115 protein-coding genes and 1 tRNA gene (1 of these 116 only partly in view) are annotated in these 113,215 nt (G+C 59.3%); 52 read left to right on the forward strand and 64 right to left on the reverse strand.

The window, feature by feature from the left end; translation table 11 throughout:
• Positions 1–41: 41 nt before the first annotated feature.
• Together ACEN2T_RS14670 and ACEN2T_RS14675 are read left to right on the forward strand one after the other, a co-directional pair.
• On the forward strand, positions 42–1,685 hold the full coding sequence (locus ACEN2T_RS14670; RefSeq protein ID WP_122681248.1) for a sensor domain-containing diguanylate cyclase: 1,644 nt from the start codon (positions 42–44) through the stop codon (positions 1,683–1,685).
• 146 nt (positions 1,686–1,831) lie between these two features.
• Positions 1,832–2,305, forward strand: a complete 474-nt coding sequence (locus tag ACEN2T_RS14675; protein ID WP_442116908.1) for a GNAT family N-acetyltransferase — start codon at positions 1,832–1,834, stop codon at positions 2,303–2,305.
• A 14-nt stretch (positions 2,306–2,319) separates the two neighbouring features.
• Here ACEN2T_RS14675 and ACEN2T_RS14680 read toward each other — a convergent pair whose 3' ends face one another.
• The 7 genes from ACEN2T_RS14680 to ACEN2T_RS14710 form a co-directional block, all read right to left on the reverse strand.
• Positions 2,320–3,639, reverse strand: a complete 1,320-nt coding sequence (locus ACEN2T_RS14680) for an OprD family porin (RefSeq protein WP_442116909.1) — start codon at positions 3,637–3,639, stop codon at positions 2,320–2,322.
• A gap of 150 nt (positions 3,640–3,789) precedes the next feature.
• A complete protein-coding gene (locus tag ACEN2T_RS14685) occupies positions 3,790–4,623 on the reverse strand; it encodes a phosphodiesterase (RefSeq protein WP_442116910.1) in 834 nt (277 codons plus the stop codon).
• 10 nt (positions 4,624–4,633) lie between these two features.
• The gene (locus ACEN2T_RS14690) at positions 4,634–5,665 is read right to left on the reverse strand and encodes an ABC transporter ATP-binding protein (protein ID WP_442116911.1); all 1,032 of its coding nucleotides are present in this window, start codon (positions 5,663–5,665) and stop codon (positions 4,634–4,636) included.
• The gene (locus ACEN2T_RS14695) at positions 5,662–6,456 is read right to left on the reverse strand and encodes an ABC transporter permease (protein WP_099602706.1); all 795 of its coding nucleotides are present in this window, start codon (positions 6,454–6,456) and stop codon (positions 5,662–5,664) included. Before ACEN2T_RS14695 ends, ACEN2T_RS14690 begins: the two co-directional genes overlap by 4 nt.
• Positions 6,453–7,271 carry an ABC transporter permease gene (locus ACEN2T_RS14700; RefSeq protein WP_442116912.1) on the reverse strand — a complete coding sequence of 273 codons (819 nt, stop codon included), beginning with the start codon at positions 7,269–7,271 and terminating at the stop codon, positions 6,453–6,455. Before ACEN2T_RS14700 ends, ACEN2T_RS14695 begins: the two co-directional genes overlap by 4 nt.
• The gene (locus tag ACEN2T_RS14705; protein WP_131699895.1) at positions 7,272–8,276 is read right to left on the reverse strand and encodes an ABC transporter substrate-binding protein; all 1,005 of its coding nucleotides are present in this window, start codon (positions 8,274–8,276) and stop codon (positions 7,272–7,274) included.
• The gene (locus tag ACEN2T_RS14710) at positions 8,260–9,279 is read right to left on the reverse strand and encodes a LacI family DNA-binding transcriptional regulator (protein WP_032889511.1); all 1,020 of its coding nucleotides are present in this window, start codon (positions 9,277–9,279) and stop codon (positions 8,260–8,262) included. Before ACEN2T_RS14710 ends, ACEN2T_RS14705 begins: the two co-directional genes overlap by 17 nt.
• 355 nt (positions 9,280–9,634) lie before the next feature.
• On the opposite strand from ACEN2T_RS14710, the gene ACEN2T_RS14715 reads away from it, so the two are divergent.
• The 3 genes from ACEN2T_RS14715 (at position 9,635) to lspA (ending at position 12,865) form a co-directional block, all read left to right on the forward strand.
• On the forward strand, positions 9,635–10,732 hold the full coding sequence (locus tag ACEN2T_RS14715) for a carboxynorspermidine decarboxylase (protein WP_027607243.1): 1,098 nt from the start codon (positions 9,635–9,637) through the stop codon (positions 10,730–10,732).
• A 28-nt stretch (positions 10,733–10,760) separates the two neighbouring features.
• Positions 10,761–12,005, forward strand: a complete 1,245-nt coding sequence (locus ACEN2T_RS14720) for a saccharopine dehydrogenase family protein (protein WP_442116913.1) — start codon at positions 10,761–10,763, stop codon at positions 12,003–12,005.
• Positions 12,006–12,361: 356 nt separating this feature from the next.
• Positions 12,362–12,865, forward strand: coding sequence for a signal peptidase II (lspA, locus tag ACEN2T_RS14725; protein ID WP_032889521.1), 504 nt, complete (start codon positions 12,362–12,364; stop codon positions 12,863–12,865).
• Positions 12,866–12,870: 5 nt separating this feature from the next.
• On the opposite strand, the gene ACEN2T_RS14730 is transcribed toward lspA, so the two are convergent.
• The 3 genes from ACEN2T_RS14730 to ACEN2T_RS14740 form a co-directional block, all read right to left on the reverse strand.
• A complete protein-coding gene (locus ACEN2T_RS14730) occupies positions 12,871–13,191 on the reverse strand; it encodes a hypothetical protein (protein ID WP_233896829.1) in 321 nt (106 codons plus the stop codon).
• 119 nt (positions 13,192–13,310) lie between these two features.
• Positions 13,311–14,219, reverse strand: a complete 909-nt coding sequence (gene glsB / locus ACEN2T_RS14735) for a glutaminase B (protein ID WP_032889526.1) — start codon at positions 14,217–14,219, stop codon at positions 13,311–13,313.
• 55 nt (positions 14,220–14,274) lie between these two features.
• Positions 14,275–14,619: a hypothetical protein gene (locus ACEN2T_RS14740; RefSeq protein ID WP_032889529.1), complete on the reverse strand. Its 345-nt coding sequence runs from the start codon at positions 14,617–14,619 to the stop codon at positions 14,275–14,277.
• Positions 14,620–14,709: 90 nt separating this feature from the next.
• Between ACEN2T_RS14740 and ACEN2T_RS14745 the strand changes: the two genes are divergently transcribed.
• Positions 14,710–15,045, forward strand: coding sequence for a hypothetical protein (locus ACEN2T_RS14745; RefSeq protein WP_032889532.1), 336 nt, complete (start codon positions 14,710–14,712; stop codon positions 15,043–15,045).
• A 208-nt stretch (positions 15,046–15,253) separates the two neighbouring features.
• Positions 15,254–16,198 carry an aliphatic sulfonate ABC transporter substrate-binding protein gene (locus tag ACEN2T_RS14750; protein ID WP_095184478.1) on the forward strand — a complete coding sequence of 315 codons (945 nt, stop codon included), beginning with the start codon at positions 15,254–15,256 and terminating at the stop codon, positions 16,196–16,198.
• 352 nt (positions 16,199–16,550) lie between these two features.
• On the opposite strand, the gene ACEN2T_RS14755 is transcribed toward ACEN2T_RS14750, so the two are convergent.
• Genes ACEN2T_RS14755 through ACEN2T_RS14765 form a run of 3 tightly spaced genes read right to left on the reverse strand, consistent with a single transcriptional unit; the run spans position 16,551 to position 19,790 of the window.
• The gene (locus tag ACEN2T_RS14755) at positions 16,551–18,026 is read right to left on the reverse strand and encodes an FGGY family carbohydrate kinase (protein WP_442116914.1); all 1,476 of its coding nucleotides are present in this window, start codon (positions 18,024–18,026) and stop codon (positions 16,551–16,553) included.
• A gap of 5 nt (positions 18,027–18,031) precedes the next feature.
• A complete protein-coding gene (locus ACEN2T_RS14760; protein WP_179178814.1) occupies positions 18,032–18,964 on the reverse strand; it encodes a transketolase family protein in 933 nt (310 codons plus the stop codon).
• Positions 18,954–19,790: a transketolase gene (locus ACEN2T_RS14765; RefSeq protein WP_032889543.1), complete on the reverse strand. Its 837-nt coding sequence runs from the start codon at positions 19,788–19,790 to the stop codon at positions 18,954–18,956. The genes ACEN2T_RS14760 and ACEN2T_RS14765 overlap by 11 nt, the downstream gene beginning before the upstream one ends.
• 362 nt (positions 19,791–20,152) lie before the next feature.
• Between ACEN2T_RS14765 and ACEN2T_RS14770 the strand changes: the two genes are divergently transcribed.
• The 7 genes from ACEN2T_RS14770 to tal all read left to right on the forward strand — a co-directional run bounded on the left by ACEN2T_RS14770 (position 20,153) and on the right by tal (position 27,362).
• Positions 20,153–21,160 (forward strand): ABC transporter permease, encoded by a 1,008-nt coding sequence (locus tag ACEN2T_RS14770; RefSeq protein ID WP_050442857.1) that lies wholly within the window; start codon positions 20,153–20,155, stop codon positions 21,158–21,160.
• Between the two features lie 50 nt (positions 21,161–21,210).
• Positions 21,211–22,143 (forward strand): sugar ABC transporter substrate-binding protein, encoded by a 933-nt coding sequence (locus tag ACEN2T_RS14775; protein WP_032889545.1) that lies wholly within the window; start codon positions 21,211–21,213, stop codon positions 22,141–22,143.
• Positions 22,144–22,158: 15 nt separating this feature from the next.
• On the forward strand, positions 22,159–23,667 hold the full coding sequence (locus ACEN2T_RS14780; RefSeq protein WP_442116915.1) for a sugar ABC transporter ATP-binding protein: 1,509 nt from the start codon (positions 22,159–22,161) through the stop codon (positions 23,665–23,667).
• A 156-nt stretch (positions 23,668–23,823) separates the two neighbouring features.
• Positions 23,824–24,603, forward strand: coding sequence for an SDR family oxidoreductase (locus ACEN2T_RS14785; protein ID WP_442116948.1), 780 nt, complete (start codon positions 23,824–23,826; stop codon positions 24,601–24,603).
• A gap of 11 nt (positions 24,604–24,614) precedes the next feature.
• Positions 24,615–25,415, forward strand: a complete 801-nt coding sequence (locus ACEN2T_RS14790) for an SDR family oxidoreductase (protein ID WP_095184473.1) — start codon at positions 24,615–24,617, stop codon at positions 25,413–25,415.
• A 45-nt stretch (positions 25,416–25,460) separates the two neighbouring features.
• Positions 25,461–26,414 carry a sugar-binding transcriptional regulator gene (locus ACEN2T_RS14795; protein WP_032889554.1) on the forward strand — a complete coding sequence of 318 codons (954 nt, stop codon included), beginning with the start codon at positions 25,461–25,463 and terminating at the stop codon, positions 26,412–26,414.
• Between the two features lie 24 nt (positions 26,415–26,438).
• Positions 26,439–27,362 (forward strand): transaldolase, encoded by a 924-nt coding sequence (gene tal, locus ACEN2T_RS14800; protein ID WP_442116916.1) that lies wholly within the window; start codon positions 26,439–26,441, stop codon positions 27,360–27,362.
• 39 nt (positions 27,363–27,401) lie between these two features.
• Here tal and ACEN2T_RS14805 read toward each other — a convergent pair whose 3' ends face one another.
• From ACEN2T_RS14805 to ACEN2T_RS14815, 3 genes are all read right to left on the reverse strand, one after another.
• Positions 27,402–28,586: a sugar transporter gene (locus ACEN2T_RS14805; RefSeq protein WP_032889558.1), complete on the reverse strand. Its 1,185-nt coding sequence runs from the start codon at positions 28,584–28,586 to the stop codon at positions 27,402–27,404.
• 123 nt (positions 28,587–28,709) lie between these two features.
• Complete coding sequence (locus ACEN2T_RS14810; protein WP_095184471.1) at positions 28,710–29,072, reverse strand: type 1 fimbrial protein; 363 nt, start codon at positions 29,070–29,072, stop codon at positions 28,710–28,712.
• A gap of 77 nt (positions 29,073–29,149) precedes the next feature.
• Positions 29,150–30,148, reverse strand: a complete 999-nt coding sequence (locus tag ACEN2T_RS14815) for a bile acid:sodium symporter family protein (protein WP_099602696.1) — start codon at positions 30,146–30,148, stop codon at positions 29,150–29,152.
• A gap of 85 nt (positions 30,149–30,233) precedes the next feature.
• On the opposite strand from ACEN2T_RS14815, the gene ACEN2T_RS14820 reads away from it, so the two are divergent.
• Together ACEN2T_RS14820 and ACEN2T_RS14825 are read left to right on the forward strand one after the other, a co-directional pair.
• On the forward strand, positions 30,234–31,022 hold the full coding sequence (locus tag ACEN2T_RS14820) for an AraC family transcriptional regulator (protein ID WP_095184469.1): 789 nt from the start codon (positions 30,234–30,236) through the stop codon (positions 31,020–31,022).
• A gap of 985 nt (positions 31,023–32,007) precedes the next feature.
• Entirely contained in the window at positions 32,008–32,439 is a 432-nt protein-coding gene (locus tag ACEN2T_RS14825) for a hypothetical protein (protein ID WP_442116917.1), read from the forward strand.
• A gap of 113 nt (positions 32,440–32,552) precedes the next feature.
• Here the strand turns inward: ACEN2T_RS14825 and ACEN2T_RS14830 are convergent, their stop codons facing one another.
• The 8 genes from ACEN2T_RS14830 to ACEN2T_RS14865 form a co-directional block, all read right to left on the reverse strand.
• On the reverse strand, positions 32,553–33,497 hold the full coding sequence (locus ACEN2T_RS14830) for a N5-glutamine methyltransferase family protein (RefSeq protein ID WP_122765455.1): 945 nt from the start codon (positions 33,495–33,497) through the stop codon (positions 32,553–32,555).
• An 11-nt stretch (positions 33,498–33,508) separates the two neighbouring features.
• Positions 33,509–34,888, reverse strand: a complete 1,380-nt coding sequence (locus ACEN2T_RS14835) for an iron-containing redox enzyme family protein (protein ID WP_442116918.1) — start codon at positions 34,886–34,888, stop codon at positions 33,509–33,511.
• Between the two features lie 317 nt (positions 34,889–35,205).
• Positions 35,206–36,948, reverse strand: a complete 1,743-nt coding sequence (locus ACEN2T_RS14840) for an ABC transporter substrate-binding protein (RefSeq protein ID WP_032889572.1) — start codon at positions 36,946–36,948, stop codon at positions 35,206–35,208.
• Between the two features lie 32 nt (positions 36,949–36,980).
• The gene (locus tag ACEN2T_RS14845) at positions 36,981–37,253 is read right to left on the reverse strand and encodes a DUF2160 domain-containing protein (protein WP_014718862.1); all 273 of its coding nucleotides are present in this window, start codon (positions 37,251–37,253) and stop codon (positions 36,981–36,983) included.
• A 10-nt stretch (positions 37,254–37,263) separates the two neighbouring features.
• Entirely contained in the window at positions 37,264–38,064 is an 801-nt protein-coding gene (locus ACEN2T_RS14850) for a carbohydrate ABC transporter permease (RefSeq protein WP_003232361.1), read from the reverse strand.
• Positions 38,065–38,074: 10 nt separating this feature from the next.
• Entirely contained in the window at positions 38,075–38,941 is an 867-nt protein-coding gene (locus ACEN2T_RS14855; RefSeq protein WP_032889576.1) for a carbohydrate ABC transporter permease, read from the reverse strand.
• Positions 38,938–40,035: an ABC transporter ATP-binding protein gene (locus tag ACEN2T_RS14860; protein WP_442116919.1), complete on the reverse strand. Its 1,098-nt coding sequence runs from the start codon at positions 40,033–40,035 to the stop codon at positions 38,938–38,940. Before ACEN2T_RS14860 ends, ACEN2T_RS14855 begins: the two co-directional genes overlap by 4 nt.
• The gene (locus ACEN2T_RS14865) at positions 40,035–41,129 is read right to left on the reverse strand and encodes an ABC transporter ATP-binding protein (protein WP_442116920.1); all 1,095 of its coding nucleotides are present in this window, start codon (positions 41,127–41,129) and stop codon (positions 40,035–40,037) included. The genes ACEN2T_RS14860 and ACEN2T_RS14865 overlap by 1 nt, the downstream gene beginning before the upstream one ends.
• 236 nt (positions 41,130–41,365) lie before the next feature.
• Here ACEN2T_RS14865 and ACEN2T_RS14870 point away from each other — a divergent pair, with 236 nt between their 5' ends.
• Positions 41,366–43,177 (forward strand): sigma-54-dependent Fis family transcriptional regulator, encoded by a 1,812-nt coding sequence (locus ACEN2T_RS14870; RefSeq protein ID WP_442116921.1) that lies wholly within the window; start codon positions 41,366–41,368, stop codon positions 43,175–43,177.
• On the opposite strand, the gene ACEN2T_RS14875 is transcribed toward ACEN2T_RS14870, so the two are convergent.
• From ACEN2T_RS14875 to ACEN2T_RS14885, 3 genes are all read right to left on the reverse strand, one after another.
• Entirely contained in the window at positions 43,174–44,106 is a 933-nt protein-coding gene (locus ACEN2T_RS14875) for a FecR family protein (protein ID WP_442116922.1), read from the reverse strand. The two genes, ACEN2T_RS14870 and ACEN2T_RS14875, sit on opposite strands and share 4 nt — an antisense overlap.
• Positions 44,103–44,645 (reverse strand): sigma-70 family RNA polymerase sigma factor, encoded by a 543-nt coding sequence (locus ACEN2T_RS14880; protein WP_032889583.1) that lies wholly within the window; start codon positions 44,643–44,645, stop codon positions 44,103–44,105. Before ACEN2T_RS14880 ends, ACEN2T_RS14875 begins: the two co-directional genes overlap by 4 nt.
• 116 nt (positions 44,646–44,761) lie before the next feature.
• Positions 44,762–46,879, reverse strand: a complete 2,118-nt coding sequence (locus tag ACEN2T_RS14885) for a TonB-dependent receptor family protein (protein ID WP_099601319.1) — start codon at positions 46,877–46,879, stop codon at positions 44,762–44,764.
• 237 nt (positions 46,880–47,116) lie between these two features.
• Between ACEN2T_RS14885 and ACEN2T_RS14890 the strand changes: the two genes are divergently transcribed.
• Positions 47,117–47,275: a hypothetical protein gene (locus ACEN2T_RS14890; RefSeq protein ID WP_163033225.1), complete on the forward strand. Its 159-nt coding sequence runs from the start codon at positions 47,117–47,119 to the stop codon at positions 47,273–47,275.
• A 4-nt stretch (positions 47,276–47,279) separates the two neighbouring features.
• Positions 47,280–47,906, forward strand: a complete 627-nt coding sequence (locus tag ACEN2T_RS14895) for a helix-turn-helix domain-containing protein (RefSeq protein ID WP_032889585.1) — start codon at positions 47,280–47,282, stop codon at positions 47,904–47,906.
• A 49-nt stretch (positions 47,907–47,955) separates the two neighbouring features.
• On the opposite strand, the gene ACEN2T_RS14900 is transcribed toward ACEN2T_RS14895, so the two are convergent.
• The 7 genes from ACEN2T_RS14900 to ACEN2T_RS14930 form a co-directional block, all read right to left on the reverse strand.
• On the reverse strand, positions 47,956–48,459 hold the full coding sequence (locus ACEN2T_RS14900; protein WP_442116923.1) for a hypothetical protein: 504 nt from the start codon (positions 48,457–48,459) through the stop codon (positions 47,956–47,958).
• Between the two features lie 282 nt (positions 48,460–48,741).
• Positions 48,742–49,248: a GAF domain-containing protein gene (locus ACEN2T_RS14905; protein WP_233896832.1), complete on the reverse strand. Its 507-nt coding sequence runs from the start codon at positions 49,246–49,248 to the stop codon at positions 48,742–48,744.
• A 17-nt stretch (positions 49,249–49,265) separates the two neighbouring features.
• Positions 49,266–50,579 carry a methyl-accepting chemotaxis protein gene (locus ACEN2T_RS14910; protein WP_442116924.1) on the reverse strand — a complete coding sequence of 438 codons (1,314 nt, stop codon included), beginning with the start codon at positions 50,577–50,579 and terminating at the stop codon, positions 49,266–49,268.
• Between the two features lie 110 nt (positions 50,580–50,689).
• On the reverse strand, positions 50,690–50,959 hold the full coding sequence (locus ACEN2T_RS14915; protein WP_095184460.1) for a hypothetical protein: 270 nt from the start codon (positions 50,957–50,959) through the stop codon (positions 50,690–50,692).
• Positions 50,960–51,131: 172 nt separating this feature from the next.
• Positions 51,132–51,881, reverse strand: a complete 750-nt coding sequence (locus tag ACEN2T_RS14920; RefSeq protein WP_032889588.1) for a hypothetical protein — start codon at positions 51,879–51,881, stop codon at positions 51,132–51,134.
• Between the two features lie 707 nt (positions 51,882–52,588).
• Positions 52,589–53,155 (reverse strand): hypothetical protein, encoded by a 567-nt coding sequence (locus ACEN2T_RS14925; RefSeq protein ID WP_233896834.1) that lies wholly within the window; start codon positions 53,153–53,155, stop codon positions 52,589–52,591.
• A gap of 766 nt (positions 53,156–53,921) precedes the next feature.
• Positions 53,922–54,275, reverse strand: a complete 354-nt coding sequence (locus ACEN2T_RS14930; RefSeq protein ID WP_442116925.1) for a hypothetical protein — start codon at positions 54,273–54,275, stop codon at positions 53,922–53,924.
• A 504-nt stretch (positions 54,276–54,779) separates the two neighbouring features.
• On the opposite strand from ACEN2T_RS14930, the gene ACEN2T_RS14935 reads away from it, so the two are divergent.
• Positions 54,780–56,288 (forward strand): ABC transporter substrate-binding protein, encoded by a 1,509-nt coding sequence (locus ACEN2T_RS14935; protein WP_442116926.1) that lies wholly within the window; start codon positions 54,780–54,782, stop codon positions 56,286–56,288.
• A gap of 474 nt (positions 56,289–56,762) precedes the next feature.
• Here ACEN2T_RS14935 and choX read toward each other — a convergent pair whose 3' ends face one another.
• The 3 genes from choX to ACEN2T_RS14950 form a co-directional block, all read right to left on the reverse strand.
• Entirely contained in the window at positions 56,763–57,698 is a 936-nt protein-coding gene (gene choX, locus ACEN2T_RS14940; RefSeq protein ID WP_099603089.1) for a choline ABC transporter substrate-binding protein, read from the reverse strand.
• Between the two features lie 259 nt (positions 57,699–57,957).
• Positions 57,958–58,566 (reverse strand): HD domain-containing protein, encoded by a 609-nt coding sequence (locus ACEN2T_RS14945; protein WP_442116927.1) that lies wholly within the window; start codon positions 58,564–58,566, stop codon positions 57,958–57,960.
• 24 nt (positions 58,567–58,590) lie between these two features.
• Positions 58,591–59,706 (reverse strand): TauD/TfdA family dioxygenase, encoded by a 1,116-nt coding sequence (locus tag ACEN2T_RS14950; protein ID WP_043205756.1) that lies wholly within the window; start codon positions 59,704–59,706, stop codon positions 58,591–58,593.
• An 89-nt stretch (positions 59,707–59,795) separates the two neighbouring features.
• Here ACEN2T_RS14950 and ACEN2T_RS14955 point away from each other — a divergent pair, with 89 nt between their 5' ends.
• The gene (locus ACEN2T_RS14955) at positions 59,796–60,701 is read left to right on the forward strand and encodes a LysR substrate-binding domain-containing protein (RefSeq protein ID WP_099603087.1); all 906 of its coding nucleotides are present in this window, start codon (positions 59,796–59,798) and stop codon (positions 60,699–60,701) included.
• 692 nt (positions 60,702–61,393) lie between these two features.
• A complete protein-coding gene (locus ACEN2T_RS14960) occupies positions 61,394–61,753 on the forward strand; it encodes a hypothetical protein (RefSeq protein ID WP_442116928.1) in 360 nt (119 codons plus the stop codon).
• A gap of 51 nt (positions 61,754–61,804) precedes the next feature.
• Here the strand turns inward: ACEN2T_RS14960 and ACEN2T_RS14965 are convergent, their stop codons facing one another.
• From ACEN2T_RS14965 to ACEN2T_RS14975, 3 genes are all read right to left on the reverse strand, one after another.
• Positions 61,805–62,335: a hypothetical protein gene (locus ACEN2T_RS14965; RefSeq protein WP_442116929.1), complete on the reverse strand. Its 531-nt coding sequence runs from the start codon at positions 62,333–62,335 to the stop codon at positions 61,805–61,807.
• 77 nt (positions 62,336–62,412) lie between these two features.
• On the reverse strand, positions 62,413–62,982 hold the full coding sequence (locus ACEN2T_RS14970) for a hypothetical protein (RefSeq protein ID WP_442116930.1): 570 nt from the start codon (positions 62,980–62,982) through the stop codon (positions 62,413–62,415).
• A 1-nt stretch (position 62,983) separates the two neighbouring features.
• The gene (locus tag ACEN2T_RS14975) at positions 62,984–63,358 is read right to left on the reverse strand and encodes a hypothetical protein (protein ID WP_442116931.1); all 375 of its coding nucleotides are present in this window, start codon (positions 63,356–63,358) and stop codon (positions 62,984–62,986) included.
• A 221-nt stretch (positions 63,359–63,579) separates the two neighbouring features.
• Here ACEN2T_RS14975 and ACEN2T_RS14980 point away from each other — a divergent pair, with 221 nt between their 5' ends.
• Positions 63,580–63,816 carry a DUF4224 domain-containing protein gene (locus ACEN2T_RS14980; protein ID WP_442116949.1) on the forward strand — a complete coding sequence of 79 codons (237 nt, stop codon included), beginning with the start codon at positions 63,580–63,582 and terminating at the stop codon, positions 63,814–63,816.
• Between the two features lie 4 nt (positions 63,817–63,820).
• A complete protein-coding gene (locus tag ACEN2T_RS14985) occupies positions 63,821–64,885 on the forward strand; it encodes a tyrosine-type recombinase/integrase (protein ID WP_442116932.1) in 1,065 nt (354 codons plus the stop codon).
• Positions 64,886–65,011: 126 nt separating this feature from the next.
• On the opposite strand, the gene ACEN2T_RS14990 is transcribed toward ACEN2T_RS14985, so the two are convergent.
• Positions 65,012–65,102, reverse strand: a tRNA-Ser gene (locus ACEN2T_RS14990).
• A gap of 152 nt (positions 65,103–65,254) precedes the next feature.
• Between ACEN2T_RS14990 and ACEN2T_RS14995 the strand changes: the two genes are divergently transcribed.
• The gene (locus ACEN2T_RS14995) at positions 65,255–65,926 is read left to right on the forward strand and encodes a Bax inhibitor-1/YccA family protein (RefSeq protein WP_003174664.1); all 672 of its coding nucleotides are present in this window, start codon (positions 65,255–65,257) and stop codon (positions 65,924–65,926) included.
• A gap of 76 nt (positions 65,927–66,002) precedes the next feature.
• On the opposite strand, the gene murB is transcribed toward ACEN2T_RS14995, so the two are convergent.
• From murB to ACEN2T_RS15035, 8 genes are all read right to left on the reverse strand, one after another.
• Positions 66,003–67,022 carry a UDP-N-acetylmuramate dehydrogenase gene (murB, locus tag ACEN2T_RS15000; RefSeq protein WP_122680659.1) on the reverse strand — a complete coding sequence of 340 codons (1,020 nt, stop codon included), beginning with the start codon at positions 67,020–67,022 and terminating at the stop codon, positions 66,003–66,005.
• Entirely contained in the window at positions 67,019–67,483 is a 465-nt protein-coding gene (locus ACEN2T_RS15005) for a low molecular weight protein-tyrosine-phosphatase (protein ID WP_442116933.1), read from the reverse strand. Before ACEN2T_RS15005 ends, murB begins: the two co-directional genes overlap by 4 nt.
• Complete coding sequence (gene kdsB, locus ACEN2T_RS15010; protein WP_099601045.1) at positions 67,483–68,247, reverse strand: 3-deoxy-manno-octulosonate cytidylyltransferase; 765 nt, start codon at positions 68,245–68,247, stop codon at positions 67,483–67,485. Before kdsB ends, ACEN2T_RS15005 begins: the two co-directional genes overlap by 1 nt.
• Complete coding sequence (locus tag ACEN2T_RS15015; RefSeq protein WP_003174668.1) at positions 68,244–68,429, reverse strand: Trm112 family protein; 186 nt, start codon at positions 68,427–68,429, stop codon at positions 68,244–68,246. The genes kdsB and ACEN2T_RS15015 overlap by 4 nt, the downstream gene beginning before the upstream one ends.
• A 24-nt stretch (positions 68,430–68,453) precedes the next feature.
• Positions 68,454–69,464: a tetraacyldisaccharide 4'-kinase gene (gene lpxK, locus ACEN2T_RS15020; RefSeq protein ID WP_122680656.1), complete on the reverse strand. Its 1,011-nt coding sequence runs from the start codon at positions 69,462–69,464 to the stop codon at positions 68,454–68,456.
• Positions 69,464–69,892 carry an ExbD/TolR family protein gene (locus tag ACEN2T_RS15025; protein WP_095184456.1) on the reverse strand — a complete coding sequence of 143 codons (429 nt, stop codon included), beginning with the start codon at positions 69,890–69,892 and terminating at the stop codon, positions 69,464–69,466. Before ACEN2T_RS15025 ends, lpxK begins: the two co-directional genes overlap by 1 nt.
• Positions 69,889–70,524, reverse strand: a complete 636-nt coding sequence (locus ACEN2T_RS15030; RefSeq protein WP_032890033.1) for a MotA/TolQ/ExbB proton channel family protein — start codon at positions 70,522–70,524, stop codon at positions 69,889–69,891. The genes ACEN2T_RS15025 and ACEN2T_RS15030 overlap by 4 nt, the downstream gene beginning before the upstream one ends.
• Before the next feature lie 110 nt (positions 70,525–70,634).
• Positions 70,635–72,860: a DNA internalization-related competence protein ComEC/Rec2 gene (locus tag ACEN2T_RS15035; protein WP_241089458.1), complete on the reverse strand. Its 2,226-nt coding sequence runs from the start codon at positions 72,858–72,860 to the stop codon at positions 70,635–70,637.
• A 135-nt stretch (positions 72,861–72,995) separates the two neighbouring features.
• Between ACEN2T_RS15035 and ACEN2T_RS15040 the strand changes: the two genes are divergently transcribed.
• A complete protein-coding gene (locus ACEN2T_RS15040) occupies positions 72,996–73,511 on the forward strand; it encodes a DUF2062 domain-containing protein (RefSeq protein ID WP_032889645.1) in 516 nt (171 codons plus the stop codon).
• Between the two features lie 3 nt (positions 73,512–73,514).
• On the opposite strand, the gene ACEN2T_RS15045 is transcribed toward ACEN2T_RS15040, so the two are convergent.
• Entirely contained in the window at positions 73,515–74,882 is a 1,368-nt protein-coding gene (locus ACEN2T_RS15045) for a sensor histidine kinase (protein WP_032889646.1), read from the reverse strand.
• The gene (locus tag ACEN2T_RS15050) at positions 74,872–75,600 is read right to left on the reverse strand and encodes a response regulator transcription factor (protein ID WP_442116934.1); all 729 of its coding nucleotides are present in this window, start codon (positions 75,598–75,600) and stop codon (positions 74,872–74,874) included. Before ACEN2T_RS15050 ends, ACEN2T_RS15045 begins: the two co-directional genes overlap by 11 nt.
• Before the next feature lie 203 nt (positions 75,601–75,803).
• On the opposite strand from ACEN2T_RS15050, the gene ACEN2T_RS15055 reads away from it, so the two are divergent.
• The 4 genes from ACEN2T_RS15055 (at position 75,804) to ACEN2T_RS15070 (ending at position 80,508) form a co-directional block, all read left to right on the forward strand.
• Complete coding sequence (locus ACEN2T_RS15055) at positions 75,804–78,557, forward strand: response regulator (RefSeq protein ID WP_032889648.1); 2,754 nt, start codon at positions 75,804–75,806, stop codon at positions 78,555–78,557.
• A gap of 48 nt (positions 78,558–78,605) precedes the next feature.
• Positions 78,606–79,595 (forward strand): 2-hydroxyacid dehydrogenase, encoded by a 990-nt coding sequence (locus ACEN2T_RS15060; RefSeq protein WP_032889649.1) that lies wholly within the window; start codon positions 78,606–78,608, stop codon positions 79,593–79,595.
• A 71-nt stretch (positions 79,596–79,666) separates the two neighbouring features.
• Positions 79,667–80,107, forward strand: a complete 441-nt coding sequence (locus ACEN2T_RS15065) for a hypothetical protein (protein WP_032889650.1) — start codon at positions 79,667–79,669, stop codon at positions 80,105–80,107.
• A complete protein-coding gene (locus ACEN2T_RS15070; RefSeq protein WP_442116935.1) occupies positions 80,104–80,508 on the forward strand; it encodes an META domain-containing protein in 405 nt (134 codons plus the stop codon). The genes ACEN2T_RS15065 and ACEN2T_RS15070 overlap by 4 nt, the downstream gene beginning before the upstream one ends.
• Before the next feature lie 130 nt (positions 80,509–80,638).
• Here the strand turns inward: ACEN2T_RS15070 and ACEN2T_RS15075 are convergent, their stop codons facing one another.
• On the reverse strand, positions 80,639–81,100 hold the full coding sequence (locus tag ACEN2T_RS15075; protein WP_032889653.1) for a TlpA disulfide reductase family protein: 462 nt from the start codon (positions 81,098–81,100) through the stop codon (positions 80,639–80,641).
• Between the two features lie 115 nt (positions 81,101–81,215).
• Between ACEN2T_RS15075 and arsC the strand changes: the two genes are divergently transcribed.
• From arsC to ACEN2T_RS15090, 3 genes are read left to right on the forward strand one after another with little or no spacing between them, the layout of a single operon-like run.
• Complete coding sequence (gene arsC / locus ACEN2T_RS15080; protein WP_032889654.1) at positions 81,216–81,569, forward strand: arsenate reductase (glutaredoxin); 354 nt, start codon at positions 81,216–81,218, stop codon at positions 81,567–81,569.
• Entirely contained in the window at positions 81,566–82,180 is a 615-nt protein-coding gene (gene wrbA / locus ACEN2T_RS15085; protein WP_032889655.1) for an NAD(P)H:quinone oxidoreductase, read from the forward strand. The genes arsC and wrbA overlap by 4 nt, the downstream gene beginning before the upstream one ends.
• Entirely contained in the window at positions 82,164–82,571 is a 408-nt protein-coding gene (locus ACEN2T_RS15090; protein WP_032890035.1) for a DUF2069 domain-containing protein, read from the forward strand. Before wrbA ends, ACEN2T_RS15090 begins: the two co-directional genes overlap by 17 nt.
• A gap of 71 nt (positions 82,572–82,642) precedes the next feature.
• Here the strand turns inward: ACEN2T_RS15090 and ACEN2T_RS15095 are convergent, their stop codons facing one another.
• Positions 82,643–83,314: a DNA-3-methyladenine glycosylase I gene (locus tag ACEN2T_RS15095; RefSeq protein ID WP_442116936.1), complete on the reverse strand. Its 672-nt coding sequence runs from the start codon at positions 83,312–83,314 to the stop codon at positions 82,643–82,645.
• Between the two features lie 67 nt (positions 83,315–83,381).
• Positions 83,382–84,206: a tRNA 2-thiocytidine(32) synthetase TtcA gene (ttcA, locus tag ACEN2T_RS15100; RefSeq protein ID WP_122753670.1), complete on the reverse strand. Its 825-nt coding sequence runs from the start codon at positions 84,204–84,206 to the stop codon at positions 83,382–83,384.
• A 266-nt stretch (positions 84,207–84,472) separates the two neighbouring features.
• On the opposite strand from ttcA, the gene ACEN2T_RS15105 reads away from it, so the two are divergent.
• Both ACEN2T_RS15105 and ACEN2T_RS15110 read left to right on the forward strand, forming a co-directional pair.
• Positions 84,473–85,075 carry a Yip1 family protein gene (locus ACEN2T_RS15105; RefSeq protein WP_032889661.1) on the forward strand — a complete coding sequence of 201 codons (603 nt, stop codon included), beginning with the start codon at positions 84,473–84,475 and terminating at the stop codon, positions 85,073–85,075.
• A gap of 128 nt (positions 85,076–85,203) precedes the next feature.
• A complete protein-coding gene (locus ACEN2T_RS15110; protein WP_032890037.1) occupies positions 85,204–85,698 on the forward strand; it encodes a SprT family zinc-dependent metalloprotease in 495 nt (164 codons plus the stop codon).
• Positions 85,699–85,794: 96 nt separating this feature from the next.
• Here the strand turns inward: ACEN2T_RS15110 and ACEN2T_RS15115 are convergent, their stop codons facing one another.
• The gene (locus ACEN2T_RS15115; protein ID WP_442116937.1) at positions 85,795–86,970 is read right to left on the reverse strand and encodes a CaiB/BaiF CoA transferase family protein; all 1,176 of its coding nucleotides are present in this window, start codon (positions 86,968–86,970) and stop codon (positions 85,795–85,797) included.
• 157 nt (positions 86,971–87,127) lie between these two features.
• On the opposite strand from ACEN2T_RS15115, the gene tusD reads away from it, so the two are divergent.
• The 6 genes from tusD (at position 87,128) to ACEN2T_RS15145 (ending at position 90,564) form a co-directional block, all read left to right on the forward strand.
• Entirely contained in the window at positions 87,128–87,520 is a 393-nt protein-coding gene (gene tusD, locus ACEN2T_RS15120) for a sulfurtransferase complex subunit TusD (RefSeq protein WP_032890039.1), read from the forward strand.
• 1 nt (position 87,521) lies between these two features.
• On the forward strand, positions 87,522–87,872 hold the full coding sequence (gene tusC, locus ACEN2T_RS15125; protein ID WP_032889665.1) for a sulfurtransferase complex subunit TusC: 351 nt from the start codon (positions 87,522–87,524) through the stop codon (positions 87,870–87,872).
• Entirely contained in the window at positions 87,872–88,150 is a 279-nt protein-coding gene (gene tusB, locus ACEN2T_RS15130) for a sulfurtransferase complex subunit TusB (protein ID WP_032889666.1), read from the forward strand. The genes tusC and tusB overlap by 1 nt, the downstream gene beginning before the upstream one ends.
• Positions 88,147–88,482 (forward strand): TusE/DsrC/DsvC family sulfur relay protein, encoded by a 336-nt coding sequence (locus ACEN2T_RS15135; protein WP_032889667.1) that lies wholly within the window; start codon positions 88,147–88,149, stop codon positions 88,480–88,482. Before tusB ends, ACEN2T_RS15135 begins: the two co-directional genes overlap by 4 nt.
• Positions 88,479–89,480, forward strand: a complete 1,002-nt coding sequence (locus tag ACEN2T_RS15140) for a glycosyl transferase family protein (RefSeq protein ID WP_442116938.1) — start codon at positions 88,479–88,481, stop codon at positions 89,478–89,480. The genes ACEN2T_RS15135 and ACEN2T_RS15140 overlap by 4 nt, the downstream gene beginning before the upstream one ends.
• An 88-nt stretch (positions 89,481–89,568) precedes the next feature.
• A complete protein-coding gene (locus ACEN2T_RS15145; protein ID WP_099601030.1) occupies positions 89,569–90,564 on the forward strand; it encodes a glutathione S-transferase family protein in 996 nt (331 codons plus the stop codon).
• A gap of 116 nt (positions 90,565–90,680) precedes the next feature.
• On the opposite strand, the gene cysG is transcribed toward ACEN2T_RS15145, so the two are convergent.
• The 6 genes from cysG to ACEN2T_RS15175 are packed head-to-tail and all read right to left on the reverse strand — an operon-like array spanning position 90,681 to position 98,179.
• Positions 90,681–92,075 carry a siroheme synthase CysG gene (gene cysG, locus ACEN2T_RS15150; protein WP_032889670.1) on the reverse strand — a complete coding sequence of 465 codons (1,395 nt, stop codon included), beginning with the start codon at positions 92,073–92,075 and terminating at the stop codon, positions 90,681–90,683.
• Positions 92,076–93,356: a serine--tRNA ligase gene (gene serS / locus ACEN2T_RS15155; RefSeq protein WP_032889671.1), complete on the reverse strand. Its 1,281-nt coding sequence runs from the start codon at positions 93,354–93,356 to the stop codon at positions 92,076–92,078. It abuts the gene before it with no gap.
• A gap of 16 nt (positions 93,357–93,372) precedes the next feature.
• Entirely contained in the window at positions 93,373–93,747 is a 375-nt protein-coding gene (gene crcB / locus ACEN2T_RS15160) for a fluoride efflux transporter CrcB (protein WP_032889672.1), read from the reverse strand.
• Entirely contained in the window at positions 93,747–95,069 is a 1,323-nt protein-coding gene (locus tag ACEN2T_RS15165; RefSeq protein WP_442116939.1) for a replication-associated recombination protein A, read from the reverse strand. Before ACEN2T_RS15165 ends, crcB begins: the two co-directional genes overlap by 1 nt.
• Positions 95,070–95,092: 23 nt before the next feature.
• On the reverse strand, positions 95,093–95,716 hold the full coding sequence (lolA, locus tag ACEN2T_RS15170) for an outer membrane lipoprotein chaperone LolA (RefSeq protein WP_032889674.1): 624 nt from the start codon (positions 95,714–95,716) through the stop codon (positions 95,093–95,095).
• Between the two features lie 54 nt (positions 95,717–95,770).
• Positions 95,771–98,179: a DNA translocase FtsK gene (locus ACEN2T_RS15175; protein WP_032889675.1), complete on the reverse strand. Its 2,409-nt coding sequence runs from the start codon at positions 98,177–98,179 to the stop codon at positions 95,771–95,773.
• A 497-nt stretch (positions 98,180–98,676) separates the two neighbouring features.
• On the opposite strand from ACEN2T_RS15175, the gene aat reads away from it, so the two are divergent.
• The 3 genes from aat (at position 98,677) to infA (ending at position 100,440) form a co-directional block, all read left to right on the forward strand.
• A complete protein-coding gene (gene aat, locus ACEN2T_RS15180) occupies positions 98,677–99,357 on the forward strand; it encodes a leucyl/phenylalanyl-tRNA--protein transferase (protein WP_442116940.1) in 681 nt (226 codons plus the stop codon).
• 56 nt (positions 99,358–99,413) lie between these two features.
• Positions 99,414–100,121 (forward strand): arginyltransferase, encoded by a 708-nt coding sequence (locus tag ACEN2T_RS15185; RefSeq protein ID WP_032889677.1) that lies wholly within the window; start codon positions 99,414–99,416, stop codon positions 100,119–100,121.
• 100 nt (positions 100,122–100,221) lie between these two features.
• On the forward strand, positions 100,222–100,440 hold the full coding sequence (infA, locus tag ACEN2T_RS15190) for a translation initiation factor IF-1 (protein WP_002553999.1): 219 nt from the start codon (positions 100,222–100,224) through the stop codon (positions 100,438–100,440).
• A gap of 183 nt (positions 100,441–100,623) precedes the next feature.
• Here infA and clpA read toward each other — a convergent pair whose 3' ends face one another.
• Both clpA and clpS read right to left on the reverse strand, forming a co-directional pair.
• Entirely contained in the window at positions 100,624–102,894 is a 2,271-nt protein-coding gene (gene clpA / locus ACEN2T_RS15195; RefSeq protein ID WP_078743290.1) for an ATP-dependent Clp protease ATP-binding subunit ClpA, read from the reverse strand.
• A 29-nt stretch (positions 102,895–102,923) separates the two neighbouring features.
• On the reverse strand, positions 102,924–103,292 hold the full coding sequence (gene clpS / locus ACEN2T_RS15200; protein ID WP_010567912.1) for an ATP-dependent Clp protease adapter ClpS: 369 nt from the start codon (positions 103,290–103,292) through the stop codon (positions 102,924–102,926).
• A 226-nt stretch (positions 103,293–103,518) separates the two neighbouring features.
• On the opposite strand from clpS, the gene cspD reads away from it, so the two are divergent.
• Positions 103,519–103,797, forward strand: coding sequence for a cold shock domain-containing protein CspD (cspD, locus tag ACEN2T_RS15205; RefSeq protein WP_163033180.1), 279 nt, complete (start codon positions 103,519–103,521; stop codon positions 103,795–103,797).
• A gap of 84 nt (positions 103,798–103,881) precedes the next feature.
• Here cspD and icd read toward each other — a convergent pair whose 3' ends face one another.
• Positions 103,882–105,138, reverse strand: a complete 1,257-nt coding sequence (gene icd / locus ACEN2T_RS15210; protein ID WP_032890041.1) for an NADP-dependent isocitrate dehydrogenase — start codon at positions 105,136–105,138, stop codon at positions 103,882–103,884.
• A gap of 494 nt (positions 105,139–105,632) precedes the next feature.
• Here icd and ACEN2T_RS15215 point away from each other — a divergent pair, with 494 nt between their 5' ends.
• The 7 genes from ACEN2T_RS15215 to ACEN2T_RS15245 all read left to right on the forward strand — a co-directional run.
• The gene (locus tag ACEN2T_RS15215) at positions 105,633–107,858 is read left to right on the forward strand and encodes an NADP-dependent isocitrate dehydrogenase (protein ID WP_442116941.1); all 2,226 of its coding nucleotides are present in this window, start codon (positions 105,633–105,635) and stop codon (positions 107,856–107,858) included.
• A 179-nt stretch (positions 107,859–108,037) separates the two neighbouring features.
• Complete coding sequence (locus ACEN2T_RS15220) at positions 108,038–108,439, forward strand: carbohydrate-binding module family 20 domain-containing protein (protein ID WP_095184443.1); 402 nt, start codon at positions 108,038–108,040, stop codon at positions 108,437–108,439.
• Between the two features lie 60 nt (positions 108,440–108,499).
• A complete protein-coding gene (locus ACEN2T_RS15225) occupies positions 108,500–108,946 on the forward strand; it encodes an NUDIX hydrolase (protein ID WP_442116942.1) in 447 nt (148 codons plus the stop codon).
• 59 nt (positions 108,947–109,005) lie between these two features.
• Positions 109,006–110,130, forward strand: a complete 1,125-nt coding sequence (mnmA, locus tag ACEN2T_RS15230) for a tRNA 2-thiouridine(34) synthase MnmA (RefSeq protein ID WP_122753666.1) — start codon at positions 109,006–109,008, stop codon at positions 110,128–110,130.
• Positions 110,127–110,750 carry a high frequency lysogenization protein HflD gene (gene hflD, locus ACEN2T_RS15235; RefSeq protein WP_027606331.1) on the forward strand — a complete coding sequence of 208 codons (624 nt, stop codon included), beginning with the start codon at positions 110,127–110,129 and terminating at the stop codon, positions 110,748–110,750. Before mnmA ends, hflD begins: the two co-directional genes overlap by 4 nt.
• A gap of 125 nt (positions 110,751–110,875) precedes the next feature.
• Positions 110,876–112,246 (forward strand): adenylosuccinate lyase, encoded by a 1,371-nt coding sequence (gene purB, locus ACEN2T_RS15240; RefSeq protein WP_032889684.1) that lies wholly within the window; start codon positions 110,876–110,878, stop codon positions 112,244–112,246.
• A gap of 83 nt (positions 112,247–112,329) precedes the next feature.
• On the forward strand, positions 112,330–113,215 hold the 5' portion of the coding sequence (locus ACEN2T_RS15245; RefSeq protein ID WP_032889686.1) for a ribosomal protein uL16 3-hydroxylase. The gene runs 281 nt beyond the window's last position; only the first 886 of its 1,167 coding nucleotides appear in the window; the start codon lies at positions 112,330–112,332; its stop codon lies off the right edge, out of view.

Here is a 113,215-nt window from a genome sequence, read left to right on the forward strand (position 1 = left end):
CGGGTACTATGCTCGCAAACAATACATTCAAATGAGCACCCATGATCAAAGCCAGCCTGCGCAGTCACCTGACCTTATGGTTTGCTGGTTTATCCCTGCTCACCTTGCTGAGCGTGGGCTTTTATGTAGGGCACATCGCAACTGGGCAGATGAAGCAGGCCAGCGGCGTTGCTTTGTTGAGCACAGCGCGCTCCACGGCTGCGCTGTTGGCCGTGCAACTGCGCGAGCGTCAGCTGGAAGTGACCCTGCTCAGCAAAGCGCCGCTGTTTCGCAAGGGTGACTTGAACGAGCCGGACATCCTCACGCTGATGGAGCTGCGCACCCAGTCTCGCGCCGAGTACGCGTGGATGGGCGTCGCCGATGCCGACGGCCGTGTGCGCCAGGCGGTGAATGGGCTGCTGGTGAATCAATCTGTCAGCCAGCGCCCATGGTTCCAGGCCGGTCTGCTTGGCGAATACACCGGCGATCCCCATGAGGCGGTGCTGCTGGCCAAGTTGCTGCCAGGGGCGGCCAACGGCGAGCTGTTGCGTTTTATTGATTTCGCCGAGCCTATCCGTAACGCCAAGGGCGAGACCATCGGCGTGCTGGGGGCCCATGCGCACTGGCGCTGGGTGACGCAAATCGTCGATTCGGCAGTGATGCAGAAGGACGCCATCCCTGATATCGAGGCGCTGATTGTCGACTTCGACGGCAAGGTGCTTTATCCCGAACTGCTGGCCGGCGAGCAGATGCCTAAAGACAAGCTGGTCACGCCTTCCGGCTGGTCCACGGCGGACGGTTTTGTGACCGCTTCGGTCGCGGTGCCCAGCCCCTCCAACGCAAAAATGACTTGGTACATCATGGTGCGCCAGCCGTTGGATGTGGCCCTGCAACCGGCGCGCACGCTGCTCTACAAACTGCTGATACTCGGTGTACTCGCCGCCGTGGCGTTTATGGTCGCGGCGTATTACCTGGCCTCCTCCCTCAGTCGCCCTATCGAACAACTGGCCAAATCCGCCAAGCAAGTCCAGGAGCACCAGCCCGGCGCCGTGTTTCCACAGGAGCACTCAGTGCTGGAAATCGCCCAACTGGGCCGCTCGCTTACCGGCATGACCCAAGCGCTGCTGGCCAAGGAACGCCAGCTGCAGGAAGCCAACGCCTCCCTGGAAGCCACTGTCGCCCAACGCACCGCCGACCTCACCCAGGCCAACGCCGAGTTGCTCAAGCTGGCCACCCACGATGCCCTCACCGGCGTGTTCAACCGTCGCCGCTTCGATGAAAAACTCGCCGAGAACAGCCTGCTGTTCCAACGCACCGGCCGCACCTTCGCCCTGCTGCTGATCGATGCCGATTACTTCAAGCGCGTCAACGACACCTACGGCCACGCCATTGGCGATGATGTGCTGTGCCAACTCGCCGCGCTGATAGAAAGCACGACGCGCGCCACTGACTTTGTGGCGCGTTATGGCGGGGAAGAATTCGCCGTGCTGCTACCGGAAGTCGAAGCGCCGGACAGCCCCGACGTGGTCGCCGAAAAAATCCGCGCGGCCGTCGAGGCGGCAGTGTTTCCAACCGTGGGCCGTCTGACCGTGAGCATCGGCGTGGGCGTGGCCGAGCCTTCGGACCGTGACTCCCTGGCACTGCTCAAACGCGCGGACATGTGTTTGTATGAGGCCAAGGCCGCGGGCAGGAACCGGGTGGTTTGAGCACGCCTCCGTCGCCACAGGTACAGTGCCCGCCACGCTATTTCGGATAGGTCCCTACAGGGATGTCATTACCCAAGGCAGTTGTCTTTGGGGCGCAATCAGCTATGAGGTCGCAACAACGCTCAATGCCCACACAAAGAGTCCCTATGAAGCCCTCCAGCGAAGCCCCTTCGATACGTAGACTGGAAGAACTCCCAGACGAGATCCACACGCTGGAAGCGCAAGCCATTGCCGAAGGGTTCAGGTTCCTCACGCGCCTGACCACAGAGTGGGAAACAGGCGCCAATCGGTTCGAACAACCGGGCGAGTACCTTTTGGGCGTGTTTTACCAGGAGCAACTGATTGCAGTCGGCGGCGTTTCCCGTGATCCCTACGCCGGCTCAACCGTGGGCCGGCTGCGCCGGGTATACGTGACTCCCCAAATGCGAGGGCGAGACGTGGGTAAGGCCTTGGTTCAAGCACTGCTGGATTACGCTACGCTGAAATTCCACGATGTGCGCTTATCTACCGATACACCCGAAGCCGCAGCATTTTATCTGCGCTGCGGTTTTCATCAGATCAGCGATGACACCGCAACGCATGCACGATCACTGAGCGCCCACTCGCGCCTACAGAGGTGAGGCGCTCAGCTGTACTACATCAACGGAATCGAATAACTCACAAACACCCGATTCTGGTCCTGGTCCCGCGCCACTTCACTGCGTGACACGCCGTTACGCCAGCCGAACCCGACGTTCTTGAACGTGCCGCTCTGCACCACGTAATCCAACGAGATGTCCCGCTCCCACTCGCTGGCGTCGTTGCCGCTGGTGGTGAGGATGTGCTCGCCCTTGAGGTACATGACCGAGGCCTTCAGGCCGGGTACACCCAGCGACGCGAAGTCGTAGGCGTACTGGGCAAAGGCAGTGCGTTCGCCGGCCTGGATGAAGGTCTGCACGGTACGGTCGGTGTAGAGGTACAGGCTGGCACCGCCCTCCCCTTTGTTCACCAGGCCGCCCTGGTTGAGTTGGGCGAAGTTGCTGTCGTCCGAGACTTGCTGGTAGCCGGCGGTGATCGCGTGCGGGCCCAGGGAGTAGATGAACGCGGCGCTCCAGGTGTTGTTGTCGATTTCACCGTTGCCGTTCTTGGTATAGCCGCCCAGCTTGTAGCCCTCGGCACGGCCGGCAGCACTGCTGTTTTTGCCGTCGGAGCTGGTCTTGAAGTAGCGCAGGTCGGTTTTCAATGAGCCGTATTCGCCCAACGGCAATACGTGGATCAACCCGGCGAAGTGTTGCTGGTAATAGTCTTCGAGGTTGGCGTAGTAGTACTGGACCATCAGGTCCTTGGTCAGTTGGTAGTCCGCGCCGGCGTAGGTGAATTTATTGCTTTCCTGGGTACCGCCCGCCGCGGCCAGGCCACTGCGGTCGCTGGAACCGCGACCGGTGGTGTGCTCAAGCTGGCCGCCGACCAGGGTCAGGTTGTCGATGTCCTTGCTGGTGACTTGCCCGCCTTCGAACGACTGCGGCAACAGGCGGCCGTCGTTGCTCACCAGGATCGGCAGGTTCGGGCGCAGGTAGCCGTAGCGCGCTTCGGTCTTGGCAAAGCGTGCCTTGGCGGTCGCGCCGCCACGGGCCCAGTTATCCGTGGCCTTGCCGTCTTCGGTGGGGATCATCGAGCTGCCGACATGGCGCGCGGCGCTGCTGTCGAGGGTCACGCCGAGCATGCCGATGGCGTCCAGGCCAAAGCCGACGGTGCCGTCGGTGAAGCCCGACTGGTAGTTGAGGATAAAGGCCTGGCCCCACTCTTCAGTCTTCGACGGTGCCGCCGTGCCGTCGCGGTTGTCGTTATTGAAGTAGAAGTTACGCATGCTCAAGTTGGCTTTGCTGTCGCTCAAAAAGTCAGCAGACGCCAAGGGGCTCAGGGCAATGCCCAGGCCGCCGGTCAATACACTTAATACACTCAACGTGGCTTTCATCAGGACGAACTCCGGCGCGGAATCCAAGTTCCGGGCGCAAAAAATGGGCAGCAGGATGCCGTCGGCCAAACGTGATGTTGGCCGGGGCATTAACGGTTGTTCAGTTACTTAGTTGTTAGCTAGTTGAGTGAAGTGAAACCTCCGTAAACCTCAGTCAATCAATCCATGAGCGTCATAAAACGGATACGGCCCCGGGTAATCCCCGAACACGCCGTTGTGGCTGATCAAGCCGTGTTGCGCATCCCAGCGATGCAACAAATACCCCGCCGGTTCCAGGTTGAAATGCGCGGGCGCGGCGTCTTGCAGGTCCAGCACAATCTGATGGGAGGTGCCGGGGCACACACAACTCAAGCTGCCGCCAAAGCGTCGCTGCATCGGCCGGTGCAGGTGCCCGCACAGCAGGCGTTCCACTTGCGGGTGGCGCGCCACGACGCGCTCCAGTGCGGCGGCATTGATAAAGGGTTCGCGGTCCATATGGCCGATGCCGCTGATAAACGGCGGATGGTGCAGGATCAGCAACGTCGGCGCGTCCGGGCGGCGTGCCAGTTGCGCGTCCAACCAGTGCAATTGGCTGTCCAGTAGCTGGCCGCCATGCCCACCGGGGATAGTCGAGTCCAGGCCGATCAAGCGCAGCGGATGCTCGTCCACCACCCAGTCCAACGGCCCCTCTGCCGACGACGGCAAATAAGCGTGATCACGGAATGCCTCAAGCAACGGACCGCGTGTGTCGTGGTTGCCGGGCACCAGGTAGTACGGCATGTGCAGGCGCGCGAGTTCGGGGTGCAGCACGGCGTATTCATCAGCGCGGCCGAAGTCCACCAGGTCACCGCTGACCACCACGATATCGGGCCGGGGTTGGCTGGCGTTTAAATGGTCGACGGCACGGCGCAGCGCGCCCAAGGTATCGACCACCCCATACGTCAGGCGCTGGCCGGCTTTAAGGTGCAGGTCGCTGATTTGCGCAACAAGAAACGGACGATTCACAAGCAAACTCTCACGCATTCAGGGTGAACAACATGTGCGGCGCAATCGCCAGAGCGATCGGCGCGCCGACGGCGTACAAGTGGTTGTCGCTGCTGTCCACCAGCAGCGGTTGCGGGCCGCCCACGTCTACCAGCAAGCGGCTTTGGGCGCCCTGGAAAAACTGCGCCAATAGATGGCCGTGCAAATGCCCTTCGCTCTCCATCACCCGCAGGTGTTCGGGGCGGCAGTACACCGTGCTGGGCACGTCGGCGGCCTGCCACGGCAACTCGCCGCCGCAGACTTTCAGGCCATGGGCTGTTCGCGAGGTAACAGCAAATGCATTGAGGTTGCCGACAAAACCGGCGACGAAAGCATTGGCCGGTTTCTGGTAGATCTCCCGTGGGCTGGCCAGTTGCGCGACGCGGCCGTGCTCCATCACCAGGATACGATCGCCCAGGGCCATGGCTTCGCCCTGATCGTGGGTGACAAATACCGAGGTGATACCGAGACCGCGCAGCAGTTCATTCAGCTCGCTGCGCAAGCGCTCGCGCAATTGCGCATCCAGGGCGGCCAGCGGTTCGTCCAGCAACAGCACCTTAGGGCGCGGCGCCAAGGCACGGGCCAAGGCCACGCGTTGACGCTGGCCACCGGACAATTCGTGGATGCTGCGCTTGCCATGCTGTTGCAGGCCCACCAGCTCCAGCAGTTCCTCGCAGCGCTTGTTCCGCGCAAGCGGCGCCATGCCGCGAATCTTCAAGCCGTAGACGATATTGCCGGCCACATCGAGGTTGGGAAACAACGCGTAGTTCTGGAACACCATGCCCACGTCGCGGCGCTCGATGGGCAGGCGGGTGACGTCGTCGGTGCCGAAAAAAACCTGGCCCACATCCGGGCGTTCCAGGCCGGCAATCAGGCGCAAGGTGGTGGTCTTGCCGCAGCCGGACGGGCCGAGGATCGCCAGGGTTTCACCGCCTTCAACGGTCAGGTTCAGATCATGCACAGCCACGGTGCCGTCGGCGAACGCCTTGCGACAGCCTTGCAGGCGAATAGTGATAGCGGTCATCGACGCTCTCCACGGGACAAACGAGCGCTGATGGCCTGCAACGCAATCAGCAGCGGCACGATCATCAGCAAAAAGATAAGGGTGTAGGCGCTGGCGATTTCCAGGCGCGCCGAGGCGTAGCTGTCGGCCAGGCCAACGGGCAATGTCTTGGTCATCGGTGTGTGGAGCATCCAGGTCAGGTTGAATTCGCCCAACGACAAGGTCACCACCATCAGCACGCCAGCGAGAATCCCCGCCCGGCAGTTGGGCACCACCACGCTGAAAAAGCGCTTGATCGGCCCGGCGCCCAGACTGGCCGCCGCCTCCTCCAGCACCGGCAGTTGCTGGCGTTGCATCACCGCCATCACCGGACGTACCAGGAACGGCAAGGTGAACAGCACATGGCCCACCAGGATGAACAGCCAACTGCTGCGAAACGTGCCGAACTGGCCGTAGGTGAGCAGCAACGCCAGCGCACTGGCCAACCCCGGCATCGCCACCGGCAACACCATCAGTTCTTCGAAGGCACGGCTGAAGCGGTTGTTCATGCGCACCAGCGCATACGCCGCCGGCACGCCGATCACGCAGACACACACCGCGCACGCCAGCGCCAATTGCAACGACAGCCATACGGTGGGCGAATAGGCCTGCCAGACCTGGATCAGCCAGTCGAAGGTCAGGCCGCTGGACAGGCCGACGAAGAAATTGCGCGTCAACCCGGCCAGCAACGACATCAGCACCGGCACCAACATGAACGCGCACACCAGCAAGGTGAACAGCAGTTGAATCACAAACAGCGATGAGCGCTTCACAAGACAGTCCCCGCATTTTTCACCAGGCGCCGCGTGAGCAATAACACCGCCCAGGTCACCGCGCCGAGCACCACCGACAACGCGGCGGCGACGGCAAAGTTGGCGTAGTTGGTGAACACGTTGTAGATCGCCACCGGGGTCACATTCAGGCGCGTGCCCAAGGTGAACGCGGTGCCGAAGGCGCCCATGGACGTGGCGAAGCAGATCGCACCACAGGACGCCAACGCCGGCGCCAGGCCCGGCACGATCACGTCGCACACCACCCGCCAGTGCCCTGCTCCCAGCGAATGCGCGGCCTCTTCCAGGCTGCGGTCGAGGCTTTCGCACGCGGCCATCACCGTGAGGATCACCCGGGGAATCGAGAAGTACAGGTAGCCGACAAACAGCCCGGCCAGCGAGTAGGCAAAGATCCAGCGCTCACCGGCCACTTGCAGGCCCAAGGACGCCAGCAACCCCTGGCGCCCGGCCAACAGGATCACCAGAAAGCCCACCACCACCCCGGGAAACGCCAGAGGAAACGTGAGCAAGGCCACCAACGCCGAGCGCCCGAAAAACTGCTGGCGCGCAAGGAATGCGCCGCTGATGCCACCGATCAACAACGCGGTGAACGTCACCACGATCGCCAGCACGCAAGTCTGCGCCAGGCTGCTCAGGTACTGCGCGCTACTGAGCACCTGCCAATAGCCGCTGCCGTGACTGTCGCGGCTGTCGGCGCCGAGCACCATCAAGTGCGCCAGCGGCAACAGCCAGAATGCGAACAGCACCGCAAAGGCCGGGGCCAGCGCCCAGGCCGCCTGTTTTGCCGATGCAGCCACTTACTTGACCTCGTTCAGGTAACGGGCGGCGAAGGCTTCCTGCACAGCGGCCATTTTCTGATAGTCCACCACACCGGCGCGGGCGTAATCGCTGTCGGGCAGGAACTGCGCGGCGACGTCTGCTGGCATGGTCACCGGGCGTACGGGGCGCAAGTACGCCTTGGCCCAGAGTGCCTGGCCTTGGTCCGACAGTACGAAGTCCAGCACCTTCTCGCCATTGGCGCGGTGCGGCGCGTTGGCCACCAGACTCATCACATAGGGCACGCTGATGCTGCCTTCCTTGGGGATCACGAAGGCGACGTTGGCGTTGTCTTTGTAACGGGCGCGGTAGGCGTTGAAATCGTAGTCCACCAGGATCGGCAACTCGCCGGACAGCACCCGCGCATAGGCGGTCTGCTTGGGCACGATGGGGGCGTTTTTCGCCAGCTTCTGGAAGTAGTCGATGGCCGGGGCGAAGTTGTCCAGGTCGCCGCCCATTGCGCGGTTGATCGCCACGGCAGAGACGTAACCGACGAAGGCACTGGACGGGTCCAGGTAGCCGACCATGCCTTTGTATTCAGGCTTGAGCAGGTCGGCCCAGCTTTGCGGCACCGGCAGGCCACCCAATGCATCGACGTTGACCATGATGCCCAAGGTGCCGGAGTGGATCGCAAACCACTGGCCGGCGGGGTCTTTCAACCCGGCGGGGATCTGCTCCCAGCCCTTGGGTTTGTAGCCATCGACCACACCGGCCTTTTGCGCCTGCAAGCCGAAGGTCACGCCGTAATACACCACGTCCGCGACCGGCGCGGCCTTTTCGGCCACCAGTTGCGCCAGGGACTGGCCGGAGTTCTTGTTGTCCAACGGCACCTGCACACCGGTGTCGGCAGCGATGGCCTTGAGCTGGGTGCCCCAGTCGGCCCAGTCCGGCGGGCAGTTGTAGCAAATAGCCGTGTCGGCGGCCTGGGCCAGGCTGGCCACACCGCACAGCAGCACGGCTGCCAGGGTTTTACTGAATGCGCGCATCAAGGGACTCCTCAAAGGGTTGGGTACTTTCGCCCGGCCGGATATGGCAAGGCAGGCAATGGGAAACCGGGGCATTCCCGGCGATCTGCGCCAGCAGTTGGTCAATCACCGTGCTGGCCAGCAGCGCGATGGGCTGCACCACGCTGCACAGGGTCGGGTGCATCTGGGTGCCGAGGGCGATGCCGTCAAAGCCCATCACCGACAACTGCCCGGGTACATTCCAGGCATTGCGGCGCAGTTCGGCGATCAGGCTGATAGCCAGGAAATCGTTGGAACACACCAGCGCGCTGGGGGCGTCGGGGCCGTTGAGGTACGGCTGGATGGCAGCGAATTCGGCCTGGGTATGCGCGGGCATTTCGATCACCGCGCGGCTTTTGAGGCCGTATTCCTTCATCGCGTCGCAGTAACCGGCATAGCGCAGGCGTGCGCGGTCGGACTGCAAGGCGGGGCCGGCGACCATGCTGATGCGTCGATGACCGGCCTCCAGCAAGTAGCGCGTGGCCAAGGCCATGCCCGCGCGGTTGTCCACCGACACGGCGCTGTAGTTGGGGTTGCTCGGTTGGTGATAGGCCAGCACGAACGGGGTTTGTTCGGTATTCAGGCTGCTGAGCACGCTGTTGCTTTCGGCATCGGTGACCGTCAGCACCAGGCCATCGACGCGCTGGCGCAGCAGTTCTTCCACCACAATGCACTCGCGCTCGCTGCTGTAGTCGGTGGTCGCCAGCACCAGGCTGTAGCCACGCAACCGCGCGGCACGCTCCATGGCCTGGAACTGCTCGGCGAACACCGGGTTGAGCAGGTTGGGCACTACCACGCCAATCAATTGGGTGGTTTGCAGGCGCAGTTGGCGGCCGAGCAGGTTGGGCCGAAACCCCAACTCACGGGCGGCGGCGAACACCTGCTCACGGGTCGCCGGGCGCACCTGCTCGGGAGAGGCAAAGGTACGGGCGGCGGTGGCGCGGGATACGCCAGCCAGCCGCGCAACGTCTTTCAGGTCAGTCATGTTCACTCGCTTGAGATCGATCTCATTGGCGAGGACAGTAACGGCGGAATATGGCAGGAAGGTGGTGGGGAGATGACGGTTTGATGGCAGTGCAACAAAGTCACCTAGGCCAAAATGTGGGAGGGGGCTTGCTCCCGATAGCGGTGGATCAGCCCGCCAATAGTGTGCCTGACACACCGCTATCGGGAGCAAGCCCCCTCCCACACCGGGCCGGTGCATATCCTTAGATAGTCATACTCCGGGGCTATGCTTGAAAAACCGGCGTGCAAAATCCGCCGGCTAACCTTTCGATTCGATCCAAGTGCGGGCACAATGCGTGTCCTTTTTTGGCAGGCACCGCCGCAGGCTCTCAAAAATGATCAAAACGCCGTACTACCTCATCGATAAACAGAAGCTTCTGGTCAACATGCAGAAGATTGCTTACGTGCGCGAGCAGTCCGGCGCCAAGGCCCTGCTGGCGCTCAAGTGCTTTGCCACGTGGTCGGTGTTCGACCTGATGCAGGAATACATGGACGGCACCACCTCGTCGTCGCTGTATGAGTTGAAGCTCGGTCGCCAGAAGTTCGAAGGTGAGGCGCACGCCTACAGCGTGGCCTGGGCCGACGATGAAATCGAAGAGATGCTCGATAACTGCGACAAGATCATCTTCAACTCCATCAGCCAGCTGCAGCGTTTTGCCGAACGCAGTGAAGGCAAGACCCGCGGCCTGCGCGTCAACCCGCAAGTGAGCAGCTCCGACTACCTGCTGGCTGACCCGGCGCGTCCATTCAGCCGCCTGGGCGAATGGGACCCGGTGAAGATCGAAGGCGTGATCGAGCAGATCTCCGGTTTCATGTTCCACAACAACTGCGAGAACGGCGATTTCAACCTGTTCGACCAGATGCTGAACACCATCGAAGAACGCTTCGGCGCGCTGCTGCACAAGGTCAACTGGGTCAGCCTCGGCGGCGGCATCCACTTCACCGGTGAAGGCTATGCCATCGACGCCTTCTGCCAGCGCCTCAAGGCGTTCTCGCAAAAGTACGACGTGCAGGTCTACCTGGAACCCGGCGAAGCGGCGATCACCAACAGCGCCTCCCTGGAAGTCACCGTGCTCGACACCCTCTACAACGGCAAAAACCTCGCCGTCGTGGACAGCTCCATTGAAGCCCACCTGCTGGACCTGCTGATCTACCGCCTCAACGCCAAACTGGCGCCGAGCGAGGGCGAACACACCTACATGGTGTGCGGCAAATCCTGCCTGGCCGGGGACATCTTCGGCGAGTATCAATTTGATCGTCCGCTGGCCATCGGCGATCGGCTGTCGTTCATCGACACCGCGGGCTACACCATGGTCAAGAAAAATTGGTTCAACGGCCTGAAAATGCCGTCCATCGTAGTGAAACAACTCGACGGTACAGTCGAAGTGGTTCGTGAATTTGGTTACGACGACTACCTGTCCAGCCTTTCGTAAGCTGGCGGATATAGGAGAAATAAAGCAATTGAAAAAGAACGTTCTTATCATTGGTGCAGGAGGTGTCGCCAAGGTGGTGGCCCACAAGTGCGCGCAGCACAACGACGAACTCGGTCGTATTGCTATCGCGTCGCGCAACATCTCCAAATGCCAGGCCATCATCGACAGCGTCAAGGCCAAGGGTAGCCTCAAGGTTCCCGCCGACATCCAGGCCTTCGCGCTGAACGCCCTGGACGTGGAAGCGACCAAGGCCCTGATCCGCGAGACTGAATCGCAGATCGTCATCAACGTGGGTTCCGCGTTCCTCAACATGTCGGTACTGCGTGCCTGCATCGACACGGGCGTTGCGTACCTCGACACCGCCATCCACGAAGAGCCGGGCAAGGTCTGCGAGACCCCGCCGTGGTACGGCAACTACGAATGGAACCACCTGGAAGAGTGCAAACAGAAGAACATCACCGCCATCCTTGGCGTGGGCTTCGACCCGGGTGTCGTCAACGCGTATGCCGCGCTGGCGCAGCAACAGCATTTCGACCGCATTGATTCGATCGACATCCTCGACGTCAATGCCGGCTCCCATGGCAAATACTTCGCCACCAATTTCGATCCGGAAATCAACTTCCGCGAATTCACCGGGCAGGTGTGGAGCTGGCAGAACAGCCAGTGGACCAGCAACACCATGTTCGAAGTCAAACGTACCGACGACCTCCCGGTCGTGAGTTCGCAGAACCTCTACCTCACCGGCCACGATGAAGTGCACTCGCTGTCAAAAAACCTCGACGTGCCCAACGTGCGTTTCTGGATGAGTTTCGGCGAACACTACATCAACGTGTTCACCGTGCTGAAAAACCTCGGCCTGCTCTCCGAGAAGCCGGTCACCACCGCCGAAGGCCTGGAAGTGGTGCCGTTGAAAGTGGTCAAGGCCGTGCTGCCCGACCCGTCTTCGCTGGCTCCGGGCTACACCGGCAAGACCTGCATCGGCGACCTGGTCAAAGGCACCAAGGACGGCCAGCCGCGCGAGATGTTCATCTACAACGTAGCGGATCATGAAGAAGCCTACGTTGAAACCGACAGCCAGGGCATCTCCTACACCGCAGGCGTTCCACCAGTAGCCGCAGCGCTGCTGGTAGCCCGTGGCGAGTGGGATGTGAAACACATGGCCAACGTCGAGGAACTGCCGGCTGAGCCGTTCCTCAAGGCGCTGGACGTGATGGGCTTGCCGACTCGGATCAAGGACGAGCACGGTGATCGAGCCTGGGATGCGATTGCCTGATAGGCGATAGCTGACCGAACAAAAAAATGCGCCCTCAGGGGCGCATTTTTTGTTTGGGCGGATACCGAGTTCCAAGACACTGAACATCCAATGTGGGAGGGGGCTTGCCCCCGATTGCAGTACATCAGTCACAGCAGCAGTGACTGACACACCGTAATCGGGGGCAAGCCCCCTCCCACATTGGAATTCACAGATGACCGTGTGCACTGCAATTATCGGCAATTTGCACAAAGGTACTGAGTCCTGAACTTAAGGCGTTGAACACAGCCTGCCCGGCGGCGTGAAGATGGACGGGATAGAGCGCCTGAGCTATCTTCAGCCGCCTTATCGACCGCCCCGAAACAGGAAGTTACCGTTTGAGCACGTCGCCCCTATTGCGAGGCCGCAGCTTCGCCCTCCTCGCCGGCATCACCTTCATTGCTATGGACCAGCTTGTGAAACTCTGGGCCCTGGTTTCACTGCAGGCCAACAGCTTCAAAATCGGCTCAAACCCGATCAACTTTGCGTTGGAGCTAAGCCTCAACCCTGGCGCATTCCTGAGCCTGGGCGCCGCTTTGCCACCACAGGTCAAACAACTGATCTTTATCGTCGGCGTGGCCGTTGTGGTGGCCTGGGCGATGGGGTGGTCCCTCTCCAACTGGAACCAGCCGCTGCGTAAAGTCTTGCCGCTGTACGCCATCGCCTTGGGTGGCATCGCCAACCTGATCGACCGGGTGTTTCGCGACGGCCATGTGGTTGATTACATGGTCCTGAACGTCGGGCCAGCGCATACCGGGGTGTTCAATATTGCGGATATCGCAATTACTGTCGGCGCGCTGTACCTGCTGATCGACCTGTTCGTGAAGCCGCGTAAAGCCTAGGCGTATCAGTATTTCTCCCCCTCATCGCCTCGAATTTCAGCGGCGAGGGCCAGGGCGATCGCCTTGGCTTTCACGATGCTCTCATCGCTGTATACAAACGAAATTTGGCCACGGCGATAATCGAAATAGTAATCCTGCTGCGTGGTGGGAGAGGTCCAGTACGCCGTTTGGTTACCGCTGATGGAGATCGTCGCTCCTGTCGTGGGATTAACGGCAGTCACTTCGTCCTGCAACAGGAGGGACGGGTCACCGGCACACACGTCACGCCATTCTTCAGGCGTTATTGCATTGCTTTCGACACGGGCGATATGGAGTTCATAGGCCATACAGACATCCATCTGAGAAAAGGGAAAATTCCTGGGCTGCGGCGGCAGCGTAGCATTGGATGACGCCCATCCAGCGGCATGACATCCAGATCATCGTTCCCACGCGCGTGGGAACGCTCTCAAAACACCGACCACCCAATCCGCTCACTCAACAACTCCAACGCCTTGATCCCCGCCAGTGAGTTCCCCGCCGCGTTCAACTCCGGCGACCACACGCACACGGTAAATTGCCCCGGCACCACCGCGACAATGCCGCCGCCGACCCCGCTCTTGCCCGGCAAGCCCACGCGATAAGCAAAATTCCCCGCCTCGTCATACAGCCCACTGGTGGCCATGATCGAGTTGACTTGCTTGGTCTGGCGCGCCGTGAGGATCTGTTCGCCGCTGTGGGCACTCGTGCCCTCGTTGGCGAGGAAGCTGAACGCCTTGGCCAAGTCCAGGCAGCTCATCTGTAAGGCGCAGTAGTTGAAGTAGCTATGCAGCACCGCATCCACGTCATTGTGGAAGTTGCCGAAGGATTTCATCAGGTAGGCCATGGCCGCGTTGCGCGCGCCGTGCTGGGCTTCGGAGTCGGCGACGACGCTGTTGACCAGGATCTGCGGGTTGCCCGACAGGCGCCGCACGAAGTCGCGCATCGACAGAATCGGCACCGCAAAGCGTGATTGGTTGATGTCGCAGATCACCAGCGCACCGGCATTGATGAAGGGGTTACGCGGGCGACCGCGTTCGAATTCCAATTGCACCAACGAGTTGAACGGTTGCCCCGACGGCTCGTGGCCCAAGCGTTCCCAGATGGATTCGCCGCCATGGTCGATGGCCTGCACCAGGCTGAACACCTTGGAAATGCTCTGCACCGAGAACAGCGTATCGGCATCTCCGGCGCGGTAGGCCGAACCGTCGTTGCCATACACGGCGATGCCCAGTTGGTTGGCCGGTACATCGGCCAGCGCGGGAATGTAGTCGGCGACTTTGCCGAGGCCGATCAGTGGGCGCACTTCGTCGAGGATCGACTCCAGCAGCGCCTGCATGTCTTGTCCTGTCATCTGTCTTTGAATCAGTGGAAAGCGGGGTGCGGAGGATACTTCAATGGGCGCGGAAGCCCCACACAATCTCCACAACCCGCTCGGCCACCACCAGATAAACCAGGATCAACAACAGCTGCAATGCCAAGTGATAACGCAGCTTGGCCAGCCGGCGAATGCCGTCGCTGACGTTCAACAGCATCAACACCGTGGACAGGATGATCAGCCCCCAGCCCGCCACGTTTGACGCGAACATGCCAATAAAGAGTTCACGTTGCCCGAGCAGCGTATTGGTTCCCGCCGCGAACAGCAGCGCGCACACCAGCAGGTTTTTAACATTGTCGAAGATCTGAGTGCTCAGGTCATTTTCCAGCAGGGCCACATACCGCTTCCATAACGTGTGCATGAGTCATTACCGGGTGGGGATCGCTCGTCAATCAAAGTAGTCCATATGCCCGTACACTGCACCGCTGCGCTCACTTCACGAGGACTTTGCATGAAATTAATGATTGGCCTGGCCGCTTTACTGCTGGTATCGGCATGCACCACGACCCCGCCCGCTCAGGACGCTGCAGCGTCCACCTGCCTGGCAGGCGGCGGCACCATGAAGCAAGTCGGCAAGCTGCAAAGCTGGAAGTGCATCACGCCATACAAGGACGCAGGCAAGGCGTGCACCGACTCCAGTCAGTGTGAAGGCGAGTGCCAGACCAGTGTCACCACCCAGTCCGGCAACGGCCCGGTGACCGGCGCGTGCCAGGTAGATAACGGCCACTTCGGCTGCTCGGCGACGGTAGAGAAAGGCAAGCTGGGCCGGGCGATCTGCGTGGACTGAGCCACACCACCGACCCCATTCGGCGCGCGGGGGCAGCGAAACGGAGGTGTATTACTTGATGATCGAAGCCGCGCACCCGCCCATGGCCCAGCTGTTCCAGCGGGCAGGAAGCGGCTGAAAGCATCCTAAGCTCAGATCGAAAGAGTATTTATCGAATGGTTTTTAGATCATTAAGCTCAGGGCTATTTCGTTGAAGATCGAGCCCACCATGTCCCTTCGTCGTCCCCTCGCCGCTGTATTAGGATTGCTGGCCTTTTCCGTTGCCTTTGGTGCGCAAGCCCAGGAAACCGTGCGCATCGGCTACCAGAAATCCTCCACGCTGATCACCCTGCTGAAGACCCAAGGCACCCTTGAGAAAGCCCTCAAGGCTGACAACATCGCCGTGAGCTGGCACGAATTCCCCAGCGGCCTGCCGCTGCTGGAGGCGCTGAACGTCGGCAACGTCGACATCAGCGCCGACGTGGCTGACACCGTGCCGATCTTCGCCCAGGCCGCCCAGGCCAAACTCACCTACTTCGCCCAGGAAGCGCCCTCGCCTTCGGCCCAGGCCATCGTGGTGCGCAAGGACTCGCCGATCCAACAGTTGGCGGACTTGAAGGGCAAGAAAATCGCGGTGACCAAGGCTGCCGGCACTCACTATTTGTTGATCGCCGCCCTGAATAAAGCTGGCCTGGCGTTCTCGGATATCGAACCGGCTTACCTGTCGCCAGCCGATGGCCGCGCGGCGTTCGAAAACAACAAAGTCGACGCCTGGGTCACCTGGGAACCCTTCCTCACCAGCGTGCAGCGCCAACTGCCGACCCGCACCCTGGCCGATGGCGCAGGCCTCGCCAGTTACAAGCGTTACTACCTGACGGGCACGCCCTACGCCAAGGCGCACCCAGAAGTGTTGAAGGTGGTGTATGGGGAATTGGAAAAGACCGGCAAGTGGGTGAAAGCCCATCCGCAAGAAGCGGCGAAAGTGCTCGGCCCGCTGTGGGGCAACCTGGACGTGGCCACGGTGGAAGCGGCGAACGCGCACCGCAGTTATCAGGTGCAGCCAGTGACGGTGGATCAGTTGGGTGAGCAGCAGAAGATCGCCGATGCGTTCTTCAAGGCGGGGTTGTTGCCGAAGGCGGTGGATGCCAAGGATGTGCAGACCTGGCGGCCTTGAAGGCTGGTGTGATCTAAATGTGGGAGTGGCGGTGCGACGATTCGACTTGCCCCCGATGACCATGGGTATCTAAACAACTTTTCAGACGCTGACAAATATCCCTGTGGCGAGCGGGCTTGTCCCGCGTTGGGCTGCAAAGCAGCCCCAGTCAAGAAGAATGCGGTGTATCAGACACTCTGTTGAGGCTGGTTTTGGGGCTGCTACGCAGCCCAACGCGGGACAAGCCCGCTCGCCACAACAGCCCTATCTGCCGGACGTTCAGTGTTGAGTCAACGTTATGTAGATCCCTATGCTCATCGGCGGCAAGTCGAATCGTCGCACCGCCCCTCCCACAGTGGGTTTGCATATGCCGTTAGAGGAGTGTTCGGGCTAAAGCCTTTTTCCACTCTGCATAACGCCCTGCCATTGCGGGGTCATCCTGCGGCTCAAACCGCTCGCGCTGGCGCTCCAACTGCCCCAGCGCCGTATCACTCACCCACACGCCCAACGCCCGTCCCGCCAGGTGCGCTGCGCCCAGCGCCGACACCTCCGGCGACAGGCTGCGCACCACCGGGCGTTGCAGCAGGTTGGCAAGGAACTGCATCAGCCAGCGATTGCGCGTGGCGCCGCCGTCCACCCACAGTTCCTTCAAAGGACTGCCGATGTCTTGTTGCATCGCCTCAAACACATCGCGAATCTGATAGCCGATGGATTCCAGCGAGGCGCGCAGGATGTGCGCGCCGGAGGTGGCTTCGGTCAACCCGCAGATCAGCCCACGGGCGTCGGCCTTCCAGTGCGGTGCGCCGAGGCCCGACAGCGCCGGGACAAAATACACACCGCCGTTATCCGGCAGTTGCGCAGCATGTTCGGTCAAGGCATCCAGGGATTCGCCAGCCACCAGGCGCGACGCCCACTGCACGGCAGCGCCGGTATGGACGATATTGCCCTCCATGCCGAAGGTGGGTTGGCTGCCGTCATGCCAGGCCAATGTGGTGGACAAGCCATGGGTGGACGCAATCGGCCCGCTCATGGGCGTCATCAAGGACGAACCGGTGCCGAGGGTGGCCTTGACCAGACCCGGCGCAAAACCGCCCTGCCCGTAAAGCGCGGCATGGGAGTCGCCAATCATCGACATCACCGGGATACCGGCGGGCAAGCCGCCCACGGCGACGGTTTCGGCGAAGAACCCGGCGCTCGGCTGGATCGGCGCCAAGGCCGCAGCAGGAATGCCGAACAGTGCCAAAAGCTCAGGATCCCAGGCGCAGGAGTGCAGGTTGAACAACTGAGTGCGTGCGGCGTTGGAATAGTCGGTGGCGAAACCCTGGCCGCCGCTGAGTTGCCACAACAGCCAGCTGTCGACCGTGCCCAGGCAAATATCACCCGCAGCGGCGCGGGCGTGACCATTTTCCAGGTTGTCGAGAATCCAGCGAAATTTGCCCGCCGAGAACATCGGGTCCAACGCCAGCCCGGTCTTTTCCAGGATCAGCGCTTCATGACCCTGCGCATGCAGTTGCGTGCATAACGCCGTAGAGCGTCGGCACTGCCAACTGATGCACGGCGACAATGGCTCACCGGTATGCCTATCCCAAGCCACCACCGATTCACGCTGGTTGCTGATCGCGAGCGCAGTGATCGGTCGATCTACCTGGGCCAGGCACTCTTCAATCGCAGCCAACGTGTTTTGCCAGATCAGCAGCGGGTCCTGCTCGGAAAACCCGGCCTGGGGATGACTGATGCTCAAGGGCCGCGAACCGCGCGCGATCACCTGGCCCAGTTCGTTGACCAGCACCGCCTTGGCGTTGCTGGTGCCTTCATCTATCGCAAGGATCAGCGGGGTGTTGTTATTCATTGATTTCACCGCAACCGAGTGGCAGCCGCCACGATCCCAGCCGCGTCGATGTTATGCAAGGCGCGGGTCGGTTCGCGGGCGCCGGCGGCGGCGTATTCGCCATCGCCGATACCCAGGCGGATCAGGGCAATGCCCAACCCGGCTTCAGCCAGCACTTCAGCGACCAGGCTGCCGACGCCGCCATTAACGTTGTGTTCTTCCACGCTGATGACGGCGCGGGTGCCGCTCAAGGCGCTGAGCAATACATCACGCTGCAAGGGCCGGATCGACGACAGGTTGATCACCTGCGCCTGGATGCCCTGCTCCGCCAGCAAGGCCGCCGCATCCACCGCTTCATGCACCACCGAGCCCAGGGCCACGATGCTCACATCGGCGCCCTGGCGCAGGATGTCTACCTGACCGGGCACAAACTGATAGTCGGCGCCGTGGACGTCCGGCAAGGCTTTACCATCGAGACGGATATACACCGGGCCGTGGTAACGCAGCGCGTAATCGACGATCTGCCGACACTCGACGGCATCCGCCGGGGCAAAAATCTGCACATTGCCGAAGCCGCGCATCACAGAAATATCGTCAAGGCTGTGGTGGGTGCTGGCCAACGGGCCATAGCTGGTACCGGCGTTCAGGCCGAACATTTTCACATTGGCCTGGTTGTAGCAGACGTCCACCTTGATCTGCTCATTGGCGCGAGAGATTAGAAACGGCGCCGCATTGCAGGTGGCTGCAATCTTGCCGCCCAGCGCCAGCCCCGCCGCGACGCTGACCAAGGACTGCTCGGCAATCCCGACATTGATCAACCGCTCTGGAAAGCGCTGCATAAACGGACCGATCTTGGCCGTCGACGTGGAATCGCTGACCACTGGCACGACGTCCAACCCGGCGTCGACTGCATCAATAAAGGCCTGCACCATGACACTCGCCAAATGTTCACTCGCCATGGTTCAACTCCTCCAGTGCTGCATTGATTTCATCGCCCTTCGGCACACGGTGGTGCCATTCAGGGCGGGCTTCGATAAACGACACGCCCTTGCCTTTGATGGTGTGGGCGATCAGCACCTGGGGCGCGCCGGTTTGGGTCTGCATGGTTTCCAGGGTTTCGATCAACTGGCCCACGTCGTTGCCATCGCATTCGCTGACGGTGAAGCCGAAGGCGGCCCATTTCACGTCCAGCGGGTCGAGCGGCATGATCTCGGCGGTCAGGCCGGCCAGTTGCAGTTTGTTTTTGTCGACGATCACAAACAGGTTATCCAACCCGTACTTGGCTGCCGCCATGGCGGCTTCCCAGTTGGAGCCTTCGGCCAGTTCGCCGTCGCCGGTCAGCACGTAGATGCGTTTTTTGCTGCCGGACATCTTTGCCGCCAATGCCAGCCCCACTGCCACTGGCAAGCCGTGGCCAAGGGCGCCGGTGTTGAGTTCGATGCCGGGGGTTTTCTGGCGTACCGGGTGGCCGGGCAAGTGGGAATTGAAGTGCTGGTAAGTGGGCAACCATTCAGTAGGGATATAGCCCGCCTGTGCCAGGCAGCAATACAAACCACCCACGCCATGGCCCTTGCTCTGGATATAGATATCGCGATCAGGGTCTTCAGTGCGTTCCGGGCCGGTATTGAGGATGCGGAAGTACAGAGTGGCGAGGATGTCGGTTTCCGACAGGTCCGCTCCGGTGTGACCGCCCGCCGGTGAATCGGCGTTGAGGTGGATCACATGGCGGCGGATCAGGCGGGCCTGTTCCTTGATCTGGTGGGCGTCGTACTGGAAGGCATTCATGCAGCGGCTCCTGTGGGGCTGACCACGTGAGGTGAAAGTGTCCAAAGCTGTGTTTGAATATTTATTCAGCAGTGACAATATATTTCTATTTAGACGCTGATCGTCCGCGCGGTCAAGTGAGCGATCCACGGAAAAACGAAATAAATAGAAGAAACATCCCTCGGACAAACGGGCAAAATCCCACACGGGCTGGTCTATCCCGTGGCTTTGGCCGTGGTGAAAGCGCCGGTTTAGAGGCATACCTGAAAAATTAAGCGCTTGACTTTGCCACGGTGTCACTGGAATCTGAATTAACAGTCAGGCACGCATAAATATTCAAGCGACCTGAAAGCACTCCAAAAAAAATAAATCAGGAGAACACTGTGGACGCCAAAGCTATTGTCCAGCACCCGGCCGAACTCAAGCCGCCACCCCGCCCACGTATTGTGAAACTGCTGCCCAGCAACATCGGCGGCCCGTTGATCGGGCTGGTGTTGCTGGTGCTGGTCTTCTCCTTCAGTTCCGAATTCTTCTTCTCCTTGCGTAATGGCCTGAACATCCTCGATCAGGTCACGGTGCTGGGCATCCTGGCGATCGGCATGACAGCGGTGATCGTCATCGGCGGCATCGACCTGTCGGTAGGCTCGGTGCTGGCCTTCTCGATGATGATGCTCGGCTGGCTCTACCAGGATCAGGCAGTGCCGCTGGGCTTCGCGATTCCGATCTCGATTGCCACCGGGATGCTCGCCGGGCTGGTGTCCGGCGCGTTGATCACCTACGCCAAGCTGCCACCCTTTATTGCCACGCTGACCATGATGTCCGTGGCCCGTGGTCTGGCGAATATCCTCACCGAAGGCCGGCAGATCGTCGGCTACCCGGAGTGGTTCACCAGCCTGGCCACGGTGCGGCACTTCGGCTTTCTCTCGGCAACCGTCGGGCTGTTTCTGGTGATGCTGCTGGTGGCGTGGGTGTTCCTGCGCTTTCGTGCCGGCGGCCGCAACCTCTACGCCATGGGCGGCAGCCCTGAAGTGGCGCGCCTGTCCGGCATCAAGGTGCGTGCGATTACCTTGTGGGTGTACGCCATCAGCGGCGCGCTGGCCGGCATCGCCGCCGTGACCCTGGCGGCGCGCCTCGACTCTTCCCAACCCAGTGCCGGCCTCAGCCTGGAACTGGACGCTATTGCCGCCGTGGTGATTGGCGGGGCCAGCCTCAGCGGCGGCGTCGGCAGCATCGGCGGCACCCTGGTGGGCGTGCTGATCATTGGCGTGTTGCGCAATGGCCTCAACCTGCTGGGCGTTTCCCCGTTTATTCAACAAGTGGTGATCGGCGTGGTCATCGCCCTCGCCGTGACCATCGATACCCTGCGACGCCGTTCCAGTACTGCCCGTTAAACCTGTTCGACAGTTGACACCCTCCAACAATAAAACCAGGAGTCACCGACATGTTCAGCCCCAAGAAACTGCTTATCGCCACTGCTCTGGCGGCCGCGACCCTTACCGCTGCCGGCACCACCTGGGCCAAGGACCTGACCATCGGCCTGGCCGTGGCCAACCTGCAGGCCGACTTCTTCAACCAGATCAAGCAATCGGTGGAAGCCGAGGGCAAGGCCAAGGGGATCAAGGTGATCACCGTGGACGCCCAAGGCAACTCCTCGACCCAGGTCAGCCAGATTGAAGACCTGATCACCCGCCAGATCGACGTGCTGATCTATATCCCCGCCGGTGCTACCGCCGCCGGTGTGCCCGTCAAAGCCGCCAAGGCCGCCGGTATCCCGGTGATCGCCGTGGACCGCAACGCCCCCGACGCACCAGGCGACACCTTTATCGCCAGCGACAGCGTGGCCGGCGCCAAGACCCTGGCCGAGTACGTGGGCAAGATCACCGACGGCAAAGGCCGTATTGCGATCCTGCAAGGCCAACTCGGCACCACGCCGGAGAATGATCGCGCCAAGGGTTTCGAGGAGGGCCTGAAAGCCTTCCCGGACCTCAAGGTCGTGGCCCAGCAACCCGCCGAATGGGCTCAGGACAAAGGCTTCGCCGTGGCCCAGGACCTGCTCCAGCGTGATCCGAATATCACCGTATTCTTCGGCCGCGCCGATGCGATGGCACTGGGCGCTGCCCAAGCGGTGAAGGTCGGCAACCTGGATCACAAGGTCGTGGTCGTCGGTTTTGACGGCGACGTCGCCGGGCTCAAGGCCGTCGAAAGCGGCGTGCTCAACGCCACCATGACTCAGCAGACCCAGAAAATGGGGCGCCTGGCCGTGGCCTCGGCGATTGACCTCAAAGCCGGCAAAGCCGTGCCCAAGGAGCAACTGCTGCCCACCGTGCTGACCACCAAAGAAAACGTCGCGCCGTTCCTGCAACAGCACCCGTAAGCCTTGGAGGTCGTCATGCAAGCAGCAGCTCTGGATAGCAGCGCCGATGCGGTGCTGTGCCTGCGCAATATCAGCAAGGCCTACGGCCCGGTGCAGGTTTTGTCCCAGGTCAATGTGGATATTCGCCGCGGTGAAGTGCTGGCCCTGCTCGGTGAAAACGGTGCCGGTAAGTCGACGTTGTCGTCGATCATCGCAGGCCTCGTGCAACCCGAAGCTGGCGGCAGCATGACCTGGCTCGGCGCGCCGTATGCACCCGCCTCGCCGGGTGCGGCACTGGGCGCAGGTATCGGCCTGATCCACCAGGAAATCCGTCTGCTGCCGCAATTGTCGATCGCCGAGAACATCTTCGTCGGTCGCCTGCCCATGCGCTACGGGCGGGTCGATCGCGACTACATCGAGGCCCAGGCGCAGATCCAACTGGAACGCCTGGGGCTCAACGTGCCGGCGTCGCGCAAGGTCGAAGGCCTGAGTGTGGCGGCCCAGCAATTGGTGGAAATCGCCAAGGCGCTGACCTTGAAGGCCAGCTTGCTGATTCTCGATGAACCCACCGCTGCGCTGGGCGCTGAAGAAACCGAGTTGCTGTTCAAGCAGGTGGAACGGCTGAAAGCAGAAGGCGTGTCGTTTATCTACATCAGCCATCGCCTGGAAGAAATCGCGCGCATCGCCGACCGCGTGCTGGTGCTGCGCGACGGTCGTCAGATCGCCCTGCATGCCACCGCGCAAGTGCCGGTGCGCGAGCTGGTGGAGCAGATGGTCGGGCGCAGCCTGGAGCGGATTTTCCCCGCGCTGCAGGCGCCGCAGGAGCAGGTGATGTTGCAGGTCAAAGACCTGACCTGCCGCGAATTCGCCTTGCATGGCATCGACTTCAGCGTGCGTGCCGGCGAAGTGTTCGGCATTGCCGGCGTGGTCGGCGCCGGGCGTACGGAGCTGGTGCGCACCATTGCCGGTGCGGCCCAGGACATCAAGGGCAAGATGGTGCTGGACGGTGAGGTGCGCCAGCTGCGTAGCCCGTTTGAAGCGATTCAGGCCGGTGTAGTGCTGGTACCTGAAGACCGCAAACAGCAAGGCGTAGTCGTGGAACATCGCATCGAAGACAACCTGGTCTACGGCAACACCGACCTGCTGGACAAACGCGGTTGGGTGCTCCCTGCCCCGCTGCGTGAATTCGCCCGAACGGCGGTGGCGCGGCTCGGCGTGAAAGGTTCGCCGCAGTCGCGGATTTCCAGTTTGTCCGGCGGTAACCAGCAGAAAGTGATTATTGCCAAGTGGCTGGCACGCAACCCCAAGGTGTTCATTCTGGATGAGCCAACACGCGGCATCGACGTGGGCGCGCGGGCGGCGATTTATGAAGTGATCGCGGACTTGGCGGCCAAGGGCATGGCGGTGATTGTGGTCAGTTCCGACCTGGATGAAGTGCTGGGCTTGTCCCATCGGGTGATGGTGATGAGCCGAGGCCGGCAGATGGGGATTCTGGAGCGTGGCGAGGCCACACCGGTGTCGGTGATGGAAATGGCCACCGCCTAGGAACCCGGTCCTCACAAACAATGGCGATCAAATGTGGGAGGGGGCTTGCCCCCGATGAGGGAGTGTCAGTAGAAGCATCTGTCACTGAACCACTGCTATCGGGAGCAAGTCGAGTCGTCGCACCGCCCCTCCCACACAGGTCCACTGTGATTTCAAATAACGGAGTTATCCATGCAGCTTTTCAGTCTTCAGGGCCAAGTGGCCTTTGTCACCGGCGCCGGCAGCGGCATCGGCCAAGCCATCGCTGTCGGGCTGGCCGAAGCCGGCGCAGATGTTGCCTGCTTTGATCTTCCGGGCAGCCCCGGCATTGCCAGCACGGTCGAGCGCATCCAGGCGCTGGGCCGGCGTGCCCTGGCCCTCAGCGGCACCGTCACCGAGCGCGCCGCACTGGATGCAGCGGTCGCACAAACCGAACAGGAACTCGGCGAACTCAGCGTGGCGGTCAACTGCGCCGGCATCGCCAATGCCCAGGCCGCCGAAGACCTGGAACTGCAACGCTGGCAAACCACACTGGACATCAACCTCACCGGCATCTTCCTCAGCTGCCAGGCCCAGGCCGCCGTGATGTTGCCGCGTGGCAAAGGTGCAATCGTCAACATCGCCTCCATGTCCGGCAGCATCGTCAACCGCGGCCTGTTACAGGCGCACTACAACACCTCCAAGGCCGGGGTGATCCACCTGAGCAAAAGCCTGGCGATGGAATGGGCCGACAAGGGCCTGCGCGTCAACTGCATCAGCCCCGGCTACACCGCCACGCCGATGAACTCGCGCCCGGAAGTCGCCGACCAGGTGAAGATCTTTGAACAGACCACGCCCATGGGCCGTATGGCCGGCGTGGAAGAAATGGTCGGCCCGGCAATTTTCCTGGTCAGCCAGGCGTCGTCTTTCTGCACCGGTGTCGACCTGTTGGTCGATGGCGGCTTTGTGTGCTGGTAAGGAGTCTTGTGATGTCGCAACGTTTCAGCGGTAAAACCGTAGTGATCACCGGCGCCTGCCGTGGCATTGGTGCCGGCATAGCCGAGCGCTTCGCTCAGGAAGGCGCCAACCTGGTGCTGGCCTCCAATGACCTGGAGCGGGTGACCTTCACCGCCGACCAACTGGCCCAGGAATACGGCGTGAGCGCCCTCGCCCTCGGCATCGACGTCACCAACGAAAGCGATATCGAGAAGCTCTACCGCGAAGGCCACGCCCGCTTCGGCAGCATCGACGTGTCGGTGCAGAACGCCGGCATCATCACCATCGACCACTACGACAAAATGCCCCGCGCTGATTTCGACAAGGTGCTACAGGTCAACACCACCGGCGTGTGGCTGGGGTGCAGGGAAGCGGCCAAGTACATGGTCAAGCAAGGCAGCGGGCGGTTGATCAATACCTCGTCCGGCCAGGGTCGCCAGGGGTTTATCTACACACCGCACTACGCCGCCAGCAAAATGGGCGTGATCGGCATCACCCAAAGCCTGTCCCTGGAACTGGCGCCGCATAACATCACCGTCAACGCATTCTGCCCCGGCATCATCGAAAGCGAGATGTGGGACTACAACGACCGCGTGTGGGGCGAGATCCTCAGCACCGACGAAAAACGCTACGGCAAGGGTGAATTGATGGCCGAATGGGTCAAGAACATCCCCCTGCGCCGTGCCGGCAAACCCTCGGATGTGGCGGGTCTGGTGGCCTTCCTGGCCTCCGACGACGCGGCGTACCTGACCGGCCAGGCGATCAATATCGACGGCGGCCTGATCATGTCGTAAGGGTTTGGTATCCTCACGGCCATTGTGTCAATAACTGAGGCTTTCATGAGCCAGATCGAAGAACAGCGCCTGATCACCAAGATCGCGAGCCTCTATTACGAAGAAGGGCTCAAGCAGTCCGAAATCTCCACGCAGTTGGACCTGTCCCAGTCCTTTATCAGCCGCGCCCTGCGCCGGGCGCTGCAGGAAGGCGTAGTGAAGATCAGCGTGATGCGCCTGCAAGGCCTGCACCTGGAACTGGAAACCCAACTGCAACGTCGCTACGGCGTGCGCCGGGTGATCGTGGTGGAAGCCACCGAGCCCGGCAATGACGAAAGCATCAAGCAAGCCATCGGCTCGGCCGCTGCGCACTACCTGGAAACCAGCCTGTCGCCCCAGGACCATATCGGCATTTCATCGTGGAGCAGCACCATTCGCGCCATGGTCGGCCACCTGCATGCGCAGTCGGGCAAGCAAGGCGCCGAGGAAGTGGTGCAACTGCTCGGTGGCGTCGGCAACAAAGGCGCGTTCGAAGCCACCTTGCTGACCCAACGCCTGGCCACCCTGCTCAACTGCCCGGCGTATTTGCTGCCGTCCCAAAGCATTGAGCAATCGGTGCAGAGCAAGCAGCGCATCGTGCAGATGGAAGAGGTCAAGGAAGTGCTGCAACGCTTTGACAGCATCACCCTGGCGATCGTCGGCATCGGCGACCTGGAGCCCTCGCAATTGCTGCGCAACAGCGGCAACTACTACACCGAAGACATGCTGCGCCTGCTGGCCGAGCGCGGTGCGGTGGGCGATATCTGCCTGCGCTACTTCGATGCCCAGGGCAAGCCGGTATTGGAAGAAGATGAAGAATTCGTGGTGTCGGTGGCACTGCCCAAGCTGCGCTCAATCCACCGCGTGCTCGGCCTGGCCGGCGGGCTGAACAAGGTCCAGGCAATACGCGGCGCGCTCAAGGGCGGCTACCTGGACATCCTGATCACCGACCTGGATACCGCACAGGCCCTCAACCAATAACCTATTTTTTGGAGACAGCCGCTCATGACGTCCAAGCTCGAACAACTCAAGCAATTCACCACCGTGGTCTGCGACACCGGCGACCTGGAAGCCATCAGCCGCCTGCGCCCTGTCGACGCCACCACTAACCCGTCACTGCTGCTCAAAGCCGCTGCGATCCCGGAATACGCCGAATTGCTGCGCAATGCGGTGTCGTCATCCAAAGGCGATGTAGGCCTGGCGTGTGACCGCTTCGCGGTGTCAGTGGGCTGCGGCATTCTCAAGGTGATTCCGGGGCGCATCTCCACTGAAGTCGACGCGCGCCTGTCCTTCGATGAAGACGCGCTGTGGGCCAAGGCCAACCAATTGATCGCCCTGTACGACCAGGCCGGCGTCGGCCGCGACCGCGTGCTGATTAAACTGGCCTCTACCTGGGAAGGCATCCGCACCGCCGAACGCCTGGAAAAATCCGGCATCCAGACCAACCTCACCCTGCTGTTCTCCTTCGCCCAGGCTCAGACCTGCGCCGACGCTGGCGTGTTCCTGATCTCGCCGTTCGTGGGCCGCATCTACGACTGGTACCGCAAGAGCACAGGCCTGGACTACACCGGGGCTGAAGACCCAGGCGTGCAGTCGGTGACGCGCATCTACAACTACTACAAAGCCAACGCCATCCCGACCGTGGTGATGGGCGCCAGCTTCCGTACCCTCAGCCAGATCGAACAACTGGCCGGCTGTGATCGCCTGACCATCAGCCCGGACTTGCTGCAAAAGCTCGCCGAAGACAACGGGCCGCTGGAACGCAAGCTGCAACCTGGGGCGGCCGGTGAAGCGCGCCAACCGTTGACCGAAGCGCAGTTCCGCTGGGCGTCGAATGAAGATGCAATGGCCACCGAAAAACTGGCCGAAGGCATTCGCCAGTTTGCGCGGGATCAGGAGAAGTTGGAGGCGCTGTTGGCTGGGCTGTAACGCCGTCAACCTGCAGGAGCGAGCTGGCTCGCTCCTGCATCAGCTTTGTGCCACACCCGTGCCGAACCTGCGAATCGCCAGGCAATACCCGATCAACGCCACCGCCGCCAGCATCCCCCCCGCCACGCCAATCCAGGCGAAACCGAAGTGACTGCCGACCCAACTGCCCATCAGGGCGCCGCCGCCAATGCCGATGTTGTAGATGCCGGAGAACATCGCCATGGCCACGTCAGTGGCGTCCGGCGCCAGTACCAGCACTTTGGATTGCATGGCCAGGCCGAAGCCCATGATCGCCATACCCCAGAAAATGCTCAGGATCACCAGGTACGACTCGGCGCCGCTCAAGGGCAGCATCAGCGTGAGGCACGCGGCCAGGATAAACACCGCGCCGACCACAAACAGGTGCGGGTTGAAGCGGTGCACCAGGCTGAACAGCAACGAGCCGATGATGCCCGCGCCGCCGAAGACCAGCAGGATCAGGGTCACGGCGCTGCCATCCATCCCGGCCACGCCTTCGACGAAGGGTTCGATGTAGCTGTAGGCGGTGAATTGCGCGGTCACCGTGAGCGCGGTGAGCACGTAAAGCGCCACCAGCGCCGGGCGCTTGAACAGCAGCGGCAGGCTGCGCAGGGAACCGGAGTTCTGGCTCGGCAACGGTGGCAACGTGCGCGCCAGCCAGAACACGAGAGCGGCGGCGAAAGCGCCGATCACCAGGAAGGTAGTGCGCCAGCCCATGGCCTCGCCGAGCAGACGCCCCAGAGGAATCCCCAACACCATCGCCAATGACGTACCGGTGGCCAGCAACCCGAGGGCTTGCACTTGTTTGCCCTCCGGCGCCAGGCGCACCGCGAGGGACGCGGTGATCGACCAGAACAACGCATGGGACAAGGCAATGCCGATCCGGCTGACCATCAACAAGCCAAAACTGTTGGCCACGCTGGAAAGGATATGGCTGAGGATAAACATGCCGAACAGCACGATCAGCAATTTGCGCCGCTCGACGTTACGGGTCAGCAGCATCACCGGCAGTGAGGTCAGGGACACGATCCAGGCGTAGATGGTGAGCATCAGGCCGACGCTGGACACGGGCATGTCGAAGCTGGCACCAATGGCGCTCAGCAGGCCGACCGGTACGAATTCGGTGGTATTGAACACAAACGCGGCCAGCGCAAGGGCGATGACCGGTTGCCAGTTGGCTTGGGGGGTTGCGGCTGAAATGCTCATTGAAAGGCGAGGTACTCTGGCGATGATCAAACGGCCACCCAGGACAAGCGCCGCCGCTTGGCATTCTATAGGTTTCTCGGCTGGCTGTTGACGCCGATACCCCTCAAAACACCCTCAGTTTTGTCACGGTGTGGTCACAGTGACGACGTACTTGCCCGACACAATCGGCTGGCCGGCGCTGTCTACCAGCACATACCGCTGATCGTGATCACGCCCAAGGCCGCTGTCTGCAACAGGCGATAGCCGGGGAACGGCGACACCCGCCACCGGCATCAAACTGCGCACGTCGAAGCGATTGGCACGACCGGAAGCGACACAGCCCTTGCCTTCCGTCACCAGCCCACTGCGCGCATTTGTCGCACACCCTGGCTCGACGATGCTGCCACTGAACGCGATGGTGCCCTGCCCCACGGACTGCGCCGCGCCGCATGTACTTGCCCATAGGCCGAGGAGGCCTGCGATTACCGAAATACCTTTACTGCTCATGCCGACACTCCTTCTTGGGCCAGTAAGCAGTAAGTCGCCGGGCTGAGCAGTAACTTGAGGTTATTCGTCGGTTTGAATCAAGGATCCACCTGCGCCATCAACTCCGGAACGCTTTCAGGACGCTTGGCATACCGCTGCGCTAACGCCGCGCAGACCATCAACTGGATCTGGTGAAACAGCATCAACGGCAAAATCAACACCCCCATGCTCGCCCCGGCAAACAGCACTTGTGCCATGGGTACGCCGGTGGCCAGGCTCTTCTTCGAACCGCAGAACAAAATGGTGATCCGGTCTTCCTGATTGAAGCCAAACGCTTTGCCCAGCACGCTCGACGCCACCAGCACCAAGGCCAGCAACACGCAGCAGGCCACCACCAGACCGCCCAGTTCCCACAGTGGGATCTGATGCCAGATGCCTTCGTTGACCGCTTCGCTGAATGCGCCGTAGACCACCAGCAGGATCGAGCCTTGGTCGACGAATTTGAGCCAGGCCTTATTGCGGCCCACCCACTCGCCGATCCAGCGCCGCGCGATTTGCCCGGCGATAAAAGGCAGCAGCAGTTGCACGCTGATTTTCAGGATGGCATCGACCGTGGAGCTGCCTTCGCCGTGCACGTTAAGCAATAACGTCACCAGCAGCGGCGTAAGGAAGATACCGAACAGGCTCGACGCCGCCGCGCTGCAAATCGCCGCCGGGATATTGCCCCGCGCCAGCGAAGTGAAGGCAATCGCCGATTGCACGGTGGCCGGCAAGGCGCAGAGGTAAAGCATGCCCATGTACAGGTCTTTGCCGATCAGCGGCGACAGCACCGGCTTGAGCGCCAGGCCCAACAAGGGGAACAGCACGAAGGTCAGGCTGAACACCAGTAAGTGCAGGCGCCAGTGGCCGGCCCCGGCAACGATGGCCTGGCGCGACAGCTTGGCGCCGTGCAGGAAGAACAGCAGCGCGATGGCCAGGTTGGTGACCCAACCGAAGGCTACGGCGGTCTGGCCGCTGGCGGGCAGCAAGGAAGCGAGGATCACCGTGGCGATCAGGGTCAGGGTGAAGTTGTCGGGCAGAAAACGAGGGCGTGTCATAAGCGGATCTTCCAGGGGTTGCCAAGAGCGTCACCGCGACTCTAACGTAACGGCTTGTTACCGACTAACGCCAATGAGCCAGTAAATGCCGCCTAAAGGACATGACAAAACGGTGCGCCGCAGCATCCCCGGGCTGTCCAGCCTGCCACGGCCGGTGTACGGGCGCACCGAATCCTTGCCCAATCGCGCGTTGACCCGGCGCCACAGCCACCCGTGGGTGCAATTGTCTTACGCGATTTCAGGCGTGCTGGAGATCCAGACCAGCGCCGGCCGCTTTGTCGCGCCGCCGCAGCGGGCGGTGTGGATCCCGGCGGGCATGCCGCACCGAGTGTTCAGCTCGCCCCACACCGAAATGCGCAGCCTGTACCTCGATTGCAGCGTGACCGCCTGGGCCTCGGAGTGTTGCCACGTGTTGGAGGTGAGCAGCCTGTTGCGCGAATTGATCCGCAGCTTCAGCGAGCTGCCGGTGGAATATGCCGAGGACGGTCCCGAGGGGCGCCTGGCCCAAGTGGTACTCGACCAACTCGCCGCCGCGCCCCAGGTGGACTTGATGCTGCCACTGCCCCTCGACCCACGTTTACGACAGATCTACCGCAGCTTGAACCTGCGCCCGGAGCAGCAGACCACACTGGGGCAATGGAGCGAAAAACTGGGGCTTAGCGAAAAGACGCTCAGCCGCTTGTTTTTGAGGGATACCGGCCTGACCTTCCGCGCCTGGCGCCAGCGCCTACGCCTGCTGAGCGCCCTGCCCGCCCTGGAGCAAGGCGAACGCGTGACGGATGTGGCGCTGGGGTGTGGGTATGAGTCGACGTCGGCGTTTATTAATGCGTTTCGCCAGCAGTTTGATGCGACGCCGGGGGAGTTCTTTCGGTGAGGCCTCAGGTACTGAAGGTCGAATGTGGGCGGGGGCGATTCACACAATCAAAAGCGCAGATCAACAGACCGCTGACTTCGTCAGTGAAAAGGATGTAAAAGCCAGAGCAAAAGCAGAGCAAAAGCAGAGCAAAAGCAGGACAGCAGGCTAGGACCTATCTGTCTGATCTATGGAGATCAAACTGTGGGAGGGGGCTTGCTCCCGATAGCAGTGGGTCAGTCACAGCTGCATCAACTGACACACCCTCATCGGGAGCAAGCCCCCTCCCACATTTGGACGGAGTTGGAGCTGAGAACCCGGTCGGCTCTAAGGCCGGCGCGGCCTTGCTTTTGATCTGAAATCGCCCCGTCAACCACGATGGCCGGAATTCGACATTGATTTGGGGGGTAAACCGGCAGGGATGCCGGTTTAGCGGCCCTGCGCCATGGACAGCGCGTGGCGGCGGCCCCTCAAATCAATGTCGGATTACGGGCACACCGAGCCTAGGCGAGGTGCCGAGTGGTGGGGCGAAGGCCTTTTGGTTACTTTTGGCTGGGCTGGCATTCCGGCCTTTACAAAAGTGAACTGCTGTAAGAGCAGAACCCTAGGCGGCCGTTACCGCAGCAACGGATATGTACTCAGCCAGCAAAAGTGGGGATTTTTCTGTTAGAACCCAGCGTCTGGTTTTGGGGCTGCTGCGCAGCCCAACGCGGGGCAAGCCCGCTCACCACAGGGTCATGTGCCAGCCTCTAGGAGTTATGTGAGGCTCAGGAAGTTGTGTCAGCCTCTGGGAGTTGTGTGAGGCTCAGGGAGTTGTGTCAGCCTCTGGGAGTTGTGTAGAGCCCTATACTCATCGGGTCCCCCCCTCCCCGCAAGTTTCAGTGATCAACCCACGTAGCATGCCAGGCACCAGCCCGCTCTGCGTGGAAATGCTGTTCCACACTTCGCCCGACTGCTATTGTGCCGCGCTTTGAAAAACGGCCACAGACCCGCGAGGAAATGCACGTTGAACACTGACGAAAAAATGACTGGGGACCTGTTCGAGGTGGATAAGCGTCTGTCACTCAAGCCCGTGGTGGACTTCAACGCCTACCTGCGCAGCGCCTTCGGTGATGGCCCGTGCACCTGCATCCGCTGCAGTGCCAGCGGTGGCGATGAAAGCGGCTATGAGTTCCAGCACACTTTCAACTTCGACAGTAAACCGACCCAACGCCGCTTTGCCTCCACAGCGGGCAGTGATGTGCTGATGGCGCTGAAGAAGGCATGGTTGTCGTACTCCAAGGCCGAGTTGCCGCTCAGTGGCGTTTTGGCACTGGATACGGTCAAGGAATTTGTCGAGCCACAGCTGCACAAGCGCTTGGCACCGTTGTTCCTTGCCAGCGGCTTGGTCAAGGAAGTCGACGACGAGCTGCATCTGCAACCGCAAGCGGCAGCCTGACCTTTCAGCTCGGGCCGGCAGCTGATCAGCAGTCACCCCGACTCTGGGCCAGAAGACGGTCCACCATCTGACGCAGGCATGCCTGCGTGTCGGCGCCACTGGCTTGGGCGGCGTCAGAACAAGCGCGTAACGGTGAGCGCGACCACGGCGATACGCTCCACGCGCTCATACCCCGGTTTGTCGAGTTCTTCGCCGAACACATCCGGGTCAAGTTCGCGATAGGTCCAGCCCACTGCATCGCTGCCCAATAAAGGCATGACCGCTTTCAGGAACGGGTCTTCCCCGGCGACGATCGCCACCCCGGTGTACAGCACCAGACTGCCGCCCAAGGCCAGGCGTGGGAGGGACTCGCCGACAATACGCACCGACAGTTCCTCACCCAGCGCCCCGCCGCCATGCCGATAGGCGCGTTCGCGGTCGTCGTTCATATAGGGTGGGTTGGCGACGATCAAATCGAACTCGCCTTGGACGCTGCCCAGCACATCACTGTGGTACGCGCTGAGGTTGACCAGCCCCGCCAACTCGGCATTCACCGCCGTGAGGCGCAAGGCGCGCGGATTGATATCCACCGCCAGCACTTCAGCGTCAGGCCGCGCGCGGGCGATCATCAGCGCGCCCACACCTGCGCCGCAGCCGATATCCACCACGCGCTTAATCGGCTCGAAACGCTGCTGCAGATGAGCCTCGATCAGTTGCGCGAAACGGTAACTGTCCGGCCCGAAAAACACCGCATCCGCCTGTGTGGTGGGATACGCCGAATGGGCGAACAACAGATCACTCAGGCTCGACCACCGCACCGTGCTGCGCCACAGCGAATCGTGCTGCTCGACTACATCGGCTTGCTGCAATTCTTCGCGAAAGGCATCAGGTAACAGCCCGTGATCAAACGGCATGGACCAGCCGAACACGTCACGCAGGTCCACCGCCAGCGGCGTCCCCAGACGCTGGTAAAACCGTTCATGGGTCAACGGCGTCGGCGTGATGAAACGGTAGCCGTTTTCCTTCAAGCCCCGGCCCAGGTTCAGCAGGGCGCGATCAGCGAGTTGTTGCGCAGACATGGGTGAATTCCTTAGCGCAGACGTGCGCGCAGTTGGATAAATCGGCGAGTCGCATACAACCCGGCAGGCGTGCAGTGACGGCGTGCCGAGAGCCAGGGCAACAGTGCGGTGAGCTGCTGCTCATCGGGCAAATTCCACAACGAATCCACCAGCGCCTGAATATCCGGGTCGGCCGGGCGATGGTGCTCGCGGGAAGTCCGGCTGCCGCGCCCCGGCCGCACGGGTGCGATGCGCTCGCCGCTGATCCAGTCGCCGGCGATCCAGTCATGCAGCACCTGTTTCTCATAGCCGCTGAACACACCGAACATCGCAGCGCCAGCGCCCTCGATCAATTGCCAGAAGCGGCTGTCGGCCGGGTCCTGGTGGCGCTTGATCCAGCCCTTGTCTTCCATCGCCTTGAGAAACGCGCCGGCCTGGCCCGGCTGGGCCAGCCACTGGTTGACAGTCTTGCCCTCGAAGCGGCAGTAGTCCGAATGCATGTGCTGGCCGAAGGTGCGCTTGCGTTCGAGCATGGCGACCACCTCGTCGTGCAGATCAAACGCGTCGATCACCGCCAGCGTGCCAGGGCCAAGATCGTTGAAGCGATAACCCTCGGCAACGCGCCGGTAGAACTCCGCACGGCCCTCCCCCAGCGGCAGCAGGCTGAGCACCGACTGCGCCGCCTTGCACGCGTGGCCACTGCTGGCGTTGTCGATGGTGACGTGGAGGGTGAAGTAATACGGGTCAATCCCCAGCTCGCTCAATTCGTAGGCGGTGATCAGCAGGTGCAGCGGTAGCTGCTCATAGCCGAGGTTGTAGCCGATGATTTCCGGCAAAAACGCTTCGGCACACAGTCCCAGCGCCAGCTGCAGAGCACCCTGCTGGTAGTGGGCGTCGTCGAGGCCGGCGTCGCTGTCGGTGTCGTGGTCGCTGAGCAATTTGCGGTAGATCAGCACATGGTTCTGCGCCGCTTCGCCGTCGCCCAATTCTTCCAGGTAGGTGGTGAGCAGGCTGTCGAACCGCGGGTCCTGCCAATAGCGCAGCAAACCGTTGAGCCAGGCGCCGTCGACCTGTTTGGTCGGCGCCACGCGTTGCAGGAAATACAACGCCTGAGCTTTGTTCTGGAAGTAGCGCCTTGGATGGCCTTGCTGGCGTTGTTCCAAGTACCCGGCGTAGGCCTGGGCGACATCGGCACACCGCTGCTCGATCCAGGCCGACAATTCTTCAGGCAATGGCGGCAGCTCGGACGACGCCTCGCGCACCTGGCTCAATTGCCCTTGCAGAAACGCCCGCGCAGCCTCTTCAGCGCCCGGAGCTTCGCGATAGAGCTGCTGGTAAACCCCGCGATACTGACCGTGAACCGGGTGGGTGATAGAGGCCGGTTGGCCCGACAGCGCTGTAAGTAGCGTCATGATGGCAGTTTCCGCAAAGTCCGATACAACCAGGCCTCCCGACAAGGAGGCCCCGCAAGAGCGCTGAAAACCACACGCTTCTAAAATGCAGAACCTGCGGGTATGCGGAAAATTCAATCGGGGTTGGCAAGGTACGGATCAGCGGCGATGGTCAGTTGTTCTGACCGCCATGGAGTTCGGTTCGAATGGCGCCGAGAGGCACTGATAGATGTGGCGAGGGTGCCGCCCCCGTTGGGCCGCGAAGCGCCCCCAAAAATGAGGCGGCTGCGCAGTCCAACGGGAGCAAGCTCCCTCGTCACAGAAACCCAGCAGACCTGTTATTTACGCGCCGCCTCCCACGACTTGAGCAGGTCGCCGTAGCTCACGGTCTCGCCTTTTGGCTTCTCGTTCGCCAGTTTCGGTTTCGGTGCGCCCGGTTGGTCGAACCAGTATTGCGCGTCACGCTCGGGGTTCATTTTCGGGCCGCACACCGGTTGCACTTTGGAGCGTTCCAGGCGCGTCATGATCGCGTCCTGCTCCTTGGCCAGGTTGTCCAGCGCCTGTTGCGGGGTTTTCTCGCCGCTGGCGGCCGAGGCGATGTTGCTCCACCACAGTTGCGCCAGGCGTGGGTAGTCCGGCACGTTAGTGCCGGTCGGTGACCACTCGGTGCGCGCCGGGCTGCGGTAGAACTCCACCAGACCGCCGAGTTTGGGGGCCATGTCGGTCATGGCCTGGGAGTTGATGTCAGACTCACGAATCGGCGTCAAACCCACGATGGTTTTTTTCAGCGAGACGGTTTTGGAGGTCACGAACTGCGCGTAGAGCCAGGCCGCGAGTTTTTGCTTCTCAGGCGTGGATTTGAGGAAGGTCCAGGAGCCTACGTCCTGATAGCCCTTCTTCATGCCCTTTTCCCAGTAAGGTCCCACGGGCGACGGCGCCATGCGCCATTTCGGCGTGCCGTCGGCATTCACCACTGGCAAGCCCGGTTTGACCATGTCGGCGGTGAACGCGGTGTACCAGAAGATCTGCTGGGCGATGTTGCCTTGGGACGGCACCGGCCCCGACTCGGAGAAGGTCATGCCCGCCGCTTCCGGTGGCGCATAGGCTTTCATCCAGTCCACATATTTCTGCGTAGCAAACACAGCGGCCGGGCCGTTGGTGTCGCCGCCGCGGGTCACGCTGGAGCCCACCGGATGGCAGTCCTCCACGCGAATGCCCCACTCGTCCACCGGCAAGCCGTTGGGTAGGCCTTTGTCGCCGCCGCCGGCCATGGAGAACCAGGCATCGGTGAAGCGCCAGCCCAGGGACGGGTCTTTCTTGCCGTAGTCCATGTGCCCGTAGATGCGCTTGCCGTCGATTTCCTTGACGTCTTCGCTGAAGAATTTGGCGATGTCTTCATAGGCCGACCAGTTCACCGGCACGCCGAGGTCATAACCGTATTTCTCCTTGAACTTGGCTTTGAGCTCCGGGCGCTCGAACCAGTCGGCGCGGAACCAATAAAGGTTGGCGAATTGCTGGTCGGGCAACTGGTAGATCTTGCCGTCCGGCGCGGTGGTGAAGGACAGGCCGATAAAGTCTTTGAGGTCGAGGGTCGGCGAGGTGAAGTCCTTGCCTTCATTGGCCATCAGGTCGGTGATGGATTCGGTCTTGCCATAGCGAAAGTGCGTACCGATCAAGTCGGAATCGTTGACCCAGCCGTCATAGATGTTCTTGTCCGACTGCATCTGGGTTTGCAGCTTCTCGACCACGTCGCCTTCCTGAAGCAGGTCGTGGGTCAGCTTGATCCCGGTGATTTCACTGAAGGCCTTGGCCAGCACCTTGGATTCATACTCGTGGGTGGTGAGGGTTTCCGACACCACGTTGATCTTCATCCCACGGAACGGTTCCGAGGCTTTGATAAACCACTTGAGCTCCTCAAGCTGCTGCTCAGCCGTGAGCGTGGACGGTTTGAACTCGCTGCCGATCCATTTTTTCGCGGCATCTTCGTACGCATCGGCCCAAGCCGTGGCGCTCAAACCGCTGAGGGCCAGTACGGCAGCCAATGAAATGCTATGTCGCAGCTTATTGTTCTTATTCAACATAGAGACCTCCAGGTTGTTTATTTATAAGGGCATCAACCCCAACGCATCACACTCAACAGCCATACCAGGGAGAGCGCGGACGCCACCCAGATGCTCCAGTCAGTAACGCCGATAACCAGCAAATGCAGGTAGGCGCTGCCGAGAAGACCGATAAACAAGCGATCACCACGGGTGGTGCTGATCGGTAACAAACCGCGCCGGGGGATGCTCGGCGAACGCAGTTCCCAAGTGGTCATGCCCGCCAGAATCAGGGCGATGCCGCCAAAGAACAGTGCAGTGGGGGTGGTCCAGGCCATCCATTCCATCATCGACTCCTCAGACCCGGCCCAGGGCAAAGCCCTTGGCCACGTGGTTGCGAACAAACCAGATCACCAGCATGCCCGGCAGGATGGTCAACACCCCCGCCGCTGCCAGCACGCCCCAATCGATACCCGAGGCCGACACCGTGCGCGTCATCACCGCTGCGATGGGCTTGGCGTTGACCGACGTCAGGGTGCGCGCCAGGAGCAACTCGACCCAGGAAAACATGAAGCAGAAAAACGCGGTCACACCGATGCCGGAGCCGATCAACGGGATAAAAATCTTCACGAAGAACTTCGGAAACGAGTAGCCGTCGATGTAGGCGGTTTCGTCGATTTCCTTGGGCACGCCGGACATGAAGCCTTCGAGGATCCACACCGCCAACGGCACGTTAAACAGGCAGTGAGCAAGGGCTACAGCGATGTGCGTGTCGAACAAACCGATGGATGAATACAGCTGGAAGAACGGCAGCAAGAACACCGCCGGCGGCGCCATGCGGTTGGTCAGCAGCCAGAAGAACAGGTGCTTGTCCCCCAGGAAACGATAGCGCGAGAACGCATACGCCGCCGGCAGCGCCACACTCAGGGAAATCACCGTGTTCAGGCTTACGTAGTACAGCGAGTTGAGGTAGCCGGTGTACCAACTGGGGTCGGTGAAGATCACCTTGTAGTTCGCCAGGGTGAAATCCTGGGGAAACAACGTGAGCCCGCCGAGGATTTCGGTGTTGCTCTTGAAGGACATGTTCAACAGCCAGTAGATCGGCACCAGCAGGAACAGGATGTAGATCAGCAGCGGAATAAGCTTGCGTTTGCTCATGTCAGCGGCCTCAGCGGTTGGCGTCAGAGTGGGTCATGGCGGTGTAGAACAGCCAGGACACCAACAAGATGATCAGGAAATACACCAGGGAAAACGCCGCCGCCGGGCCTAGGTCGAATTGACCTACAGCCATCTGGGTCAACGTCTGACTCAGGAAAGTGGTGGCGTTACCCGGTCCACCGCCGGTCAGGACGAAGGGCTCGGTGTAGATCATGAAGCTGTCCATAAACCGCAGCATTACCGCGATCAGCAGCACGCTTTTCATCTTGGGCAGTTGGATATGTCGGAAGACTGCCCAGGCCGATGCACGATCAATCCGCGCGGCCTGGTAGTACACGTCCGGAATCGCCCGCAACCCCGAATAGCACAGCAGGGCGACCAGTGAGGTCCAGTGCCATACGTCCATCACCAGCACGGTCACCCAGGCATCCGCCGTATTGGCCGCGTAGTTGTAGCTGATGCCCATGGCGTTGAGGCTGTAACCCAGCAGGCCAATGTCAGCACGGCCAAAGATCTGCCAGATGGTGCCCACCACATTCCACGGGATCAGCAGTGGAATCGCCAACACGATCAGTACCAGGGACGACCAACGGCCCTTGGTCGGCATGGTCAGGGCGATGGCGATGCCCAGGGGTATTTCGATCAACAGCACGCAGGCGGAATAGATGAACTGGCGCAGCAGGGAGTCGTGCAGACGCGGGTCGAGCAATACCTGCTTGTACCAATCGGCACCGACGAAATAGCGGCTGGATTGGTCGAAAATGTCCTGCACCGAATAGTTGACCACGGTCATCATCGGGATCACCGCGCTGAACGCCACCAGCAGGAAAACCGGCAGCACCAACCACCAAGCCTTGTTGTTCTGCACCTTGTTCATGGCAGCACCTCCAGCAGGTAATCATCGGCGTAGAGCATCAGCCATTGCGCGGGAAAGCTGATGGAGGCCGTGCCTTCGGGCACCGGTTTGTCTTCGGCCAAACGCACTTTCAAGGTGGCGCCATCAAGCTTGAGCGTCATGATCTTGTAGGTGCCGAGGTCTTCCAAATGTGTGACATCGGCCTGCATGGCGTCGGGGTTGTACTCGTCCCACACGTGGATAAATTCCGGGCGGATACCCACCTGCAATTTCTTGTAGTCCGTGCTGGCGATGCGTTGTTGCAACGCCTCGGGCAATGGCAAGTGGGCTCCGGCAAACCGCACCCCGCCCGCCTCGGCCTGCACTTCGATCAGATTCATCCCAGGGCTGCCGATGAAATAGCCGACAAACGTGTGGCTAGGCCGCTCGAACAATTGCCGTGGCGTGCCGAATTGCACGATCTGCCCGCCATACATCACCGCGATCTTGTCGGCAAAGGTGGAAGCCTCCAACTGGTCATGGGTGACATAGACCATGGTGATGTTGAACTGCTCATGGATCTGCTTGAGCTTGCGCCGCAGTTTCCATTTGAGGTGCGGGTCGATCACTGTCAACGGCTCATCGAACAGGATGGCCGACACGTCGTCACGCACCAGGCCACGGCCCATGGAGACTTTCTGTTTTTCGTCAGCGGTGAGGTTGCGCGCTTTCTTGCTCAGCAGGTTTTGCAGGTCAAGGACTTCGGCGATTTCCTGCACCTTGCTGTGAATTTTCGCCTCAGCCATGCCCTGGTTTCGTAGCGGGAATGCCAGGTTATCGAACACGGTCATGGTGTCGTACACCACGGGAAACTGGAACACCTGGGCGATATTGCGCTTCTCGGGCGTGAGGTCGTTGACCACTTTCGTGTCAAACAACACTTGGCCTTCGGACGGGCTGAGCAGGCCGGAAATGATATTGAGCAGGGTCGACTTGCCGCAGCCCGACGGGCCGAGCAAGGCGTAGGCGCAGCCCTGTTCCCAGACGTGGTTCATTTCCCGAATCGCGTAGTCTTCGGGTCCGGTCGGCGCGGGGTTATAGCTGTGCGCCAGGTTCTGCAAATGGATCTCGGCCATCAGGCAACCCTCGCGACACGGCGCCCGGGGGCCTGGACCAAACGGCCCTGGCCATCGAACACAAACAGTTTATGGGTGGGGATATACACGCGGATCGGCGCGTCGACGTCGTACTCATGTACCCCCGGCAGGTGCAGCACCAACAGGAAGTGTTCGCTGCGCACATGCAGGAAGGTTTCCGAGCCGCTGATCTCGGCGACTTCTACGGTTACCGCCAGCTCCAGATCGTCGTCGTTGCTCGGCACCAGGCTGATATGGCTGGGGCGCACGCCAAAGCGGAATTCGCCCTCGCCGATGGGGCGCAGGTCGACGTTCAGCGGGAAGTGCACAAAATTGGCGAAGCTCACCTCGTTGCCAGCAATACGCCCAGGCATCAGGTTGATCGGTGGCTCGGAAAACAGCTCGGCGGCGAGCACCGTCTGTGGCTGGTGGTAGACCTCCGCAGCCTTGCCGCTCTGGATCACCCGGCCGTCGTGCAGGATGGTGGTGGTGCCACCCAGGGCCAGGGCTTCGTTGGGTTCGGTGGTGGCGTAAATCGCTATGGTGTGGCGGGCCTGGAACAGCTCGCGCATTTCCTGGCGCAGCTCTTCGCGTAGTTTGTAGTCCAGGTTCACCAGGGGCTCGTCGAACAGGATCAGTTCGGCATCCTTGACCAACGCGCGGGCCATGGCCGTGCGTTGCTGCTGGCCACCGGACAGCTCCAGCGGGTGGCGCTGGAGGAACTTCTCGATGCGCAGCATCCTGGCGGTTTCCAGCACCTTGCTCTGGATCACCTCGTTGGACACACCGGCCTGGCGCAACGGCGAGGCGATATTTTCGAACACGGTCATGGTCGGGTAGTTGATGAACTGCTGGTACACCATCGACACGTTGCGCAGGCGCACCGGCTTGTGGGTGACGTCGACGCCGTTCATCAGGATGCGACCGCTGTCGGGTTTGTCCAGGCCGGCCATCAAGCGCATCAGGCTGGTCTTGCCGGACAGGGTGCGACCGAGCAGCACGTTAAAGGAACCGGGTTCGAAACGCAGGGTGGCATCGTCGATCCAGGTTTGGCCTTCGACGACGCGGGAGACATGTTCCAGGGTCAATGACATGACACGACCTTTTTATTATTGGAATGAATCTGGCCAGTCGTCAGAGCGAGTTTCGTGCCAAAAACGGCAGGTGCTTGATCCACAAGGAAATGGAGTGAATGGGATGTTCGGGAGTGAACAATCGGGCTGAACAACTGAACACTCAGGGGGTTGACAATGAACAGTTCTGAACAACACTAATGGGGCCCCCGCGCCTGCGGGGCCCCATAAAAACAATAAAAACAGAAGGTCGCCCGATGGCCGAACCCTTGGCGCACGACACCATCATCCAAGACTCCTGGCGCCGTTGCCGCGCCTTCGGCCTGGACCACCAAAGCACGCCCAGCTTCGATCAATTGCCGGCCGAGGGCATCAGCCAACTGCTGGAAAGCCAGCATTCCCTGGTGCAGACCACGCACCAGGAAGTCCTGCCCTATTACGAAAACATCCTGAGCAATTCCAACTGCCTGATCATGCTGGCGGACAACCAGGGCCAGGTGTTGACCTCGTGGGGCACCCAACGCTTTATCGAGCCCAAGCTGGCCCGTGGATTCAGCGCCGGTGCCAGTTGGCAGGAGCGCTCCAGCGGTACGAATGCCATCGGCACCGCGCTGGCCTGTGCCCAGGCGGTGCATATCGAACACGACGAACATTTCCTCAAGGCCAACCGTTTCATGACCGGTTCGGCGGCGCCAATCTTCGATGCTCAGCGCGAGATCATCGCGGTGTTGGATGTATCCAGCGACAGTTACCTGCCGCCCTCCCACACTCTGGGCATGGTCAAGATGATGAGCCAGACCGTTGAGAACCGGCTGATCCTCAATCTATTTCGTGGTGACCATTTCCAACTGACCTTCAACACCGGCCTGAGCAACCTGGACAGCCAATGGGCGGGCCTGCTGATCTTTGATGAAAGTGGCCAGGTGCTGTCGGCCAACCGCCGCGCCGATAACCTGCTGGGCATCAGCCTGTCGCGGGTGATGATCGACAGCTTGTTCAAAGTGTCGCTGCTGGAGTTGCTCAACCAACCGGAGGGCTTGCCGTTTTCGTTGCAAGCGGCGGGACGCAATCGGTTTCAGTGCTTATTGAAACGCCCCAAGCAGATGCCAGTGCAGGCGCGCGTCTTCACTGAGCCTGTGGTTTCGAAACAGGCGACGATTGGTCTCAACACCCTGCACTTTGGTGATGCTCGCGTAGAAAAAGCCGTGCGCCAGGCCGAGCGTTTGCTGGAAAAAGATATCCCGCTGCTGATCCACGGCGAAACCGGCGTGGGCAAAGAAGTGTTCGTCAAAGCCCTGCACCAGGCCAGCTCCCGCAGCCAGAAGGCGTTTATCGCGGTGAACTGTGCGGCGATTCCCGCTGAGCTGGTGGAATCGGAACTGTTCGGCTACGAAAAAGGCGCGTTCACCGGCGCCAATCAAAAAGGCAGCATTGGCCTGATCCGCAAGGCCGACAAGGGCACGCTGTTTCTCGATGAGATCGGTGATATGCCGCTGCCGACCCAGGCGCGCCTGCTGCGCGTGTTGCAGGAGCGTTGCGTGCAACCGGTGGGCAGCAGCGAGTTGTTCCCGGTGGATTTGCGCATCATATCGGCGACCAACCGCGCTCTGCGCGAGCTGGTGCAAGCCGGGCGCTTTCGCGAGGATTTGTACTACCGCATCGGCGGCCTGACCCTGGAGTTGCCACCCTTGCGCGAGCGTACCGACAAGCAGGCGCTGTTCCAGCAACTGTGGCAACAACACCGCGAGCCCACTCAATGGGCCGGTTTGAGCGCTGAGGTGTTGGCGTTATTCGAGCAGCACCCATGGCCGGGGAATTTGCGCCAGGTCAGCAGCGTTTTGCAGGTGGCGCTGGCGATGGCCGAGGAGCAACCGATACGGGCGGAGCATCTGCCGGATGATTTTTTTGTGGATTTGAACGTGGCGCCGCCGCTGCCGACCAGTGAGTACCTGGACGACAGCATTGATCTGACCCAACGTTTGAAGGCGGCCGGCGGGAATATTTCCCACTTGGCGCGGGAACTGGGGGTGAGCCGCAATACCTTGTACAAACGCCTGCGCCAGCACTAGCGGGGCTTGATCACCACCAGCAAGTCGGTGAAGTACTCCACCTGGATCGGCAGGTTATCCGCCAAGGTCGACAGGGCCGCCGCCGTATCGTCCAGCTTGAACACGCCAGACACGCGCAGGTCGCGCAGCGCTTGTGGGTCGAAACGCACCATGCCGGGACGGTAGCTGGCCAGGGTTTGCAGTACTTCGTTCAGCGGCTGGTCGTTGACTTTGAGCAGGCCGCGAGTCCAGGCGTCCGGGTCGGCATTGCCGATCGCCTGCGCAGGCGTGGCGCGGCCATGGTCGAGAACGGAGCGCTGGCCGGCGGTGACCTTGACGCCCTCCTCGACCTCACCTTTAACCGCCACGGTGGACTCGATCACAGTGACCACTGTTGTGCCGTCCGGCGCACGCTTGACCAGGTAACGCGTACCCAGTGCGGTCGCCGTACCTTGGTCGGTTCGTACCACGAACGGCCGTTGCGCATCTTTGGCCACGTCTACCCAGAGTTCGCCTTGCAGCAGATCGATCACCCGCTGGTGGCCGTCGAACTTCACGTCCACCGCCGAGTTGCTGTTGAGCTGCAATTGGCTGCCGTCTTCGAGCGCGATCTGACGGCGCTCGCCGACGCCGGTGCGCTGGTCGGCCATCCACACCGGCAGGTGCTCCAGGCTCAGCCAACCGCAGAACACGACGCCGAGCACCCCCAGCACCTGTGCGCTGCGCGCCCGTTGCGGGGCAAATGCGCGGTTCAGGGCGAGGCGAGCCGGTTGCGCCGGCACGCTGTCGAGGCTGCCCCATAAGGCGCGCATGCGGTCGATGGCCACGGCGTGGCGCGGGTCGGCCTCGCACCAGGTGTTGAAGGCCTGACGGTCAGCGTCGGTGACATCCTCATCGTGCAGGCGCGTCAGCCAATTCGCTGCTTGCTGGATGATCTGTTCGGTGTTCATGTCAGTGGATCCGCCGCGTGCAGGCTGTGATAGCAGTGAACCAGGGCGCTGGAAATGTAGTTTTTGACGGTGCTGGGGGACACCGCCAGGCGTGCGGCGATTTCGCTGTAGGTCAACCCATCGAGGCGACTCAACAGGAACGCCTCGCGGGCCTTGGTCGGTAAACCGGCGAGCATTTCGGCGATGCGTTCCAAGGCTTGTAGCGCAACATGGATCGCCGCCGGGTCGGGCATGCCGGCGTCTTCGCACTGGATGACCAGCGCTTCCATATAGGCTTTTTCGATACGCCGACGACGGGCGCCGTCGATCAGCAGGCGCCCTGCCGTGGTGGCCAGGAAGGCCCGGGGTTCCTTGATAGCTTGCGGCTCGGCCAGCATCAGGACACGGATGAACGCGTCGTGTGCCAAGTCGGCAGCGTGCTGGGAGCAACCGAGTTTCCTGCGCAGCCAGCCATGCAACCAACCATGGTGCTCGCGGTACATCGCCGTAAGGGCCTGCTGACGCGCTGAGTCGCCCAGCGCGGCCGGAATGTCATGCATGCGCAAAAAATTCTCAAATGGGAAGTGTTACCAATTGCGCAAACAATGCCAGTAAAACAGCGTTGGAGCAAGCGGGCTCACATTCTCTGAAAGCCCGTTGCCACAGGTGTGTCCGCTTAGCGCCAGCTCCACGACACGCCGGTATAGATGCCACGACCATCCGCGGGTGTAGACCGGGCAACATCCAGGCCTTTGTCGTCATAGCCCGGCGTGACCGTGTTGGCGTAACGGCGGTTAGTGAGGTTGCGCAGGTCAACCCAAGCTTGCCAATCCTGCTTTGGCGCGTCGTAGCCGAACGTTGCGCCGACGATCGTATAGGCCGCGGCGTAGTAGGAGTTGGCGTAGTCCACCGCCACCTTTGATGAATGCTCGGTGTTGAGGCTGGTGTAGAAACCGGTCGGGTGGCTGTAGCGCAGTTGCGCCTGATAGTAGTGCTTGGGGATGCCCGGCAAGGTGTTGCCACCAAAGCGCTCGTCGTCACGGTAATGGAAGTCGCTGAAGGTGTAGGCCTGGCGCAGGTCAAGCTTGCCGCTGCGGCCGCCATCCCACACCGGGCTGAGCAGGCCCAGTTCCACGCCTTGATGCACGGTGGGGCTGGCGTTGGATTCGGCAACGATGGCATTGCTGGTTGAAGTCTGGGCTTGAGTTTCTACGGTGAGCAGTTCGTGGCGCACTTCGGAGCGGTAAAGCGCCAGGTCCCACTGGCCGAGCCACGCTTCACCGCGACCGCCGACTTCCAGGGTGGTAGCGGTCTGGTTTTTCAGGCTGACGCCTTCACGCGCCAATCCGGTGGCCGGTCCGCTGCCCGCAGGGAAATACTTGTTGGAACCCCAGATCATCGACCACGCGTGCGGCGGCTCGACGGAGCGGCTGAGGTTGCCGTACACCTGCAATTGCGGGTTGAAGTCGTAACGCAGCCCGATGCGAGGCGCGTAGTCCCAATCGTGCTGGCTGAGCGGCGCCTGGCCTTCGGGATAGCTGACCTGGGTTTCGCGGCGGGTGTAGATGGCGGCCAGGCCGGTGGTCAGCCACAGGTCTGGTATCAGTTCCAGGTCGTTGCCGATATGCAACACGGTGTCGGAACCGAGGTAGCTGTAGTCGCGGGTCTTGGTGCCGGGGGCGTAGCTGGCCGTGTTGCCAGCGGGAATGCGCACATACTCGGCACCGCCGTTATTGGGCATCGCCTGGGTGGTGCGCAGGCCTAGGGTGGTTTTGCTGTCGTGACCGAACACCGTGTCCTGGCGGATGTAATTGAGGGTGCTGCTGACGTCGGTGTAGGCGACTTTCAGACGGATAGTGCCCTCGCGCAGGTCCATCGGGTAATCGTGATACGCCAGGCCAACTTCAAGGCGGGAGTTGTCGTCCAGTTGCAGGGTGGTCTTGTTGGCGATCCAGGTTGAGCCGGGTTGCAGGCGCTTGGAGTCGCGAGCGGCGTTGAGGCTGTTGGCGGCACGCGGGTCGTGACTGATCTGGTCGCGGGTGAGTTTGCCGGGTGTGTCGTTGGTGGTTTCGCGGTAACGGAAATAAAAGCGGGTTTCCAGATTCGGGTTAAAGCGATAGCCGAAGTTGGCAGCCACGCCCTTGCCTGTGGCCGCGCTTTGGCGCTGGTAGCCGTCGGATTCCGAGTCAGTCAGGCTGATGTAGTAGTCCGCATCCCCCAGCACCTGCCCCGAACTGATCTCGCGCTGGGCGTAGCCACGACTGCCCGCCTCATAGCGCACCTGCAGCTTGGGTGCGTCGTAGCCGGTTCGGGTTACGTAGTTGACCGCGCCACCGAGCGCCAGGGCGCCCTGATCAAAACCGTTGGCGCCGCGTAACACCTCGACCCGGCTTTGCCATAACGGATCCTTGAGCTCGTAAGGTGTGCCACCGGGACCGGTCAGCGGCAGACCATCGAACATCTCGTAGAGCCCCGACGCATGGGAGCCAGGGCTGCGGTTGAGGCCCGAACCGCGAATGGACAGTTTCACCCCTTCGTTATTCGCCGCCTTGGCGTACACCCCCGGCTGGTACTTGAACACATCTTCGTTGGTGCTCACCCGCCCCTGCTGCACGCTGCTCATGTCGATGTAATTGGTGGCGCCGGGCACGCTCTTGAGCTGCGCCTGGGCGACTTCTCCAGACGTGGCTTCAGCGGTGGTGACTTCGACCGGCGCCAGCTGCAAGTCTTCGGCATGCACCAGCGAGCTTAAGGTCAGGGCGGCAAACAGGAATGGAGGTTGGCGCAGCAGCATGGGCGAGTCCTTGAAATGCGGGGGCGTGACGGCTGGGCCGTCACGCGAACAGTGATGGGAAGCCAACGATGATCACCAAGTCACGCCTTTTTAATGGACCAGACCCTTCCCACAACACCTTCGGACCCGCTTTCTTTTTAAGTCCAAAAACGAATTAACACATGCAAACTCAGTATTTAAAGAAATAACCACTAACCATTATTGTGGAGCCACTGAGTCACCTACGAGATCACCCTGATGCCAACATCCGCGAACGTCATTGACTTTACCCTTCACCGCAAACGCCGCCAGGCCCGCGCAGCGGCTGAGTTGATGTGGACGATGTACGCGGCGCGCGCAGGGTTGGCGGTGTTTACCAACCACGCTGCGACGCCCAGCGATACCCGCCGGGCGTAGGCCGATGAATTTCCTGCATGTGCTTCCCGAACCTCCCGCCCCACTACCCAAAACGACTACGGACGACGATGTAATCAGCCTGTGCGTCGCACATAACCTGCAACGCCTGCGCAGCAAGCGCCATTTGTCACTGGACGGACTGGCCCGTGCCTGTGGCGTGAGCCGGGCGATGCTGGCGCAGATCGAATCCGGGCGCAGCGTGCCGTCGATCAAGGTGCTGTGCAAGATTGCCAAAGGATTGAAAGTGTCGGTGGCGGCGTTCCTGGAAGACCGCGCATTCGAAGGGGTCGAGGTGTTGCCGGCGCAACAGAGCAAACGCCTGGTGAGTGCCGATGGGGCGTTTATCAGTCGAGCGTTGTTCCCCTACGATACGGCGCGCCAGTCGGAGTTCTACGAGATCCGCCTGCGCGCTCTGGGTGAGGAAGTGTCCGCAGGCCATGGCCCAGGCATCCAGGAAAACCTGGTGGTCGCCCAGGGCGTATTGGAAGTCAGCGTCAATGAAGAGCGCTACTTGCTGTCTACCGGCGATTCGATCCTGTTCTACGCCGACCAGCCCCACCGCTACCGCAACCCGGCGGACAGCGAGGCGGTGGCGTTCCTGGTGATCACCTACCCAGAACGGTTGGACTGAATGCAAAACGCCCCGACTATTCGGGGCGTTTTTGGTTGCGCGGGACCTGTCAGCAGGTGCAGCACATCATTGGCATGCCGTTGCAGCTCATCATCATCGGCATGACGCAATCGCTCATCAACTTGTTCATGAGCATGCAGCAGTTGTCCATCATGGCCATGCTCATGCCCGGCATCGGCATCATTTTGCACAGCATGCCATCGGCCTGCATCGTGCATTCCATCACGCACTTCATCATCGGCATCGACATGCCCATCGGCATCATCATCGGCATATTCATGCTCGCCATCATGGCCATGGCGTCGGCCGACAGGCACATCATCGACATATTGGCGCACTGCATCATCATCGGCATGCCGCAGTTCATCATCATCGCCATCATCTCGGCGTTGGTCTTGAACTGAGCCATGTCCATGCCGGCGGCAGGCTTCATGGTGCACATCATCGCGTCACCGGCCATTTCGCACTTCATGGTCGCCATCATCATCGGCATGCCCATCATCGGCATCATTGGCATGGCGGTATTCATCGGCATCTGCATTGCGTTCATCATGTTCGAAACTCCGTAATCGACAGGAAATGGCTAAGTTCTGGCGCCGATTCTAGTGATGCCGGAGCGCTGCACAAGACGACGGCAGAGCAGCGGGAATGGGTGTTGCGCAGCCCGCTTAGTCAACCGCAACAGCGAAACGTAATGTGATGACCGGCATTCCGCTGTGATGACAACGGCTTGGTAAATCAAAACAGCGAAATCGATGTGATGGATATTCGAACCAGGAATACCCACCAACCTTAAGGAAATAAACGATCTAACGCTGGCTCAGAAACATCAGCATCAGGTCCGGCTGTACTGCAATTCCAGCGTGGTGCTGATCAGGCGAGTGAAGATGGTGAGTATCTCGATCATTTGCGGGTTTTCCAGTTTTTTGGGGAGTACGTCCAAGGCGCATAGGGTTCCGAAGACGCTGCCGTCGGAGAAGACAATCGGCAGTGAGATATAGCTTTCGAAGCCATGCTCCCTGGGCAATGGGTTTTGCCAGAAAACCGGATCCTTGCTGGCGTGTTCGATGATGATGGGGGTGGGATTAGCACGCAGACCGTTGCACAGCGTGGCTTCAAGCTGCAATTCATAGCCGACCTCCACGCCAAAATGCAGCTCGTCGTACACCGCACATGCCACCCAATGGGTATCGGTCATTTTCGAGATCGCCGAGAAGCGCATATCCGTCAGGCGTGTAGTCAGCCGCAGAATATTGGACGCCGTTTCTATCTCGGCGATGACCGCCAGTTCTTCAGAGGTTAAAGGTTTGATAGCGCTCTCCTGATTCTCAAATAAAACCAAGCAGCCCTATACCTGGGCTATTGCAGCTCATTCGCGAAACGCCCCACCGCATTCACCACCTGCTTGGCGCCACCCTGGATCTCGGTGATGACGGCGCCGGCCTGGTTGGCCAGTGTCAGGCCTTGCTCAGCTTGCTCGCGACTGCTGAACATTTCTGTGATGGCTTCGTCGGCGAGGCGCTGGTTCTGCTGGACCACGCTGACGATCTCTTCGGTTGCAGTGCTGGTACGGCTGGCCAATTGCCTTACCTCATCAGCTACGACCGCAAATCCACGGCCCTGTTCACCCGCTCGGGCGGCCTCAATTGCGGCATTGAGCGCGAGCAGATTGGTTTGCGCGGCGATGCCGCCGATGGTCTGCACAATGGCGCTGATCAGCAACGATTGTTTGCCCAACGCCTCAATGCTCCCGGTGGCGGATTGCATTTGCAGAGCAATGTTTTGCATGGTCTGTACAGTGTTCTGCACCACCGCGGCGCCACGTTCGGCCGTGACATCGGTTTGCAGCGATACCTCGTAGGCCACGTTGGCGGCGGCCTTGACCTCGGACTCGCGCAAGACCTGGTCGGTGACCACGCTGGCAAACTTGACCACTTTGCACAGCTTGCCTTCCGCATCGTGCACCGGGTTGTAGGTAGCTTCGAGCCACACCTCGTTGCCACGGCTGTCCACGCGTTTGAAGCGGCTGGCGACAAATTCGCCGCGATTGAGGGTTTGCCAGAACGCGGCGTAACCGCTCGAAGCGGCCTCCTGCGTGGTGCAGAACATACTGTGTTTTTTGCCGACGATCTGATCGAGCGTGTAGCCCATGGCGTCGAGGAACTGGGTATTGGCGGTGACCACCGTTCCGTCCAGTCGGAACTGGATGACGGCCGTCGAACGTATCAACGCGTTGATAAACGCTTCGTTTTCTTTGGCTTGCTCAATGGCGCGACTGACTTCGGTGCCGTAGCCCTGGATCTGCGACAGCCGGCCGTCACGCCCTCTGATCGGGCACCATGTCAGGTTGATCCACGCCAGGCTGGCGTCACTGCGCAGGAAGCGGTAATCGTCACTCACCGGCTCTGAGCGGGCGATTGCTGCGTTGAAGTCACGAAAACAGGGTAAATCCATGACGTAAGGCGGAACAATTTCACTCAGGAGTCGACCCTGCAACTGTTCGCGGGAGTAGCCCAAAGCCCGGGCAAAATCCTCGTTGACGGCCGTAAGCCGCAAGTCGGCATCCAGGCATATGGAGAGCATGCCACGGTCATACTGCGCAACAAGCTGTCGTAACTGGAAAAGCTCGTCGTCCCGGCCCTGCAGATCCTTCTTCAAACGGCGATTAAACATGGCGGCGTCCCTGGGGTAGTCATCACTGCATCGGCCATGCGGCCTACGGCTTAAGCATAGGCCGACGAATAGTCACTTGCCCCTCAGTTGTTCCGCTCAACGAAGATGGATTAATCGCCGGGCTTATCCAGTGCCTGCATCAGATCGTCTGCCTCGGATCCCACCGCAAACCTGAACCCGTACATCTCATCAGCCGCCAGTATTTCCCGAAGGGCCTCGATCAACTGCGCTTCGGTGGGTGAGTCACGCAGCAGTTTGTGCGCAGGCAATAACAACTCGGCGGGAACTCCCTCGATACTCGCGGCGTTGATCACCGCAAAGAGGATAAAGCGCAGGCGTATCTCGCGGTCCGTCGGCCACACCGTTTTTCGCTTCCCCAAGGTAGGGCCTCACTTTTTCGGAAAAGTCCGAGGCTATTGCCGACGTCGGGGTGTTTCAAGCACGGGGGTGCAAGATAGGCTGTTTCCTACAGCCAAAAGAGAAAGACCTTACCTGCACGAGGATTAGGGTAGTGCATATCGGGCTGACGCTACCGCGTTGCCTGCCGGCAGCTCACTGTACTGGCAGGAAATTCATCAGCAATAAGCTTTGCGCATAGTTGAGACCTATACGCCGGTATCGTTCATCAAGCATCTGTGTCAGCAGATCGAGGCGCGCCACAATCTTGCCAAATTCCACCGCAAAACTAAGGTTGCTGCCCTCCTCCGATATCTCATTGGAAAACAACAGCAACACGCCATTCGCATCCTGGCGCTTGCTGAGCAGCCATGTGGCCTTCTCGATATTGCGCGCGGCATTGCTGACAAACTGTGGATTGATCGAGTCGGTTATGTAGAACTCGGTGCGCCCACCATGGGCTGTCACCAGCATGCTGCCGATCGCATAGATAAACGCACCGACTCGATCGCCCTGAAACTCCGGGCTCAAGGAGTAGCTCAAGGCGACCAGATCGCGACGCTCGCCCAGGGCGGGCAGCGGTCGTCGCTGCTCAATCGCCTGGCGAATCTCTCGCTCGGCACTCACCGCATCCGGGTAACCCGACTGTCGCCACTGGCTGGGATTGCGCAGATAGAGCTTGCTCATCAGTAAATACAAACTTTGCAGGTTGTCACGCATGCCCAGGGTCGCCATACGATCGACACTGGTTTGAAAGAACTCATCGGGCTTTCCATTGCTGAACTGCTTGGCAATGTCCTGCCCCTGTTGCTGGGTGCAACCAGTGGCGCCGAGTACAAACATCGCAACCAACAGCAGTGGCCGGCGTAGGCGACGAATGATTGAAAGAGGAAACGTACGATCCATCGAAACCCGATCTTGTTCTACTGCCCTCGCGGGGAATCGGCGGGGCTGGGACAAGGATAGAGCCGAGAAATCAAAAAAAGTGCGACCGATATCGGCAGATTGTGTTCGAAGTGTGTGCCAGAGCGCTTCGTGACGAATTCGTCACAGGGTCTATACTTCTGGAAGCAGTTGAATGTGTTGTTGGCGAGCCAGGGTTGCATTTCCATTTTCGAGCGTTCTGGCGCATATATGTACATTGCCTACGGCACTACCACCAGCAACTGCCTACGAGGTGACGGCGATGAAGCATCCAATTCGAGCACAGATGTTTGCCCAGATGATTTGCCTGCTTTCGGTGGCTCAGCTTTTCTGCTGATTGAGATGAGAAACTGCCTTTAACAGCGGCTGCGGGTGTGGCAGTGAGAGGTATTGCCCATCTGACTCCAAAATCCCAAAACCAAAAAAGCCCCGCATTGCGGGGCTTTCGTATGAATCTTGGTGGGAAAGCAGGGATTCGAGCGCTTCTTGGACACCCCATAGCCTCTCTAGGCCAAGAAGTGCCCATGCTGGATCTACTTATGCTTGCCAGCGCATTCGGCAACCGCGAAGAAAATATACTTCATCGGTGCTCAACCATTCGAGTCCCGTGAGGCACGTACTTCACCAGAGACGGAAGTCTTTTTCAGCGCTTCCTTTACTGGAAAAAGACCGCCCCTAACGTGGAGTCATTATTTGGCTTGGCGAAGCACAAGCTCCGACAGACGAGTTTTAACTCGGAAGCAGAACTCGCGAATTTGAAATTGATAAGCGGGCATAACCATGTAGTTTAAATCGGGACCTAACGAGTCTTTAATTTCCATGTATTTAGCAGTTTTGGCAGCAATGGCTTGGTATTCCGCTTCATATTTGGCGTAAGACGCTTTGTTGTAAACCTTTAAAACATCCAGCTCTTTACGGCATTGCTCAGCGCGATTTTGATTTAGGTCTGTTTCTGATTCTGACTGAGCGGCTTCAGCAGAGGCATGGACTGGGGATTCAGCACTGGCGTTCGCAGCAGGTGCAGCTTCATAACGCACAGTCCAATTTTCTGGTGTCGAATGGGCGACTTCAGGTGGTGCTTCATGGACCACGGCAGGGGGTGGAGTCACGTTAGGTTTTTCTGGAGTTTTCGTAGCGCATCCCGAGAGGGCAAGTCCTACCACTACAACGATGCCACACATTTTATCCATCGGTTTCACCAAGAAGTAATTACGGTTGGCTGAGTCGTTAGGTTCTGGGTAAAAGTCATAACTCATTCAGTGATCGAGTGTAAATTTTCTACCAGACTCAAGGCGCTCAGCCTCTCTTCCTTGAGTGCACAGATGAGCGATAATAGTAAAAAAACAAAAAGATGACGAGTAAAAGCTCTTCAGAAAAGCCACAAAATTATTGGGACAATTTATGGGACCAAACTAAGCATGCCCCCTGATTGGGGATGCTGAGCGGGAGAATCCGGACCGACACGCCAGGAAGGCAAAGCAGGTACAACGCGGCTACTAAGCACTGTGGTGGTTTCAACTTCGTGATAGACGGCCCAAGACAGCATCGAAAGTTATCGACATTCGCGGCCCGAGTCAGCCACTGGTGCACGGTGAGCAGGCGGTTACTAAACGGGTTACAGAAGGAGATATGCAACCGTCAAATCCTTCGAATAGGCAAATTTAGGCATGCCTATGACGAACCGTCTTCCGCAACCAGAACTCCAGAAACACGAAAGTCCCGCATTTGCGGGGCTTTCGTTTGAATCTTGGCGGGAAACCAGGGATTCGAACCCTGGGAACGCTATTAACGTTCGCCGGTTTTCAAGAATGCCAACTTAACGATACAAATCAACAACTTAGGTCTTCATAATTTCCGCACCAGAGCATTTTTTGATGCCCTACAAGCCGCATAGAACAAGGGGCACGCATCAGGTTGCGGAAACGAATTACCCCTCCCCCGGCGTCCTGCCGACCGAACACAAACCACCAATAGGCCGCTACTCAACAGAAAAATCGTATGGCTGCATCCGGCCAAATGCGGTCAATCGACAGACCAGAACAACTCCAGCCTTGAATAGTCATTTCGTGATCTGCTTGCCATCTCGAATGTAGCAGTCATGTCGTAGTCACCGGCCTCCACAACAAGCTGAACCAAGTCGTGCTGTAGGTCTTCCTTCAAATAATCGATCAAATTACAGGCGGCTAGGACAGTGCAGTCTGTCGGTGCGTCCTTAGTGTAACCTCCAAGAGCACGCTGAAAAAAACTAGCCAAGTCGTTCGCTGCCTGTTCAGTTATTTCGGAATACTTATTCAGACCAACGTTATACAAAGCATTCCGCATGTCCCCCTTCAGGCAGCAATGCGCTCGCTTGTAGGCATATTGGTAGCTGAACAACAAACCTCCTTCAGGATAAACGAGGTGAGATGAGTCCGCCGACTCCTCAAGGAAGGCTACCGTCCGATGTGAGAGCATTTTTTCTACCTTGAAACTTTGACTGTCCGGATTGCTGAGTGCACATAAGCACGGCTTGAGGAGCAGGATACACTGCCGGCCAGAATGGACGGTGGCGAGAGGCAGCAAGTGGCCGTCAGCTGTCTGTTGTAGGGAAGCAAACGCCAACCACGCCGCAAGTGAGGATAACGGCCGCTTTGGTTATCGTGGCGCGCGATTGCTGGCCCCGCATGAGTGATGTCACAATGATGTGCCACGCCTTGCACGCTCAACGATAAGCGCGATTCACGGACTATCACCATGCCTAGCCTCTGTTACTGTTCTAACACGCCAGGCCCGCCGAAGAGACTTCTCCTGGTTCGGCTGCGTCGACTGCTGTGTTTTGTGCTCGTCTGGGGTCAGGCTGCGTGGGCGGGTCCTGGCCCTCAACAGAATGGCGCCGAACAGGTGATTGATGTCCAGCTACGTTGGAAACATCAGTTCCAGTTCGCGGGCTACTATGCCGCCATCGCAAAGGGCTATTACCGCGAAGAAGGACTGGACGTGCGCTTGCACGAAGGTGGCCCCCATGTCACACCGGTCGAAGAAGTGCTCTCTGGGCGTGCCCAATACGGCGAAGCCAATAGTGAACTGCTCTACGCACGTCTGCATGGAAAGCCCTTGGTAGCGCTGGCGGTGATTTTTCAGCATTCACCTTCCGTGCTCGTGGCTCGCACAGACCAAGGTGTTCGAACTGTGCACGACCTGATCGGCAAGCCGTTGATGCTGATGGATGCACAGACCGATGCCGATTTTCTGGCGATGTTCCGTAGCGAGGGTATACCCTTCGAAAAACTACAACTGCTACCCAGCAGTTATCAAATTGGGGATCTAGCCAGCGGTAAAGTGACGGCGTTCAACTCGTACCTGACCAACGAGCCTTTCTACCTGCAAGAGCGGGGCGTGGAATACAACATCATCTCGCCCGTCACCTACGGGATCGACTTCTACAGCGACATCCTGTTTACCAGCCAGGCCGAGATTGACGAACATCCACAGCGGGTGGAGGCCTTCCGCCGCGCTACCCTGCGCGGCTGGCGCTACGCGATGGATAACCCCGAGCAAATCATAGACCTGCTGCTCAATCAGTACTCGGTGGAGAAAACTCGCGCGCACTTGCAATTCGAAGCTCAGGCCATGCGTCCGCTGGTGATATCTGACCTGATCGAGATCGGTCATATGAACCCAGGGCGCTGGCAACGTATGGCTGAAACCTTCCTCGAACTGGGTATGGTCGACAATATCGCCGGTCTGGAAAACTTCATTTACGATCCCAACCCGCCACAGCTCATCGAGCGGCTGCGCAAGACCATCGTGCTGATCAGTATCGGCTGTGTGCTTGTCCTGATGTTCGCTCTGGTTCTGTTGAATGCCCAGCGCCATCTGCGCAACGAGATCAAGTTGCGCAAACTCGCCGAAGAGGAAGTACATAAGCTGGCCTTCTATGACAGCCTGACTGGCTTACCCAATCGCAATAGTTTTATTCCCTTTGCTAGTCAGAAGCTGCTGGCCGCAAAGAGCCGTGGAGAACATCTGGCCCTGTGCTATATCGACTTGAATCACTTCAAGCAGATCAATGATCGTTTTGGCCACCAGGCAGGCGATGCCATCCTGATCCACGTAGGCACGGCCATCAAATCCAATATTCGCGAGTTCGAAATAGCCGCACGCATGGGCGGTGACGAATTCGTAGTGCTGCTCGACGGCGCGCATCACAGAGGCGATATCCAGCGCATCACCCATGAAATCTGCAAGGCCGTCGACCTGCCCATTCCATGGAAAAACAGCCAGATCAAGGTCAGCGCCAGCCTAGGGGTGGCGTGGTATCCGGAAGATGGCGAAGGTCTGGACGATCTGATTTTCAAGGCCGACACCGCCATGTTCCAAAGCAAAGCCAGTATCGCTGCGCAGGCTTGAAGCTGCTTGTGTGGTGCCCCTGCGAAAAGACTTGGTAGTTAGAAACCAGTGCGCCACTGCGGTTTGCGTGTGCGTCGTCCTTCGCATGACGTCTCTAGTCAGCGCCGTGACTGACCCGGATTGTAGAAGCTGAATGATCTAGAGCCGCCTACGGTAATCCTCCGTCCGCTTCTGGCCGTTTTATGCCTCTCTCCAGGGGCAGCAATCGGCCAGAAGCGGACCTTGAATATCCAAACAACTGCCGAGGTCCATAAACGCATCACGCGTGAGTGCTGGCTCAACGGGCTCGGACTCGGAACTACATGGCCCCGCAGAAACCCACGAACTCAAGATATGTCAAATGCGGGGTAAGCGTCAGGTTAAGGCACGTTGCGATGAGTAAACGCCTAGCAACTGGCTACATATGGCTCCATCAGCGAGCCTCCAACTGCGGATTTTCGATAACAAAAGCCGCTTCACTGAAGCGGCTTTTCTTTACTTGGAGATGTTTGCTAATACTGCTGCTTTCGCGTCTCTACCGTCGACGGTAGTTACACCAGTCAGCCAGCTATCCAGAGTCTCAGGATGAGCGGCCAGCCATTTTTTCGCTGCACTCAAAGCGGGCTCCTTTTTGTCAAGGGAGTTCATGATGCTGCTCTCCATGTCGACCGTAAATTTCAGATTGCTGTACAACTTGCCAACGTTACCGCAGCGCTCGGCATAGCCTTTGGATGTGATGGTTTTGACCGTTGCTGCGCCGAAATCGGGACCGAAGGAATCATCACCACCCGTTAGATACACGATGTCCATGTTCACGTTCATTGGGTGAGGCGCCCACGCCAGGAACACAATGGGCTTCTTGCGTTGAATCGAGCGACCTACCTCTTGGATCATGCCTGCTTCACCAGACTCGACCAGTTTGAAATCCTTCAAACCATACGAGTTGTCCTTGATGATCTTCTGCACCAACGTGTTTCCGCCGCTACCAGGCTGGATGCCGTAAATGCGGCCTCCGAGCTGGTCTTTAAATTTCTCTATGTCCTTGAAATCCTTCAACCCCTCATCGGCCAGAAATTTTGGAACTGCGAGTGTGTATTTTGCACCTGTGAGGTTAGGGGTTGGGAGAACGGACAAAGAGTCCTTTAGGGGGGTAATCAGAGGATCCTGAGATGGCGACCAGTAGTTAATGAACGTATCCAGCTTGCCATCGCTAAGAGACTTCAGAACGATTGGCAGTGAAAGCATGCTGTCGTCAAATTTATAGCCCAGGCCTTCGGCAACCACCTGAGTCAATGCGTTTGTCGATATACCATCGAGCCATCCCACGTTCGCCGTCTTGATGACTTGGCAACTGCTGGGTTCTTGAGCCATAACCAACACGCTTTGAGATGCCAAGGTTACCGCGATCACGGTTTTGTAAAACTTGTTCATCCGACTCCCCTCTAGAGTTGCACTAACTCTGTTTGACGTATCTGGATGGCAGACTCAAATTTGCACGTGGCTGACGCTTATGAATTGCGCCTTTCCCGCTTCGATTATCGGCCAATCGCCAGTACGGCATAACCGCGTTTCTATTATGAGGAGCATGCGGTTTTCTTATGGATCAGTAGGGAGGGATCCACCTGGATATGCACGTCATAGCGGCAGCACGCTGCCGCTATGACGCAAATTTGAACCGTAAGTAAAGTGCCTAGGCCACAGGTTGGTCGAGCGCGCTGCGGCCCATAGTCTGGTTACCAACGTACTTTTGATCGAATGCTGGCCGAGTAAAAATCCTCCGAACCATAGGCTCGAAGTGCTCCAAAGGGCGAGTCGGGTAATCAGGGTCAAAGGATGATTGGTCCCATTCCTCACAGAAGCGCACACAGCTTTCGTAGTACGGGTGGTCTTTGTATAAATCCCGCTCATTCCGATCACCGCCGAAGAAGTGAACGTAGTAGTAGTTCTGGAAAAGGCCGTGATAATTGATGACCCAGGTCACCTCTGGACGAACATAAGGGCGAAGGATGGATGCTGCATACTGGGAGTGGTTGTAGGGGGCGAGCTCGTCGCCCAGGTCATGGATCAGCGCTGCAACCACCATCTCCTCATCTGCACCAGCGTCCTCAGCTCTACATGCGGTCTGAAGCGAATGAGCGAGCCTGCTCACCTTGTAACCGCTTAGAGAGTGTTCCAGATCCCGCAGGCATTTGAGGAGCCGGTCAGGAAGCTCTTTTGCGAAATCAGTTTCCAGCTGGGTCAGCATTTCATATTCGGCTTTGGTGCCGTCTTTCATCTGGGTAAAAGCTACGGTTTCCATCATCAGTCCTCAGGCTTTCGAATCTTATTGAGCTTTCAAGCTTCTTTTCATGGCTTTGTAGATGCCTTTGGGGCCATCCATATCCATGTAGCAACCTTGCAGATGACGGCGACCTTCATTGGTATCAAAGCTCGTCCGGCCATGGAGGACACGCGTGTTATTGAACATTTGCAGCTCGCCCTTCTCCAGCTTGAAACGTCGCTCAAATGCCGGATCCACAAAGAGCTCGCCCATGCGACGACGTGCACGGTGGAATACGGCCATGTCGTGTTCATTCAGCAACGGTAGATAGTCGAGGCGTGGGCTATAGCTGACACCTGTCATTCGGCCCAGCGCGTCGGTCATGATGATTGGCCGCCGCTCAATCAGCTCAACGTCGTTATCGACGTGGCGGTAACGCACAGGCACGTTGGCCAGCAGTTCGAAGCCTTCGGGATCTTCCAATTTAAGCTGCTCTGCGACCGCGAGACTGTCAACGAGTGTAGAGAGCCCCCCCGATGTTTCGTTGATCAGGCAGTGCAAAAGCTGGATGCCAGGCATCGGATCGCGATAAGGGTTATCGGTATGAGGATCGAGGTGAATTGAGCGATAGGCCAGGTCATTGGAGTTCGGCCGGGAGTACACCTCGAAGTACTTGCCGAAATTGGTTTCGCGCACCTGGCCAAAGATTCTGCCTACATCCAGAACTGACTCGGCTTCGGTAGGCACGTTCTGGATAACGACAACCCCATAGGTCAAAAACTTGCTGAATGCCTCCAATCGATAATCGAAGTCAGTCAGTCGGTTGAAGTCGATGTAGATGAGTTGGGTGTCAATGTTGCTCTTCCAACTGATGGGCGTTGGCAGGCCATCCAACGGATCGAAGTCGGCACGAAACTCCGTGAGGTCATACAGCCCCGCATAACCATCACTGAATGACAGCCATGCCTGATCTACGCCTTTGGCCTCTGCTTCAACCAGAGTGATGCCGTCAGGAAGGTTATGCGGGTTAAACAGTCTTTGCTGAGTAGTGACATCAAGACTGACAGCGTCCTGGCAGCGCTCCCGCAACCACAGCGGCGCTAGCACAATGGTTTCCCCTGGCAACTGTGCGATCACGGATGCCGGTTGTTGCTTGATTTCAAAAGTGACCTGTACCATGAGAACCTCCAAATAGGTGGTCTCAGTATCCTTACGTGCTCAGGGGATAAACACCCGCAATCCCCTTATTAGAGGTATGCATAAACGTTATGGAGCCGAGCGAACAGGACCTCCCGCCACTTAAATCTTTGGTCGCCTTTGAGGCCACAATCCGCTTGGGTTCGATGACGGCCGCAGCTGTTGAATTGGGCACTACTCAACCGGCGATTTCTCAGCGGATTCGCACCTTGGAGGAGTCGCTTGGGTGTGTACTCTTCGAACGTAACGGTAAGCTGTTGCGACCCACCTATGAGGGTCAGCAGATTTATTCAGGCCTAGCATCCCCGGTGAGTGAAATTAAGGCAGCGGTCAAGCGCATGCGTCGCCATTTCAACAAGCAGAAACCTACCATCTCGATCGCTGCGAATTTTGGATTCTGCTATTTCTGGCTTATGCCGAAATTGCCTGCGCTCCAGGGCCAGTTCCCCCAGATCCAATTCAAGATTCGCCCAGTAAACCTTGACGATGATCCGATGCTTCAAGATGCCGATATCGCCATTCAGTTTGGATCCCTCGACGGTGACTTCCGATTTGAAAAGCTACTGATCCCCGAGACGGTATTCCCAGTATGCAGTCCAGACCTGGCTGAAAAACTGGGGCTACTGGAAGGTACGAAAATAAGCAGTATCGAGGATCTACCGCTGCTTCATAAGGACAGCGATGACTCCCGGTGGCTGGATTGGCATCACTGGTGCCTGCACGCGAAGATCACTCCGCCAGAGGAAGCGCCAGTTTTTTGCTTCAATAACTATCCGTTGCTGCTGACCGCTGCGCAGGAGGGTCAAGGTATCGCCTTGGGCTGGGCTGGGCTGATCGAAGAGCAGATCAAGGCGGGCAAATTGATCGCTCTCGGGCCTTCAGTAGACCGGCCTCACCGGGGTTACATTGTGAGATCGAACTATCACGAGACACTTCTGGTGAGGGATGTCCTTCAGTGGCTGATTGCGGCAAGCTGACCTTAAAGCCTGCGCCGTTGAATGCCCGCCAAATCCGTTTCCGCTGCTGAAAATTGTGCTGGCGAGGTATTAGATTAACTCGATGCCGATCCCGCCAGGGACCAGACTCGTCTATCTGGCGAGCATTTTCGCCTAAATGGGTGTCCGGTTTCATTAAACCAATACAGTAGATCTTTAGCCCGGCCGGCTTTCATCATCGCTTTAATCAACTTGATTTTTTCCACAGTTTCAACCGTTCCCGAGAGTGGTTTGTTGAGTTTTTTGATTGAAACCTGTCCATGATCTCTTTAGCAGATCACATCCATGAACGATACCTTATCCGCTCCCGAGGTGAACGACAGTCTGCTTTTGGCCGAGAGTGGACAACCATAATCTTGGAGCTAGCTTCCCAGTGCCAAATGCTAAGCAGTTCACCCCTCGGAGGAACATTGATGCCTAGTCAATAAGGGCCGCGGCGCCTATCACGTCGTCGAACGCTCCACCGGCAAGGTCATGGGGATGTGTTTCACCTGGAAGGCAGCGATCAACCGCGCCCAGGTGCTGGAGGCTCGCGCCGATGGCAAGAAGATCCATATCGAAGGTTGGTCGCAGTGATCAGCGCAACCCTATGAAACGCACTATCAACTAGGTACGAAAACGCTGGCGGCAGGCATGGCTTGATTTGTTAGCACATGAAATCGAAGAGGTAGGCCATGGCCGAGGAAGAGCAGACGGCGGAAGCCCTGAAGCAGAGCCGCAAGCGCGAGAAGGCCGCAGCGAAGGACGCGGCATTGGCCGTCGAGAAGTTTACGGTTGAGGTGGCCGGCGTGTTCAAGGCCGACCTCAAGCGTCTGATGAAGCAGCATGGCTTCAACAACCAGCAGGAGGTGCATCAGAACCTTCTGCGCAACGTTATCGCTGCCGACTTTGAAACAGCCGCGCAAATGCTCAGGTGTGTCACGACACCTTTTGTTGTTACTGAAAAGGTCTCGCAGATCATTAGAGCCGCAGGCCTCAAATCACTCGCCGACGATCCACACGATACTTACGACGAAATCAAGAGACCATCATAATCCACCCTACCCGCTGCATCCGGTAACGGAGGGCACGACTTAACGGGTTGATTAAACAAGCTTCATTTTTTCGATAAATATTTTATCCAGTTCAGCCCCAATCCGGAGCACGTTACTGACCGCCGCAAGAACATCTAACTCAGACTGCTCCGCTATATTATTTGCTTTTTCCGACAAGGCTTGAGCGAATCTGTCCACCCCCCCACCCTCGAGAAAGCGCTTCGAAGTGTCTGCACTTTCCTCATAAGCGCGCGTCAAATGGCATGCGCCATTACAGAGACCTTCATAGGCGTCAGCAAACTCCTGAAGTTTCTTAGAGATTTGTTCGCCCACATATAGTCTGGAGGTTTTAATATGTACACCGAGCCTTGCGAATTCACCTGGCGACGTATGCTGCCCTTCTAGCTGAAGATGAAGAAATGTATCTGCAAACACTTCATACAATTTGCGCTGATACTCATGAATACTGATTCGGTTAGCTAAGTTTGCTTCTTTTGCGGACTTCCAAGCAAACCCAGCGGAAGCAACCGCGACCACAAAAGCAGTGCCCGCAATTATATTAGCCCACAGTTCCGCATCCATAATCTGGTCCCTTTCGGCCGCTTACAGATTCAAAGAAAAACGCCCCATATTAACGAATCACGTAAGCCATCGAGTTATTAATCTGGTGCTGATGCTCCTGTTAAATTATCGATAACCGGGGATGCTGTAGCCACTGGAGCGATCGACTGAACCCGCGAATAAATGTCCTGAGCTACTTTATTGGCTTGTTGTTGAGCAACCTCGTTCGCATCATTAACAATAGATTGCGACAACTCAAGAGTTCCATCTATAGGGTTACCTGCTTTATCAATGGTGCCGCTTGGCTGAGGTAATGCCTCTCTATGAAATACTACAGAGTAATGACCGAGAATCCCTTTTAGATAATCCAAAGCAGGCAAAGATCGAGCATCAGCACTAACCTCAACCGCCTTATTACCTTCTCCAACTTTCAATGAAAAAGGGTGAGCCTTTTGCAACGACTCATTTTTATGAGACTTCCACCAAAAAATAAACCCAATAGTTAAAAATGAAAAACCAACTCCAGCCGATAGATAGTAACTCTTACCTTGAGCCTCCAACCAGACGGAACCGGCAAAAAAAAGAGCTGCAATAATAAATATAAGCGTTACTGCGATCTGATTACCTTTTGGGGCCAGCTCTATACTACCGCTTGCTTTGACTTCCATATCAAGCTCCGATGCTTACAGTACCGTCAGGATTTTTGATAGGTTGATAAATAGGATGCGTCGACATCGGAAGATTCATATTCAAGAATTTCACTGCGTTCATCAAAACACCTTGAACTTCCACAGAATTTGAACCATCAATATAACAATTTTTTACCGTAAAATATGGCGTCTCAATAATCAGCTTACAGTTATCAAATCGGCAAGCCTCAAAATTCCAGCCATCCAACTTAATAACTTTCTGATTGTACCAAAGCCCATTTAGTACGGGATATTTAAAGAATGGAGGAAGCGGTGGAGTTTCACTCTTATTTCCGTGAGCGGTAAAAGCGTTCAACCCTTGTAAAAGACCGTTATTGTTATCTTCCTTCGCCATTGGATTCCCTCTAAAGAATTTACATAAATTTTCAACCCGAGTGCAGATGATATACGGAGTGATGTCATTATGCCCAAGACAATCTGGAAATTGATCGTCACGCTGCTCTAGCGCCCTCCAACTCCGCTAAATAGACACGACTCCGAAAGGAGTACATCCGTACTCCAACATCAAAACCTCTACTCCCTAGAAGTCAGCCGCTTTAACGACAAGGACACCACCTGGAAATTCAAAGCGAAACGCTTGCCGAGGAAGAACTGGCGGCGATCACAGGCTACATGATCCCGTCCGGCCAGATTACGTGGCTGAACCAAAACGGATGGAAGTACGTGCTGACCCGAGCGCGCCGCCCGGTTGTCGGCCGGGTCTACGCCCGCATGAAGCTGGCAGGCGTGAAACCATCAGCAGAAAACGTAGCGTTAGAAGCCTGGTCATTGGATCTGTCAAAGGTAGGATAAATCGATGCGAGCGAAAAAGGCGGCAAACAGGGATCTGCCGCCGCGAATGATTCGACGTGTGCGCACGCTGAAAGGTGGAAAAGAGTGGGTCGGGTACTACTACGACGGAAGGAATGAGGAAGGGAAGCGCGTTGAGATACCGCTCGGGGGGGATTTGGATATCGCCAAAGCTGAATGGGCAAAGCTCGACTGCAAGCCCGTGCCAAAGAAGAATGCTCTCCTGGGCCAGGTGTTCGACCGCTACGAGAGAGAGATAATCCCCGGCAAAGCGCCGAAGACACAGAGCGATAACCTGCTGAGCCTGAAGCAGCTGCGCAAAGCCTTCTGCGATGCGCCCTTCGACGCGGTGACGCCGCAGATCATCGCCCAGTACCGAGACGGCCGGACCGCCAAGGTGCGAGCCAACCGCGAGATCTCCCTGCTCTCGCACATCTACAACATCGCACGGGAGTGGGGGTTAACCGAGAACAACCCTGCCGCCGGCGTGCGCAAGAACAAAGAGGCACCGCGAGACTTTTACGCTACAGAGGAAATCTGGAGCGCTGTGTATGGCATTGCCGCCTCAGAACTGCGTGACGCGATGGACCTCGCTTACCTAACCGGGCAGCGCCCTGCCGATGTACTGTCGATGCGTCAGGCGGATGCAGTCAATGAGTTCCTACAGGTGGCTCAGGGTAAGACGGCCAAGAAGCTGCGCATTCGGCTGACCGCCGCCGGCGCGCTCAATGACCTGGGCACTCTGGTGGCGAGGCTGATCGAGCAGAGACGCTTGCGCGGGGTCAGAACCCCTTACCTTATAGTCACCGAGGATGGTAGGCAGGTTACAAAGCACATGCTCCGTCTCCGCTTCGACGATGCTCGCGACAAGGCGATCAGCATCGCCAGAGAAAACGGGGATGGAGTTTTGGCAGCCAGCATTCGAAAGTTCCAGTTCCGCGACATCCGCCCCAAGGCTGCAAGCGAGATCCTCGACCTAGGAGATGCAAGCCGGCTCCTGGGACACACCGACAAGCGGATAACCGAGACCGTTTATCGACGCGTCGGGGAGATCGTGAAGCCGACTCGCTGACCGCAATTTGCAACGAGTTGCGGAAACCGCCTGAAATGATGCGGAAACGATCGGCCTGTATGCTGATAGCTTTGCCGAAGCCCAGAAACACAAAAGCCCCGCATTGCGGGGCTTTCGTTTGAATCTTGGCGGGAAACCAGGGATTCGAACCCTGGGAACGCTATTAACGTTCGCCGGTTTTCAAGACCGGTGCATTCAACCACTCTGCCAATTTCCCTTTTGCGTCACAGGATTATAGTAGGTCATCCTGTCTCAGCGGGCGCCATAATACCCGAATGAAACACACTGTCAAACTCTCGCCATCGCTTGTTACAGAGCGTCTGTTATGATCTTTGCGACTGAACGTTTCAAAACCGAAGGAGTGTCGCCATGCGCGAACAGAATTACGCAGTGAATGGTAACGCGCAGGCTGAGCAGCTTGAAGTCAGCCGCGTGTTGCGCAACACCTATGGCCTGCTCGCCCTTACCCTCGCATTCAGCGGCGTGATGGCGTTCGTAGCGCAGCAGATGCGCGTCGGCTATCCGAATATCTTTGTCGTGCTGATTGGCTTCTATGGTCTGTTTTTCCTGACCAACAAGCTGCGTGACTCGGCCTGGGGCCTGGTGTCGGCGTTTGCCTTGACCGGTTTCATGGGCTTCATCCTCGGCCCGATCCTCAACCGTTACCTCGGCATGGCTGGCGGAGCGGAAGTGGTCAGCTCGGCGTTTGCTATGACGGCCCTGGTATTTGGCGGTCTGTCGGCCTACGTGCTGATCACCCGCAAGGACATGAGCTTCCTGGGCGGCTTTATCACCGCAGGCTTCTTCGTGTTGCTGGCGGCAGTGGTTGCAGGCATGTTCTTCCAGATCAGTGGCCTGCAACTGGCGATCAGCGCGGGGTTTGTGCTGTTCTCCTCGGTGTGCATCCTGTTCCAGACCAGCGCCATCATCCACGGCGGTGAGCGCAACTACATCATGGCCACTGTTAGCCTGTATGTGTCGATCTACAACCTGTTTATCAGCCTGTTGCAGATCTTCGGCATCATGAGCCGCGATGACTGATTGTTAGCCGAATAAAAAATGCCCCGTATCGAAAGATACGGGGCATTTTTATTTTTTACTTATCAGCAGCAAGGCATCAGTACTGGTTGGGTTCCATTTCCAGTTCGACCTTGAAACGCTCAACGATATCCTTTTGGATACGCTGGGCCAGGTGCGCAATATCATGCCCTGTGGCGTTGCCATAGTTGACAAGCACCAGCGCCTGCAGCTTGTGCACGCCCGCGTCACCCTCACGAAAGCCCTTCCAGCCGGCCTTGTCGATCAGCCAACCGGCGGCAAGCTTCATGTGCCTATCCCCCTGGGGGTAGGCCACCAGGTCCGGATACTGCGCTCGAAGTTCTTCAGCCAATGCCCTGGTCACCAGCGGATTCTTGAAGAAGCTGCCGGCATTGCCCAGTACTGCCGGATCTGGCAATTTTTCGCTGCGAATGCTGCAAATCGCGCGACTGACATCGCTTGGCGTCGCGTCAGTGATGCCCTGCCCTGCCAGGCGCTGTTGTACCGGACCATAGTCGAGTTTGAGGTGGCTGACGCGGCTCAGGGCAAAGCGTACCCGCAGGATCAACCAGCGTCCGGTTTCGTGCTTGAACAGGCTGTCACGGTAGGCAAAGTTGCATTCTTGCAGGCTGAAGTCCCGTAGCTCACCGGTATGACGATCCAGTGCGGTCAGGCCGGCAAATACATCCTTGATCTCCACACCGTAGGCGCCAATGTTCTGCATGGGGGCAGCCCCAACGGTCCCAGGGATAAGACTGAGATTCTCCAGACCGCAAAAGCCCTCCGCCAATGTCCAAAGTACAAATGGGTGCCACGCCTCGCCCGCCTCGGCTTCAACCACCACATGCACGCCGTCATCGTGCAGCACGCGAATGCCCTGGGTGGCCATACGTAGCACCAACGCAGGTATGTCCTGGGTCAGCAGCAGATTGCTGCCACCGCCGATCACCAATAAGGGCAACGCTTGCGCCGAAGCGTAAGCCAATGCCTCTCGCACATCGGCGTCGCTGCGGGCCTCGGCATAAAGCCGGGCGCGAACGTCGATGCCAAAACTGTTGAATGGCTTGAGCGAAACCTGCGCATGCACTTGCAAGGTCATAATCGCCCCTTCAATTCGATCACCAATAAATCACAGGCCCGCTCGATCAGGTCCAGCACTCGCTCGAAGCCTTGCTCGCCCTCGTAATACGGGTCTGGCACGTCGTCCACTTCCGAGTGGTAGCGGCGCAGAAACAAATCCAGTTCGGCCTTACCCTGCCCTGACTGTAGCGCCTTGAGGTTGCGCAGGTTGCTGCTATCCATCGCCAGGATCAGGTCATAACGCGCAAAGTCAGCACGGGAGACCTGCTGGGCACGCTGGCCCGACAAATCGTAACCGCGGACCAACGCTGCACGCTGGCTGCGCTGGTCCGGCGGGTTACCGACATGCCAGTCGCCGGTGCCAGCAGAAGCAACCTCGACCTGCCCGGCCAGCCCGGCTTCGCTCAATTTATGGCGCAAGACGCCTTCAGCGGTGGGCGAGCGACAGATATTGCCCAAGCAGACAAACAGAACCTCCATCAGGCCCCCAGCAGGCGACGGACGCGCTCAAGGTCTTCCGGGGTATCGACACCGGCAGGCGGCGCTTCCAACGCATCGCCTACGTGAATACGCACGCCGTGCCACAGGGCCCGCAGTTGTTCCAGGGATTCGGTATTTTCCAACCAGCACGGTCCCCAACTGACGAAGTCATGCAGGAAACCGGCGCGGTAGGCATAGATGCCGATATGCCGGCGGTACGGTACGCCCTCCGGCAACACGTCTCGGTTCTTGGCAAAGGCGTCACGCGCCCAGGGCAAGGTGGAACGGCTGAAGGTCAACGCCAGGCCATTCACATCACTGACCACCTTCACCACGTTCGGGTTGAACAGGGTTTCAATATCGTGAATCGGCTCGGCAAGAGTGGCCATGCGCGCGTCACCATGGGCAGCCAGGTTGGCGGCCACCTGGTCGATCACGCTCGGCGGAATCAACGGTTCGTCGCCTTGTACATTGACCACAATGGCGTCAGGCGCCAGACCAAGCTGCGTGGCCACTTCGGCCAGGCGGTCGGTGCCGGAGTTATGGTCTTCGCGGGTTAATACCGCTTCGGCGCCAAAGCCTTTGCACGCGTCAATAATGCGTGGATCGTCAGTCGCTACAACCACCCGATCAGCGCTGCTTTTGCAAGCCTGTTCCCACACCAGCTGGATCATCGGCTTGCTGCCGATCAATTGCAGCGGCTTGCCTGGCAGGCGGGTCGATGCGTAACGCGAGGGAATGACAACGGTAAAGGCGGTGGTCATTTATCCAGGCGCTCATCGGTGGTCAGGGTGCGGGCTTCGCTTTCCAGCATCACCGGGATGCCATCACGTATCGGATATGCCAGGCCCGCGCCTTTACTGATCAGCTCGGTTTTGTCGGCGCTGAGCTTGAGCGGGCCTTTGCAGATCGGGCAAGCAAGGATATCGAGCAGTTTGGTGTCCATGAATGTTTCCTGGAAAGAAGTGTTTTAAGGCAAGGGACGGGCGGGCAACAAGCGCGTCAGCTGAGTGTCGAACCACGCGACGAACGCCGGTGACGGCACTGCATCCACCGCAAGGTACCACCAGTCGGGCTGGGCAAAGGCGCGGCACTTCACCGCGTCCTTCTCGGTCATTACCAGCGGCAATGACGGAGTAAAATTCAAGACTTCGGCACTGTAGGGCGCATGGTCGGCAAACGCATGGGGTATCGGTTGCCAGTGTAGCGTTTCAAGGGTGTTGAAGAAACGTTGCGGGTTGCCGATACCGGCGACCGCGTGCACCCGTTGACCTGCTTGAAAGTACTCCACCGACTGGCGTTCGCCGGTATACAGATTGACGAGTGCCGTAGGCTGCAGGCGGAAGGCAAAGCCATCGTCGCGATCTGATACTGCGCCGTTATAGAGCAGCGCATCTACACTCTGCAGGCGCTCGACCGGCTCGCGCAACGGCCCGGCCGGGAGGCAACGACGATTACCAAGGCCACGGGCGGCGTCAATCAACACCAGTTCCAGGTCACGGGCCAGGCGATAGTGTTGCAGACCATCATCAGAAAGAATCAGATCCAGCGGCTCGCTGGCCAACAGTGCCTTGACCGCACGGCTGCGATCGGGATCGATCATCATGGGCACGCCGCAACGCTGCACGATCAACAAAGGTTCGTCACCCGCCACTTCGGCGCTTTGGCTGGCCTCGACGCGCCATGGCAGTTGCGCAGGCTTGGCGCCGTACCCTCGACTGACCACACCTACACGCAAGCCATTGCGCCGACAGTGTTCGATCAACCACAGGATCAACGGCGTCTTGCCGGTGCCGCCTACGGTGATGTTACCGACCACAACCACTGGCACGGGCGATTGATAAATGTCGCCCTCGCCCGCCACGAACCGCGCGCGTTTGCGCTGCACTACGCGGCGATACAAAGACTCCAGCGGCCGCAATAACGCGAGCGCCGGATGCCCCTCGTACCAGGCCTTGAGCAAACGATCGGACATGGACATCAAGGTTGGCTCGCCGCCTCGACAGTGCTCATGCGCAGATGGCTGAAACCGAGCTTGCCGGCGGCGTCCATCGCGGTGATAACGGCCTGATGCTGGGTCTTGCCATCGGCACTGATGGACAACGGCATCTTGGTGTCTCCTCCGGATTCTTTCTCCAGGGCGACCATCAGGCTGGCGAGATCGTTTTTCTCCAGTAACTGGTTATTCACCGAGAACGCGCCGTCGGCGCTGATGGCGATGTCCAGTTGCTTGATTTCCTGGTCTTCCGCCGGCGAACCACTCACCGCTTCCGGCAAGTCGACACGCAGTTCGGTCTGCCGGGTGAAGGTGGTGGTGACGACAAAAAACAGCAGCAGGATAAATACCACGTCGATCAGCGACGCGAGGTTGATATCGACATTTTCCCGTTGCTTGCGGCGAAATTTCACGCTTTGCCCCCAACCAGGTCCACATCACGGTCGCCTTGCACCACTTCCACCAACTTGATGGCCTCCTGCTCCATGCCGACCACCAGCTCATCGATGCGCCGCTGCAGGAAACGATGGAAGAACACCGCAGGAATACCGACCATCAAGCCTGCTGCCGTGGTAATCAGGGCCTTGGAAATCCCCCCGGCGAGCACCGCCGCGTTGGTGGTCATGCCCGACCCCATGAATGAGCTGAAAATATCGATCATGCCCAATACCGTTCCCAGCAGACCGAGCAACGGTGCCATGGCAGCGATGGTGCCGAGAGCATTAATGTAGCGCTCCAGTTCATGAATAACCCGGGCGGCGGCCTCTTCAATGCACTCTTTCATGATCTCGCGGCCATGCTTGGAGTTAGCCAAGCCCGCGGCGAGGATTTCGCCCAAAGGCGAATCAGCGCGCAATGCCTTGAGTTTTTCCTTGTCCAGTTGCTTGTTCTTGATCCAGCCCCAGACCTGCCCCAATAGATGCTCGGGCGTGACTCGACTGGCGCGCAGGGTCCACAAGCGTTCGGCAACGATGCCGAGTGCGGCGATGGAGCTCAAGATAATCGGCAACATCATCCAGCCGCCGGATTTGACCAATTCCCACACAGTGAATGTCCCCTCGAAAAAGTGCGCCACTTTACCATACAGGTTCGGCAACGGGGTTCGTCAGCCATGGCTTCGCCTGTCGTAGGCTCCAGCCTTATAGTAACGTCGAATTACGGTAACGCTTCGCGCCAAAAACGGCGTTGACTACGCGCAACAATGGGTGGCAGGAAAGCCCCCAATTGCAAGCGCACCGCTCCATGCTCAGCACTGTCATATAACTGGCTGCCCAGCGTCTGGTAGCGCTCAACCACCTGTGGATGAGGATGGCCGAACGCATTGCCACGCCCACGGGAGATCAGCACTGACGTGGGTGCCAGCCGCCGTAGAAAAGGCCAGGATGACGAACTCCGGCTGCCATGGTGAGGGGCTTGCAGCCAATCGGTCCGCACGGCCAGTGGTGAGTCGAGAAATGCCCGTTCGGCGGCGCGATCAATATCCCCGGTGAGCAATAGCCGCTCACCATTGGCTTGGACCTGCAGAACGCAAGACTTTGGATTGCCATTAATAGCCTCAGACCACTGCCACAACTCGAATGACACACCGTCCCATTCCCACTGCTCGCCACTGATACATGGCTGGGCTCCGAGAAACGCTGGCAACCCTTCGGTTTCACCGCCCACGACCCGCTTGATCGGCACCCCTCGGGCAACAGCCGCTGCCCCACCGGCATGATCGGCATCAGCGTGACTGAGCAACATCATGTCCAGTGACTCGACGCCGAGTTTTTTCAGCGACGGCAATACCACACGAGCCCCCAGATCAACTGTGCCAGACCGAAGGCCGGCGTCGTAAAGCAACGTGTGATGCCGGGTACGCAGAATCAAGGACTGCCCCTGCCCCACATCCAACTGCACCACCTCCACCCGCCCATGGGGCACCGGCTCACGCGGTGGAAAGACTGCCAACAGCAACATCGGCCAGCCCAACAGCCGAAACGGCACGCCTTTGGGCAGCAACAACAGCACTGCGCCCATCAGACTGATCAGCCAGTAACCCAAGGGCACATCGGCAGGTATCCACGCGGGCACTTGCCCTGCGAGCCATGCCAGACCCAGGAACAACGCATCCAGCGCCCCACCCGCCAGCCACAGCAAGCCCTCCCCCAAATATGGCAGCGGCAGCATGGCGGTCCCCAGCAACGCCAGCGGCAACACCACAAGACTGATCCAAGGCACGGCCACCAGATTGGCCAGCGGCGCACTGACGCTGATGGGCAACCCGAGCACCAACAACACAGGAAGCAGGCCAATGGCAATCAACCATTGAGGACGAGTCCAGGCCTGCCAGACACCCCACGGCCCCAGGCGCCCGCCGAAAGCCAGGATCAATACGGCAACAGCCGTAAAAGAAAGCCAAAACCCCGGTTGCAGGCTGGCCAATGGTTCAAGGATCAGTACACCATTGAGCGCCAGCAACAACGGCCACCAGCCCCCCAGATGACGGAAGCGCAAACGCCACAGCAGCACCAGGCCCACCATGACGCAGGCCCGCTGGACCGGCACACCGAACCCCGCCAACAGGCCATAACCCAGCGCGGACGCAAACGCCAAGCCACACGCCCACGGCAGCCATGGCCACATTCGAGGCCAGAAACCGTAGCGCGCCAGTAGCGCGACCAACCCGTAGACCAGCCCCGCCAGCAGGCCGATATGCTGGCCGGAAATAACCAGCAGGTGCACCGTGCCGGTGTCCTGCAACACCTGCCAATCCTCGGCTGCCAGCCCGGAACCGTCCCCCAGCACCAAAGCTGCCAGGCCCGCCTCGCGACCTTGAGCGTCGACGGCAATCAACCGTTGGCGCACCGTGTCGCGCAAGGCATGGCGGGCCGGCGACAGGCGCTCACCATCTTTTACCGAGCCGGTGGCGCCAATGCGTTGTGCCAGCAACCATGCCTCTTGATCAAAACCGTGAAAATTGAGCAGCCCGGACGGCCGCTTAAGCGTGACTGCCAGGCGCCATCGCTCCCCGCTGCGTACCTCGGGCCCACCGTGCCAGGACACACGGATGCGCTTGGGCAACCGGGCGTTACGCGACCGACTGTCGGCCAGATCGAAACGCACCCCGGTGCCGGTCTGTTGTGGCAACCCAATGACGCGCCCCTCCAACCATCGCGTCTGGCCATCGAGCGCCGGTGGCAGGCGATCATCCAGCGCCCATTGCGCACTGATGCACGCCCAGCTCAAGCCCAGCAGGAAAAACGCCAAGGGAGACGTACGAAATGGCAGCAGCATCAAAACCAGCACCAGCATGGCTATCAGCCATCCAGTGGTCGGTAACTCAGGTAGGAAACGCAGGGCAAGCAAGCCCAGCGCCAGCGCGAACATCCCTGTCTTCATGAATCATCCTTTTCAAGTGATCCACTCAGTCTTAGCTGGGTGCTCGGTAAGTCCTATGATGTTTTGTCACAAAGTCTGAATTTTCTGTTTATAGAATGCGGGCATACTTGCCCCTCGAACTGACCTGGACCCCTTATGCCACGGCGCTTATTCAAACGGTACATGCCCGACCCCACCAGTATCAGGGAACACAAGTCATTACAGTTTCTTGGCACGCTGCTGCATGACCCGAACCTCTGGCATCTGAATCGGCACTCGGTGGCGCGCGCCATGGCGGTGGGTCTGTTCGCAGCATTTATCCCCATTCCGTTGCAGATGCTATTGGCTGCGGTGCTGGCAATTACCGTGCGCGGCAATATGCCCATCGCCGTCAGCCTGGTTTGGCTGACAAACCCGATCACGATGCCAGTGGTATTTGTTTGTACTTACATGACCGGCGCATGGTTGATGAACGTGCCCCCGCGCAGCCTGCCCGATGACTTGACCTGGGAATGGATCAGCGGCCAGTTGAGTACGCTGTGGCAACCCTTCTTGCTCGGCTCAGTGGTGTTGGGGCTGGTGCTGGGCGCATTGGCCTATTGCCTGACGATGGGCTATTGGCGCTGGTGGGTCGCGCGCCAATGGAAGAAGCGCAAGCTGCGCCGGGGCTGAGCCCTAGCGCGCCGGTAACCGCAGGTGTACACGCAAGCCCTGACCGGTGTTTTGCGCCCACAGGCTGCCGTCCTGACGCTGAACGGCATTGCGCGCGATGCTCAGGCCCAGGCCGAAACCACCATCACCGGGCCGTGAGCCGTCCAAGCGCGTAAACGGCGCAAAAATCCGCTCCAGATCACGCTCATCAATCCCCCCGCCCTGATCCTCCAACCACAGGTGCCAATACTCCCCATCGCGTCGCCCATCCAGACACACAACCCCGTTTTCCGGAGAGTGGCGTATGGCGTTGCGCAAAATATTTTCCAAGGCCTGGGCCAGGGCGTTTAGATTACCGCGCACCCAACAGTCAGCGCCCAACAGGCACGGCAGTCGCGATGCGGACCAATCGCTTTCAAAGCAGGCATTCTCCCGCAGCATGTCCCACAACGCCTGTACCTGAAGATCCTCCTTGGGCAGTGGCGCCCGCTCGGTGTCCAGCCAGGCCAGCTGCAAGCTGTCTTCCACCAGGCGCTGCATAGCGTCAATCTCTCGGCCCAACCGCTCACGCAACTGAGCAAGATCCTGCTCGCTGTCGCAGGCCACGCGTAAGCGGCTCAACGGAGTGCGCAGTTCATGGGACATGTCCCGCAGCAGTTGTTGTTGCAATACAACAGTGCCCTGCAAACGCTCAGACATGTGGTCAAACGCACGGCCCAACTCGCCCAATTCGTCCTGTCGACTGGTGGCGTCAAGGGGCATCCGCGTGTTCAATTGATCGGCACGCCAGGCATTGGCCTGCTCGCGCAGTTGATTGAGAGGCATGATCAGCAGCCGGTACAGGCCGACGCACAGCAACAAGGTAAACAGGCCTGGAATCACACCATTGGTCACCACGCGCCAGACCACTTGATAACGCCCTGGCATAAAACGCTGTGGCAATTCAATGACCAGCGAACCGGCCCCCGGATCTACCGCAAACGGGATCTTGAGCCACGGCAAGCCCTTGACGTGGCGGCTGACCGGCCAATCCAGGCCCCGCAAGAACGTCAGGCGCTGGCTTTCCGTAGCGGTCAGTGGATAGCTGCTCAACGACTGCAAGTCGTTGCCTATTACGCCGATCCACGTGCTTTCCTGTTTGCCCATCGCCTGCAGCCACGCATCAACACCGGCATGGCCGCCACGGTTCCAGGCCTGCTCGGCGCTCACCGCATAACCACTCAGCGTGACCCTCGCCTCGTCAGACAAATACGCGTTCTTTTGCTCCATGTACCGGCCCCAGGACCAACTGAGCCAGATCATCAGCAAACAGAAGGCAATCAACAGGCAGGCGAGCTTCCAAAATAATGAATGTTTGCCCGGCAGCCGTTTCAGCGCCCTTTCAAAGCCCATCGTCGTGACCACTGAGCACATAGCCCTTGCCCCACACCGTGCGCACTTCGCGCTCGCTGTAGCCGATCGCCTTGAGCTTGCGACGGATCTGGCTGATGTGCATGTCGAGGCTGCGGTCATGGGGCGCATAACCGCGCTGCAACACATGTTGGTAAAGGAATGCTTTGCTGAGGACTTCTTCAGTGTTGCGGTGCAGGGTTTCCAACAGGCGGTATTCGCTGCGAGTCAGGCCTGCCCAGTGTTCCTGATGAAACACATCGCACAGCTGATCGTCGAAACGCAGTGTGCGAGCATCCCCGCGCACCGGCGCAAGCGTCGGCAGCGGGCGTCGATCCAGGGCCACCCGGCGCAGGATGGCTTCGATACGCACGCGCAACTCGACCATGCTGAACGGCTTAGGCAAGTAGTCATCGGCGCCCAGGCGAAAACCGCTGACGCGATCGGCCTCGGCACCCAATGCCGACATCAGGATCACCGGGATCGAATGACTCTGGCGTAGATGAGTCAAGATCGACAAACCATCCAGCCCCGGCAGCAGGATATCCATCAACACCAGGTCGAACGCCTGTTCGCGCGCCATCGCCAGCCCTTGCTGGCCGTTCTGGCACCAGGTGACCTGGAAGCCACAGCGCCCCAGATGCTCGTGGACATAGGCGCCCAGCACGGGATCATCTTCGATGGTCAGAATATTGGGTAGGCCAACTGCTGCGGGATTCATTAGCGTCTGCAAGTCATTCTCAATCGCTGATTATTCAAGATTACCCTGGCGCAGGCAATCGCTACGGAGCCAAACGAGCCGAAGATTGCCCTCTCTCAACAATTTGCGAGATTCCAGGCCGTGCAAATGGCTACACTGCGCAGGTGGCGCGGGCCGGATGCCGGCGCGGAAGATTGATTTCAGTGTGGTAGCAGGAGAGTGGCGTGCTTAGAAGAATGGGGATAAAAGGCCGCGTACTGTTGCTGAGCTTATTACCGACCAGCCTGATGGCCTTATTGTTGGGGGGCTACTTCACCTGGATGCAACTCTCGGAGTTGCAGACCCAATTGCTGCAGCGCGGCGAAATGATCACCGAGCAATTGGCGCCTCTGGTGGCTCCTGCTTTAAGCAGCAAGAACACTGACCTGCTGGAGCGCATCGCCACTCAATCCCTGGAACAACTGGACGTGCGCACCGTGTCGTTCCTTGCGCCGGACCGTACGCCCCTCGCCCACGCTGGCCCGACCATGCTCAACCAGCCGCCGGCCGGCAACAGCTCTCACCTGCTGCAACGCACCGACAATGACGCCACGCGCTATCTGCTGCCGGTGTTTGGCCGCCATCGCAACCTTGCCGGCGACTTGATCCCCGATGAAGCCGACCGCCTCTTGGGCTGGGTCGAAGTAGAACTGTCCCACAACGGTATGTTGCTGCGCGGCTATCGCAGTCTATTCGCCAGCCTGCTGTTGATCGCCATTGGCCTGATCTGCACAGCAGCCCTGGCGCTGCGCATCAGCCGCACGATCAACGAGCCGATTGGCCTGATCAAGCAAGCAGTGGCCCAGCTCAAGGACGGCAACCTGGAAACCCGCTTGCCTCCTTTGGGCAGCCAGGAACTGGACCAACTCGCCTCAGGCGTCAACCGCATGGCCGAAACTCTTCAAAACGCTCAGGAAGAGTTGCAGCACAGCATCGACCAGGCCACCGAAGACGTGCGCCAGAATCTGGAAACCATCGAAATCCAGAACATCGAGCTGGACCTGGCTCGCAAAGAAGCGCTGGAGGCCAGCCGTATCAAGTCCGAGTTCCTGGCCAATATGAGCCATGAAATCCGCACACCGCTCAACGGTATCCTCGGCTTTACCCACCTGCTGCAAAAAAGCGAGCTCACACCGCGCCAGTTGGATTACCTGGGCACTATCGAAAAATCCGCCGACAACCTGTTGGGCATCATCAACGAGATCCTCGACTTCTCGAAGATTGAGGCCGGCAAGTTGGTGCTCGACAGCATCCCGTTCAACCTGCGGGATTTGCTGCAAGACACCCTCACCATCCTCGCCCCCGCTGCCCATGCCAAGCAGTTGGAGCTCGTCAGCCTGGTGTACCGCGACACGCCGCTAGCACTGGTGGGCGACCCTCTGCGGCTCAAGCAGATCCTGACCAACCTGATCAGCAACGCCATCAAGTTCACCCGCGAGGGCACTATCGTGGCCCGGGCGATGATCGAGGAGGAACAGGAAGACAGCGTGCAACTGCGCATCAGCGTGCAGGACACCGGCATCGGCCTGTCCAGCCAGGATGTGCGGGCTTTATTCCAAGCGTTCAGCCAAGCCGATAACTCTCTGTCGCGCCAGCCGGGCGGCACCGGGCTGGGCCTGGTGATCTCCAAGCGACTGATCGAGCAAATGGGCGGTGAAATCGGCGTCGACAGTACGCCGGGCGAAGGGTCGGAATTCTGGATCAGCCTGAACCTGCCCAAAACCCGCGACGATATCGAAGACCTGCCCTGCGCGCCGCTGCTGGGCCATCGCGTGGCAGTACTGGAAAACCACGAACTGGCGCGTCAGGCCTTACAACATCAACTGGAAGACTGCGGCCTGGAAGTCACGCCGTTCAATAGCCTGGAAAATCTGACCAACGGCATCACCAGTGCCCATCAGACCGAGCAAGCCATCGACTTGGCGGTGCTCGGCGTCACTGCCAACGACATCCCGCCCGAGCGCCTCAACCAGCATCTTTGGGACCTGGAACGCCTGGGTTGCAAAGTGCTGGTGCTGTGCCCAACCACGGAACAGATGCTGTTCAACCAGTCGGTGCCCAACCCCAACAGCCAGTTGCAGGCCAAGCCGGCATGCACCCGCAAGCTTCGCCGCGCCCTCTCCGACCTGATCAGCCCGCGCCCGTCGCGCAGCGAACCGGGCGAGCCGCTGTCCAGCCGTGCGCCGCGTGTGCTGTGTGTCGACGACAACCCGGCAAACCTGCTCTTGGTGCAAACGTTGCTGGAGGACATGGGCGCCCAGGTACGTGCGGTAGAAAGCGGTTATGCCGCAGTCGACGCGGTAAAACAGGACACCTTCGACCTGGTGCTGATGGACGTACAAATGCCTGGCATGGATGGGCGCCAGAGCACCGAAGCGATCCGTCAGTGGGAAAGTGAGCGCCATGGCACACCCTTGCCAGTGGTCGCCCTTACCGCTCACGCCATGGCTAACGAAAAACGCGCCTTGCTGCAAAGCGGCATGGACGATTACCTGACCAAACCCATCAGCGAAAGGCAACTGGCCCAAGTGGTGTTGAAGTGGACCGGCCTGGCCTTGCGCAACCAAGTGCCTGAGCGTGTCACTGAAGGTCTTGGCCCAGGGGTGCAGTTGCCGGTTCTGGACCATGAGGAAGGCCTACGCCTGGCCGCGGGTAAAACCGATCTGGCGGCTGACATGCTTGCCATGCTGCTGGCCTCCCTGGAAGCCGACCGCCAAGCCATTCACATCGCCCGCGACGCCAAGGACAACCTGGCGCTGATCGAACGCGTCCACCGCTTGCACGGCGCCACCCGCTACTGTGGCGTACCGCAACTGCGCGCCGCCTGCCAGCGCGCCGAAACCCTGCTCAAGCAGGACGATGCCAAGGCGATGACCGCGCTGGACGAACTGGACATGGCCATCGCGCGACTGGCCAGCGAAGCACGGGTCAGTGTCTGACCCTATTTCATGGCGCTGACCCACTGACAAATTGCAGGGAGCTTTTCAATGCGCGTGATTCTTTTCAGCAGCCAGACCTACGACCGCGATAGTTTCCTCGGCGAGCCACTGCCAGCTGGGCTGGAACTGCAATTCCAGCCGGCCCGACTCAATCTCGACACCGTGGCCCTGGCCGAACACCACGAGGTGGTCTGCGCCTTTATCAACGACGACCTCAGCGCCCCGGTGCTGGAACACCTGGCAAAGGGCGGCACCCGACTGATTGCACTGCGCTCGGCGGGTTACAACCATGTCGACCTCGCCGTCGCCAAGCGTCTGGGCCTGACGATCGTACGGGTACCTGCTTACTCGCCCCATGCGGTCGCCGAACACGCCGTAGCGCTGATCCTCGCACTCAACCGCCGCCTGCACCGTGCCTACAACCGCACCCGCGAGGGTGACTTCAGCTTGCACGGTCTTACCGGTTTCGACCTGGTGGGCAAGACTGTCGGTGTTGTCGGCACAGGGCAGATCGGCGCGACATTCGCCAGGATCATGGCCGGGTTCGGCTGTGAGTTGCTCGCCTACGACCCCTTCCCCAATCAACAGGTACAGGCAATGGGCGCGAAGTACGTGAGCCTGCCCGAGTTACTGGCCCAGGCGCAGATCATCAGCCTGCACTGCCCGCTGACCGCTGACAGCAAGCACCTGATCAACGCCCGTTCCCTGTCGCACATGCAGCCCGGCGCGATGCTGATCAATACTGGCCGTGGCGGCCTGGTGGATACCCCGGCATTGATCGAAGCCCTCAAGGACGGCCAACTCGGCTACTTGGGGCTGGATGTCTACGAAGAAGAAGCCCAGCTGTTTTTTGAGGACCGCTCGGACTTGCCCCTGCAAGACGACGTGCTCGCACGCCTGCTGACCTTCCCCAACGTGATCATCACCGCACACCAGGCGTTCCTTACCCGCGAGGCCCTGGCGGCCATTGCCGGCACTACCCTTGCCAACATTGCTGCATGGGCCGATGGTCGGGCGCAGAACCTCGTCGAAGGATGATCAGCGGTCACATAGCAAGCTCATGATAAGCAGGCACCCGTGATAGGATGCCGCGCCTATTTGGAGGATCCATGGCCGAACACGATTTCCGCTTCAGCTTGCTGAGCCCGCAACACACCCTGATCGAATGCCGAGCCCTAGTGCCGGGCCGTTACCAAGTCACCGGCAACGGTGGTTCGATCAAGCATGGCGACGTACTGATCGTCACCCTGCGCGGCAGTAAAACCCTGTCGATGCGCCTGACCGTTGAAGGTGACGCGCGCTACTCCATCCGCCCGGCGGGCCAATGGGTCGCCATGGCTCAAGGGCCGAAATTCGGCGAGTTGGAGATTCACACTTGGAAGGTTAACTGCGACAGCTGCGACACCGTGCTGGAGTTTGAATTCGCGGTAGAAACCAAGCTGACCAAAGAACCGCTGCAGCCTGCTGCCAACGCGCGCATCAAAGAGTTGGGCTGGGCCAGTGAAGGCGACAAGCACCGCTGCCCGAAATGCCAGAAGGCTGCGCAATGAAAGGCCTGCTTCTGCTCGCCGCCGTCGGCGTGGCCTTGAGCGGCTGTGCCGGTGATGCGGTCAAGCTCAAGCAGGATCACAGTTACGTGGTGGAGTGGATTGGTGAGCGGCCATTGATGGACTACGCACACCTGACTGTCACCCTCGGCGCCGATGGCCGCGCCTACGGTAATGGCGGCTGCAACCACTGGTTTGCGCCGTACACGGTCGAGGGCGACAAGCTCAGCTTCGGCAAAATCGGCAGCACCCGCAAGTTCTGCGCCGAGGCCTTGATGGAGCAAGAACATCGCTTCTTCCAGGCCCTGCAAAGCGTACAACGCTGGGACATCTCGCCGATCGAGCAGACCCGCTTCTGGCCGGCCGAAGGCAAGCCGATTCGCCTGTGGCTGGAAGAAGGCTGATCACGCTGCTTGCGGTCCAAATGTGGGAGAGGGCTTGGCCCCGATGGCGGTGTAACAGTCAACGGATGTATTGACTGAAACACTGCAATCGGGGGCAAGCCCCCTCCCACATTTGATTTGAGTGGTTGCTTTAACCGCGCAAGGCCTTGAGTTTGGCCAGTACCCCTTCCGCCGTCTGTTCGCCCATCAACTGCTCACGCACCTTGCCCTTGTCATCAATGATGTAAGTCACCGGCAATGCCTCGCTGCGCGGAATCTCAAAGATCCCGTCGGGGTTTTGCGCCAGCACGGTGAATTTAATGCCCAGCTTGTCGCTGGCCTCTTTCAGCTCTGCACCCTGCACATTGTCGAAGTTAACCCCGAACACCCCAACGCCCTGCCCCTTCAGCTGTTCCGCCAAGGCATTGAGTTCAGGGATTTCCGTGCGGCACGGGCCACACCATTCTGCCCAGTAGTTGACCACCAGCCATTGCTTGTCCAAGCGCTCGGCCGCGACTTTCTGGCCGTACTGGTCAACGCCATAGTCATTCCCGCAGCCGCTGAGCAGCAGGGTTGTAATGATCGCCAATGCACCGATCAGTCGACGTGTCATGGGGTAATCCTTCGCAAAAATGAACGTTGGCTGCGACCTATCGCCTCTTACGGTTTAAGGACGGGGTGCAGCGCGGGTAGAATACCCGCCACCTTACGCAAGATGCGACCCGCACATGACCGATCTGACGCTTTATCACAACCCGCGCTGCTCGAAATCCCGCGGTGCGCTCGAACTGCTTGAAGCCCGCGGTCTCACCCCAACCGTGGTGCGCTACCTGGAAACCCCGCTGGATGCGTCGCAAATCAAGGCCTTGCTGGCCAAACTGGGCCTCAGCGCCCGTCAATTGCTGCGTACCGGCGAAGACGAGTACAAAACTCTCAATCTGGCCGACGCCAGCCTCAGCGAAGCCCATCTGATCGCCGCCATCGCCGAACACCCCAAGCTAATGGAGCGTCCGATCCTGGAAACCGCCGACAAAGCCATCATCGGCCGCCCACCAGAAAACGTGCTGGAGATTCTGCCGTGACCACACCGTACGTGCTGGTGCTGTATTACAGCCGCAACGGCTCGGTCAGCGAAATGGCCCGGCAGATTGCCCGGGGCATTGAGCAAGGCGGCATGGAGGCGCGCTTGCGCACGGTGCCGGCGATCTCCACCGAATGCGAAGCCGTGGCGCCGAGCATTCCGGACGAAGGCGCGCTGTATGCCAATCTAGATGATCTGAAGAACTGCTCAGGCCTGGCCCTGGGGAGCCCGACGCGCTTCGGCAACATGGCTGCGCCGCTCAAGTACTTCCTCGATGGCACCAGCAACCTGTGGCTCACCGGCGCGCTAGTCGGCAAGCCGGCTGGCGTGTTCACCTCCACCGCCAGCCTGCACGGCGGCCAGGAGACCACGCTGATGTCGATGCTGCTACCGCTGCTGCACCACGGCATGCTGATCACTGGCCTGCCCTACAGCGAACAGGCATTGCTCGACACCCAGGGCGGCGGTACGCCATATGGCGCCAGCCACCATTCCGGGCCGGACGGCAAGCGCATGCTCGATCAACATGAAATCACCCTGTGCCGGGCACTGGGGTTGCGCCTCGCCACCACCGCCACGCTGCTGGAGAATGGTCGTGGCCAAAAAGCCTAAAGTTCTGCCGCCCCAAGCGTGGCTGGAGCCGCGGGTCAAGGTGGCACGCGCGCTGAGCCTGCTGGCGTTTTTTAGCCTGGTGGGTTTGCTCTGCGTGTATTACCTGTTCGTCGCCGACCTGCACGGCGCACGCCCATGGGTGATCCTGCTGATCGAGCTGGTGCCGCTGTTGTTGCTGGCGCCGGGCATGATCAGCGGCAGTGCGCGGGGGCATTCATGGATGTGCTTTGCGGTGAACCTGTATTTCATCAAGGGCGCGCTGGCGGCGTATGACCCGAACCGTCAGTGGTTCGGGGTGCTTGAGATGCTGGCGAGTCTGGCGGTGTTTTGTACCGCACTGCTCTATGTGCGGTGGCGGCATCAGTTGAATCGGCGGCTGGCTGAGGCCTGATCAACGATTTTCAGTGCATCCGGCTTGTGTGGCGAGCGAGCTCACCACACAAGAACTTGCGCCGACTGGGGTCAGTGGTTGACGGTGTAAGCCAACATCATCGACAACTGACACATCGGCCGCCCACTCTCGGCATGCCACTGGTTGAACGCGCCCTGAACCGTCGCCAGATCCCGCAGGCTGGTCGGCGCCTTGTCGACGATCTTCTGCGCATTCAATGCAGCCACTACGTCATCACTCGGCACAAACGTATCCTTGCCCACCATCCGCAAGAATCGCGGCGCCGACAGGCCGCCCAACTGATGGCCGTGCTTGCTCAGGTACTTCCAGAGCCCGACGATATCCGTCACCGGCCAGTCGGCGATAAACGCGCCGAAGCTGCCCTTCTCTTGCTCAATATCCAGAATCATCTGCGCATTGCGCGGCACGCTCTTGAGCTTGCCCAGTTGACGGATGATACGCGTGTCCTGCATCAGGCGTTCCAAGTGCTCGGCGCCCATCAGCACGACTTTTTCCGGATCGAAGCCGAAGAACACCTGCTCAAACGCCGGCCACTTGGCGTCCACTACGCTGTGCTTCAACCCGGCGCGAAACACCCGGAGCGCCAAGGTCGACAGGTAGCGATCATCGCTGATCTTGCGCAATTGGGCCGGGGTCTTGGGTACCGGCAGGTGGGCTTCCAGTTGAGCCGCTGAACCAAAGCGGTTCAGACAATATTCGTGCAGCCACTTGTAATCGCGCATGCCCTCTCCTGGGGATTGAAATGAAAACGGCGCCCTTGAGCGCCGTCTTTCAGAGCGTTGAACTGCTTCAGAGGTTCACTACGTTGACGAAGCGCGAAGCGGCCGTCTCGTCGATTTTCAGGCTGGTGAAGTCAAACAGGTTGCGGTCGGCCAACTGCGACGGCTGCACGTTCTGCAAGCTGCGGAAGATGCTTTCGGTGCGCCCCGGCGTCTTGCGCTCCCAGTCCACCAGCATCTCCTTGACCACCTGGCGCTGCAGGTTTTCCTGGGAGCCGCACAGGTTGCACGGGATGATCGGGAATTGCTTGAAGTCGGAGTAGGCCTGGATGTCTTTCTCGTTGCAATACGCCAGCGGACGGATTACCACGTTGCGTCCGTCATCGGAGCGCAGCTTGGGCGGCATGGCCTTGAGGGAGCCGTTGAAGAACATGTTGAGGAAGAAGGTTTCGACGATGTCGTCGCGATGGTGACCCAATGCCATCTTGGTCGCACCGATTTCATCGGCAAAGGTGTAGAGCGTGCCACGGCGCAGGCGCGAGCACAGCGAGCAGGTGGTCTTGCCTTCCGGGATCAACTCCTTGACCACCGAATAGGTGTCTTTCTCGACGATGTGGTACTCGACGCCCAGCGCTTTCAGGTAAGCCGGCAGCACGTGCTCGGGAAACCCCGGTTGTTTCTGGTCCATGTTGACGGCAACGATGTCGAACTTGATCGGCGCGACCTTTTGCAGGTGCAGCAGTACATCGAGCAGGGTGTAACTGTCTTTGCCGCCGGAGAGGCAGACCATGACCTTGTCGCCATCCTCGATCATGTTGAAATCGGCGACTGCTTCACCCGCCAAGCGACGCAGGCGTTTTTGCAGTTTGTTCTGGTTGACCGTAAGAGTGCCCATGGCGATTGGATCCGCTGGAGGTGTGTGACGAAAAGCCGGGTATCTTACCGATGTCGAGTCCACACATTCAACGTGGCCCCGCATTCCAATCTGCGATTAGGCCCACTGTTTACAGTGCGATTTGCTCTAAAGGCCCTACAGTTATTCCGGTCATCCCTTCCTATACTGCGACGTGAGGTCGCACATCTATATCCAGACCTTTCAGGCCAATTGGCCCGTGGGCGCTCCGATGGGGGGCGATGGTAACAACGACAGGAGTGACTGGCATGATCCATCACGTCGTGGGGCTGTTTACCCATCCCGACCAGGAATGGCGGGAAATCCGTGGCGATAAAGAAGAAAGCATCGGCCACATGTACCTCACTCACACCCTGATTCTCGCGGCAATTCCCGCAATATCAGCGTTTATCGGCACCACCCAGGTGGGCTGGGTCATCGGCAATCGCGCACCGGTGATGCTGACCCAGGAAAGTGCGTTGTGGATGACCATCATGTCGTACGCAGCCATGCTTGGCGGCGTGGCGGTGATGGGCGCGTTCATTCATTGGATGGCCCGCACCTATGACGCCAACCCCAGCATGGCTCGCTGCGTGGCCTTTGCGACCTACACCGCGACGCCGCTGTTTATCGGCGGGCTGGCGGCGCTCTACCCGCACATGTGGCTGGGTATGGTCGTGGGCACAGCGGCGATCTGCTACACGGTGTACCTATTGTATGTGGGGCTGCCGACGTTCATGAACATCGATCCGGACGAGGGCTTCCTGTTTTCCAGCTCGGTACTGGCCGTAGGCCTGGTGGTGCTGGTGGCGATCATGGCGTTTACGGTGATCGTCTGGGGCCTAGGCGTAGGGCCGATCTATACCAACTGAACCGCTGAAACCGTAGGCAAGGCCACCGCAAGGTGGCTTTGTGCGTTATGCATGACCATTCGGCGCCTGACAGATTCGGAAACACTCAGCTTTGCGGCATACTGGGCATCTCTGGAGATATGTACAGCATGCCCGAGCAACTCAATACCCGCGTCGAAGATTGTTTCCTGCAAGCCGAATCCTTTTTCAAGCGAAGCTTCAAACGCCCCCAGGTCAGCCTCAAGCTGCGGGGCCAGAAAGCCGGTGTCGCGCATTTGCACGAGAACCTGCTGCGCTTTAACCCACAGTTGTACCGAGAAAACAGCCAGCACTTCCTCAAGCAGACCGTGGCCCATGAGGTGGCGCACCTGATCGCCCACCAATTGTTTGGTGAACGCATCCAGCCCCATGGCGAGGAATGGCAGTTGATCATGCGCGGGGTCTACGAACTGCCGCCGGACCGTTGCCATACCTATGCCGTGCAGCGGCGCCAGGTGACCCGCTATATCTACCGCTGCCCATGTGCCGACAGCGACTTTCCGTTTTCGTCACAGCGCCATGGCATGGTGGCTCAGGGGCGGCGGTATCTGTGTCGGCGCTGTCGGCAGACGTTGGTGTTTACCGGCGAAACCCGGGTGGAATAAAGGCCTCATCGGGAGCAAGCCCCCTCCCACATTTTGATCGTATTCACAGGCCTGAATGTGGGAGGGGGCTTGCTCCCGATAGCGTCCGCCCAGCCACTACATAATCACCTTGGAGCTGCGCAGCTCGCTGATGCGCGGCGGGCTCAAGCCCAGCTCCGCCAACACTTCATCACTGTGCGCGCCCACGGCGACGCCAATGTGCCGGGGCGCTGGCAACCCGTCCGAAAACTTTAACGGGCAGGCAATCTGCGCCTGGCTCGAGCCATCGCCCCTGGGCACCTGGCTGACCAGTGCCCGCGCCTTTAACTGCGGATGGGCAACGGCTTCGCTGAGCGTCAGCACAGGTTCAACGCAGGCATCAACCCCGGCAAACAGCTCGCACAATTCCGCGAAACTGCGCTTCTCGAACTCCACCTGCAAGGCCTGCTTAAGCGCCGGCTGCCGTTCTGGCTTCAAGCTCTGCGCGGCCAGCTCCGGGCGCCCCAACGCTTCACACAATTGCTGCATAAACGCCGGCTCCAGGCTACCCACCGACATCCAGCGCCCATCGCGCGAGCGGTAGTAATCATAGAAACTCCCGCCATTGAGGACATGGCCTTCCCATTCCGGCTCCGCACCACAGGCGAGATAACCCGCCCCAGCCATGGCATTCAAGCTGAACGAGCAATCGGTCATGCTTACATCCAGGTATTGCCCGACGCCACTTTGCTGGCGGGCGATAACGGCCGCCAGCAACCCCACCACCGCATGCAGCGAACCCCCGCCCACGTCCGCCAACTGCACACCCAACGGCAGCGGCCCGCTGTCCTGGCGCCCGGTATAGCTGGCCACGCCTGCCAGTGCCAGGTAGTTGATATCGTGGCCGGCGCGATCCTTATACGGGCCGGTCTGGCCATAACCGGTGATCGACACATAAATCAGCCGGGGATTAATCGCCTTCAAGGCCTCATACCCCAGGCCCAAGCGTTCCATCACGCCGGGGCGAAACTGTTCGAGCACGATGTCGTAGTCTTTGACCAGCGCCCGCACAATCTCCAAGGCTTCGACCTGCTTGAGGTCCAGCGCCAGGCTGCGTTTATTGCGATTGAGGTAGGCATGGCTTGCCGAGGTGCCCTGATCATAGGGCGGCAAGACCCGCAGCATGTCCAGGCGCGTGGGCGATTCGATACGCAGCACCTCGGCGCCCATGTCCGCCAGCATCAACGAAGCAAACGGGCCGGGCAGCAAGGTGGAAAAATCCAGTACTTTGAGGGACGCCAAGGGACCTGACATGGGGACTCCACTTTCGGTTCGAATGCCCACAGACTAGGCAGCCTTGCGCCTACCGGCAATCGTCAGAACGATCACCGACAGTGACCGTTTTGATCACGGCGGGCTTTTTCGCGACGGCGGCTTTATCATTGGCCTACGTTTGCTTGCCGAGTGTTCCATGAAGTTCGCGATTGCCCTGTATTCCGCCGCCCACGCGCCCTCTTCGCGCCGCGCCTTGCTCTTCGCCCAGGCGGCGTTGGCCGGTGGGCATGAGATTGTGCGGTTGTTTTTTTATCAGGATGGCGTTTACAGCGCGTCCAACAACCTCGTAGCGCCCCAAGATGAGCAGGACATTGCCCGCCAATGGCGTGAGTTTGTCAGCACTCATCAGCTCGACGGCGTGGTATGCATCGCCGCCGCCCTGCGTCGTGGCGTGCTCAACAGCGAAGAGGCCACGCGCTATCAACGCAGCGCAGTGAACCTGGATGCACCGTGGACGCTTTCAGGCCTGGGGCAATTGCATGATGCAATCCAGGATGCCGACCGCCTGATCTGTTTTGGAGGGCCGTGAAATGTCCAAATCCTTATTGCTGATCAGCCGTCAGGCGCCGTGGTCCGGGCCGAGCGCACGGGAAGCGCTGGATATCGTGCTGGCGGGTGGTGCCTTTGATTTGCCCATCGGTTTGCTGTTCATGGATGACGGTGTGTTCCAGCTCGCGCCGCACCAGAACGCCAAGGCCGTGCAACAAAAGGACCTCAGTGCCAACCTGCAGGCATTGGAGCTGTTCGGCATCGATGATGTGTTTGTCTGCCGCCACAGCATGGCCGTGCGTGGCTTGACGCCGCCAACCGAAGCGCAACCGTTGAGCAACGACGCTATTTCCCAATTGATTGACCGTTACGACCAGGTAATTACCCTCTGATGTCGACTTTACACGTGGTGTCTCACTCCCCGTTTACCGATAGCCGCCTCGATAGCTGCCTGCGTATCTGCGGCGCCGAGGACGCGATCCTGCTATGCGGCGACGGCGCGTACGGGCTGCACGCCCCAGCCCTGCAAACCAAGGGCGTGAAGGTCTTTGTGCTGGCCGAAGACATGCAGGCGCGTAACCTGCCATTACCGGACTGGGCCGACAGCGTGGACTATCCCGGTTTCGTGCAACTGTCGATCGACTACGACAAGGTCAACACCTGGCTATGAACACCCTGACCGTGGGCGAACGCCGCCTCGAACTGGACAAGGACGGCTACCTCGTCGACCTAAACGACTGGTCCACCGAGGTGGCCAACGCCCTGGCCACCGCCGAAAACCTGGTATTGACTGCGGCGCACTGGGAAATCCTCGAACTGTTGCGCGGCTTTTACGCCGAATTCCAGCTGTCCCCAGCCACGCGCCCGCTGATCAAGTACACCGCCTTGAAGCTAGGCCCGGACAAAGGCAACAGCCTGCACCTCAATCAATTGTTCAACGGCACTCCCGCCAAACTCGCCGCCAAGCTGGCGGGCCTGCCCCGGCCGACGAATTGCTTATGACCGACTTCTCCCCACTGACCCTGCAAACTCCTGCCGAGCACCCATTTGCGCAATTCGTACGCATCCTGGGCAAAGGCAAGCGCGGCGCGCGTAACCTCACCCGCGAAGAAGCCCGCGAAGCCATGGGCATGTTGCTCGACGAAAAAGTCGAAGACACCCAACTGGGCGCCTTCCTGATGCTGCTTCGGCACAAGGAAGAAAGCCCGGAAGAACTCGCCGGTTTCACCGAAGCCGTGCGCGAGCGCCTGGATGCCCCCACACTGAATGTCGACGTCGACTGGCCCACCTATGCCGGCAAGAAACGCCACCTGCCGTGGTTCCTGCTGGCAGCCAAATGCCTGGCGCAGAACGGTGTGCGCATCCTGATACACGGCGGCGGCGCCCATACGGCGGGCCGGCTGTACACCGAGCAGCTGCTGGATACCCTGCACATTCCCCTGTGCCGAAACTGGCAACAGGTCGGTACGGCGTTTGAGCACGCAAACCTCGCATTTATCCCGCTGGGCGACTGGGCACCACAACTGCAACGCATGATCGATTTGCGCAACACCTTGGGTCTTCGCTCGCCGATCCACTCGCTGGCGCGGCTGCTCAACCCGTTGAATGCCCGTTGCGGCCTGCAAAGCATCTTTCATCCGGGCTACCAGGGCGTGCACCGCGATGCCAGCGGGCTGCTCGGGGATAACGTGATTGTGGTGAAAGGCGACGGTGGCGAGATAGAGATCAACCCCGACACTATCAGCCACCTGTACGGCACCACCGGCGGCGAGAGCTGGGATGAAGAATGGCCCGCCCTCTCCGCCCAGCGCCACGTCAAGCCGGCCACGCTGGAGCCTGAGCACTTGAAGGCCGTATGGCGCGGCGATGCAGAGGACAGCTACCCGCAGCTGGCGCTGATCGCCACCATGGCCCTGGCCTTGCGCGGCCTTGGCCACCCGCGGGAGCTGGCGTTCGAACTGGCGCAGCAATATTGGGAAGCACGGGATAAATCGATTTAATCGATCATTCATCCGCAGTCTTTGCGCTTTTAGTTCGAACTCATCCCTTTAGACTGGGCTCCAACGCTTATTAGCCAAGGAGCCAGTCATGGGTTTGCTGATCGAAGGACACTGGAAAGACCAGTGGTACGAAAGTAGCGCAGACGGCGCTTTCCAACGGGAACAGGCACAGCGGCGCCACTGGGTGACCGCCGACGGCCAACCTGGCCCGAGCGGCGAAGGCGGCTTTAAGGCCGAGGCCGGTCGTTATCACCTCTATGTGTCCCTGGCCTGCCCATGGGCGCACCGCACGCTGATCATGCGCAAGCTCAAGGGCCTCGAAAGCCTGATCGATGTGTCCGTAGTCAGCTGGCTGATGCTGGAAAACGGCTGGACCTTCGACAAGGCCCACGGCTCGACCGGCGATAAGCTGGATAATTTCGAATTTATGCACCAACGCTACACCGCCGACACAGCCGACTACACCGGCCGCGTGACCGTGCCGGTCTTGTGGGACAAGAAGCTCAAACGCATCGTCAGCAATGAATCGGCGGAGATCATCCGCATGTTCAACAGCGCCTTCAACGGACTGACTGGCAATACCCTGGATTTCTATCCCGACTCCCTACGTACAACCATCGATGAGCTGAACGAGCGGATCTACCCGGCCGTGAACAATGGCGTGTACCGCGCAGGTTTTGCCACCTCACAAAAAGCGTATGAAAGCGCGTTTGATGATGTGTTTGCTGAACTGGACCATCTGGAACAGCACTTGGGCGACCATCGCTACCTGGCCGGCGAGTACCTGACCGAAGCGGATGTGCGGTTGTTCACCACGTTGATTCGTTTTGATGCGGTGTATTACAGCCATTTCAAATGCAATCTGCGGCGGATTGCGGATTATCCGAATCTGTCGAATTGGCTGAGGGAGATGTTTCAGTGGCCGGGGGTGGCCGAGACGGTGGATTTTGAGCACATCAAGGGGCATTACTATGCCAGTCACCGCACGATCAACCCGACGGGGATTGTGCCAAAGGGGCCGTTGCAGAGGTTTGATGCTGGGCACGATCGCCAGCGGTTGAGTGGCGAAGGCGTCTGGCGCTGATTCAGGAAATGCGCTGTGTGTGATGGCCTCATCGGGAGCAAGCCCCCTTCCACATTTGGAACTGTGAATACAGTAAAAATATGGAAGGGGGCTTGCTCCCGATGTTTTTAAAAGGCTCAGACCTGAGACTGGGCGCCTTCAAACCACTTCAGCTTCTCACGCAACACTACCACCTCACCCACGATCACCAGCGTCGGCGCATGCACTTCATGCTCCGCCACCATGCGTGGCAAGTCCGCCAGCGTGCCGGTGAACACGCGCTGGTTGGAGGTGGTGCCCTGCTGGATTAACGCCGCCGGGGTATCAGAAGCACGGCCATGCTTGATCAGTTGCTCGCAGATAATCGGCAAGCCAATCAAGCCCATGTAGAACACTAGGGTTTGCGACGGCCCCACGAGATCACTCCAAGGAAGGTCCGACGTCCCGTTTTTCAAATGCCCCGTGATAAAACGTACTGACTGCGCATAGTCACGGTGGGTCAGCGGAATACCCGCATAGGCCGCGCAGCCGCTGGCCGCCGTGATTCCTGGTACCACCTGGAACGGGATGCCATGGGCCGCCAGTTCTTCGATCTCTTCACCACCACGCCCGAAGATGAACGGATCGCCACCCTTGAGGCGCAGAACGCGTTTGCCTTGCTTGGCCAGGTCCACCAGTTGCTGGTTGATCTGGTCCTGCGGCACGGCATGGTCTGCGCGACGTTTGCCGACATACACACGTTCGGCATCGCGGCGGCACAGGTCAAGAATCGCCGGGGCGACCAAGCGGTCATAGAGCACCACGTCCGCTTGCTGCATCAGACGCAGCGCGCGGAAGGTCAACAGGTCGGGATCGCCAGGGCCTGCACCCACCAGGTAGACCTCACCCGGCGCATACGGCGGTGCGCCGTTGACCTTTTCAATCAGTAGACGCTCAGCCTCATCACCCTGCCCGGCCAACTGGCGGTCGGCAATCGGGCCCTGGAACACTTCTTCCCAGAACGCACGACGCTGCTGCACATCCGGATACAAGCCTTTGACCTGGGCACGAAAACGCGCCGCTAGCCCCGCCAACTGGCCGTAGGTGGACGGAATCCAGGTTTCCAGCTTGGCGCGGATCAAGCGTGCCAGCACCGGCGCATCGCCGCCGCTGGACACCGCAATCACCAAGGGAGAACGGTCGACAATTGCCGGGAAGATCACACTGCACAAGGCCGGTGCGTCCACCACATTGACCGGTACACAGCGACGCTTGGCATCACTGGACACTTGCGCATTCAGTGGCTCGTCGTCGGTAGCGGCGATGATCAGGGTGCAACCATCAAGGTCGGCCTCCTGATAACCGCGCACAATCAGTTCCCCGCCACTGCCCAGCACCAATTCACGCAACTGGTCTTCGATCTGGGGAGCAACCACCCGCAGCACCGCACCGGCGTCGGCCAGCAGCCGGGATTTGCGCAAAGCAATCTCCCCGCCACCAACGACCAACACACGGCTGCCGCGCAGGTTATGAAACAGCGGCAGAAATTCCATTTAGCCGATGACCTCAACGCCCGCCATGTAAGGCTTGAGCACTTCAGGTACGCGGATCGAACCGTCAGCCTGCTGGTAGTTTTCCAGCACGGCAACCAGGGTACGACCTACAGCCAGGCCCGAACCGTTGAGGGTGTGCACCAGTTCCGGCTTGCCGGTTTCCGGGTTACGGAAACGCGCCTGCATGCGACGGGCCTGGAAATCACCGCAGTTGGAGCACGACGAGATCTCGCGGTACTTGTCCTGGCTCGGCACCCACACTTCCAGATCGTAGGTCTTCACGGCGCTGAAACCCATGTCGCCGGTGCACAGAGCCAGCACTCGGTACGGCAGCTCCAGCAGCTGCAGCACGCGTTCGGCGTTGGCGGTCAGGCCTTCCAGGGCTTCCATGGAGGTCGACGGCTCAACCACTTGCACCATCTCGACCTTGTCGAACTGGTGCTGGCGGATCATGCCGCGGGTGTCACGACCCGATGCACCGGCTTCACTGCGGAAGCACGGGCTGTGGGCCACGAACTTGAGTGGAAGTTGCTTGGCATCGAGGATCTCGCCAGCGACGATGTTGGTCAGCGACACTTCAGCAGTCGGGATCAGGTACAGATCGGCTTCACCATCGCGGCTGATCTTGAACAGGTCTTCTTCGAACTTCGGCAACTGACTGGTACCCATCAGCGCCGGACCTTGAACCAGGTACGGGGTGTAGGCCTCTTCGTAGCCGTGCTCGCCGGTGTGCAGGTTGATCATGAATTGCGCCAAGGCACGGTGCATGCGCGCAATCGGACCGCGCAGCAACGCAAAGCGCGCGCCGGACATCTTGGCGGCGGTTTCGAAATCCAGGCCACCGGTCAATTCGCCCAGGGCGACGTGGTCCTTGATCTCGAAATCAAAGGCTTTTGGCGTGCCCCAGCGGCGCACTTCGACGTTGCCGTCTTCGTCTTCGCCAACGGGCACAGACTCGTGCGGAATGTTGGGGATGCCCAGCAGGATCGAATCCAGCTCGGATTGGATCTTGTCCAGCTCGACCTTGCCGTCGGACAGCTCGGTGCCCATACGCTCGACGTCCGCCATCAGCGGCGCGATGTCTTCGCCGCGCTGCTTGGCCTGACCGATGGATTTGGAACGCGCATTACGCTCAGCCTGCAGTGCTTCGGTGCGGGTCTGGACGGTCTTGCGCTGTTCTTCCAGCGCTTCGATGCGCGCAACATCCAAGGCAAAGCCACGGGATGCCAGGCGGTCCGCTACGTCCTGAAGGTTGCTACGTAACAGTTTGGAATCGAGCATGTCGGTCTCTCGTTTATCAAAGTTTGGTCAAGGACAGGCCAGCCCAGGTGGCGAGCAGCCCGCCGAACACGCTGATGCCCAGGTACCCGAAGGCGACCAGGGCCTGCCCGCTTTCCAGCAAGCGCAGCGTATCCAGTGAAAAGGATGAAAAGGTCGTCAGACCGCCTACAAAGCCGACAATCAAGCCGGCACGAATTTCAATCGGTATTTCCGGGCGCAACAGGAACCAGCCGTACAGCAACCCAATGATCAAGCAGCCAACAAGGTTGACCGCAAGGGTTGCGGCATAAAAATGCTTAGGCCAGTTGGCGCTCACCCAAGTACCGGTGGCGAAACGCAATAATGTACCAGCGATGCCGGCTGCGGACACGGCAAGAATCGTCTTGAGCACTACTTTCTCCGCTGTTTGGGGCTGAGGCGATCGAGTTGGGCCAGGTGATTGAGTTTTTCACCGATTTTCAGCTCCAGGCCACGGGGCACCGGCTGGTAGAGCGGCAATGGCTCAAGCTCATCTGGGAAGTAGTCTTCGCCGGCGGCATAGGCGTCCGGCTCATCGTGGGCATAGCGGTATTCATCGCCGTAGCCCAATTGTTTCATCAATTTGGTCGGCGCATTGCGCAGGTGCAGCGGCACTTCAAGGGAGCCGTGCTCGGCGGCAGCACGTAGCGCCGCCTTGAAGCCCATGTACACCGCGTTGCTTTTCGGCGCGCAGGCCAAGTAAGTGATTGCCTGGGCCACCGCCAACTCACCTTCCGGGCTGCCGAGCCGCTCCTGCACGTCCCACGCCGCCAGACACAGGCTCAAGGCGCGCGGGTCAGCGTTGCCAATGTCTTCGCTGGCCATGCGTACCACGCGGCGCGCCAGGTACAAGGGGTCGCAGCCGCCGTCGATCATCCGCGCAAACCAATACAGCGCGCCGTCAGGGTTGGAGCCGCGCACAGATTTGTGCAGCGCCGAAATCTGGTCGTAGAACGCTTCACCGCCCTTGTCGAACCGACGACGTGTGTCGCCAAGCAGGCTTTGCAACAGGTCGACGCCAATCTCGCGGCCATCCTCGGCCAGGTCCGACGCATTCTCCAGCAGGTTGAGAAAACGGCGACCGTCGCCATCGGCAGCGGTGAGCAGGATCTTGAAACCTTCTTCGCTGACACTCAGTTGGCGCTTGCCCAGGCCCTTGTCTTCACTCAACGCGCGGTGCAGCAGCTTTTGCATCGCTGCTTCATCGAGGCTCTTGAGCACATACACTCGCGCTCGAGATAGCAAGGCGTTGTTCAATTCGAAGGACGGGTTTTCGGTAGTGGCGCCGATAAAGATCAGCGTGCCATCTTCGACATAAGGCAGGAACGCATCCTGCTGCGACTTGTTGAAGCGATGCACTTCGTCGACAAACAGGATGGTGCGCTTACCGTATTGCCCAGCCTGCTGCTTGGCCACTTCCACCGCCTGGCGGATTTCCTTGACCCCAGCCAGCACCGCGGAAACCGTTTCGAAGTGCGCATCCGAGACTTTCGCCAGCAGCCGCGCCAGAGTGGTTTTACCCACGCCCGGCGGGCCCCAGAAAATCATCGAATGTAGCGCGCCCTGCTCCAGGGCTTCGCGCAAAGGCTTGCCGCGAGCGAGCAGGTGTTCCTGACCGACGTACTCATCCAGGTTGGTCGAACGCAAACGCGCGGCCAGGGGTTGGGCAATCGGGTCACTTCGAAACAGATCCATGGGCAGCGTTTGAAACCTCTGGTTTATTCCTGGATCACGTCGGCACCCTTAGGGATGTCGAACTTGAACTTGGAAGCAGGCACCGGCTCGTTGGCCTTGACCCCGGAGAACAGGATATCGGTGCGTTGGCCGACGCTGTCGATCAGGCGCATGTTATTGATCACGCCGTTACCGAAAGACAGGTGCAGGCTGTCAAACAGCGTGTCCTTGGACTTCGGCTTGAGGGTGAATTCGATCACGTTGCTGGTTTGCTTGGAGGTGATGTCGAAGCTGTCGTTAATCTTCGACACATCACCCGACAGCAACAGCGCAGGCGTCTGATTCAGGCGCGGATCGAGCTTCTTGATAGTTGCCTGTTCCAGATCCGGGTCCCACAACGTGACCTTCTGGCCGTCGGAAACGATGGTCTGCTCGGCCTTGCCTTCAGTGTGCCAGTAGAACAGCCCCGGACGCTGCACAGCCATTTCGCCTGCCGTTTCCTGCAAACGGGTACCGCCGGCATCCAGGGTCAGTTGGGAGAAGCGCGCCGTCAGGGTCTTGGATTTGTCCAGCAGGTTGGTCAGGCTGGCGACAGAGGCCGGGTCAGCGTGAGCCGAAACAGCGGTCAGGGCCAGTGCCGGCAACAACAGCATGCGGATAAAGCGCATGGGAGTCCTCATTGAGTCGTAAGGGCGCGCCGCGTGCTGCCACGCGGCGCGGGATCAGTCGCGCATCTGCCCAGGGGCAATGACTTCACGCGAGCCGTTGGTGTTCATTGCGGTGACGACGCCGGCGTTTTCCATCGCTTCGATCATGCGGGCGGCGCGGTTGTAGCCGATTTTCAGCTTGCGCTGAACTGCAGAAATCGACGCGCGACGGCTTTCCAGCACAAACGCCACGGCTTCGTCGTACAGGGCGTCGGTCTCGGCATCGTCGTCGCCACCGCTGCTGCCACCGTCGAAACCGCTGCCAGCTTCTTCGACGCCGGCGAGGATGTCGTCGTTGTATTCGGGTGCGCCGCGCAGCTTCCAGGCTTCCACCACGCGGTGCACTTCATCATCGGAAACAAAGGCGCCGTGTACGCGAATCGGCAGGCTGGTGCCCGGTGGCATGTAGAGCATGTCGCCGTGACCCAACAGTTGCTCGGCGCCACCCTGGTCGATGATGGTCCGCGAGTCGATCTTGCTCGATACTTGGAACGCCATGCGCGTCGGGATGTTGGCCTTGATCAGACCGGTGATCACGTCCACCGACGGACGCTGGGTGGCGAGGATCAAGTGAATACCTGCTGCACGCGCCTTTTGGGCGATACGCGCGATCAGCTCTTCAACCTTCTTGCCGACGATCATCATCATGTCGGCGAACTCGTCGACCACCACCACGATGGTCGGCAGCTTGCTCAGCAGTGGCGCTTCGTCGTGAATACTTTCGCGTTTGTACAGCGGGTCGGTCAGCGGTGTGCCGGCGTCCTGGGCTTCCTTGACCTTGGCGTTGAAGCCAGACAGGTTACGTACACCCATCTTCGCCATCAGCTTGTAGCGGCGCTCCATCTCGGCAACGCTCCAGCGCAGGGCGTTGGCGGCGTCCTTCATGTCGGTGACCACCGGGCACAGCAGATGTGGAATGCCTTCGTAGATCGACAGTTCAAGCATCTTCGGGTCGATCATGATCAGCTTGGCGTCTTCCGGGCCGGACTTGAACAGGATCGATAGGATCATCGCGTTCACGCCCACCGACTTACCGGAACCGGTGGTACCGGCGACCAGCAGGTGAGGCATTTTTGCCAGGTCAGTGATAACCGGCTTACCGCCGATATCATGGCCCAGCGCCAGGGTGACCGGCGATTTGAAGTTGTCGTATTCCGGCGTCGACAGTACTTCGGAGAAGCGCACGATCTGGCGGTCTTCGTTGGGAATCTCGATACCCACGGTGGTCTTGCCGGGGATCACTTCCACCACACGCACGCTTGTCACGGCCAGGGAACGGGCCAAGTCTTTGGCCAAGTTGGAGATGCGGCTGACTTTCACACCAGCGGCCGGCTGAATTTCGTAACGGGTAATCACCGGGCCAGGGTGGATCGAGTCCACCGACACTTCGACGCCGAATTCCTTGAGCTTGATTTCCAGCAAGTGGCCGACAGCCGCCAGGGATTCGGGGGAATAGTTGAGCTGTTTCTTTTCGGCCGGGTCGAGAATCGAGATCGGCGGCAAAGTGCCTTCGACAGCGCTATCGACAAACAACGGCGCCTGTTTCTCTTTCTGCACGCGATGGCTTGGCTCGGGGGCCTTGGGCGGCGCAGGTGCAATCACAGGCGGCACCTGCTTCTCGCGGTCGGACATGTGCTTGCTCAGGGCCTGTTCGCGCTCGATCAGGCGCTCCTTGACCTTGGCCTGTTCGCGGCGATCCGGTGTGCTTGGGGCTACGACTTCGTTGACGCGAGTATCCACCTCACGCAACTGAGCCACCATGCGTTTGCGGTCAACACGAGCGGACCACCAACGGTTGGCGGCGCCCTGGAATAATTCGAGCAGGTCGAGGGTGATCTTGCCTGTCACGTCCATCACCTTGAACCACGAGAGGTCGGTGAACACCGTGAGGCCGAACAGGAAAAGCGCAATGAACATAAGAGTGCTGCCCTGGATATTCAGGGTCTTGCGCGCCAGGTCGCCGAGGCTTTCGCCCAAGGCCCCGCCCGCGCCCGCCGGCAAACCGGTGGGCGCATGGAAATGAATATGGGCCAGCGCCGCGCCGGAGAGCACCAGGAACACCAGACCGATCAGGCGCCAGGAGAACAGCCAGCCGCTCCACTGCCACGGCTCGTGACGCTGACGGAAGATCTGCCAGGTCTTGATCGCCAGCAGCAGTGGGAAGATGTAAGCAAAGTAACCCAGCACCATGAAGAGGATGTCGGCGCTGTAGGAACCCACCGGACCGCCGAAGTTTTGCACATCGTCTATCTTGCTGTTGTGGCTCCAGCCCGGATCGTCCTTGCCGTAGGTGAGCAAGGCCATCATCAGGAACAAGCACAGCGCGCCGATAGCGATCAGCGCGCCTTCCTTGAGTCGATAATGCAGGTGCTGGCGCCAAGCCGGCACGACTGCTGCTTTAGGTGTTGCGGCGGATTTCTTCAAAACGGGTCTTTTCCTGCGCCTTTAGCGCGTCCATCTGTTGAATGACTGCAAATACTGCCCAATCCGAGCAGTTGAAAAATAAACGATCGTCGTTGAATGTACGTTTAACACTGGGCAATTACTGAATGAAAGGACGATAACGCCACAATGGCCGCATTGTACGGGTTTGTACCCCCGATGCCACGCCACTTGGCTTTCTTCAGGCAGCATAGCCAATTGTGTGTCACGACATGTTCAATTTGAGCATGCATTGTCTTTGCTGACAAAGGCTTATGAACTGTTTTTACTAATCCAGACAAGCTTGGCAAATGGCCTGCATGGGCCGGCCCCGAATACGACCACACCCCCGGCATAGAGTTGCAGAAACACCCGCTCACGCTAATACGCATCAATGGCTGATTCAAGCTGGCCCGATGGCGCTGCGTCGACAATAATCAGCACTGCCGAGGCGGGTGTCATACCTGCCACTCCCCTCCCCTTCCATAAGCCTGGATGCCATGCTGACCTGGTTACAACGCAACACCCTGACCTTCCCACCGCTGGCCAAAGCTATGCGCGAACCCAATGGCCTGCTGGCCGCCGGCGGCGACCTGTCGGCCGAGCGACTGCTCCAAGCCTACCGCCATGGCTGCTTCCCATGGTTCTCGGAGGGTCAACCGATCCTCTGGTGGTCTCCGGACCCGCGCACGGTGATCTTCCCTGACGAGCTGCACGTATCCCGCAGCCTGAGCAAGCTGTTACGCCAGCAGCGCTACAGCGTGACATTCGACCAGGACTTCGCAGCAGTCATCCAAGCCTGCGCCGCACCGCGCGCCTATGCCGATGGCACCTGGATCACCGAAGGCATTCAGAGCGCCTACCTGGAGTTGCACAAACGCGGCCATGCACACTCGGTAGAAGTATGGGACGAAGGGGTGCTGGTGGGCGGCCTGTATGGCCTAGCGATGGGCCAACTGTTTTTTGGCGAATCCATGTTCAGTCGCGCCGACAACGCCTCAAAATTCGGCTTCGCCACACTGACACGACAATTACAGGCCTGGGGCTTTGTGCTGATCGACTGCCAGATGCCCAACGATCACTTGCACAGCTTGGGTGCCCGCGCCATTCCTCGCACTGAGTTCGCCGGTTTTCTACGCGACCACTTGGACCAGCCCAACACCGGACCATGGGTTTCTTAGGCGACATCCGCGCACCTGGCTTACACTTATTTCAAAGCTTATCCCGAGGGTTGATCATGACCGAGTTGGCGCGTTTGAAGTTTTATGCCACTCAAGCCCACTCTTGCAGCTATCTGCCAGACGAGCAGGCCACCACGTTGTTCCTCGACCCCAGCCAACCGATGGACGTGCACGTGTATGCCGATCTTTCGGAAATGGGCTTTCGACGCAGTGGCGACCACCTTTACCGACCCCATTGTCAGAACTGCAATGCCTGCGTACCGGCACGCCTGCCCGTGGCGCAATTTCTGCCGGATCGTAACCAGAAGCGCATCCTCAAGCGCAACGCCGACCTGACGGTAACATCGTGCAAGCCTCGATTTACCGAAGAATATTTCGACCTTTACCAGCGCTATATTGAGCAACGCCACGCCGACGGCGATATGTTCCCCCCGAGCCGTGACCAGTTCTCCACGTTTCTAGTGCGTGACCTACCCTTTTCACGCTTCTATGAGTTTCGAGCGGACGGTCGCCTGCTGGCCGTCGCCGTGACCGACTTGCTGCCTAATGGCCTGTCGGCGGTATACACGTTCTATGAACCTGCCGAAGAGCGCCGCAGCCTCGGGCGCTTTGCAATCCTCTGGCAAATCGGCGAAGCACTGCGCCTGGAACTGGAGGCCGTCTACCTCGGATACTGGATCAAGAACTGCAAAAAGATGAGCTACAAGACCCAATATCGCCCCATAGAACTGCTAATTAATCAAAGATGGGTCACGCTTAACTAGAACCCCTTGGCTTAAACACCCTTTTTCGGGCACAATGCACGCCGCTTTTGCCTGGCGCAGTTGCACCGGGCCATTCACTGGATACCGAGGGCTTTACTGCATGTCGAAAGAAGACAGCTTCGAAATGGAAGGCACTGTCGTCGACACCCTGCCCAACACCATGTTTCGTGTGGAGTTGGAAAATGGGCACGTCGTAACCGCGCATATCTCCGGCAAGATGCGCAAGAACTACATTCGTATTCTTACCGGTGACAAAGTGCGCGTCGAGCTGACGCCCTATGACTTGAGCAAAGGGCGCATCACTTACCGCGCTCGCTAAGCAAGTCAATACAAAACGCCCGGTTATGCCGGGCGTTTTTGTGTGCATGGGACTCTCAAACACCGATGATTCCTGTGGGAGGGGACTTGCCCCCTCCCACACTGGATCTTCATTGTTCTGAGAACTGCGTTTCAAGACAGCAAAAAGGCGCCTTTCGGCGCCTTTTGCATTACTGCAGAACGATCAGGCCATTTCAGCCGTGGTTTCGAACTCGAAGGTCAGCTCGCCATCCTTCAGGTCGATATGCACCACGCCACCATGGTCGGAGAGTTCGCCGAACAGGATCTCTTCGGCCAATGGCCGCTTGATCTTGTCCTGGATCAGACGCGCCATTGGGCGGGCGCCCATTGCGGCATCGTAGCCACCCTCGGCGATCCAACTGCGCGCCGCTTCCGTGACATCCAGCTGCACGCGCTTGTCTTCCAACTGCGCTTGAAGCTCGGTGAGGAACTTGTCCACCACACTCTTGATAACCTCATGACTGAGGCGACCAAACTGGATAATGGTGTCCAGACGGTTGCGGAACTCCGGCGTGAAGCTCTTCTTGATCACTTCCATCGCATCAGAGGAGTGATCCTGATGGGTAAAGCCGATCGAAGCCCGCGCGGCTGTTTCGGCACCGGCGTTGGTGGTCATGATCACGATCACGTTGCGGAAGTCCGCCTTGCGTCCGTTGTTGTCGGTCAGGGTCCCGTGATCCATGACCTGCAGCAGCAGGTTGAAGACTTCCGGGTGAGCCTTCTCGATTTCATCGAGCAGCAATACGCAATGGGGCTGCTTAGTGATCGCTTCGGTCAACAAACCGCCCTGATCAAAGCCTACATACCCAGGAGGCGCACCGATCAAGCGCGACACGGTATGACGCTCCATGTACTCGGACATGTCGAACCGCACAAGCTCGATCCCCATGGCCTTGGCCAACTGCCGCGCCGCTTCGGTTTTGCCGACACCGGTCGGGCCAGCAAACAGGAACGAGCCGACCGGTTTGTCCGGCGACTTGAGGCCCGCACGCGACAATTTGATCGCAGTGGACAGCGCGTCGATGGCTGCATCCTGACCGAACACAGTGAGCTTGAGATCGCGCTCCAAATTACGTAGCAGCTCTTTGTCGGAGCTGTTGACGTGTTTTGGCGGAATTCGCGCGATCTTCGCCACGATGTCCTCGACCTGAGGCACATCGATGCGTTTAACACGCTTCTCGACCGGTTGCAGGCGCTGATAAGCCCCCGCCTCGTCGATCACGTCGATAGCTTTATCCGGCATATGCCGATCATTGATGTAACGCGACGCCAGCTCTGCAGCTGCACGCAGCGCCTCATCGGTGTACTCGATGCCATGGTGCGCTTCAAAACGCCCCTTGAGCCCGCGCAGGATGCTGATGGTGTCTTCAACCGAAGGCTCGGACACGTCGACCTTCTGGAAGCGACGCGCCAGCGCACGGTCTTTCTCGAAGATGCCACGGAATTCCTGGAAGGTGGTCGAACCAATGCAGCGGATATCACCCGACGACAGCAACGGCTTGAGCAGATTGGACGCATCCATCACCCCGCCAGACGCCGCACCAGCACCAATGATGGTGTGGATTTCGTCGATGAACAGGATCGCCTGCGGGCGTTTTTTCAACTCGCCGAGCAACGCCTTGAAGCGCTTCTCGAAATCGCCCCGGTACTTGGTCCCGGCGAGCAACGCGCCCAGATCAAGGGAGTAGACGACGCTGTTGGCCAGCAGGTCAGGCACCTGGTTATCCACGATACGCTTGGCCAAGCCTTCGGCGATTGCGGTTTTACCCACGCCCGCCTCACCCACCAGCAACGGATTGTTCTTGCGGCGACGCGCGAGGATTTGCGCTACACGCTCAACCTCAAGCTCACGCCCCACCAGCGGATCGATCCGACCCTGGCGCGCCAGTTCGTTGAGATTGCTGGCATAGGCATCCAGCGGGTTGCTTGAAGAAGAAGACTCACCGCCCTCGTCGTCCTGCATATCCTGCTCACCCTCGGAATGATCGCCGTGCCCAGGCACCTTGGAGATACCGTGGGCGATATAGTTGACGACATCAATACGGGCAACGCTCTGCTGCTTGAGCAGGAACACTGCCTGACTTTCCTGTTCGCTAAATATCGCCACAAGCACGTTGGCGCCTGTGACTTCACGCTTACCGGAGCTCTGTACGTGGAAAACAGCACGCTGCAATACCCGCTGGAAGCCCAGGGTTGGCTGGGTCTCGCGGTCCTCGTCATGCACGGGGATCAGTGGCGTGGTGGAGTCGATAAACTCCTGCAGGTCATGCTTGAGTTTGTCGAGGTTGGCGCCGCACGCACGCAGAACGGTGGCGGCAGCTTCGTTATCCAAAAGTGCCAGCAAAAGGTGTTCGACTGTCATGAATTCATGACGCTTCGAACGAGCCTCCTTGAAGGCAAGATTGAGGGTGACTTCGAGCTCGCGGTTTAACATAGCTTCACCTCATACCCAAGTGGTCGGCGTTAACCGTCCTTCTCGATTTCACAGAGTAGCGGATGCTGGCTTTCCCTGGCGTACTGGTTGACCTGCATGGCCTTTGTCTCGGCGATGTCACGGGTAAACACTCCACATACTGCCCGTCCTTCTGTGTGAACGGCCAGCATTACCTTGGTCGCCAACTCTCGGTTCAGGTTAAAAAACACCTCGAGCACTTCGACCACGAAATCCATCGGTGTGTAGTCATCATTGAACAAAACCACCTTGTACATCGGCGGCGCCTGTAGAGCAGGCTTGGCCTCCTGAACAGCAATGCCTGCAGAACCGTCGTCATCGTGTTCGTGATCCGGTCGATCCTGATTGAATGTTAGTCGAATCTGGCTGATTGCATGCATGGAAAGAAAGGTTCGTCAGTGGTTCAAATACAGTGGTGGGGGCGACCTGTCAGAATTTCAACTCTCAACTGGCCGGTCGCCTTGACTATCGGCGAATCGGTGTTACAACCAATAGAACCCACAGTGGGTAAAAAAGGTCCGCGCAGTCAACCTTAATTTATTCGGGTTAGGACGGATAAACTGGATGATACTCCAGTGATGGAGTCTGGTGCAGAGGGAAATGGGTATGTCCGGCGTCAAGATCAATGGCAAGGTCAAGTGGTTCAACAACGCCAAAGGATATGGCTTTGTTAATGAGGAAGGGAAAAACGAGGACCTTTTTGCGCACTATTCAGCAATCCAAATGGATGGTTATAGAACGCTGAAAGCGGGCCAGCCCGTGAGTTTTGAAATCATTCAAGGCCCCAAGGGACTGCATGCCGTGAACATCGGCGCAGTGAGCGCGCAAGCACCGGAAAAGACCACGGAGAAACACGCTCATAAAGAGAAGAAGCAACCGGCCTGAACCGCCGCCGAGCATGCAGTCTGCGGCAAGAAAAACGGCCATCCCACTCAAGTTGGGATGGCCGTTTTTTTGTCGCGTGAGACGTTACATATGCGAGATCAGCGCATCACCGAAGCCCGACGACGACACCAGCGTGGCGCCCTCCATCAGGCGCTCGAAATCATAGGTCACGGTCTTGGCCGAAATGGCGCCATTGGTGCCCTTGATGATCAGATCGGCAGCTTCAATCCAACCCATATGACGCAGCATCATTTCCGCTGAAAGGATCAAAGACCCCGGATTGACCTGATCCTTGCCCGCATACTTGGGCGCCGTCCCGTGAGTCGCCTCGAACATTGCCACGGTGTCAGACAGGTTGGCACCCGGCGCAATGCCGATACCACCCACTTCCGCCGCCAACGCGTCGGACAGGTAGTCACCATTGAGGTTAAGGGTTGCAATCACGTCATATTCAGCCGGACGCAGCAGGATCTGCTGGAGCATGGCGTCGGCGATTGCATCCTTGACCACCACATTCCTGCCGGTGCGCGGGTTCTTGAACTGCATCCACGGCCCACCATCGAGCAGGGTCGCGCCGAACTCTTCGGCCGCCACTTCATAGGCCCATTCCTTGAAGGCCCCTTCGGTGAACTTCATGATGTTGCCTTTGTGCACGATGGTCAGCGATTCGCGGTCGTTATCCACCACATATTGCAAGGCCTTGCGCGCCAAGCGCTTAGTGCCCTCTTTGGACACCGGCTTGATGCCAATCCCGCAATCCTGGTCGAAGCGGATCTTGGTAACGCCCATTTCCTCCTTGAGGAACTTGATCACTTTAATAGCTTCCGGCGAGCCAGCTTTCCACTCGATCCCGGCGTAAATGTCTTCGGAGTTTTCGCGAAAGATGGTCATGTCCACGTCGCCGGGCTTCTTGACCGGACTCGGCACACCTTCGAACCAACGCACTGGGCGTAGGCACACATAAAGGTCGAGCTGCTGACGCAGAGCCACGTTCAGCGATCGAATACCACCACCGACCGGCGTGGTCAGCGGACCCTTGATGGACACCACGTAATCCTTGACGGCATCCAGGGTTTCCTGGGGCAGCCAGGTATCCTGATCGTAGACCTGAGTCGCCTTTTCGCCGGCGTACACCTCCATCCACGAGATCTTGCGCTTGCCGCCGTATGCCTTTTCAACAGCTGCGTCGACCACTTTGATCATCACCGGGCTGATGTCGACGCCAATGCCGTCACCTTCGATATAAGGGATGATCGGTTGGTCAGGAACATTGAGAGAATGGTCTGCATTGACGGTGATTTTGTCGCCGACTGCCGGAACCTGAATCTTCTTGTATCCCATGCTGAACTCCATCTATGGATTAAACATCTGGCTGCGTTCGAGCCTACTCCAGATAAATGACGACCGAAACCTCACGCCATGTTCATTTGCATCGAAAACAGCATAATTTGTCGCCTACAAGCCTGAAAGCAAAGGGAAAAGCGCCAATCTTGAGCACATCATGCGACTTTAGGCGTACCCCGGTACCTGCGACCTTTAGACCAATGGACGACACACCTTTTGTATGAAGGCTCGGCGTAAGCATAGCGACCTATGTATAATGCCACCGCTGACCCAAGAGTCACGACGGCTGACCGCTCTAGAATAGGTGCCTTCAGCTACAAAGCCGGACTATTACAATAGTCCACCCGCTTGACGCTCGACTGATGCAACCCAACATCACCGCGAAGAAACCTCGACATTTCGCTCATGGATGACTTTGAACGAACGCGCTCCACCCGGCGCATCTCGAGTTTCTGCGCACGCTTTCAGCAAAGAAGAGAGTTAATCCGAATATGCCCACCCGCTCGAAGATCATCTACACCTTCACCGACGAAGCCCCTGCCCTCGCCACCTATTCACTGCTGCCTATCGTAGAGGCCTTCACCGCTTCCGCTGATATTGCCGTGGAAACCCGCGATATTTCTCTCGCCGGGCGCATCCTCGCAAGCTTCCCCGAGCAACTGGGCAACAAGGCCATACCGGACCACCTCGCCGAACTGGGCGACCTGGCCGTTACCCCTGAAGCCAACATCATCAAGCTGCCTAACATCAGCGCCTCGACCCCGCAGCTGCAAGCGGCGATCAAGGAACTGCAGGCCCAGGGCTACGCCCTGCCGGACTACCCGGAAACCGTAACCACCGACGCGGAAAAAGAAACCCGTGCACGTTACGACAAGGTCAAGGGCAGCGCCGTGAACCCGGTACTGCGCGAAGGCAACTCCGACCGCCGTGCGCCGCTGTCGGTCAAGAACTACGCCCGCAAGCACCCGCACAAAATGGGCGCATGGGCTGCGGACTCCAAGTCCCACATCGCCCACATGAGCAATGGCGACTTCTACGGCAGCGAAAAAGCCGTACAGATCGAAGCCGCTGATACTGTCAAAATTGAGCTGGTCGGCAAGGACGGCACCACCACCGCCCTGAAAGAAAAGACTACCGCTCAAGCTGGCGAGATCCTCGACAGCGCCGTGCTGAGCAAAAACGCACTGCGCTCGTTCATCGCCGCTGAAATCGAAGACGCCAAGAAACAAGGCGTACTGCTGTCGGTTCACCTCAAAGCCACCATGATGAAAGTCTCCGACCCAATCATGTTCGGCCAGATCGTTGCCGAGTTCTATAAAGATGCCCTGGCCAAGCACGCCACGGTACTGGAGCAGATCGGCTTCAACCTGAACAACGGCATCGGTGACCTGTACGCTCGCATCAAGGCCCTGCCGGCCGAGCAGCAAGCGCAGATCGAAGCTGACATCCAGGCGGTCTACGCCGCTCGCCCTTCCCTGGCGATGGTCAACTCCGACAAAGGCATCACCAACCTGCACGTGCCGAGCGACGTCATCGTCGACGCCTCGATGCCAGCCATGATCCGTGACTCCGGCAAGATGTGGGGCACCGACGGCCAGCTGCACGACACCAAGGCCGTGATCCCGGATCGCTGCTACGCCACTATCTACCAAGCGGTCATCGAAGACTGCAAGGCCAATGGCGCTTTCGATCCAACCACCATGGGCAGCGTGCCAAACGTTGGCCTGATGGCGAAGAAAGCAGAAGAGTACGGCTCCCACGACAAGACTTTCCAGATCAAGGCTGACGGCGTAGTCCGTATCACCGACAGCAAGGGCAACCTGCTGATGGAACAGAACGTCGAAGCCGGCGACATCTTCCGCATGTGCCAGACCAAAGACGCGCCGATCCAGGATTGGGTCAAGCTTGCCGTCAACCGCGCGCGCGCCAGCAACACCCCTGCCATCTTCTGGCTGGACCCTAAGCGCGCTCACGACGGCGTCGTGGTCGAGAAAGTTCAGGCCTACCTGAAAGACCACAACACCGAAGGTCTGGACATCCGCATCATGTCGCCAGTCGACGCGATGAAGTTCACTCTGGAGCGCACCCGCAAGGGCCTGGACACCATCTCGGTGACCGGCAACGTACTGCGCGACTACCTGACCGACCTGTTCCCGATCATGGAACTGGGCACCAGCGCCAAGATGCTGTCGATCGTGCCGCTGATGAACGGCGGTGGCCTGTTCGAAACCGGCGCCGGCGGTTCGGCACCGAAGCACGTGCAACAGTTGCTGGAAGAAAACTTCCTGCGCTGGGACTCCCTGGGCGAATTCCTGGCCCTGGCCGCCTCCCTTGAGCATTTGGGTGTGACGTACAACAACCCGAAAGCCCTAGTACTGTCCAAGACCCTGGACCAGGCCACTGGCCAATTCCTCGACAACAACAAGTCGCCATCGCGCAAAGTCGGCAACATCGACAACCGCGGCAGCCACTTCTACCTGGCGCTGTACTGGGCTCAAGCCCTGGCCGCCCAGACCGAGGACACTGCACTGCAAGCGCAGTTCGGCGAACTGGCAAAAACCCTGGCCGAGAACGAAGCAACCATCGTTGCCGAACTCAACGCCGTACAGGGCAAGCCAGTGGACATCGGCGGCTACTACGCGCCGAACCCAGAGCTGACCAGCAAGGCCATGCGCCCAAGCAACACCCTCAACGCGGCAATTGCCAAGTTGAAGTAAGGTTGTAAGGGAACACCACAAACCCCGGCCATGCGCCGGGGTTTGTGTTTTAAGGCTTTAACAGCGCTGAAGCTATATCAAAAAATGCTAGCGAACTGTAAGTATTGACAGGTTACCTGCCGCCCCCAAAAGAACATTCTGCTCTCGTGACTAATGACCCGAGAACAGGAGCCCATCAAATGTTTCGCCCCCACAAACTACTGCCGCTATACCTGTTCCTGCTCGCTTTAGCGCCATTGTCAGATGCAGGTCAAGACATCAAAATAAAGTATTTCCTCCAGGCAAACTTCACCTGTAAAAACGGCATCACGACACCCGGATATAGCGTTTACGTGGTTGGCTCGCGACCGGAGATCGGGGAATGGGTTCCAGCGAAAGCTTTTTTGCTAAGCCCTGCAAACTACCCGACGTGGACAGGCGAGGTGAGTTTTGCAAATGTTGAGCTCAATCAGGAGGTGAAGTGGAAGTGTATTATTCGCAACGAAAATAACCCTCTGGATGTTCAGAAGTGGCAACCCGACCCGGACAATGAGACGACATTGATTTTCTCTCCCTCGGCTCAGACCACCGGCACGTTCTGAGCAGCTTGCTGATGCCAGGCGTATCATGGGGGCTGCCCCGCCCGAATTCGAGACCCGCTTATGACCTGGCAACCCCACATCACCGTCGCCACCATCGTCGAAGACAACGGACGCTTCCTGATGGTCGAAGAACTCAAGGGCGGCCGCGCTGTGCTCAACCAGCCCGCCGGCCACCTCGACCCGCATGAAACCCTCACCGAAGCAGCCGTGCGCGAAACCCTCGAAGAAACCGGCTGGGACGTGGAAGCTACCGGTATCGTAGGCATCTATCTGTACACCGCACCCAGCAATGGCGTGACCTACCAACGGGTCTGTTTCATTGCCAAAGCCCTGAAACACCACCCGAACTACCAACTCGAAGAAGGCATCCTGCGCGCCCGCTGGCTGAGCCGTGACGAGCTGATGGCCGTGCGCGAGGACTGGCGCAGCGAGCTGATCATCCGCTGCATCGATGATTATCTGGCCGGCCAGCGTCACAGTCTGGAATTGATCCGCCCTTCTCTTTAGCCTTGCGGGCCCAGGCCTGCTAGAATCGCGTCCTTTTTCAAGACACCCGTTGAAACCCTATGCGTGATCCAGCCCCTTCTGACACACAAAAGAAGCGCGTCATCGTCGGCATGTCCGGCGGCGTGGATTCTTCCGTTTCCGCCGTTCTGCTCATGGAGCAGGGTTATGAGGTGGAAGGCCTGTTCATGAAGAACTGGGAAGAAGACGATGGAACGGAATATTGCACCGCCATGGACGACCTGGCAGATGCCCAGGCCGTGTGTGACAAGATCGGTATCAAGCTGCACACCGCCAACTTCGCCGCCGAGTACTGGGACAATGTGTTCGAGCACTTCCTGGCCGAATACAAGGCCGGTCGCACGCCGAACCCGGACATCCTGTGCAACCGCGAAATCAAGTTCAAGGCGTTCCTCGACTACGCCATGATCCTTGGCGCCGACCTGATTGCCACTGGCCACTACGTGCGCCGTCGCGACATCGATGGCCGCACCGAACTGCTCAAGGGCCTGGACCCGAATAAGGACCAGAGCTACTTCCTGCACGCTGTTGGCGGTGAACAGATCGCCAAGACCCTGTTCCCGGTGGGCGAGCTGGAAAAACCCGAAGTGCGCAGGATCGCCGAGAAACACGGCCTGGCTACCGCGAAGAAAAAGGATTCCACCGGGATTTGCTTTATCGGCGAGCGCCGCTTCAGCGACTTCCTTAAGCAATACCTGCCGGCGCAACCGGGTGAGATCAAGACCACCGAAGGTGAAGTGATCGGCCGTCACCATGGCCTGATGTACCACACCATTGGCCAACGCCAGGGCCTGGGCATCGGCGGTTTGAAAGACGCCGGTGAAGAGCCGTGGTATGTGCTGGTCAAGGACCTGGAAAACAATGTGCTGATCGTCGGCCAGGGTAATGAACACCCGCTGCTGTTCTCGGGCGCGCTGCTGGCCTCGGAGATCTATTGGGTCAACCCGGTCGACCTGAGCACCCCGCGCCGCCTGACTGCCAAAGTGCGCTATCGCCAAAGCGACCAGCCCTGCACCCTGGAAAAAACGGCGACAGGCTACCGCGCCACCTTTGATGACCCGCAACGTGCGGTCACTCCTGGCCAGTCGGTGGTGTTCTATGACGGCGAAATTTGCCTGGGCGGCGGCGTGATTGAAGTCGCGCAAGCCTGGAGCAACCCGGCATGAGCCCTACCCAAGAGCAATTGACGGCACTCGGCGGGGTATTTCTCTCCGCCGTGCTCGTGGACAAGATCGCCAAGACCGGCCAGGTCACCGAAGCCGGCCTGACTTGCATGCTCGGCAGCCTGCTGATCCGCGACCCCAAGGACACCCTGGAAGTCTACGGCGGCGACGACCTCGCACTGCGTGAAGGTTACCGCGCCCTGATCGGCGCCCTGGAGCGCGACCCCAGCACCTTGCAGCGCGAGCCGCTGCGCTACGCCCTGTCGATGCTCGGCCTCGAGCGCCAACTGGCCAAGCGCGAGGACATGCTGGAAACCATCGGCAAACGCCTGCCACAGATCCAGTCCCAGGTAGAACACTTCGGCCCGGCCCACGAAAACGTGATCGCCGCCTGTGGTGCGCTGTATCAGGACACCTTGAGCACTTTGCGCCAGCGGATCCAGGTTCACGGCGACATGCGCAACCTGCAGCAACCGAACAACGCCTCGAAAATCCGCGCCCTGCTTCTGGCCGGTATTCGCTCGGCGCGGTTGTGGCGCCAGTTGGGCGGCCATCGCTGGCAGCTGGTGATCAGCCGTCGAAAATTGCTCAAAGAGCTTTACCCGTTGATGCGCAACGAATAAGTCGCAGCAAAGGGCTTTTTTCAAGCCGTTACGCGTAATACGCCGGTCAGTTGGCGACGGACCGGCGGATTTTTTCATGTATGATACGCGCCCCATTTCGTTGCCCGACTGTCCGAGAACACCCCATGCAGCTCTCTTCGCTCACTGCGGTTTCCCCTGTTGACGGCCGCTACGCCGGCAAAACCCAGGCCCTGCGCCCTATTTTCAGCGAATACGGCTTGATCCGTGCTCGTGTTCTGGTTGAAGTGCGCTGGCTCCAGCGCCTGGCCGCTCATCCCGCCATCAGCGAAGTGCCGGCGTTCTCTGCCGAAGCCAACGCTGTGCTCAACACCCTGGCGGAAAATTTCTCCCTGGAGCACGCCGAGCGTGTGAAAGAGATCGAGCGAACCACCAACCACGACGTCAAAGCCATTGAATACCTGCTCAAAGAGCAGGCGGCCAAGCTGCCGGAACTGGCCCAGGTCAGCGAGTTCATCCACTTTGCCTGCACCAGCGAGGACATCAACAACCTGTCCCACGCCCTGATGCTGCGCGAAGGCCGCGATGACGTGATGCTGCCACTGATGCGCCAGACCGCCGAAGCTATCCGCGAACTGGCCATCCGTTTCGCTGACGTGCCAATGCTGTCGCGCACCCACGGCCAGCCGGCTTCGCCGACCACCCTGGGCAAAGAACTCGCCAACGTGGTGTATCGTCTGGAGCGTCAGATTGCTCAAGTCGCTGCCGTACCATTGCTGGGCAAGATCAACGGCGCCGTCGGCAATTACAACGCGCACCTGTCGGCCTACCCTGAGATCGACTGGGAAGCCAACGCCCGCGCCTTCATCGAAGACGAGCTGGGCCTGGGCTTCAACCCTTACACCACACAGATCGAGCCCCACGACTACATCGCGGAGCTGTTCGACGCCATTGCGCGCTTCAACACCATCCTGATCGACTTCGATCGCGATATCTGGGGCTACATCTCCCTGGGCTACTTCAAGCAGCGCACCATTGCCGGTGAAATCGGCTCGTCGACCATGCCGCACAAGGTCAACCCGATCGACTTCGAAAACTCCGAAGGCAACCTCGGCATCGCCAACGCCCTGTTCCAGCATCTGGCCAGCAAGCTGCCAATCTCACGCTGGCAGCGCGACCTGACCGACTCGACCGTACTGCGCAACCTCGGCGTGGGTTTTGCCCACAGCGTGATCGCGTACGAAGCCAGCCTCAAAGGCATCAGCAAGCTGGAGCTCAACGCGCAGAAAATCGCCGCTGACCTGGACGCATGCTGGGAAGTGCTGGCCGAGCCGATCCAGACCGTGATGCGTCGCTACAACATCGAAAACCCGTACGAGAAGCTGAAAGAGTTGACGCGCGGCAAGGGCATCAGCCCTGAAGCGCTGCAAACTTTCATCGACGGCCTGGACATGCCAGCCGCCGCCAAGGCCGAGCTGAAACTGCTCACCCCGGCCAACTACATCGGCAACGCGGTAGAGCAAGCCAAGCGCATCTGATCATCGCAAGACCCTTGAGACGCCCGGCCGCGCCGGGCGTTTTTATTCCAGTCTGAAAAGTGCTTTCTTTCAATAGGTTACACATGAATCCTGACATCCCTCTTCAACTTCTGGGCGGCATCACGGCACGGGAATTCCTGCGCGACTACTGGCAGAAAAAACCACTGCTGATCCGTCAGGCCATCCCTGATTTCGAAAGCCCGATCGACGCAGACGAACTGGCCGGCCTGGCCTTGGAAGAAGAAGTCGAATCGCGCCTGGTGATCGAACACGGCGAGCGCCCGTGGGAACTGCGTCGCGGCCCGTTCGCCGAAGACGCCTTCGGCAGCCTGCCTGAGCGCGAGTGGACCCTGCTGGTGCAGGCGGTCGACCAGTTCGTTCCGGAAGTGGCCGAGCTGCTGGAGCAGTTCCGCTTTCTACCAAGCTGGCGCATCGACGATGTGATGATCAGCTTCGCCGCGCCTGGCGGCAGCGTTGGTCCGCACTTCGACAACTACGATGTGTTCCTGCTGCAAGCCCAAGGCAAGCGCAACTGGAAGATCGGCCAGATGTGCAACTCCGAAAGCCCGCTGCTGCAACACGCCGACCTGCGCATCCTCGCCGAATTCGAAGAAACCGCCGAATGGGTACTCGAACCGGGCGACATGCTCTATCTGCCGCCACGCCTGGCGCACTTCGGCATCGCCGAAGACGACTGCATGACCTACTCGGTCGGCTTCCGTGCGCCGAGCGCCGCCGAAGTGCTCACCCACTTCACCGATTTCCTCGCCCAATACCTGACGGATGAAGAGCGCTACACCGACGCCGACGCGCAGCCGGTCAGCGACCCGCATCAGATCCAGCGCGACGCCCTCGACCGCCTCAAGAGCCTGCTGGCCGAGCACATGAGCGACGAACGCATGCTGCTGACCTGGTTCGGCCAGTTCATGACCGAACCGCGCTACCCAGAACTCGTGGCCGGCGAAGAGC

The sequence above is a fragment of the Pseudomonas sp. W22_MBD1_FP4 genome, assembly GCF_052113765.1.
In the GTDB taxonomy this organism is placed as follows: Bacteria; Pseudomonadota; Gammaproteobacteria; order Pseudomonadales; family Pseudomonadaceae; genus Aquipseudomonas; species Aquipseudomonas sivasensis.

Coding starts and splice junctions, on each gene's coding strand:
- ACEN2T_RS14670 (WP_122681248.1), top strand. CDS start 42: ATGATCAAAGCCAGCCTGCGCAGTCACCTGACCTTATGGTTTGCTGGT.
- ACEN2T_RS14675 (WP_442116908.1), top strand. CDS start 1,832: ATGAAGCCCTCCAGCGAAGCCCCTTCGATACGTAGACTGGAAGAACTC.
- ACEN2T_RS14680 (WP_442116909.1), bottom strand. CDS start 3,639: ATGAAAGCCACGTTGAGTGTATTAAGTGTATTGACCGGCGGCCTGGGC.
- ACEN2T_RS14690 (WP_442116911.1), bottom strand. CDS start 5,665: ATGACCGCTATCACTATTCGCCTGCAAGGCTGTCGCAAGGCGTTCGCC.
- ACEN2T_RS14705 (WP_131699895.1), bottom strand. CDS start 8,276: ATGCGCGCATTCAGTAAAACCCTGGCAGCCGTGCTGCTGTGCGGTGTG.
- ACEN2T_RS14710 (WP_032889511.1), bottom strand. CDS start 9,279: ATGACTGACCTGAAAGACGTTGCGCGGCTGGCTGGCGTATCCCGCGCC.
- ACEN2T_RS14715 (WP_027607243.1), top strand. CDS start 9,635: ATGATCAAAACGCCGTACTACCTCATCGATAAACAGAAGCTTCTGGTC.
- ACEN2T_RS14730 (WP_233896829.1), bottom strand. CDS start 13,191: ATGGCCTATGAACTCCATATCGCCCGTGTCGAAAGCAATGCAATAACG.
- glsB (WP_032889526.1), bottom strand. CDS start 14,219: ATGCAGGCGCTGCTGGAGTCGATCCTCGACGAAGTGCGCCCACTGATC.
- ACEN2T_RS14740 (WP_032889529.1), bottom strand. CDS start 14,619: ATGCACACGTTATGGAAGCGGTATGTGGCCCTGCTGGAAAATGACCTG.
- ACEN2T_RS14745 (WP_032889532.1), top strand. CDS start 14,710: ATGAAATTAATGATTGGCCTGGCCGCTTTACTGCTGGTATCGGCATGC.
- ACEN2T_RS14750 (WP_095184478.1), top strand. CDS start 15,254: ATGTCCCTTCGTCGTCCCCTCGCCGCTGTATTAGGATTGCTGGCCTTT.
- ACEN2T_RS14755 (WP_442116914.1), bottom strand. CDS start 18,026: ATGAATAACAACACCCCGCTGATCCTTGCGATAGATGAAGGCACCAGC.
- ACEN2T_RS14760 (WP_179178814.1), bottom strand. CDS start 18,964: ATGGCGAGTGAACATTTGGCGAGTGTCATGGTGCAGGCCTTTATTGAT.
- ACEN2T_RS14765 (WP_032889543.1), bottom strand. CDS start 19,790: ATGAATGCCTTCCAGTACGACGCCCACCAGATCAAGGAACAGGCCCGC.
- ACEN2T_RS14775 (WP_032889545.1), top strand. CDS start 21,211: ATGTTCAGCCCCAAGAAACTGCTTATCGCCACTGCTCTGGCGGCCGCG.
- ACEN2T_RS14780 (WP_442116915.1), top strand. CDS start 22,159: ATGCAAGCAGCAGCTCTGGATAGCAGCGCCGATGCGGTGCTGTGCCTG.
- ACEN2T_RS14790 (WP_095184473.1), top strand. CDS start 24,615: ATGTCGCAACGTTTCAGCGGTAAAACCGTAGTGATCACCGGCGCCTGC.
- ACEN2T_RS14795 (WP_032889554.1), top strand. CDS start 25,461: ATGAGCCAGATCGAAGAACAGCGCCTGATCACCAAGATCGCGAGCCTC.
- tal (WP_442116916.1), top strand. CDS start 26,439: ATGACGTCCAAGCTCGAACAACTCAAGCAATTCACCACCGTGGTCTGC.
- ACEN2T_RS14805 (WP_032889558.1), bottom strand. CDS start 28,586: ATGAGCATTTCAGCCGCAACCCCCCAAGCCAACTGGCAACCGGTCATC.
- ACEN2T_RS14810 (WP_095184471.1), bottom strand. CDS start 29,072: ATGAGCAGTAAAGGTATTTCGGTAATCGCAGGCCTCCTCGGCCTATGG.
- ACEN2T_RS14815 (WP_099602696.1), bottom strand. CDS start 30,148: ATGACACGCCCTCGTTTTCTGCCCGACAACTTCACCCTGACCCTGATC.
- ACEN2T_RS14820 (WP_095184469.1), top strand. CDS start 30,234: ATGCCGCCTAAAGGACATGACAAAACGGTGCGCCGCAGCATCCCCGGG.
- ACEN2T_RS14830 (WP_122765455.1), bottom strand. CDS start 33,497: ATGTCTGCGCAACAACTCGCTGATCGCGCCCTGCTGAACCTGGGCCGG.
- ACEN2T_RS14835 (WP_442116918.1), bottom strand. CDS start 34,888: ATGACGCTACTTACAGCGCTGTCGGGCCAACCGGCCTCTATCACCCAC.
- ACEN2T_RS14840 (WP_032889572.1), bottom strand. CDS start 36,948: ATGTTGAATAAGAACAATAAGCTGCGACATAGCATTTCATTGGCTGCC.
- ACEN2T_RS14845 (WP_014718862.1), bottom strand. CDS start 37,253: ATGGAATGGATGGCCTGGACCACCCCCACTGCACTGTTCTTTGGCGGC.
- ACEN2T_RS14850 (WP_003232361.1), bottom strand. CDS start 38,064: ATGAGCAAACGCAAGCTTATTCCGCTGCTGATCTACATCCTGTTCCTG.
- ACEN2T_RS14855 (WP_032889576.1), bottom strand. CDS start 38,941: ATGAACAAGGTGCAGAACAACAAGGCTTGGTGGTTGGTGCTGCCGGTT.
- ACEN2T_RS14860 (WP_442116919.1), bottom strand. CDS start 40,035: ATGGCCGAGATCCATTTGCAGAACCTGGCGCACAGCTATAACCCCGCG.
- ACEN2T_RS14865 (WP_442116920.1), bottom strand. CDS start 41,129: ATGTCATTGACCCTGGAACATGTCTCCCGCGTCGTCGAAGGCCAAACC.
- ACEN2T_RS14870 (WP_442116921.1), top strand. CDS start 41,366: ATGGCCGAACCCTTGGCGCACGACACCATCATCCAAGACTCCTGGCGC.
- ACEN2T_RS14875 (WP_442116922.1), bottom strand. CDS start 44,106: ATGAACACCGAACAGATCATCCAGCAAGCAGCGAATTGGCTGACGCGC.
- ACEN2T_RS14880 (WP_032889583.1), bottom strand. CDS start 44,645: ATGCATGACATTCCGGCCGCGCTGGGCGACTCAGCGCGTCAGCAGGCC.
- ACEN2T_RS14885 (WP_099601319.1), bottom strand. CDS start 46,879: ATGCTGCTGCGCCAACCTCCATTCCTGTTTGCCGCCCTGACCTTAAGC.
- ACEN2T_RS14890 (WP_163033225.1), top strand. CDS start 47,117: ATGCCAACATCCGCGAACGTCATTGACTTTACCCTTCACCGCAAACGC.
- ACEN2T_RS14895 (WP_032889585.1), top strand. CDS start 47,280: ATGAATTTCCTGCATGTGCTTCCCGAACCTCCCGCCCCACTACCCAAA.
- ACEN2T_RS14900 (WP_442116923.1), bottom strand. CDS start 48,459: ATGATGAACGCAATGCAGATGCCGATGAATACCGCCATGCCAATGATG.
- ACEN2T_RS14910 (WP_442116924.1), bottom strand. CDS start 50,579: ATGTTTAATCGCCGTTTGAAGAAGGATCTGCAGGGCCGGGACGACGAG.
- ACEN2T_RS14920 (WP_032889588.1), bottom strand. CDS start 51,881: ATGGATCGTACGTTTCCTCTTTCAATCATTCGTCGCCTACGCCGGCCA.
- ACEN2T_RS14925 (WP_233896834.1), bottom strand. CDS start 53,155: ATGAGTTATGACTTTTACCCAGAACCTAACGACTCAGCCAACCGTAAT.
- choX (WP_099603089.1), bottom strand. CDS start 57,698: ATGAACAAGTTTTACAAAACCGTGATCGCGGTAACCTTGGCATCTCAA.
- ACEN2T_RS14945 (WP_442116927.1), bottom strand. CDS start 58,566: ATGGAAACCGTAGCTTTTACCCAGATGAAAGACGGCACCAAAGCCGAA.
- ACEN2T_RS14950 (WP_043205756.1), bottom strand. CDS start 59,706: ATGGTACAGGTCACTTTTGAAATCAAGCAACAACCGGCATCCGTGATC.
- ACEN2T_RS14955 (WP_099603087.1), top strand. CDS start 59,796: ATGGAGCCGAGCGAACAGGACCTCCCGCCACTTAAATCTTTGGTCGCC.
- ACEN2T_RS14960 (WP_442116928.1), top strand. CDS start 61,394: ATGGCCGAGGAAGAGCAGACGGCGGAAGCCCTGAAGCAGAGCCGCAAG.
- ACEN2T_RS14965 (WP_442116929.1), bottom strand. CDS start 62,335: ATGGATGCGGAACTGTGGGCTAATATAATTGCGGGCACTGCTTTTGTG.
- ACEN2T_RS14970 (WP_442116930.1), bottom strand. CDS start 62,982: ATGGAAGTCAAAGCAAGCGGTAGTATAGAGCTGGCCCCAAAAGGTAAT.
- ACEN2T_RS14975 (WP_442116931.1), bottom strand. CDS start 63,358: ATGGCGAAGGAAGATAACAATAACGGTCTTTTACAAGGGTTGAACGCT.
- ACEN2T_RS14985 (WP_442116932.1), top strand. CDS start 63,821: ATGCGAGCGAAAAAGGCGGCAAACAGGGATCTGCCGCCGCGAATGATT.
- ACEN2T_RS14995 (WP_003174664.1), top strand. CDS start 65,255: ATGCGCGAACAGAATTACGCAGTGAATGGTAACGCGCAGGCTGAGCAG.
- murB (WP_122680659.1), bottom strand. CDS start 67,022: ATGACCTTGCAAGTGCATGCGCAGGTTTCGCTCAAGCCATTCAACAGT.
- ACEN2T_RS15005 (WP_442116933.1), bottom strand. CDS start 67,483: ATGGAGGTTCTGTTTGTCTGCTTGGGCAATATCTGTCGCTCGCCCACC.
- kdsB (WP_099601045.1), bottom strand. CDS start 68,247: ATGACCACCGCCTTTACCGTTGTCATTCCCTCGCGTTACGCATCGACC.
- ACEN2T_RS15015 (WP_003174668.1), bottom strand. CDS start 68,429: ATGGACACCAAACTGCTCGATATCCTTGCTTGCCCGATCTGCAAAGGC.
- lpxK (WP_122680656.1), bottom strand. CDS start 69,464: ATGTCCATGTCCGATCGTTTGCTCAAGGCCTGGTACGAGGGGCATCCG.
- ACEN2T_RS15035 (WP_241089458.1), bottom strand. CDS start 72,860: ATGAAGACAGGGATGTTCGCGCTGGCGCTGGGCTTGCTTGCCCTGCGT.
- ACEN2T_RS15040 (WP_032889645.1), top strand. CDS start 72,996: ATGCCACGGCGCTTATTCAAACGGTACATGCCCGACCCCACCAGTATC.
- ACEN2T_RS15045 (WP_032889646.1), bottom strand. CDS start 74,882: ATGGGCTTTGAAAGGGCGCTGAAACGGCTGCCGGGCAAACATTCATTA.
- ACEN2T_RS15050 (WP_442116934.1), bottom strand. CDS start 75,600: ATGAATCCCGCAGCAGTTGGCCTACCCAATATTCTGACCATCGAAGAT.
- ACEN2T_RS15060 (WP_032889649.1), top strand. CDS start 78,606: ATGCGCGTGATTCTTTTCAGCAGCCAGACCTACGACCGCGATAGTTTC.
- ACEN2T_RS15065 (WP_032889650.1), top strand. CDS start 79,667: ATGGCCGAACACGATTTCCGCTTCAGCTTGCTGAGCCCGCAACACACC.
- ACEN2T_RS15070 (WP_442116935.1), top strand. CDS start 80,104: ATGAAAGGCCTGCTTCTGCTCGCCGCCGTCGGCGTGGCCTTGAGCGGC.
- ACEN2T_RS15075 (WP_032889653.1), bottom strand. CDS start 81,100: ATGACACGTCGACTGATCGGTGCATTGGCGATCATTACAACCCTGCTG.
- arsC (WP_032889654.1), top strand. CDS start 81,216: ATGACCGATCTGACGCTTTATCACAACCCGCGCTGCTCGAAATCCCGC.
- ACEN2T_RS15095 (WP_442116936.1), bottom strand. CDS start 83,314: ATGCGCGATTACAAGTGGCTGCACGAATATTGTCTGAACCGCTTTGGT.
- ttcA (WP_122753670.1), bottom strand. CDS start 84,206: ATGGGCACTCTTACGGTCAACCAGAACAAACTGCAAAAACGCCTGCGT.
- ACEN2T_RS15105 (WP_032889661.1), top strand. CDS start 84,473: ATGATCCATCACGTCGTGGGGCTGTTTACCCATCCCGACCAGGAATGG.
- ACEN2T_RS15110 (WP_032890037.1), top strand. CDS start 85,204: ATGCCCGAGCAACTCAATACCCGCGTCGAAGATTGTTTCCTGCAAGCC.
- ACEN2T_RS15115 (WP_442116937.1), bottom strand. CDS start 86,970: ATGTCAGGTCCCTTGGCGTCCCTCAAAGTACTGGATTTTTCCACCTTG.
- tusD (WP_032890039.1), top strand. CDS start 87,128: ATGAAGTTCGCGATTGCCCTGTATTCCGCCGCCCACGCGCCCTCTTCG.
- tusC (WP_032889665.1), top strand. CDS start 87,522: ATGTCCAAATCCTTATTGCTGATCAGCCGTCAGGCGCCGTGGTCCGGG.
- tusB (WP_032889666.1), top strand. CDS start 87,872: ATGTCGACTTTACACGTGGTGTCTCACTCCCCGTTTACCGATAGCCGC.
- ACEN2T_RS15135 (WP_032889667.1), top strand. CDS start 88,147: ATGAACACCCTGACCGTGGGCGAACGCCGCCTCGAACTGGACAAGGAC.
- ACEN2T_RS15140 (WP_442116938.1), top strand. CDS start 88,479: ATGACCGACTTCTCCCCACTGACCCTGCAAACTCCTGCCGAGCACCCA.
- ACEN2T_RS15145 (WP_099601030.1), top strand. CDS start 89,569: ATGGGTTTGCTGATCGAAGGACACTGGAAAGACCAGTGGTACGAAAGT.
- cysG (WP_032889670.1), bottom strand. CDS start 92,075: ATGGAATTTCTGCCGCTGTTTCATAACCTGCGCGGCAGCCGTGTGTTG.
- serS (WP_032889671.1), bottom strand. CDS start 93,356: ATGCTCGATTCCAAACTGTTACGTAGCAACCTTCAGGACGTAGCGGAC.
- ACEN2T_RS15165 (WP_442116939.1), bottom strand. CDS start 95,069: ATGGATCTGTTTCGAAGTGACCCGATTGCCCAACCCCTGGCCGCGCGT.
- lolA (WP_032889674.1), bottom strand. CDS start 95,716: ATGCGCTTTATCCGCATGCTGTTGTTGCCGGCACTGGCCCTGACCGCT.
- aat (WP_442116940.1), top strand. CDS start 98,677: ATGCTGACCTGGTTACAACGCAACACCCTGACCTTCCCACCGCTGGCC.
- ACEN2T_RS15185 (WP_032889677.1), top strand. CDS start 99,414: ATGACCGAGTTGGCGCGTTTGAAGTTTTATGCCACTCAAGCCCACTCT.
- infA (WP_002553999.1), top strand. CDS start 100,222: ATGTCGAAAGAAGACAGCTTCGAAATGGAAGGCACTGTCGTCGACACC.
- clpA (WP_078743290.1), bottom strand. CDS start 102,894: ATGTTAAACCGCGAGCTCGAAGTCACCCTCAATCTTGCCTTCAAGGAG.
- clpS (WP_010567912.1), bottom strand. CDS start 103,292: ATGCATGCAATCAGCCAGATTCGACTAACATTCAATCAGGATCGACCG.
- cspD (WP_163033180.1), top strand. CDS start 103,519: ATGTCCGGCGTCAAGATCAATGGCAAGGTCAAGTGGTTCAACAACGCC.
- icd (WP_032890041.1), bottom strand. CDS start 105,138: ATGGGATACAAGAAGATTCAGGTTCCGGCAGTCGGCGACAAAATCACC.
- ACEN2T_RS15215 (WP_442116941.1), top strand. CDS start 105,633: ATGCCCACCCGCTCGAAGATCATCTACACCTTCACCGACGAAGCCCCT.
- ACEN2T_RS15220 (WP_095184443.1), top strand. CDS start 108,038: ATGTTTCGCCCCCACAAACTACTGCCGCTATACCTGTTCCTGCTCGCT.
- ACEN2T_RS15225 (WP_442116942.1), top strand. CDS start 108,500: ATGACCTGGCAACCCCACATCACCGTCGCCACCATCGTCGAAGACAAC.
- mnmA (WP_122753666.1), top strand. CDS start 109,006: ATGCGTGATCCAGCCCCTTCTGACACACAAAAGAAGCGCGTCATCGTC.
- hflD (WP_027606331.1), top strand. CDS start 110,127: ATGAGCCCTACCCAAGAGCAATTGACGGCACTCGGCGGGGTATTTCTC.
- purB (WP_032889684.1), top strand. CDS start 110,876: ATGCAGCTCTCTTCGCTCACTGCGGTTTCCCCTGTTGACGGCCGCTAC.